Origin of the sequence: Nocardioides sp. NPDC087217, assembly GCF_044744805.1 — a bacterium.
Classification (GTDB): Bacteria; Actinomycetota; Actinomycetes; order Propionibacteriales; family Nocardioidaceae; genus Nocardioides.
Genome location: NZ_JBIUZB010000004.1, coordinates 280,089 through 392,372 on the forward strand (window position 1 = coordinate 280,089; position 112,284 = coordinate 392,372).

Annotated in this window: 108 protein-coding genes, 1 tRNA gene and 1 riboswitch (2 of these 110 running past the window's edge); of the genes, 66 read left to right on the forward strand and 43 right to left on the reverse strand. The window is 69.9% G+C overall.

All coding sequences use genetic code 11. The features are described 5' to 3' along the window. The 5 genes from cysS to ACIO3S_RS19480 form a co-directional block, all read left to right on the forward strand. Window positions 1–483: the end of a cysteine--tRNA ligase gene (gene cysS, locus ACIO3S_RS19460; protein ID WP_400467114.1), read on the forward strand. The gene continues 927 nt to the left of window position 1, outside the view; only the last 483 of its 1,410 coding nucleotides appear in the window; its start codon lies beyond the left edge, outside the window; the stop codon is at window positions 481–483. Next, a complete protein-coding gene (rlmB, locus tag ACIO3S_RS19465) occupies window positions 483–1,436 on the forward strand; it encodes a 23S rRNA (guanosine(2251)-2'-O)-methyltransferase RlmB (RefSeq protein WP_350715564.1) in 954 nt (317 codons plus the stop codon). Before cysS ends, rlmB begins: the two co-directional genes overlap by 1 nt. Window positions 1,437–1,486: 50 nt before the next feature. Beyond that, a complete protein-coding gene (locus ACIO3S_RS19470; RefSeq protein ID WP_400467117.1) occupies window positions 1,487–3,025 on the forward strand; it encodes a metallophosphoesterase in 1,539 nt (512 codons plus the stop codon). 149 nt (window positions 3,026–3,174) lie between these two features. Beyond that, window positions 3,175–3,250, forward strand: a tRNA-Thr gene (locus tag ACIO3S_RS19475). Between the two features lie 34 nt (window positions 3,251–3,284). Then, entirely contained in the window at window positions 3,285–3,689 is a 405-nt protein-coding gene (locus ACIO3S_RS19480; protein ID WP_160026830.1) for an HNH endonuclease, read from the forward strand. Here ACIO3S_RS19480 and pdxY read toward each other — a convergent pair whose 3' ends face one another. The 4 genes from pdxY to ACIO3S_RS19500 are packed head-to-tail and all read right to left on the reverse strand — an operon-like array spanning window position 3,690 to window position 6,452. Then, entirely contained in the window at window positions 3,690–4,538 is an 849-nt protein-coding gene (pdxY, locus tag ACIO3S_RS19485; protein ID WP_400467121.1) for a pyridoxal kinase PdxY, read from the reverse strand. It abuts the gene before it with no gap. Between the two features lie 23 nt (window positions 4,539–4,561). Then, on the reverse strand, window positions 4,562–5,167 hold the full coding sequence (locus ACIO3S_RS19490; protein ID WP_160026831.1) for a rhomboid family intramembrane serine protease: 606 nt from the start codon (window positions 5,165–5,167) through the stop codon (window positions 4,562–4,564). 14 nt (window positions 5,168–5,181) lie between these two features. Continuing rightward, entirely contained in the window at window positions 5,182–5,742 is a 561-nt protein-coding gene (locus ACIO3S_RS19495; RefSeq protein WP_400467125.1) for a hypothetical protein, read from the reverse strand. A 56-nt stretch (window positions 5,743–5,798) separates the two neighbouring features. Further along, on the reverse strand, window positions 5,799–6,452 hold the full coding sequence (locus ACIO3S_RS19500) for a uracil-DNA glycosylase (protein ID WP_400467544.1): 654 nt from the start codon (window positions 6,450–6,452) through the stop codon (window positions 5,799–5,801). A 192-nt stretch (window positions 6,453–6,644) separates the two neighbouring features. Between ACIO3S_RS19500 and ACIO3S_RS19505 the strand changes: the two genes are divergently transcribed. Both ACIO3S_RS19505 and ACIO3S_RS19510 read left to right on the forward strand, forming a co-directional pair. After that, a complete protein-coding gene (locus ACIO3S_RS19505) occupies window positions 6,645–7,637 on the forward strand; it encodes an LLM class F420-dependent oxidoreductase (protein WP_400467128.1) in 993 nt (330 codons plus the stop codon). A gap of 64 nt (window positions 7,638–7,701) precedes the next feature. Then, a complete protein-coding gene (locus ACIO3S_RS19510; RefSeq protein WP_400467131.1) occupies window positions 7,702–9,252 on the forward strand; it encodes an FMN-binding glutamate synthase family protein in 1,551 nt (516 codons plus the stop codon). Between the two features lie 114 nt (window positions 9,253–9,366). Here ACIO3S_RS19510 and ACIO3S_RS19515 read toward each other — a convergent pair whose 3' ends face one another. Both ACIO3S_RS19515 and ACIO3S_RS19520 read right to left on the reverse strand, forming a co-directional pair. After that, window positions 9,367–10,389 (reverse strand): Gfo/Idh/MocA family protein, encoded by a 1,023-nt coding sequence (locus tag ACIO3S_RS19515; protein WP_400467134.1) that lies wholly within the window; start codon window positions 10,387–10,389, stop codon window positions 9,367–9,369. A 27-nt stretch (window positions 10,390–10,416) separates the two neighbouring features. Then, window positions 10,417–11,898 (reverse strand): trehalose-6-phosphate synthase, encoded by a 1,482-nt coding sequence (locus ACIO3S_RS19520; RefSeq protein ID WP_400467137.1) that lies wholly within the window; start codon window positions 11,896–11,898, stop codon window positions 10,417–10,419. Window positions 11,899–12,016: 118 nt separating this feature from the next. Here ACIO3S_RS19520 and ACIO3S_RS19525 point away from each other — a divergent pair, with 118 nt between their 5' ends. The 8 genes from ACIO3S_RS19525 to ACIO3S_RS19560 all read left to right on the forward strand — a co-directional run bounded on the left by ACIO3S_RS19525 (window position 12,017) and on the right by ACIO3S_RS19560 (window position 20,292). Next, complete coding sequence (locus tag ACIO3S_RS19525; protein WP_091046051.1) at window positions 12,017–12,313, forward strand: DUF3263 domain-containing protein; 297 nt, start codon at window positions 12,017–12,019, stop codon at window positions 12,311–12,313. Continuing rightward, on the forward strand, window positions 12,314–12,832 hold the full coding sequence (locus ACIO3S_RS19530; protein ID WP_400467141.1) for a LytR C-terminal domain-containing protein: 519 nt from the start codon (window positions 12,314–12,316) through the stop codon (window positions 12,830–12,832). Window positions 12,833–12,924: 92 nt separating this feature from the next. After that, window positions 12,925–13,779, forward strand: a complete 855-nt coding sequence (gene otsB, locus ACIO3S_RS19535) for a trehalose-phosphatase (RefSeq protein ID WP_400467144.1) — start codon at window positions 12,925–12,927, stop codon at window positions 13,777–13,779. A 169-nt stretch (window positions 13,780–13,948) separates the two neighbouring features. After that, the gene (gene lon, locus ACIO3S_RS19540; protein ID WP_400467146.1) at window positions 13,949–16,273 is read left to right on the forward strand and encodes an endopeptidase La; all 2,325 of its coding nucleotides are present in this window, start codon (window positions 13,949–13,951) and stop codon (window positions 16,271–16,273) included. A gap of 68 nt (window positions 16,274–16,341) precedes the next feature. After that, on the forward strand, window positions 16,342–16,893 hold the full coding sequence (locus ACIO3S_RS19545; RefSeq protein WP_400467149.1) for an isochorismatase family protein: 552 nt from the start codon (window positions 16,342–16,344) through the stop codon (window positions 16,891–16,893). Beyond that, complete coding sequence (locus ACIO3S_RS19550; RefSeq protein WP_400467152.1) at window positions 16,890–17,813, forward strand: GlxA family transcriptional regulator; 924 nt, start codon at window positions 16,890–16,892, stop codon at window positions 17,811–17,813. Before ACIO3S_RS19545 ends, ACIO3S_RS19550 begins: the two co-directional genes overlap by 4 nt. A 94-nt stretch (window positions 17,814–17,907) precedes the next feature. Next, a riboswitch (SAM riboswitch) is annotated at window positions 17,908–18,047 on the forward strand. Window positions 18,048–18,058: 11 nt separating this feature from the next. Continuing rightward, a complete protein-coding gene (thrC, locus tag ACIO3S_RS19555) occupies window positions 18,059–19,330 on the forward strand; it encodes a threonine synthase (RefSeq protein WP_400467155.1) in 1,272 nt (423 codons plus the stop codon). A 41-nt stretch (window positions 19,331–19,371) separates the two neighbouring features. Continuing rightward, window positions 19,372–20,292 (forward strand): SGNH/GDSL hydrolase family protein, encoded by a 921-nt coding sequence (locus ACIO3S_RS19560; RefSeq protein ID WP_400467158.1) that lies wholly within the window; start codon window positions 19,372–19,374, stop codon window positions 20,290–20,292. Between the two features lie 45 nt (window positions 20,293–20,337). Here ACIO3S_RS19560 and ACIO3S_RS19565 read toward each other — a convergent pair whose 3' ends face one another. The 5 genes from ACIO3S_RS19565 to ACIO3S_RS19585 all read right to left on the reverse strand — a co-directional run bounded on the left by ACIO3S_RS19565 (window position 20,338) and on the right by ACIO3S_RS19585 (window position 25,561). Then, window positions 20,338–21,939, reverse strand: a complete 1,602-nt coding sequence (locus tag ACIO3S_RS19565; RefSeq protein WP_400467161.1) for an AMP-binding protein — start codon at window positions 21,937–21,939, stop codon at window positions 20,338–20,340. A gap of 89 nt (window positions 21,940–22,028) precedes the next feature. After that, window positions 22,029–23,597 carry an AMP-binding protein gene (locus ACIO3S_RS19570; protein WP_400467164.1) on the reverse strand — a complete coding sequence of 523 codons (1,569 nt, stop codon included), beginning with the start codon at window positions 23,595–23,597 and terminating at the stop codon, window positions 22,029–22,031. Window positions 23,598–23,614: 17 nt separating this feature from the next. Next, the gene (locus ACIO3S_RS19575; RefSeq protein WP_400467166.1) at window positions 23,615–24,850 is read right to left on the reverse strand and encodes an RNA polymerase sigma factor; all 1,236 of its coding nucleotides are present in this window, start codon (window positions 24,848–24,850) and stop codon (window positions 23,615–23,617) included. Window positions 24,851–24,863: 13 nt separating this feature from the next. Then, a complete protein-coding gene (locus tag ACIO3S_RS19580) occupies window positions 24,864–25,199 on the reverse strand; it encodes a YciI family protein (RefSeq protein ID WP_400467169.1) in 336 nt (111 codons plus the stop codon). Beyond that, on the reverse strand, window positions 25,196–25,561 hold the full coding sequence (locus ACIO3S_RS19585; RefSeq protein ID WP_400467172.1) for a YciI family protein: 366 nt from the start codon (window positions 25,559–25,561) through the stop codon (window positions 25,196–25,198). Before ACIO3S_RS19585 ends, ACIO3S_RS19580 begins: the two co-directional genes overlap by 4 nt. 211 nt (window positions 25,562–25,772) lie before the next feature. Between ACIO3S_RS19585 and ACIO3S_RS19590 the strand changes: the two genes are divergently transcribed. The 10 genes from ACIO3S_RS19590 to groL all read left to right on the forward strand — a co-directional run bounded on the left by ACIO3S_RS19590 (window position 25,773) and on the right by groL (window position 39,435). Next, window positions 25,773–29,612: a Pls/PosA family non-ribosomal peptide synthetase gene (locus ACIO3S_RS19590; RefSeq protein ID WP_400467175.1), complete on the forward strand. Its 3,840-nt coding sequence runs from the start codon at window positions 25,773–25,775 to the stop codon at window positions 29,610–29,612. 1 nt (window position 29,613) lies between these two features. Continuing rightward, the gene (locus ACIO3S_RS19595; protein ID WP_400467178.1) at window positions 29,614–30,948 is read left to right on the forward strand and encodes a M1 family metallopeptidase; all 1,335 of its coding nucleotides are present in this window, start codon (window positions 29,614–29,616) and stop codon (window positions 30,946–30,948) included. A 194-nt stretch (window positions 30,949–31,142) separates the two neighbouring features. Then, the gene (locus ACIO3S_RS19600) at window positions 31,143–31,664 is read left to right on the forward strand and encodes a GNAT family N-acetyltransferase (RefSeq protein WP_400467181.1); all 522 of its coding nucleotides are present in this window, start codon (window positions 31,143–31,145) and stop codon (window positions 31,662–31,664) included. Between the two features lie 75 nt (window positions 31,665–31,739). Further along, entirely contained in the window at window positions 31,740–32,438 is a 699-nt protein-coding gene (locus tag ACIO3S_RS19605; protein WP_400467184.1) for a response regulator transcription factor, read from the forward strand. Next, window positions 32,435–33,850: an ATP-binding protein gene (locus ACIO3S_RS19610; RefSeq protein WP_400467187.1), complete on the forward strand. Its 1,416-nt coding sequence runs from the start codon at window positions 32,435–32,437 to the stop codon at window positions 33,848–33,850. The genes ACIO3S_RS19605 and ACIO3S_RS19610 overlap by 4 nt, the downstream gene beginning before the upstream one ends. Before the next feature lie 123 nt (window positions 33,851–33,973). Next, on the forward strand, window positions 33,974–34,540 hold the full coding sequence (locus ACIO3S_RS19615; protein ID WP_400467190.1) for a hypothetical protein: 567 nt from the start codon (window positions 33,974–33,976) through the stop codon (window positions 34,538–34,540). Further along, window positions 34,537–35,703, forward strand: a complete 1,167-nt coding sequence (locus tag ACIO3S_RS19620; RefSeq protein ID WP_400467194.1) for an efflux RND transporter periplasmic adaptor subunit — start codon at window positions 34,537–34,539, stop codon at window positions 35,701–35,703. Before ACIO3S_RS19615 ends, ACIO3S_RS19620 begins: the two co-directional genes overlap by 4 nt. Beyond that, window positions 35,696–36,385, forward strand: a complete 690-nt coding sequence (locus ACIO3S_RS19625; protein ID WP_400467197.1) for an ABC transporter ATP-binding protein — start codon at window positions 35,696–35,698, stop codon at window positions 36,383–36,385. The genes ACIO3S_RS19620 and ACIO3S_RS19625 overlap by 8 nt, the downstream gene beginning before the upstream one ends. After that, the gene (locus ACIO3S_RS19630) at window positions 36,382–37,593 is read left to right on the forward strand and encodes an ABC transporter permease (RefSeq protein ID WP_400467200.1); all 1,212 of its coding nucleotides are present in this window, start codon (window positions 36,382–36,384) and stop codon (window positions 37,591–37,593) included. Before ACIO3S_RS19625 ends, ACIO3S_RS19630 begins: the two co-directional genes overlap by 4 nt. Window positions 37,594–37,800: 207 nt before the next feature. Then, window positions 37,801–39,435, forward strand: coding sequence for a chaperonin GroEL (groL, locus tag ACIO3S_RS19635; protein ID WP_160026878.1), 1,635 nt, complete (start codon window positions 37,801–37,803; stop codon window positions 39,433–39,435). A gap of 141 nt (window positions 39,436–39,576) precedes the next feature. On the opposite strand, the gene ACIO3S_RS19640 is transcribed toward groL, so the two are convergent. Further along, entirely contained in the window at window positions 39,577–40,053 is a 477-nt protein-coding gene (locus tag ACIO3S_RS19640; RefSeq protein ID WP_400467203.1) for an RNA polymerase sigma factor, read from the reverse strand. Window positions 40,054–40,124: 71 nt separating this feature from the next. Here ACIO3S_RS19640 and ACIO3S_RS19645 point away from each other — a divergent pair, with 71 nt between their 5' ends. From ACIO3S_RS19645 to ACIO3S_RS19670, 6 genes are all read left to right on the forward strand, one after another. Then, window positions 40,125–41,156 carry an alpha/beta hydrolase family protein gene (locus tag ACIO3S_RS19645; RefSeq protein WP_400467206.1) on the forward strand — a complete coding sequence of 344 codons (1,032 nt, stop codon included), beginning with the start codon at window positions 40,125–40,127 and terminating at the stop codon, window positions 41,154–41,156. A gap of 288 nt (window positions 41,157–41,444) precedes the next feature. Further along, a complete protein-coding gene (locus tag ACIO3S_RS19650) occupies window positions 41,445–42,020 on the forward strand; it encodes a hypothetical protein (RefSeq protein ID WP_400467209.1) in 576 nt (191 codons plus the stop codon). Window positions 42,021–42,030: 10 nt separating this feature from the next. Further along, window positions 42,031–42,561, forward strand: coding sequence for an NTP transferase domain-containing protein (locus tag ACIO3S_RS19655; RefSeq protein ID WP_400467212.1), 531 nt, complete (start codon window positions 42,031–42,033; stop codon window positions 42,559–42,561). A gap of 130 nt (window positions 42,562–42,691) precedes the next feature. After that, window positions 42,692–43,573, forward strand: a complete 882-nt coding sequence (locus ACIO3S_RS19660) for an AAA family ATPase (protein ID WP_400467215.1) — start codon at window positions 42,692–42,694, stop codon at window positions 43,571–43,573. A 128-nt stretch (window positions 43,574–43,701) separates the two neighbouring features. Continuing rightward, window positions 43,702–44,742, forward strand: coding sequence for a VWA domain-containing protein (locus tag ACIO3S_RS19665; RefSeq protein ID WP_400467218.1), 1,041 nt, complete (start codon window positions 43,702–43,704; stop codon window positions 44,740–44,742). Continuing rightward, window positions 44,735–45,865: an XdhC family protein gene (locus tag ACIO3S_RS19670; RefSeq protein ID WP_400467221.1), complete on the forward strand. Its 1,131-nt coding sequence runs from the start codon at window positions 44,735–44,737 to the stop codon at window positions 45,863–45,865. The genes ACIO3S_RS19665 and ACIO3S_RS19670 overlap by 8 nt, the downstream gene beginning before the upstream one ends. 19 nt (window positions 45,866–45,884) lie before the next feature. On the opposite strand, the gene ACIO3S_RS19675 is transcribed toward ACIO3S_RS19670, so the two are convergent. Continuing rightward, entirely contained in the window at window positions 45,885–46,343 is a 459-nt protein-coding gene (locus ACIO3S_RS19675) for a GNAT family N-acetyltransferase (protein WP_350715512.1), read from the reverse strand. 151 nt (window positions 46,344–46,494) lie between these two features. On the opposite strand from ACIO3S_RS19675, the gene ACIO3S_RS19680 reads away from it, so the two are divergent. The 7 genes from ACIO3S_RS19680 to ACIO3S_RS19710 all read left to right on the forward strand — a co-directional run bounded on the left by ACIO3S_RS19680 (window position 46,495) and on the right by ACIO3S_RS19710 (window position 55,110). Beyond that, complete coding sequence (locus ACIO3S_RS19680; protein WP_400467224.1) at window positions 46,495–47,721, forward strand: transcriptional regulator; 1,227 nt, start codon at window positions 46,495–46,497, stop codon at window positions 47,719–47,721. Window positions 47,722–47,835: 114 nt separating this feature from the next. Then, entirely contained in the window at window positions 47,836–48,351 is a 516-nt protein-coding gene (locus tag ACIO3S_RS19685; RefSeq protein WP_350660796.1) for a (2Fe-2S)-binding protein, read from the forward strand. After that, window positions 48,348–50,825 carry a xanthine dehydrogenase family protein molybdopterin-binding subunit gene (locus ACIO3S_RS19690; protein ID WP_400467227.1) on the forward strand — a complete coding sequence of 826 codons (2,478 nt, stop codon included), beginning with the start codon at window positions 48,348–48,350 and terminating at the stop codon, window positions 50,823–50,825. The genes ACIO3S_RS19685 and ACIO3S_RS19690 overlap by 4 nt, the downstream gene beginning before the upstream one ends. Then, window positions 50,822–51,676: a xanthine dehydrogenase family protein subunit M gene (locus tag ACIO3S_RS19695; RefSeq protein ID WP_160026898.1), complete on the forward strand. Its 855-nt coding sequence runs from the start codon at window positions 50,822–50,824 to the stop codon at window positions 51,674–51,676. The genes ACIO3S_RS19690 and ACIO3S_RS19695 overlap by 4 nt, the downstream gene beginning before the upstream one ends. 3 nt (window positions 51,677–51,679) lie before the next feature. Further along, window positions 51,680–52,369: an SRPBCC family protein gene (locus tag ACIO3S_RS19700; RefSeq protein WP_400467230.1), complete on the forward strand. Its 690-nt coding sequence runs from the start codon at window positions 51,680–51,682 to the stop codon at window positions 52,367–52,369. A gap of 126 nt (window positions 52,370–52,495) precedes the next feature. Further along, window positions 52,496–53,977 (forward strand): flavin-containing monooxygenase, encoded by a 1,482-nt coding sequence (locus ACIO3S_RS19705; RefSeq protein WP_400467233.1) that lies wholly within the window; start codon window positions 52,496–52,498, stop codon window positions 53,975–53,977. 164 nt (window positions 53,978–54,141) lie between these two features. Continuing rightward, a complete protein-coding gene (locus ACIO3S_RS19710; RefSeq protein WP_400467236.1) occupies window positions 54,142–55,110 on the forward strand; it encodes an AraC family transcriptional regulator in 969 nt (322 codons plus the stop codon). A gap of 3 nt (window positions 55,111–55,113) precedes the next feature. Here ACIO3S_RS19710 and ACIO3S_RS19715 read toward each other — a convergent pair whose 3' ends face one another. From ACIO3S_RS19715 to ACIO3S_RS19745, 7 genes are all read right to left on the reverse strand, one after another. After that, window positions 55,114–55,845, reverse strand: a complete 732-nt coding sequence (locus ACIO3S_RS19715) for a hypothetical protein (RefSeq protein ID WP_400467239.1) — start codon at window positions 55,843–55,845, stop codon at window positions 55,114–55,116. Beyond that, complete coding sequence (locus tag ACIO3S_RS19720; RefSeq protein ID WP_400467242.1) at window positions 55,842–56,744, reverse strand: VWA domain-containing protein; 903 nt, start codon at window positions 56,742–56,744, stop codon at window positions 55,842–55,844. The genes ACIO3S_RS19715 and ACIO3S_RS19720 overlap by 4 nt, the downstream gene beginning before the upstream one ends. 79 nt (window positions 56,745–56,823) lie before the next feature. Continuing rightward, complete coding sequence (locus ACIO3S_RS19725) at window positions 56,824–57,897, reverse strand: VWA domain-containing protein (RefSeq protein WP_400467245.1); 1,074 nt, start codon at window positions 57,895–57,897, stop codon at window positions 56,824–56,826. Next, entirely contained in the window at window positions 57,888–58,391 is a 504-nt protein-coding gene (locus ACIO3S_RS19730; RefSeq protein WP_350715490.1) for a hypothetical protein, read from the reverse strand. The genes ACIO3S_RS19725 and ACIO3S_RS19730 overlap by 10 nt, the downstream gene beginning before the upstream one ends. Beyond that, complete coding sequence (locus ACIO3S_RS19735) at window positions 58,378–59,265, reverse strand: DUF58 domain-containing protein (protein WP_400467248.1); 888 nt, start codon at window positions 59,263–59,265, stop codon at window positions 58,378–58,380. The genes ACIO3S_RS19730 and ACIO3S_RS19735 overlap by 14 nt, the downstream gene beginning before the upstream one ends. Before the next feature lie 25 nt (window positions 59,266–59,290). After that, on the reverse strand, window positions 59,291–60,304 hold the full coding sequence (locus tag ACIO3S_RS19740; RefSeq protein WP_355021236.1) for a MoxR family ATPase: 1,014 nt from the start codon (window positions 60,302–60,304) through the stop codon (window positions 59,291–59,293). A gap of 73 nt (window positions 60,305–60,377) precedes the next feature. Beyond that, window positions 60,378–60,989, reverse strand: a complete 612-nt coding sequence (locus ACIO3S_RS19745; protein ID WP_400467251.1) for an alpha-ketoglutarate-dependent dioxygenase AlkB — start codon at window positions 60,987–60,989, stop codon at window positions 60,378–60,380. 89 nt (window positions 60,990–61,078) lie between these two features. On the opposite strand from ACIO3S_RS19745, the gene ACIO3S_RS19750 reads away from it, so the two are divergent. Next, a complete protein-coding gene (locus ACIO3S_RS19750) occupies window positions 61,079–61,849 on the forward strand; it encodes a GntR family transcriptional regulator (RefSeq protein WP_400467254.1) in 771 nt (256 codons plus the stop codon). Between the two features lie 33 nt (window positions 61,850–61,882). Here the strand turns inward: ACIO3S_RS19750 and ACIO3S_RS19755 are convergent, their stop codons facing one another. Next, window positions 61,883–62,233: a hypothetical protein gene (locus tag ACIO3S_RS19755; protein ID WP_400467257.1), complete on the reverse strand. Its 351-nt coding sequence runs from the start codon at window positions 62,231–62,233 to the stop codon at window positions 61,883–61,885. 63 nt (window positions 62,234–62,296) lie between these two features. Here ACIO3S_RS19755 and ACIO3S_RS19760 point away from each other — a divergent pair, with 63 nt between their 5' ends. Beyond that, a complete protein-coding gene (locus ACIO3S_RS19760; protein WP_400467260.1) occupies window positions 62,297–62,560 on the forward strand; it encodes a DUF4031 domain-containing protein in 264 nt (87 codons plus the stop codon). Here ACIO3S_RS19760 and ACIO3S_RS19765 read toward each other — a convergent pair whose 3' ends face one another. The 8 genes from ACIO3S_RS19765 to ACIO3S_RS19800 all read right to left on the reverse strand — a co-directional run bounded on the left by ACIO3S_RS19765 (window position 62,561) and on the right by ACIO3S_RS19800 (window position 69,307). Then, on the reverse strand, window positions 62,561–63,802 hold the full coding sequence (locus ACIO3S_RS19765; protein WP_400467263.1) for an MFS transporter: 1,242 nt from the start codon (window positions 63,800–63,802) through the stop codon (window positions 62,561–62,563). It lies immediately after the preceding gene. Window positions 63,803–63,925: 123 nt separating this feature from the next. Further along, window positions 63,926–64,543, reverse strand: a complete 618-nt coding sequence (locus tag ACIO3S_RS19770) for a hypothetical protein (RefSeq protein WP_400467266.1) — start codon at window positions 64,541–64,543, stop codon at window positions 63,926–63,928. Window positions 64,544–64,560: 17 nt separating this feature from the next. Further along, window positions 64,561–65,757, reverse strand: coding sequence for a phosphoglycerate dehydrogenase (gene serA, locus ACIO3S_RS19775; RefSeq protein ID WP_400467269.1), 1,197 nt, complete (start codon window positions 65,755–65,757; stop codon window positions 64,561–64,563). A gap of 74 nt (window positions 65,758–65,831) precedes the next feature. After that, on the reverse strand, window positions 65,832–66,683 hold the full coding sequence (locus ACIO3S_RS19780; RefSeq protein ID WP_400467272.1) for a peptidoglycan-binding protein: 852 nt from the start codon (window positions 66,681–66,683) through the stop codon (window positions 65,832–65,834). Window positions 66,684–66,821: 138 nt separating this feature from the next. After that, a complete protein-coding gene (locus ACIO3S_RS19785) occupies window positions 66,822–67,478 on the reverse strand; it encodes an exonuclease domain-containing protein (RefSeq protein ID WP_400467275.1) in 657 nt (218 codons plus the stop codon). A 56-nt stretch (window positions 67,479–67,534) separates the two neighbouring features. Next, window positions 67,535–67,954 (reverse strand): hypothetical protein, encoded by a 420-nt coding sequence (locus ACIO3S_RS19790; RefSeq protein ID WP_400467278.1) that lies wholly within the window; start codon window positions 67,952–67,954, stop codon window positions 67,535–67,537. A 37-nt stretch (window positions 67,955–67,991) separates the two neighbouring features. Further along, window positions 67,992–68,288 carry a DUF2087 domain-containing protein gene (locus ACIO3S_RS19795; protein ID WP_160026936.1) on the reverse strand — a complete coding sequence of 99 codons (297 nt, stop codon included), beginning with the start codon at window positions 68,286–68,288 and terminating at the stop codon, window positions 67,992–67,994. Then, window positions 68,285–69,307 carry a TIGR01777 family oxidoreductase gene (locus ACIO3S_RS19800; RefSeq protein WP_400467281.1) on the reverse strand — a complete coding sequence of 341 codons (1,023 nt, stop codon included), beginning with the start codon at window positions 69,305–69,307 and terminating at the stop codon, window positions 68,285–68,287. Before ACIO3S_RS19800 ends, ACIO3S_RS19795 begins: the two co-directional genes overlap by 4 nt. A gap of 92 nt (window positions 69,308–69,399) precedes the next feature. On the opposite strand from ACIO3S_RS19800, the gene ACIO3S_RS19805 reads away from it, so the two are divergent. Then, window positions 69,400–70,029 carry a hypothetical protein gene (locus ACIO3S_RS19805; protein ID WP_400467284.1) on the forward strand — a complete coding sequence of 210 codons (630 nt, stop codon included), beginning with the start codon at window positions 69,400–69,402 and terminating at the stop codon, window positions 70,027–70,029. Further along, window positions 70,026–70,649 carry a TetR/AcrR family transcriptional regulator gene (locus tag ACIO3S_RS19810; RefSeq protein ID WP_400467287.1) on the forward strand — a complete coding sequence of 208 codons (624 nt, stop codon included), beginning with the start codon at window positions 70,026–70,028 and terminating at the stop codon, window positions 70,647–70,649. The genes ACIO3S_RS19805 and ACIO3S_RS19810 overlap by 4 nt, the downstream gene beginning before the upstream one ends. A gap of 6 nt (window positions 70,650–70,655) precedes the next feature. Here ACIO3S_RS19810 and ACIO3S_RS19815 read toward each other — a convergent pair whose 3' ends face one another. From ACIO3S_RS19815 to ACIO3S_RS19825, 3 genes are all read right to left on the reverse strand, one after another. Then, window positions 70,656–71,897, reverse strand: coding sequence for a DUF222 domain-containing protein (locus tag ACIO3S_RS19815; RefSeq protein ID WP_400467290.1), 1,242 nt, complete (start codon window positions 71,895–71,897; stop codon window positions 70,656–70,658). Between the two features lie 419 nt (window positions 71,898–72,316). Next, window positions 72,317–73,219 (reverse strand): aminoglycoside phosphotransferase family protein, encoded by a 903-nt coding sequence (locus ACIO3S_RS19820; protein WP_400467293.1) that lies wholly within the window; start codon window positions 73,217–73,219, stop codon window positions 72,317–72,319. Between the two features lie 54 nt (window positions 73,220–73,273). Beyond that, on the reverse strand, window positions 73,274–73,570 hold the full coding sequence (locus ACIO3S_RS19825) for a DUF1905 domain-containing protein (protein WP_160026948.1): 297 nt from the start codon (window positions 73,568–73,570) through the stop codon (window positions 73,274–73,276). A 74-nt stretch (window positions 73,571–73,644) separates the two neighbouring features. Here ACIO3S_RS19825 and ACIO3S_RS19830 point away from each other — a divergent pair, with 74 nt between their 5' ends. Genes ACIO3S_RS19830 through ACIO3S_RS19840 form a run of 3 tightly spaced genes read left to right on the forward strand, consistent with a single transcriptional unit; the run spans window position 73,645 to window position 75,052 of the window. After that, window positions 73,645–74,109, forward strand: a complete 465-nt coding sequence (locus tag ACIO3S_RS19830) for a pyridoxamine 5'-phosphate oxidase family protein (RefSeq protein ID WP_400467298.1) — start codon at window positions 73,645–73,647, stop codon at window positions 74,107–74,109. Further along, a complete protein-coding gene (locus ACIO3S_RS19835; protein ID WP_400467301.1) occupies window positions 74,099–74,752 on the forward strand; it encodes a hypothetical protein in 654 nt (217 codons plus the stop codon). The genes ACIO3S_RS19830 and ACIO3S_RS19835 overlap by 11 nt, the downstream gene beginning before the upstream one ends. Window positions 74,753–74,794: 42 nt before the next feature. Further along, window positions 74,795–75,052 carry a hypothetical protein gene (locus ACIO3S_RS19840; RefSeq protein ID WP_400467304.1) on the forward strand — a complete coding sequence of 86 codons (258 nt, stop codon included), beginning with the start codon at window positions 74,795–74,797 and terminating at the stop codon, window positions 75,050–75,052. A 3-nt stretch (window positions 75,053–75,055) separates the two neighbouring features. Here ACIO3S_RS19840 and ACIO3S_RS19845 read toward each other — a convergent pair whose 3' ends face one another. The 3 genes from ACIO3S_RS19845 to ACIO3S_RS19855 all read right to left on the reverse strand — a co-directional run bounded on the left by ACIO3S_RS19845 (window position 75,056) and on the right by ACIO3S_RS19855 (window position 83,455). Then, window positions 75,056–79,705: a family 78 glycoside hydrolase catalytic domain gene (locus ACIO3S_RS19845; protein ID WP_400467307.1), complete on the reverse strand. Its 4,650-nt coding sequence runs from the start codon at window positions 79,703–79,705 to the stop codon at window positions 75,056–75,058. A gap of 108 nt (window positions 79,706–79,813) precedes the next feature. Continuing rightward, window positions 79,814–81,463: a DNA repair helicase XPB gene (locus ACIO3S_RS19850; RefSeq protein ID WP_400467310.1), complete on the reverse strand. Its 1,650-nt coding sequence runs from the start codon at window positions 81,461–81,463 to the stop codon at window positions 79,814–79,816. A 9-nt stretch (window positions 81,464–81,472) separates the two neighbouring features. Then, window positions 81,473–83,455 carry a helicase-associated domain-containing protein gene (locus tag ACIO3S_RS19855; RefSeq protein WP_400467313.1) on the reverse strand — a complete coding sequence of 661 codons (1,983 nt, stop codon included), beginning with the start codon at window positions 83,453–83,455 and terminating at the stop codon, window positions 81,473–81,475. Between the two features lie 282 nt (window positions 83,456–83,737). On the opposite strand from ACIO3S_RS19855, the gene ACIO3S_RS19860 reads away from it, so the two are divergent. The 3 genes from ACIO3S_RS19860 (at window position 83,738) to ACIO3S_RS19870 (ending at window position 87,759) form a co-directional block, all read left to right on the forward strand. Next, a complete protein-coding gene (locus ACIO3S_RS19860; protein ID WP_141795102.1) occupies window positions 83,738–84,565 on the forward strand; it encodes a protein phosphatase 2C domain-containing protein in 828 nt (275 codons plus the stop codon). Next, the gene (locus ACIO3S_RS19865; RefSeq protein ID WP_400467316.1) at window positions 84,562–86,481 is read left to right on the forward strand and encodes an FHA domain-containing protein; all 1,920 of its coding nucleotides are present in this window, start codon (window positions 84,562–84,564) and stop codon (window positions 86,479–86,481) included. Before ACIO3S_RS19860 ends, ACIO3S_RS19865 begins: the two co-directional genes overlap by 4 nt. 126 nt (window positions 86,482–86,607) lie before the next feature. Continuing rightward, entirely contained in the window at window positions 86,608–87,759 is a 1,152-nt protein-coding gene (locus ACIO3S_RS19870; protein ID WP_400467319.1) for an RDD family protein, read from the forward strand. A 78-nt stretch (window positions 87,760–87,837) separates the two neighbouring features. Here ACIO3S_RS19870 and lepB read toward each other — a convergent pair whose 3' ends face one another. Further along, window positions 87,838–88,602 (reverse strand): signal peptidase I, encoded by a 765-nt coding sequence (gene lepB / locus ACIO3S_RS19875; RefSeq protein WP_160026964.1) that lies wholly within the window; start codon window positions 88,600–88,602, stop codon window positions 87,838–87,840. A gap of 112 nt (window positions 88,603–88,714) precedes the next feature. Between lepB and ACIO3S_RS19880 the strand changes: the two genes are divergently transcribed. From ACIO3S_RS19880 to ACIO3S_RS19890, 3 genes are read left to right on the forward strand one after another with little or no spacing between them, the layout of a single operon-like run. Further along, window positions 88,715–89,794, forward strand: a complete 1,080-nt coding sequence (locus tag ACIO3S_RS19880; protein ID WP_400467323.1) for a nitrate- and nitrite sensing domain-containing protein — start codon at window positions 88,715–88,717, stop codon at window positions 89,792–89,794. A 9-nt stretch (window positions 89,795–89,803) separates the two neighbouring features. Continuing rightward, the gene (larE, locus tag ACIO3S_RS19885; RefSeq protein ID WP_400467326.1) at window positions 89,804–90,649 is read left to right on the forward strand and encodes an ATP-dependent sacrificial sulfur transferase LarE; all 846 of its coding nucleotides are present in this window, start codon (window positions 89,804–89,806) and stop codon (window positions 90,647–90,649) included. Continuing rightward, the gene (locus tag ACIO3S_RS19890) at window positions 90,646–91,353 is read left to right on the forward strand and encodes a M50 family metallopeptidase (protein ID WP_350715130.1); all 708 of its coding nucleotides are present in this window, start codon (window positions 90,646–90,648) and stop codon (window positions 91,351–91,353) included. Before larE ends, ACIO3S_RS19890 begins: the two co-directional genes overlap by 4 nt. On the opposite strand, the gene ACIO3S_RS19895 is transcribed toward ACIO3S_RS19890, so the two are convergent. Next, entirely contained in the window at window positions 91,350–91,748 is a 399-nt protein-coding gene (locus ACIO3S_RS19895) for a cold shock domain-containing protein (protein ID WP_160026974.1), read from the reverse strand. The genes ACIO3S_RS19890 and ACIO3S_RS19895 overlap by 4 nt on opposite strands. 460 nt (window positions 91,749–92,208) lie before the next feature. Between ACIO3S_RS19895 and ACIO3S_RS19900 the strand changes: the two genes are divergently transcribed. The 5 genes from ACIO3S_RS19900 (at window position 92,209) to ACIO3S_RS19920 (ending at window position 97,866) form a co-directional block, all read left to right on the forward strand. Continuing rightward, complete coding sequence (locus tag ACIO3S_RS19900; RefSeq protein ID WP_400467329.1) at window positions 92,209–95,517, forward strand: nitrate- and nitrite sensing domain-containing protein; 3,309 nt, start codon at window positions 92,209–92,211, stop codon at window positions 95,515–95,517. After that, on the forward strand, window positions 95,514–95,909 hold the full coding sequence (locus ACIO3S_RS19905) for a roadblock/LC7 domain-containing protein (protein WP_008360946.1): 396 nt from the start codon (window positions 95,514–95,516) through the stop codon (window positions 95,907–95,909). The genes ACIO3S_RS19900 and ACIO3S_RS19905 overlap by 4 nt, the downstream gene beginning before the upstream one ends. A gap of 28 nt (window positions 95,910–95,937) precedes the next feature. Further along, window positions 95,938–96,288 carry a DUF742 domain-containing protein gene (locus tag ACIO3S_RS19910; protein WP_008360948.1) on the forward strand — a complete coding sequence of 117 codons (351 nt, stop codon included), beginning with the start codon at window positions 95,938–95,940 and terminating at the stop codon, window positions 96,286–96,288. Window positions 96,289–96,328: 40 nt separating this feature from the next. Then, window positions 96,329–96,880, forward strand: coding sequence for an ATP/GTP-binding protein (locus ACIO3S_RS19915; protein WP_084101379.1), 552 nt, complete (start codon window positions 96,329–96,331; stop codon window positions 96,878–96,880). 164 nt (window positions 96,881–97,044) lie between these two features. Further along, the gene (locus tag ACIO3S_RS19920; RefSeq protein WP_400467546.1) at window positions 97,045–97,866 is read left to right on the forward strand and encodes a DUF3027 domain-containing protein; all 822 of its coding nucleotides are present in this window, start codon (window positions 97,045–97,047) and stop codon (window positions 97,864–97,866) included. A gap of 10 nt (window positions 97,867–97,876) precedes the next feature. Here ACIO3S_RS19920 and ACIO3S_RS19925 read toward each other — a convergent pair whose 3' ends face one another. Then, complete coding sequence (locus ACIO3S_RS19925) at window positions 97,877–98,278, reverse strand: DUF2530 domain-containing protein (protein ID WP_400467333.1); 402 nt, start codon at window positions 98,276–98,278, stop codon at window positions 97,877–97,879. Between the two features lie 71 nt (window positions 98,279–98,349). Here ACIO3S_RS19925 and ACIO3S_RS19930 point away from each other — a divergent pair, with 71 nt between their 5' ends. The 9 genes from ACIO3S_RS19930 (at window position 98,350) to ACIO3S_RS19970 (ending at window position 106,372) form a co-directional block, all read left to right on the forward strand. Continuing rightward, entirely contained in the window at window positions 98,350–98,499 is a 150-nt protein-coding gene (locus ACIO3S_RS19930) for a DUF1059 domain-containing protein (RefSeq protein WP_091052351.1), read from the forward strand. A gap of 77 nt (window positions 98,500–98,576) precedes the next feature. After that, window positions 98,577–99,038 carry a MarR family transcriptional regulator gene (locus tag ACIO3S_RS19935; RefSeq protein ID WP_355224319.1) on the forward strand — a complete coding sequence of 154 codons (462 nt, stop codon included), beginning with the start codon at window positions 98,577–98,579 and terminating at the stop codon, window positions 99,036–99,038. Continuing rightward, complete coding sequence (locus ACIO3S_RS19940) at window positions 99,035–100,285, forward strand: MFS transporter (protein ID WP_400467337.1); 1,251 nt, start codon at window positions 99,035–99,037, stop codon at window positions 100,283–100,285. The genes ACIO3S_RS19935 and ACIO3S_RS19940 overlap by 4 nt, the downstream gene beginning before the upstream one ends. Before the next feature lie 263 nt (window positions 100,286–100,548). Further along, entirely contained in the window at window positions 100,549–100,920 is a 372-nt protein-coding gene (gene rpsL, locus ACIO3S_RS19945; protein WP_008360965.1) for a 30S ribosomal protein S12, read from the forward strand. A gap of 1 nt (window position 100,921) precedes the next feature. Then, window positions 100,922–101,392 (forward strand): 30S ribosomal protein S7, encoded by a 471-nt coding sequence (gene rpsG / locus ACIO3S_RS19950; protein ID WP_008360967.1) that lies wholly within the window; start codon window positions 100,922–100,924, stop codon window positions 101,390–101,392. Between the two features lie 83 nt (window positions 101,393–101,475). Then, the gene (gene fusA / locus ACIO3S_RS19955) at window positions 101,476–103,590 is read left to right on the forward strand and encodes an elongation factor G (RefSeq protein ID WP_350715139.1); all 2,115 of its coding nucleotides are present in this window, start codon (window positions 101,476–101,478) and stop codon (window positions 103,588–103,590) included. Between the two features lie 84 nt (window positions 103,591–103,674). Next, on the forward strand, window positions 103,675–104,868 hold the full coding sequence (gene tuf / locus ACIO3S_RS19960) for an elongation factor Tu (RefSeq protein WP_160026986.1): 1,194 nt from the start codon (window positions 103,675–103,677) through the stop codon (window positions 104,866–104,868). 118 nt (window positions 104,869–104,986) lie between these two features. Beyond that, window positions 104,987–105,715 carry a tRNA (guanosine(46)-N7)-methyltransferase TrmB gene (gene trmB, locus ACIO3S_RS19965; RefSeq protein WP_400467344.1) on the forward strand — a complete coding sequence of 243 codons (729 nt, stop codon included), beginning with the start codon at window positions 104,987–104,989 and terminating at the stop codon, window positions 105,713–105,715. 57 nt (window positions 105,716–105,772) lie between these two features. Further along, a complete protein-coding gene (locus ACIO3S_RS19970; RefSeq protein ID WP_400467347.1) occupies window positions 105,773–106,372 on the forward strand; it encodes a hypothetical protein in 600 nt (199 codons plus the stop codon). A gap of 69 nt (window positions 106,373–106,441) precedes the next feature. On the opposite strand, the gene ACIO3S_RS19975 is transcribed toward ACIO3S_RS19970, so the two are convergent. Next, window positions 106,442–107,299 carry an RDD family protein gene (locus ACIO3S_RS19975; RefSeq protein ID WP_400467350.1) on the reverse strand — a complete coding sequence of 286 codons (858 nt, stop codon included), beginning with the start codon at window positions 107,297–107,299 and terminating at the stop codon, window positions 106,442–106,444. A 23-nt stretch (window positions 107,300–107,322) separates the two neighbouring features. On the opposite strand from ACIO3S_RS19975, the gene ACIO3S_RS19980 reads away from it, so the two are divergent. Further along, entirely contained in the window at window positions 107,323–108,318 is a 996-nt protein-coding gene (locus ACIO3S_RS19980) for a stage II sporulation protein M (RefSeq protein ID WP_400467353.1), read from the forward strand. Here ACIO3S_RS19980 and ACIO3S_RS19985 read toward each other — a convergent pair. The 4 genes in view from ACIO3S_RS19985 to ACIO3S_RS20000 are tightly spaced (each overlapping or abutting the next) and all read right to left on the reverse strand, a layout consistent with a single transcriptional unit that may run on beyond the window. After that, window positions 108,315–109,616 carry a DUF58 domain-containing protein gene (locus ACIO3S_RS19985; protein ID WP_400467356.1) on the reverse strand — a complete coding sequence of 434 codons (1,302 nt, stop codon included), beginning with the start codon at window positions 109,614–109,616 and terminating at the stop codon, window positions 108,315–108,317. The genes ACIO3S_RS19980 and ACIO3S_RS19985 overlap by 4 nt on opposite strands. Beyond that, the gene (locus ACIO3S_RS19990; RefSeq protein ID WP_160026998.1) at window positions 109,613–110,596 is read right to left on the reverse strand and encodes a MoxR family ATPase; all 984 of its coding nucleotides are present in this window, start codon (window positions 110,594–110,596) and stop codon (window positions 109,613–109,615) included. Before ACIO3S_RS19990 ends, ACIO3S_RS19985 begins: the two co-directional genes overlap by 4 nt. After that, complete coding sequence (locus tag ACIO3S_RS19995) at window positions 110,593–111,738, reverse strand: DUF4350 domain-containing protein (RefSeq protein WP_400467360.1); 1,146 nt, start codon at window positions 111,736–111,738, stop codon at window positions 110,593–110,595. Before ACIO3S_RS19995 ends, ACIO3S_RS19990 begins: the two co-directional genes overlap by 4 nt. After that, a protein-coding gene (locus ACIO3S_RS20000) for a DUF4129 domain-containing protein (protein WP_400467363.1) crosses the window boundary here: on the reverse strand, window positions 111,735–112,284 show its 3' portion. 62 nt of this gene lie beyond the right edge of the window; 550 of the gene's 612 nt are visible here — the last part of the coding sequence; the start codon falls outside the window, past its right edge — the gene reads right to left on this strand; the stop codon is at window positions 111,735–111,737. The genes ACIO3S_RS19995 and ACIO3S_RS20000 overlap by 4 nt, the downstream gene beginning before the upstream one ends.

The following is a 112,284-nucleotide window of genomic DNA, read 5'->3' on the forward strand; positions in this document are numbered from 1 at the left end:
TTCGAGGCGCTCGAGGAGGCCGCAGCCGGATTCCAGCGGATCGAAGGCTTCCTGGAGCGCGCGGCGGCCGCGATCGGCGAGATCCCGGGCGACGGCGTCCCGTGCGCCGACTTCGTCAACGCGATGGACGACGACCTCGGCACCCCGGCCGCCGTGGGCGCCCTGCACGAGGTCGTCCGCGAGGGCAACAAGCTGCTCGCCGACGGCGACAGCCCGGCGCTGCGCGGGGTCGCCGCGAGCGTCCGCGCGATGCTGGACGTGCTCGGTCTGGACCCCGCCGACCCGGCGTGGGGTCCGGCGAGCGGTGATGACGAGAAGCTGACCGGCGCGCTCGACGTACTTGTTCGCGGGGTCCTGGCCGAGCGCGCCGAGGCGCGCGCCGCCAAGGACTGGGCCCGCGCCGATGCCATGCGAGACCGGCTCAAGGACGCCGGGATCGAGATCGAGGACACCCCTGAGGGTCCGAAATGGAGCGTTAACTGATGGCAGGCAACTCCCAGCGTCGCGGAGCGATCGCGAAGGGGCGTAAGAAGGGTGCCCAGGTCGGCACCGGCGGCAACCGGCGCAAGGGCCTGGAGGGCAAGGGCCCGACGCCGAAGGCGAAGGACCGGCCCTACCACAAGGCCCACAAGGCGGCCCAGGCCGCGGAGCAGCGCAACAAGGGTCCGCGCAAGCGGGCCGCCGGTGACGCCGAGTGGATCATCGGACGCAACTCCGTGGTCGAGGCACTGCGTGAGGACGTACCGGTCAACGGGCTCTACGTCGCCGAGGGTGCCGAGCGCGACGGCCGGCTGCGGGAGGCGTTCATGCTCGCCTCCGAGAAGGGCATCTCGCTGCTCGAGGTGACCAAGGTCGAGCTCGACCGGCTCACCGGCTTCAACGGCCACCAGGGGCTCGCGGCGCGGATCCCGGCCTACGAGTACGCCCACGCCGACGACCTGCTCGACCGCGCGGCCGAGGTCAGGGAGAAGGCGCTGATCGTTGCTCTCGACCAGGTCACCGACCCGCGCAACCTGGGCGCCATCGTGCGCTCGGCCGCGGCTTTCGGAGCCCATGGCGTGGTGATCCCGGAGCGGCGTGCGGCCGGGATGACCGCCGCGGCGTGGAAGACGAGCGCCGGTGCCGCGGCGCGGATCCCGGTCGCGCAGACGGTCAACCTGACCCGGCAGCTGAAGGCCTACCAGGAGGCCGGCTGCATGGTCGTCGGGCTCGACATGGAGGGTGACATCACCCTGCCCGAGCTGGGTGCCCCCGAGGGCCTCGCCGATGGTCCGCTGGTGATCGTCGTCGGTGCCGAGGGTGGTGGGCTGTCCCGCTTGGTCCAGGAGACCTGCGATCAGATAGTGTCGATCCCGATGGCCAACTCCGTAGAGTCCCTCAATGCCGGCGTCGCTGCGTCGGTCGTGCTCTACGCGGTCGCGGAGGCGCGCCGCTGATCTCTCGCCGCACTCTGTTTCGGGGCCTCGCCGTCTGGGCGGGGCTCGGAGTGCTGTGGCTCGTGCTGGCCGTGGCGCTGAGCGCGTGGCTCTTCCTGTCCAGCGAACGCCAGGTGGTCCTGGCCGGCCACGACTCGGTCCTGCGCCCGACGCTGTCGGGGAAGGCGGTCATCCACACCGGACCGGTGCTGCCTGACGTACGCCTGGACGTCGGCGGCCCGGTCGGCGTCGACGTGACCCTCGGGAAGACCGAGCTGCGGTCGATGGACGAGCTCTTCGAGCGCTACGCGGTCCTCGGGTCGGCCCCCGCCGGCCAGCGCGCGGTCGTGGTGGAGCAGGTCGAGTCGATGCTCGTCGCGGCCGTGGTCCGCGGTGCCGCGGTCTCCTTGGCGATCGTCGCCGGGGGAGTCGTGCTGTGGTGGCTGCCCGGCTCCCAACGCCGCGCCGACCTGCGCCGACGCATCACAGAGTCGGCCCGCACCCGGCGCGGTCTCAGCACCGCGGGCATCGGCGTGGTCGCGGTGGCGGTGATCGCGGCCGCGGTCTGGCAGCCCTGGGGCGAGGCAGGAGCGCCCGCCGCGGACAAGGAGGCCGGACCGGTCGCCGGCGAATGGACTCCGTTGGCCGACTTCCTCGGCGCGGCGATCCCCGTGCCGGAGGAGTTGGCCGAGGTGGAGGTCCGCGGCGACGCCTACGCCAACCAGACCCGCCGGCTCGTGGCCAGCGCCGTCGACACCTACAACTCCAGCCGGACCTTCTACGAGAAGGTCGTGGAGAAGGTCCCGGACCTGGCGCTGCGCGAGCCGGGCGAGGACGAGACCGTGTCGGTCCTCGTCTCCGACCGCCACGACAACGTCGGCATGGACTCCGTGGTCCGCGCGATCGCCGACGAGGGCGGCGCGACCGGCATCCTCGACGCCGGCGACGACACCTCGACCGGGTCCGACTGGGAGACCTTCTCCCTCGACTCGCTCACCGACGCCAGCGACGGTCTGGACAAGTGGGCGGTCACCGGCAACCACGACTACGGCCCGACGGTCGGTGACTACCTCGCCGACCGGGGCTGGACCATGCTCGACGGCGAGGTCGTCGACGGCCCCGGAGGCTCGACGCTCCTGGGCGTCCCCGACCCGCGCACCAGCGGCCTCGGCAACTGGATCGACGAGAAGGGCGTCACCCTCGAGGAGGCCGGCGAGAAGCTCGCCGACATCGCCTGCGCCTCGATGGAGGAGGGCAAGCCCGTCGCGACCCTCCTCGTCCACGACCCCTCGCTCGGACGCGAGACGCTGCGACGGGGCTGCGCGACTCTCGTCGTCGGCGGCCACCGCCACGTTCACCTGGGGCCGAGCGAGGTGACCGGTGAGAACGGCGAGATCGGCTGGACCTACACCAACGGCACCACCGGTGGCGCGGCGTACGCCTTCGCGATGGGGAAGATCCGCCGCACCGCCGAGGTCACCCTGATCACCTACGCCGACGGGCTCCCCGTCGGTCTCCAGTCCGTCGAGCTGGAGACCAACGGCGCCCTGACCGCCCACGAGTACGTCCCGCTGGACGCCCCGCCGGGGACGAGTGACGCGAGCCCCTAGACCCCGCTCGCGCCCGGACTCGTAGGTCTCCCTGCACGTGTTTTCAAGGGGATGCCTCGGCGCGCGTCACGGTCAGGACGGCACGCCGGATGCGCACTCGGGCCAATGACTGGCTACGATTGTCCCGCCGTTGCGGATGCGTACGGCATGCCGGTGTAGCTCAGTTGGTAGAGCGTTCGCCTTGTAAGCGAAATGTCGCGGGTTCGACTCCTGTCACCGGCTCCACGAAATGTCGGTGGTCGGCCATACAGTCATTGCCATGAGCCGATGCTTGGGGTGCGGGCGAGAACTTACCCAGCGCCACCAGAAGATCTACTGCAGCAACGCCTGCCAGATGCAGGTCAAGCAGAAGCGCATGGTCGAGGAGTGGCTGGCGACCGGGATCGGCAAGGCCCTGAGCAAGCGTCGCCACTACATCCGTGACTATGTCCTCGAGCAGCAGGAGGGCCTGTGCGCGATCTGTGCCATCCCCGCCGAGTGGAATGGCTTGGAACTCGCCTTCGTGCTGGACCACATCGACGGGGACGCGTCGAACAATCGACGTGAGAACCTTCGGCTCCTCTGCCCGAACTGCGACAGCCAGCTGCCGACGTACAAGGCCAAGAACCGGGGAAGTGGCAGGGCCTGGCGGCGACAGCGGTACGCCGACGGCAAGTCCTACTGATCAGCGGAGCTGCGTGACCTCGTACGTCGTCGGCGGGTTGGCGATGTCGTCCTGGGAGGCGACGAGCTCGAGCTCGCGACGGCCCGACTTCAACGTCCGGTCGAGGATCGCGAAGAGGGTGTTCGCGGTGCGGCCGAGGGCGGCCGGCGTCGAGCCGGTCGAGAGCAGGTGGGAGAGGTAGACCGCCGCGGTGACGTCGCCGCCGCCGTTGGGGGAGATCGGGAGCAGGGGAGTGGTGACCGACCAGGCGCCTTCGTCGGAGACGGCGACCAGGTCGAGATGGGTCGGGTCCTTGGTGATCACCGAGGTCACCAGCACGTTGGACGGGCCGGACTCGCGGACGATGTCGACGGCGGCGAGCACCTCCTGCAGCGTGTCGGTCGACTCGAGACCGGCGAGGAAGTTGAGCTCGAAGTGGTTGGGCGTGATCACGTCGGCGGCGGGCACGACCTCGTCGCGCATGAACTCCGGGATGCCCTCACGGACGAACATCCCGCGCCCGACGTCGCCCATCACCGGGTCACAGCAGTAGAGGGCGCGCGGGTTGAGCGCCTTCACGCGACGTACGGAATCCAGGACGATCGCGCCGACAGCCGGGTCGCCCTGGTAGCCGGACAGCACGGCGGAGACGGTCGACAGACCGTCGCGCTCGGAGATCCCCTCGATGACCTCGGCGACCTGGTCGGCGGCCACGACCGGTCCACGCCACTCGCCGTAGCCGGTGTGGTTGGAGAAGTTGACCGTGAGCACGGGCCAGACCTCGTGACCGAGGCGCTGGATCGGGAAGACTGCCGCCGAGTTGCCGACGTAGCCGAAGGCCACGTGCGACTGGATGGAGAGGATCTGCATGAAGCCAGTCTCCATCAGCTGGTTCAGGCGGGCTTCTTCTGGGCCTGCTTCTGGGGCGGGTCGTTGAGCAGCCAGGCCGCCAGCGCGCCACCGATCGCGCCGAAGAGGTGGCCCTGCCAGGAGACACCGGTCTGCCCCGGGAGTACGCCCAGGAGCAGGCTGCCCCAGGCCAGGAAGATGAGTACGCCGATGACGATCTGGCCGACGCGGTGACTGAACAGGCCGCGCAGGATCAGGTAGACGAGCCAGCCGAAGATCAGCATCGAGGTGCCGGCGGTGATGCTGCCCGGGGGCGACATCAGCCAGACGCCGACGCCTCCGACCACCCAGATGATGAGCGTCGCCACGATCCCGCGGCCGACGCCCGAGGCGAGCACCAGGAAGCCGAGGACGAGTGCGAACAGGGTGTTGCCGTAGAGGTGGGCCCAGCCGAAGTGGAGCACCGGAGCGAACACGATGCCGAGCAGGCCGGCATCGGTGCGCGGCTGGATGCCCAGCGTGTCGAGCTGGTGTCCGCTGATGTAGTCGGTGGCCTCGAGCACCCAGAGCAGGGCGACGAAACCGAGCGACCAAATGCCGGCCCGAAGCCAGTTGGCGCGCTGGGGCCGCGTGGGGGAGTCCTGGCTCACGCTTGAAATCTTACCTACCGCTCCACAGCGGCGAGTCTTTGCTCGAGACTCTCATACAGGTAGGGGACGGCGGCCGGGTGCGGACCGGTCTCGTAGAGCTCGGTGGCGAGGCCCCGGGGCGACTCCCCGGCGTGGTCGGCCGCCCAGGTCTGGCCACCCCCGGTGATCCGCCCGCCGTCGAGGGGCAGGACCGCCTCGGCCGCCAGCGCCACCCAGCGTCCACCGCCGCCCTCGAGCCACGCCACCGGCACGGCGTACGCCTCGCCCTCGGTCATGTCGGCGTCGAGGGTGATCCCGCGCCCGATCGGGTGGGCTCCCTGCCGGCTCCACAGGACGGTCGTGACCTCGAGCCGGTCCGCGTCGGCAGGGCCGGCGGTGCCGAGGACGAGGTGGTCGGCGAAGGTCGCCCAGTCGCGTACGTCGGTCGCGGGGTACTCCGGAGGACCGGCCCGTTCCAGGAGGGCTCGTCCGCCGAGCACGGCGGCCCAGACCGCCATCAGCACGACGACGATGGTCCCGCCGATCTTGAGCCGCCGTGACACCGACAGCGTCGGTCCGGTCGTGTTCTCGCCCACGTGACCCCCGTTCACCGCGCCGATGGGCCGATGGGGCGACCCTCATCAGGCAGAGCCTAATCGGGAAGGGACCAGTCGACCGGGGAACCGCCCTGCTCGACCAGGAGGGCGTTGGCGCGGGAGAACGGCCGGGACCCGAAGAACCCCCGGCGCGCGGAGAGCGGCGAGGGGTGGACGGACTTGATCGCGGGCACCCCGTTGAGTCGTGGCTCGAGATTCTGCGCGTGCCGGCCCCACAGGATCGCGACCAACGGTCCGCCGCGTCGGCCGAGGACGTCGATCGCCCGCCCGGTGACCTCCTCCCAGCCCTTCTTCGAGTGGGAGGCGGGAGCACCCGGCCGCACGGTCAGCGAGGTGTTGAGCAGCATCACCCCGCGGTCGGCCCAGGTCGACAGGTCGCCGTGCTCGGGCATCTTCAGGTCGAGGTCGGTGGCCAGCTCGGCATAGATGTTCCGCAGCGACGCCGGCAGCGGACGCACGTCCTTCTCGACCGCGAAGCTGAGCCCGATCGGGTGCCCGATGGTCGGGTAGGGGTCCTGGCCGACGATCAGGACGCGTACGTCTCGCAGCGGGCGCCGGAAGGCGTTGAAGATCCGGTCGCCGTCGGGAAGGTAGGGACGCCTGGCCGCCAGCTCGTCGCGCAGGAAGCGGCCCATCTGCTCGATCTGCGGCTCGGCCGGCGCCAGCGCCTCGGCCCAGTCGGCAGCCATCAGGCCCTTGTCCACGAGTCCTGCCAGTGCGCTCACGCCGCCACCTCCGTAGGGCACGGCGAAGAATACGGAAGTGGCGGCCTGAGGCCTGTTGCCGCTCGCTGTCGCTCGCTCATAAATGATGAGGGTATCGGCTGGGGCCGACGGTTAAGTTGTCCGTGGCACTCAGGTTGGACTCATCAAGGAGTAGACATGAAGTTCGGTTTCTTCGTCCCGCAGGGATGGCGCTTCGACCTCGTCGGGATCGACCCGGCGGACCAGTGGACGACGATGAAGGACCTGGCGATCCACGCCGACTCCGGCCCCTGGGAGAGCATCTGGGTCTACGACCACTTCCACACCACCCCGGAGCCGTCCGACCAGGCGACCCACGAGGCCTGGTCGCTGATGGCGGGTCTGGGCGCGGTGACGTCGCGGGTGCGCCTCGGGCAGATGTGCTCGTGCATGTCCTACCGCAACCCGGCCTACCTTGCGAAGGTCGCCGCGACCACCGACCACATCAGTGGCGGCCGGGTCGAGATGGGCATCGGTGCGGGCTGGTACGAGCACGAGTGGCGGGCCTACGGCTACGGCTTCCCCGAGGCGCGCGACCGCCTCGGGATGCTCCGCGAAGGCGTCCAGATCTTCCAGCAGGCCTGGACCAAGGGCATCTCGTCGCTGGACGGGAAGTACTACCAGGTCGACGGCGCCATCTGTCAGCCGCTGCCGCTGCAGCAGGGCCGATCCGGCATCCCGCTGTGGATCGCCGGCGGCGGCGAGAAGGTGACCCTGAAGATCGCGGCCCAGTACGCCGACTACACCAACTTCGCCGGCGACCCGGAGACGTTCAAGTCCAAGTCCGACATCCTCGCGGCGCACTGCGAGAACCTCGGCCGCGACTTCTCGGAGATCACCCGCTCGTCCAACTACAACGTCTTCATCGGTGAGACTGAGAAGGACGTCCAGGACAAGATCGACTGGTACGCCGACCACCTCGCCAAGTCGCTCGGAGAGGCCGCCGGCGCGGAGCATGCCCGCCGCAGTGGCGTGCAGGGGCTGGCCGGCACGCCCGAGCAGATCGTGGAGAAGCTGAAGTCTATGGAGGAGCTGGGAATGACGTACGCCATCACCTACTTCGGCGATGCCGCCTACGACCGCTCTTCGATCGAGCTCTTCGAGTCTCAGGTCATTCCCGAGTTCGCCTGAGCGACGCCCGGCGACACCGCCACGGACGTTTACAACGCCGTGGCGGGCCGGTAGGAAGACGTACATGAAGATGACGACCCTGCTCGGGGGAGTGGCGGTCGCCGCGGGCGTGGTCGCCGCGCGCGACCTGACCCAGCGCAAGCACGCGATCCTGCGGAACTTCCCGGTGATCGGGCACGCGCGGTACCTGATGGAGAAGATCGGGCCGGAGCTGCGGCAGTACATCGTGACCGGCAACGACGAGGAGCGGCCCTTCAGCCGTGACCAGCGGCGCTGGGTCTACGCCTCGGCCAAGGAGCAGAACAACTACTTCGGCTTCGGCACCGACAACGACATCGAGCACCTCCAGGGCCACATCCACATCAAGCACCGTACGTTCGCCGACTCCCTGCCCGACGACCACGACCGGGCCGCCAAGCTCCCGTCGGCGAAGGTGCTCGGAGGTCCGCGCGGGCGCGCGAAGGCCTTCCGGCCGGAGTCGGTCGTCAACATCTCGGCGATGTCGTTCGGGTCGCTGTCCGGGCCGGCGATCACGGCGCTCAACCTGGGCGCACGCCGGGCCGGGGCGATGCACAACACCGGTGAGGGCGGCATCTCGCCCTACCACCTCGAAGGTGGTGCGGATCTGGTGATGCAGATCGGCACCGCGTACTTCGGGTGTCGGAACGCCGACGGCACCTTCTCGATCGATCGGCTCAAGGAGCGGGTCGCCACCGCGCCGGTCAAGGCGATCGAGATCAAGCTCTCCCAGGGCGCCAAGCCCGGCCTCGGTGGCCTGCTGCCGGCGGCCAAGGTGACCCCGGAGATCGCCGAGATCCGCGGCATCGAGGTCGGCAAGGACTGCGTGTCGCCGTCTCGCCACTCCGCCTTCCACGACGTCGACTCGATGCTCGACTTCGTCGAGATGATCGCCGCCGAGACCGGGTTGCCGGTCGGCATCAAGTCGGCGGTCGGTGAGATGGAGTTCTGGCAGGAGCTCGCCGGCAAGATGCGCTCGGGCGAGCGGGGCGTCGACTTCATCACCGTCGACGGCGGCGAGGGTGGCACCGGCGCCGCGCCGTTGATCTTCTCCGACGCGGTCGCGATGCCCTATCGGATCGGCTTCTCGCGGGTCTACGGCACCTTCGCCGAGCTCGGCCTGACCGACTCGGTCACCTTCATCGGCTCGGCCAAGGTCGGCCTGCCGGAGAACGCCGCCGTCGCCTTCGCGCTCGGCGCCGACATGGTCAACGTCGGCCGCGAGGCGATGATGTCGATCGGCTGCATCCAGGCTCAGAAGTGCCACGACGACACCTGTCCGACCGGGGTGGCGACGCAGAGCAAGTGGCTCTCCGGTGGCCTCGACCCGCAGGACAAGGGCGATCGCTGCGCCAGCTACCTCAGGACCCTGCGCCGGGAGCTGACGAAGGTCTCCGCCGCCGTCGGCGTCGCCCATCCCGGCCTGATCACGCCCCACGACATCGAGGTCATGAACGGCGACTACGAGTCACGCACCCTCGCCGGTGTCTACGGCTACAAGGACCACTGGGGCGCCCTCGGCCCCGAGGTCGCCCGCGAGCTCCTCGCCGTCGTGCAGCCGCACAGTACGTTCAACGAGAAGCCGAACACCGCCTGAGAGCCGAGGCGTCAGGTACGTCGGCCGAGACGTCACTCGCGTCGGTCGAGTCGGCACCTGGGTGCCAACTCGACCGACGCAGCTGACGTCTCGGCCTGCGGGGGTGACTTCTCGTCAGGACTCGCTCGCGTAGCGGGCGCCGATGGACTCGCGGATCATGTCCATCTGGCGCATCAGGCTGAGCGTCTGGTTGTGGGGCACCAGCGGGGACTCCAGAAGACCCTCGCGCAGGCAGCGCTGCACCTCGACGATCTCGTTGCCGTACGCCGCGCCGATGACGGGCTCGTCGCCGACGATCTCGACGGGCTCGTCGCCGTTGGCGGGCTTGAAGACCGCCGAGGACGGGTGGTGGAAGTCGGTCAGCTCGATGCGGCCCTGGTCGGTGGCGATGGCCGCCGCCCGCGAGGAGTAGGAGGTGACCGAGGAGACCATGGTGGAGAGCTCGTTGCCGGCGTACTTCCCGGTCATCACCAGGTCGAGGTCGAAGGTGCCGCCGTCGGCCCCGGTGCCGATGTTGGCCTGAGCGGTCAGCGCGCGGGCCTCGCCGAAGAGCAGGTGGGCGAAGGTGAGCGGGTAGATGCCCATGTCGAGCAGCGCGCTGGCCCCGAGCGCGGGGTCGAGGAGGCGCTGGTGCTGCTCGGGATCGGCGACGAAGCCGAGCTCGGCGTGTACGTGTCGGGGGACCCCGAAGCGACCCGACTTCACGTCGGCGACGAGCCGCCGGATGATCGGGTTGGTCGCCATCCACATGGCTTCCATGAGGAAGAGCTTCTTGGAGGTGGCCAGGTCGACCATCTTCTGCGAGTCGGCGGCGTTGAGCGTCAGCGCCTTCTCGCACAGCACGTGCTTGCCGGCCTCGAGCATGAGGGTGGCGTGCTCGAGGTGGTGGGAGTGGGGGGAGGCGACATAGACGACGTCGACGTCCTCGTCGGCGGCGAGCTCCTCATAGGAGCCGTGCGCGCGGACCGGGCCGTTGGCGGCGTACTCCTTCGCGAACGTCTCCGCGGACTCCGTGCTCCGGGAGCCGACGGCCGCGAGCCGGCCGTCGGGGACGAGCATCAGATCGGTGGCGAGGGAGTGGGCGATCCGGCCGGTGCCGAGAATTCCCCACCTGATCGGGTCAGAGTTGGTGGTCACGCGACGACTCTAGCCACCTGGCCGGCCTCAGTGGGCGTTGGGCGGAAGCACATTCTTGGTATGGCTGCCCTGGACCGCCGCGAGCTCCTCGAGGAAGGTGTCGGCCCAGTGGCGTACGTCCTTGGAGGCGACCTGCTTGCGCATCGCCCGCATCCGGCGGGTGAGCTCCTTCGGCTCGGCCTTGTACGCCTCGAGCAGCGCGGCCTTCATCCCGTTGATGTCGTAGGGGTTCACGAGCCAGGCCTGGCGCAGCTCCTCGGCCGCGCCGGCGAACTCGGAGAGCACGAGGGCGCCGTCGTTGTCGTAGCGGCAGGCGACGTACTCCTTCGCGACCAGGTTCATGCCGTCGCGGTAGGGAGTGACGACCATGATGTCGGCGGCGCGGTAGAGCGCGGCCATCTCGGCACGGGGGAGCGAGGTGTGGAGGTAGGAGATCGCGGGACGGCCGATGCGGCCGAGATCGCCGTTGAGCCGGCCGACGAGGCGGTCGATGTCGTCGCGCAGCTTGCGGTACTGCTCGACGCGCTCGCGGGAGGGCACCGCGACCTGGACGAAGATCGCGTCCTCGACGTCGAGCTCGGTGTCGCGGAGCATCTCGCCGTAGGCACGCAGCCTGGCGTAGATGCCCTTGGTGTAGTCGAGCCGGTCGACGCCGAGCAGGATCTTCTTCGGGTCGCCCAGCTGCTGACGGATCTCCTTGGCGCGCTGGTTGATGGCCTCGTCGTGGGCCATCTCGTCGAAGCCGACGAAGTCGATCGAGATCGGGAAGGCGGCCGCGTGCACGGTGCGCCCGTCAGGGAGATAGACCAGGTCACGATGGGTCTTGTGGCCGACGCGCTGGCGCACCAGGCGGACGAAGTTCTGGGCCGCCTGCGGCAGCTGGAAGCCGACCAGGTCGGCGCCGAGGAGGCCCTCGAGGAGCTGGCGGCGCCAGGGGACCTGCTGGAAGAGCTCGGCCGGCGGGAACGGGATGTGCAGGTAGAAGCCGATGCGTAGGTCGGGGCGGAGCTCGCGCAGCATCTGCGGGACCAGCTGGAGCTGGTAGTCCTGCACCCAGACGGTCGCGCCCTTCGCGGCGACCTCCGCGCACTTCTCGGCGAACCTCTGGTTGACGCGCTGGTAGCCGTCCCACCACTCGCGGTGGAACTCCGGCTTGGCCACGACGTCGTGGTAGAGCGGCCACAGGGTGCCGTTGGAGAAGCCCTCGTAGTGCTCCTCGATGTCCTGAGCGGTCATCGTCATCGGCAGCAGGTGGAGCCCGTCGTCCTCGAACGGCTCGAGGTCCTCGTCGGTGCCGCCGGGCCAGCCGATCCAGACACCGTCGTTGGCCCGCAGGACCGGCTCGAGGGCGCTGACCAGACCTCCTGGGGAGCGCCGCCACGCCTTCGTTCCGTCCGGCATCTCCACACGATCCACGGGGAGCCGATTGGCCACGATTACCAGGTCAGCCTGCACATCTCCGACTGTAATGGACCGGCGCCAGGTTCGGCGCCGAGTCGTTCCACCCATGCCTTCCGGCCCCCTGATGCGAATACCTGTCGAGTAACACGCCGGGAGGGTGAACCACAGCGGTGTAGTTCGGCGCGTTAGGGTGTGGTCAGATGCAGACGACACCGGGGGACGAGGAATGAGCGCTGTCAACGTGCAGGTCACAGGCCCAGGCGAGGACCCCGCGAGCCTCAGCGAGCGAGACAAGCAGATCCTCGACTTCGAGCGCCAGTGGTGGAAGTACGCCGGAGCCAAGGAAGCCGCTGTCCGTGAGGCGTTCAACATGTCCGCCACCCGTTACTACCAGGTGCTCAACGCTCTCATCGACAAGCCGGAGGCCCTCGAGGCCGACCCTCTGCTGGTACGCCGCCTGCGACGGCTCCGCGCGGCCCGGCAGCGTCAGCGCTCGGCGAGACGGCTCGGTTTCGAGGTCTGAATGACCGGCTGCGTACGTCCTTCGAAGGGTGAGCGTGGCGTCGCGCTCCCCACACCCGTCATCGCGCTGAGCGTGGTGGCCGTGGTCGCCGCGGTGATCATCTTCTGGATCACCGGTGGCGACGGAGACGAGGGCAAGGAGATCGCCCAGGCCGGTGGCAGCCCCTCGGCTTCGGCGTCGGCCTCACCGAAGGCGGTCAAGGCGGAGGAGAAGAAGCCGGCGAAGGCCGAGCCCTCGCCCGTCGACCGTGCCAAGGTCAGCGTCGAGGTCTACAACAACACCAACATCGCCGGCCTGGCCGGTGAGGTCGCGGCCAAGGCGACCACGGTCGGCTGGAACGTCGTCGGCGAGGACAACTGGATGGGCTCCATCCCGGAGAACACCGTCTACTACCCGAGCGAGATGAAGCGCGAGGGTCAACAGCTCGCGGACGACCTCGGCATCAAACGCACCCATGTGTCGGTCGAGGGCTCGATGAAGGGCGACCGGTTGACGGTGGTTCTGACCGGGGCTCTCTGAGCCTTTCCGGCCGTTTTCGAGGGTGTGTGATCTACCGCACGGCGGCGACCTCGCGGTCGGCTCCGAGGTGGTTGCCGTGTCACAGTTGAGGCATGGCCGAACTCCAGCCTGATGGCACCGCAGGAGAGCAGAAGTACGCCGCGATCGCGGCTGCTGCCGCCGAGACCCTCGTCGGTCTCGACTTCGACGGCACGCTCTCCCCGATCGTCGAGGATCCGGCTGCGGCTCGGATCCATCCGGACGCGGCCGCGGTCCTGATCGCGCTCGCATCCCGGGTGAAGGCACTGGCCATCGTCACCGGCCGACCGGCCGGGCAGGTCGTCGAGCTCGGCGGGCTGGCCGCGATCGCCGACGCGCTCGCGGAGGCGGGCAAGGAGCTGTACGTCTTCGGGCAGTACGGCAACGAGCGCTGGAGCGGTGCCGACCGGGTCGTCGTCGGCCCGCCGCCGCCCGACGGGCTGGCCGCCTTCGAGGCGGCGCTGCCGGAGGTGCTCGCCGCTCACGGGGCGCAGGACGCCTACATCGAGGAGAAGGGTCTCGCCGTCGGAGTGCACACCCGCCGGTTCCCCGACCCCGACGGCCTCGCCGCGCGCCTGCTTCCGCCGCTGACGGAGCTGGCCGGCGAGCACGGGCTCGTGATCGAGCCCGGCAAGCAGGTCATCGAGGTGCGCGCCCCCGGCATGCACAAGGGTCACGCCATCGACACGCTGATCTCGGAGGTCTCGCCCGGCGCGATCCTGTTCGGCGGTGACGACCTGGGTGACATCGAGGCGTTCGAGGCGGTCAGGGCCTGGGGAAAGACCACCGGGTCGGCGACGTTGCTCGTCTACTCCCACGCCGGGCCCGACCGGGGTCCGCTCGCGGATCTCGCCGATCTCGAGGTGCAGGGGCCGGAAGGTGTGCTGGAGCTGCTGGAGCGGCTGACGGCCGACGCGGCGGCGGTGTAACACGTCGTTCGTAGCACTACTCGCCCTATGAGAACGACCGGATAGTCGGTGTAACAGCGTGTTACACCTCGCGCCGTCCGCTGACAGCGAACACGATAACCGGAGGGAACATCCGGTTGCTCCCAGAAGTTGAGCCAATATCACTCAACTCTTCTAGGAGGGTCCGCAAATGGACAAGCTTCCTGTGCTGTTCGTCTCGGATGCCGTCGTCCTGCCGGGGATGGTCGTACCCATCGAGCTCGACGAGGCCGCGCAGGCTGCGATCGACGCCGCCCGGGCTGGCTCGGAGAGCCGGCTGCTGGTCGCGCCGCGGCTGGGGGACCGGTATGCGACGTACGGCGCTGTGGCCACGATCGAGCGCGTCGGCCGGTTCCGGGGCGGTGAGCCCGCGGCGGTGCTGAGGGCCGTCGGCCGCGCGAAGATCGGCTCCGGCGTGACCGGCCCCGGTGCTGCGCTGTGGGTCGAGGTCGAGACCGCCGCCGAGACGACCACGGAGCACGCGAAGGAGCTGGCCGAGGAGTACAAGCGGCTGGTCGTCGCGGTGCTCCAGCGTCGCGAGGCGTGGCCGGTCATCGACCAGGTCAACCGGCTCACCGAGCCGTCCGAGATCGCCGACACCGCCGGCTACGCGCCCTACCTCGACGACGAGGCGAAGCGTGAGCTGCTGGAGACGCCGTCGGTCGAGGAGCGGCTCGAGAAGGTCATCGCCTGGGCCAAGGACTACATCGCGGAGTCCGAGGTCAGCGACAAGATCGCCGAGGACGTACGCGAGGGCATGGAGAAGACGCAGCGGGAGTTCCTGCTGCGTCAGCAGCTCGCCGCGATCCGCAAGGAGCTCGGCGAGGGCGAGCCCGAGGGGTCCGACGACTACCGGGCCCGCGTCGAGGCCGCCGACCTCCCCGAGGCCGTACGCGAGGCCGCGCTGCGCGAGGTCGACAAGCTCGAGCGTGGTTCCGAGCAGAACCCCGAGACCGCCTGGATTCGCACCTGGCTGGACACGGTGCTGGAGCTGCCGTGGTCGGTCCGGACCGAGGACTCGACCGAAGTGGTCGCGGCTCGTGAGGTGCTCGACGCCGACCACCACGGCCTCGAGGAGGTCAAGGACCGGATCGTGGAGTACCTGGCGGTGCGGACCCGCCGTGCCGAGAGGGGCCTGCAGGTCATCGGTGGCCGTGGCTCCGGTGCCGTGGTGCTGCTCGCCGGCCCGCCAGGGGTCGGCAAGACGTCGCTGGGTGAGTCGGTCGCGCGTTCGCTCGGACGGAAGTTCGTCCGGGTCGCGCTGGGCGGTGTCCGCGACGAGGCCGAGATCCGTGGTCACCGGCGCACCTATGTCGGCGCTCTGCCCGGCCGGATCGTGCGGGCCATCAAGGAGGCCGGATCGATGAACCCGGTGGTGCTCCTGGACGAGGTCGACAAGGTCGGCTCGGACTATCGGGGTGACCCTGCCGCCGCGCTGCTGGAGGTGCTCGACCCGGCGCAGAACCACACCTTCCGCGACCACTACCTCGAGCTCGACCTGGACCTCTCCGACGTCCTGTTCATCGCCACCGCCAACGTGGTCGAGCAGATCCCGTCGGCGCTGCTGGACAGGATGGAGCTGGTCACGATCGACGGCTACACCGAGGACGACAAGGTCGCCATCGCCCGTGACTTCCTGCTGCCCCGGCAGCTCGAGCGCGCCGCGGTGACCTCGGAGGAGGCCACGGTCACCGACGACGCGCTGCGTGAGCTGGCCGCGAACTACACCCGCGAGGCGGGCGTACGCCAGCTCGAGCGGCTCATCGCCAAGGCGCTGCGCAAGGTGGCGACGCGGCTGGCCACCGGTGCGGAGCACGTCGAGATCGGCCTGGACAACCTCAAGGACCTGGTCGGACGGCCGCGGTTCACGCCGGAGTCGGCAGAGCGTACCTCTGTCCCGGGGGTCGCCACCGGACTGGCGGTGACCGGGCTCGGTGGGGATGTGCTCTTCATCGAGGCGTCCGCGGCCGAGGGGCAGACCGGCCTCAACATCACCGGTCAGCTCGGCGAGGTGATGAAGGAGTCCGCGCAGATCGCGCTCTCCTTCGTCCGCTCGCACGCCGCTGAGCTGGGCGTCGACCCGGCCGTGCTCGACCGCTCGCTCCACCTCCACGTGCCCGCGGGTGCGGTCCCCAAGGACGGCCCGAGCGCCGGCATCACGATGGTCACCGCGCTCACCTCTCTCGCCACCGGTCGCCCGGTGCGCAGCGAGGTCGGCATGACCGGTGAGGTCTCGCTCTCCGGGCGGGTGCTACCCATCGGCGGCCTCAAGCAGAAGCTGCTCGCAGCCCAGCGAGCCGGCCTGACCGAGGTCTTCGTGCCTCAACGCAACGAGCCCGACCTGGACGAGGTCCCCGACGAGGTGAAGCAGGCCCTGAAGATCAACCTGGTGAGCGATGTCAGGGATGTCGTACGCGGCGCCCTCGCGCCTGCCGAGGGAGAGGCCACCACGCAGAGCACGGTTGCCGCTGCCTGACCGGATCGTTCCGGATGCTGCCCGCTTGATGCCTCGTGCGTCGAGCGGGCAGCTCGCACACTGGGGGCATGAGCAACCGAGCCCTTCTCGTCATCGACATCCAGGAGTCCTTCCGGCAGCGGGAGGTATGGCAGCAGACTCTCCACCCCGACATCGCCGACCGCGCCGACCGGCTGGTGAGCCTCGCGCGGGCCGCGGGCGACCTGGTGGTCTGGGTGCTCCACACAGAGCCCGGCAGTGGCGGCGTCTTCGACCCGGAGTCGGGCCACGTCCGCTACCTCGACGGGCTCAGCGGCCCCGAGCCGGGCGATGTCGAGCTGCGCAAGACCGCCCACAACGCCTTCACCACGACCAACCTGCAGCAGGTGCTGACCGAGCGCGGGATCACCGAGCTCGTGGTGTGCGGGATCCGCGCCGAGCAGTGCGTCGAGACCACCGCGCGGGTCGGCTCCGACCTCGGCTACCGGGTCACCTATGTCGCCGATGCGGTCACCACCGAGCCGCTGGGCGGGCTGTCGGGCGAGGAGGTCGTCGAGCGTACGAAGCTCGTGCTCAGCGGCCGGTTCGCGGAGATCGCGACCATCGATGATCTGGAGGCTGTGGCAGCATCTTCGGCATGACGACCGGACGGACCACCGTCGCGTTCGTGCTGCTGCCCGGCGTACATCTGCTCGACCTCGCCGGGCCGGCACAGGCGTTCCACACCGCGGGCAACCTCGGACACCCCTACGACCTCGCGTACGTCGCGGGCGCCGAGCCGGGGGAGGTGCTCTCCGCACAGGGTCTGCCGCTGACGGCCACCACGGAATGGCCCGATCTCGATCCCGGTGACCTGCTCGTCGTGCCGGGCTGGCGAGCGGCGTACGACCTCGTCGCCGGCCCCCGGCTCAGCCGTGAGGCCGCCGAGCGGCTGCGTGCCCATCATGCGGCCGGGGGCGAGGTGGCCAGCGTCTGCGCCGGCGCCGACGCCCTCGGGCAGGCGGGCCTCCTCGACGGACGTCGCTGCACCACTCATCACGATCTCCAGGACGCGCTGTCAAGGCGCTACCCGAAAGCCCGGGTGGTGCGCGACGTGCTCTTCACCAGCGATGACCGGATCGTGACGTCAGCAGGCATCGCCAGCGGCATCGATCTGAGCCTGCACCTGCTCGCGGTGCGCCACGGACCGGCGCTGGCGGCTCGCGTGGCCCGCGACATGGTCGTCTACGCGCGACGCAACGGGGACCAGCCGCAGGAGAGCGTCCTGCTGCGCCACCGGAACCATCTCGACGACACCGTCCACCATGTGCAGGACGTCATCGACGCCCGGTTCGCCGAGCCGCTTCCGCTCTCCGCTCTGGCGGATGGTGCGGGGGTGAGCGAACGCACCCTGACCCGCGCCTTCGTCGCGGCGACCGGTCTGACTCCGCTCCGCTATCAGCAGGCTCTCCGCCGCGAACGGGCCGACCATCTGCTGGCCGCGGGCACCACGATGGAGTCGGCCGCTCGAGCGGTCGGTTTCGACGACGCCCGGATGCTGCGCCGCCTCCGAGCGCGCTGATCGAGGACCAGTCGGCGTCCAGATGGTGGACACTTGGTCCGCGGAGTGGAACCCGGGTGTGTTTCCGGCAAGTTGCCTGCCGTACGATCGGTATTGCTCATCGAGAGGGACTGAGGGAACGGCCCAGTGAAGTCCCGGCAACCGACCACGAGCCTCCTCCCGGCCATCGGGTAGGGCGTGGAGCAGGTGCTAATTCCGGCCCGGCGCGAGAGACGTGATCGGGGAAGATGAGGAGGAGGTTTCTCATGAGCGCTGCGACCACGGAGACGAAGGGCCTGCGCGAGGGCGCTTTCGGCAACGCCTCGGCGCTGTCGTGCCGGGAGTGTGGGCACCAGATCGAGCTCGGACCGCATTACGCCTGTCCGGAGTGTTTCGGGCCACTGGAGGTGGCCTATGACTTCCCGGCCGTGACCCGCGAGGAGATCGAGGCCGGACCCCGCAACATCTGGCGCTACAAGGCCCTGCTGCCGGTGCCCGACGACATCGAGCAGAGCCCCAACACCGAGCCCGGCTTCACCCGGCTGCTGGACGCGAAGAACCTCGCGCGTGAGCTCGGCATCGAGAAGATCTGGGTGAAGGACGACTCGACCAACCCGACCAACTCCTTCAAGGACCGCGTGGTCGCCTGTGCTCTGAGCGCCGCCCGCGAGCTCGACGCCAAGGTCTTCGCCTGCCCGAGCACCGGCAACCTGGCCAACGCTGTCGCGGCGGCGGGAGCGCGGGCCGGCATCCCGACCGCGGTCTTCATCCCGAGCAACCTCGAGCAGCCCAAGCAGGTCAACTCCGCCGTCTTCACCGACAACCTGATCGCCGTCGACGGCAACTACGACGACGTCAACAAGCTCGCTCAGGAGATCGCCGCGGAGGAGGACGGCTGGGCGTTCGTGAACGTCAACGTACGTCCCTTCTACGCCGAGGGCTCCAAGACGCTCGGCTTCGAGATCGCCGAGCAGCTCGGCTGGCGCCTGCCCGACCAGATCGTCATCCCGGTGGCCTCCGGATCCCAGCTGACCAAGGTCGACAAGGCCTTCAAGGAGCTGATCAAGCTCGGTCTGGTCGAGGAGAAGCCCTACCGGATCTTCGGCGCCCAGGCCACCGGCTGCAACCCGGTCGCGACCGCGTTCAAGGCTGGCGTCGACGCCATCCGCCCGGTCAAGCCCGACACGATCGCCAAGTCGCTCGCCATCGGCAACCCGGCCGACGGCATCTATGTCCTCGATGCCACCCGCTCCTCCGGTGGTGCTGTCGAGGAGGTCACCGACGACGAGATCCGCGCCGCGATCGTGCTCCTGGCCCGCACCGAGGGCATCTTCACCGAGACTGCCGGCGGCACCACGCTCGCGGTCACCAAGAAGCTCGTCGAGACCGGCGCGCTCGACCCGAGCCTGGAGACGGTGATCATCAACACCGGCCACGGCCTCAAGACGCTCGACGCGGTCAGTGGCATCGTCGGCCCCCGCGCCACCATCGCCCCCAACTACGACGCCTTCGAGGAAGCCGGGCTCTCCCAGGCGTAGGTTAATTTCGCGTTCACATCCGTGGGGTACACCTAAGGAATGTGAACACCACGAAGACGAGTGAAGAGGCCAAGTGGCTCGGCATGGTTGCCGCCACCGCTGGAGTCGCCGGCGCAGTCGGTGTGGTGGGTGCGGCGGCCGGTGCCGGGTTCGTGACGTTGCTGAAGAGACAGGCGGCGCACGCGCGCGACGTGATCGGCAAGCCGCTCGGCGAGGAGGCGATCGACGCCGACAAGGTCTACAAGAAGACCTACGGAGGTACGCCGGTCGAGCTCCTCATCCTCGGCGACTCGATCGCCGCCGGGCTGGGCGCGGAGACCAGGGGCGGCACCCTCGGGGCCCGGCTGGCCAAAGGCACGGCCAAGGCTCTGCTGAGGCCGGTGCGGCTGCGTACGGCGGCCGTGGTCGGCGCCGAGACGTCGATGGTCCCCGCGCAGCTCGAGTCGCTGCCGGAGGGCTACCGGCCCGACGTGGCGGTGGTCATCGTCGGTGGCAACGACGTCACCCACCGAGTGCCGCAGAAGGACTCCACCCGGGTGCTGGGGGAGGTCATCGACGCCCTGCGCGAGCGTGGTGCCGAGGTCGTGGTCGGGACCTGCCCGGACGTGGGCGCGGTCCGTCCCCTGCCGCAGCCGCTTCGCTCGCTCGGGCGCAGGATCGCCAAGCAGCTGGCCGACGGTCAGCGGGAGACCGCGCTGGCCAAGGGCGCCCACGTCGTCTCGCTCTCCGACGTGGTCGGCCCGTTCTTCATCACCAACCCCGACGAGATGTTCGCGATCGACCACTTCCACCCCAGTGCGATGGGCTACAAGCGCACCGCCAAGGCGATGCTGCCCTCCGTCCTCGCCGCCCTCGGGCAGATCCAGCAGGTCCCGTTCGGACACCACCTGCCCGAGCTCCCGCCCGAGGCGACCGAGCCGCCGGATCCTGACACGAACACCGGTCGAGTCGGCTCGTCGTAACGCGCTGACTCGGCGTCTGGCGGCGGGGCAGTTGCGCCGACTCGGCTACTTTTCGGCTGCCACGTCGTCTGGGCTCTTGCCGCCGGTGCTGAGCATGTCGGCCGTGAGGCCGGTGGCGGCGCGGTAGTCGACGGTCCCCGCAGGCGTACGCGGCACCGACTCGACCAGCAGGACGAGCTTGGGCTCGTGCGACTCCCCGAGCCGGTCGCGGGCGTGCTTGCGCAGGTCGGCAGCGGTGGTCTCGGTCGACGGGGCCAGCTGAACCAGCGCCGCGACCTGCTGGCCCCAGCGCGGGTGGGGCATGCCGAAGACGGCGGCGTCGACGACGTCCTCGTGGGCGAGGAGCACGCCCTCGATGGTCTCGGGGTGGATCTCGAGGTCACCGGTGCGTACGAGCGTGGCGGCCCGGCCGAGCAGTGTGATCGAGCCGTCCTGCTCGCGGCGGGCGAGGTCGCCGGGGAAGGTCCAGCGCCGGTTGTCGATCAGCTTGATCGCGGTGGCCGAGCGGGCGTTGTCCTTGTAGTAGCCGAGAGCCGACGGGCCGGAGCGGGCCAGCAGGCCCTCGACGCCGGGAGCCGCCGGGGTGAGGTCGGGGTTGAACACCTCCACCTCCGGGCCCACCATGAACCGCGCCTCGCCGGGCACGAGCGAGGATCCGTCGTCGGCGCGGGAGCCGGTGACGCCGGTCTCGAGGGTGCCGTAGGAGTCGACGATGACCCGGCGGGCGAAGGCGTTGCGCAGCGTGCCGAGGACGCCGTCGGAGAGCGGCGCCGCAGTGTTGGAGACCCCGGCGAGCGAGCGCAGCGGCCAGCGCTTCTTCCCGGTCAGCCGGGCGTTGGCCACCGGCCGCGCCTGGGCGTCGCCCAGCAGCGTGATCGCGGTCGCGCCGGCCTGCTCGGCGAGGTCGAGGAAGGCCTCGGCGGAGAAGGTGGGCGAGGTGTCGAGCACCGCGGTGCCACCCGCGACCAGCGCCCGGAGGAGCAGCAGCTGGCTCTGCCCGTGCAGCAGCGGACCGCCGGCGAGCAGGACGACACCCGAGTCACGAGCGGCCGCCTCCGCGGCGAGCCCCTCGACCGACGGGATCGGCGCGTTGCGGCGGACCGTGTTCAGCGCGGCCCAGATCAGGTCCTCCTGGCGCCAGACCGCACCCTTCGGGGTGCCCGTGGTGCCGGTGGTGAAGATGATGTGCCAGTCGCCAGGCGTACGTCCGACCGTCGGCCGCTCCTTGGACGCCGCGGCGACCTTGGCGTCGTAGTCGGCGCCCAGGATGACGCGGTGGTTCAGCTTCAGGTCGAGCTCGTCGAGGTCATCGGTGAACTCGGGGGAGACGATGGCCGCGACACAGTCGGTGGCGGCGTACGTCCTGGCGAGCTCGTCGCGCCGGTAGGCGTGGTTGATGTTGACCGGGACGGTGCGGGCCTTGAGGCACCCGTAGAGGGCGTCGACCCACTCGATCCGGTTGGTCGCGTGAACGGCGACCTGGGCACCCGGCTCGAGGCCGACGCTCAACAGGTGGTTGGCCAGGCGCGTGGCACGCTCGTCGATCTCGGCGTACGAGTAGGCGCGGTCGGAGGTGACGACGGCCGTGCGATCGGGGATGGCGTCGGCCATCGCTTCCAGGATGTCGGGCAGTGTGAGGGGGATCACGGCGGACACAGGGACGTACGTGCCTTCCAATTGATAGAGCCAGGGGTAGGGCCGTACGGCACCGAACCGTACGTCGGATCAGCCGGTCGTCACGTACGCGCCTCGAGCAGCTCGGCGGCGACCGTAGCGCTGGCACGATAGTCCACCTTGCTCACGGGCGTGCGGGGGACTCGCTCCACGAGCAGGATGTCCTTGGGCACCTTGTAGGCGGAGATGAGGCTGCGGCAGTGCTCGCGGAGCGCATCGGTCGAGGTCTGGGCGCCGTCGCGGAGCTGCACGAGAGCGGTGACCTGCTGGCCCCAGCGCTCGTGCGGGGTGCCGACGACCGCGGTGTCGAAGACGTCGGCATGACGCAGCAGGACCGACTCGACCTCCTCGGGGAAGACCTTCTCGCCGCCGGTGTTGATGCAGCCCGACCCGCGGCCGAGGACGGTGATCGAGCCGTCCTCCTCGCGCCGCGCGAAGTCGCCCGGGATCGACCAGCGCTGCCCGTCGACCTCCTTGAACGTCGCCGCGGTCTTCACCGGGTCGTTGTAGTAGCCCAGCGGGATCGACCCGGTGCGCGCGAGCATCCCGGTCTCACCCGGCGCGCACGGCACCATGTCGGTGTCGAAGACCTGTACGTCCATCCCGACCTGGAACTTCGGCGCGGCCTGTGCGCCCTTGTTGCCGTCGTCGACCTGCATGCCGGCCGCCCCGGACTCCGAGGCGCCGTAGGAGTCCAGGATGTAGCGGCCCGGCAGTGCCTCCCGGAGCTGGGCGCGGACCCCCGCGGAGAGCGGGGCGGCGCCGTTGGAGACGGCGAACAGGCTGCTCAGGTCCCAGCGCTCCGGCTCGCGCAGGATCGCCTCGGCGACCGGGCGGCCCATCGCGTCGCCCAGGAAGGTGAGCGAGTTGACCCCGGCGGCCTGGACCAGGTCGAGGATCGTCTCGGGCGACCAGGCCGGCTCGGTGTAGAGCGAGACCGTGCAGCCGGCGACATGGCCGTTGCCCATGATCCACTGGCTGCCGCCGTGCATCATCGGACCGCAGGCCAGCAGCACCATCGGCGACTCCTGCGCCGCGGCCTCCTCGGCGAGCTGCTCGACGGTGTCGAAGGGAGCTCCGAACCGGCTCGCGTTCATCGCGGCGCGGATGATGTCCTCCTGGCGCCACACGACGCCCTTAGGCATCCCGGTGGTGCCGCCGGTGTAGATGACGTAGCGGTCGTCGGGGCTGCGCTCGATGTCGGGGCGCTCCTTGGACGCGGCGGCGACGGCGGCGTCGTACTCCTCGCCCATCACCAGCGTCGGGATGCCCAGGCCGAGCGCGGCGACCGCCTCGACGTGCTCCGGTCCGATGATCGCCGCGACGGCGTCGGAGTTGCGGTAGAGGTGGTCGAGCTCGTCGTGGAGGTACTTGTGGTTGATGTTGATCGGCACCGCCCGCGCCTTCATGCACCCGTAGAACGCGTCGACCCACTCGATCCGGTTGCGTGAGTGGACGGCGACGTGGTCGCCGGGTTTGATGCCCTGCCCGAGGAGGTGGTTGGCCAGCCTGGTCGCGCGCTCGTCGACCTCGGCGAAGCTGTAGGCGTGTTCCATCGTGAACACGGCGGTGCGGTCGGGGATGGCGTCCGCCATCGCCTCGAGGATGTCGGGGAGAGTGATCGGGGTCACACCACCGAGTGTGGCAACTAGAACGTGTTCTCGTCTACCGATTGAGGTGGAAAACCTTCCAGGGCCCGTTGCCGCCGGGCGAGGTCGGCCCGCTCCGGCCCGTGCGTGCAGAGCGCGATGGCCTCCGCGTACGCCTCGATCGCGGCGTCGTGGCGCCCCGACCGCTCCAGCAGCTGGGCGCGTACGGCGGGCAGGCGGTGCCCCGGGAGAGCGACCGATTCCAGCGCCTCGAGCCCGGCCTCGGCGCCGTTCGCCTCGGCCACCGCGACGGCCCGGTTGAGACGTACGACCGGGGTGTCCTGGAGTGCAAGCAGCTCGTCGTAGCGCTCGACGATGCGCTTCCAGGCGGTCGTCTCGGAGCTGGGCGCGAGGGCGTGCTCGGCGGCGATCAGCGCCTGGAGGAGATAAGGGGCCGGGGCCGCGTGGGCGAGCGGGGTGAGGATCGCGAGGGCCTCGGTGATCTCGTCGGTCCGCCAGCGGGTGCGGTCCTGGTCCGGGAGCAGCACGAGAGCACCGTCCGGACCGATCCGGGCCGCCCGGCGCGAGTGCTGCAGCAGCATCAGCGCGAGGAGGGCATCGATCTCCGGGGCCGGCTCGGGGAGGACCGACCGAAGGACGCGGATCAGCCGGATCGCCTCGCCCGCCAGGTCGCTGCGTACGACATCGGGACCGGTGCCGGGGGCGTAGCCCGCCGTGAACGCGAGATAGGCGACCTCGGCGACGATCTCGACCCGGCCGGCCAGATCTGCGGGAACCTCGAAGGAGGCGCCCGCGAGCCGCTTGCGCGCCCGGGTCAGCCGCGCCGCCATCGTCGCCTTCGGCTGCAGGAACAACCGCCCGATGTCCTCGGTGGGGACGCCCAGAACCAGACGGAGGGTGAGCGCGGCGGCGGCTTCGCGCGACAACGTCGGGTGGGCGCAGAGGAGCACCAGCCGCAGCCGCTCGTCGGTGACCTCCTCGCCCGAGTCGACCATCACCCGCTGCGCCTCCTGGGTCAGCGCCGCGTCCACGGCGAGCAGCGGCATCTTGCGGGCCAGCACCTCCTCCGAGCGCATCCGGTCCACGATCCGCCGACGCGCGGTGGTGAGCAGCCAGGCCGGCCCGTTGTCGGGCTCGCCGTCGACGGGCCAGCGCCGAGCGGCCGCCTCGAAGGCGTCGGCCAGCCCGTCCTCGGCCAGGTCGAGACGGCGGAACTGCGCGACGAGCAGGGCCAGCAACCGGCCCCACTCCTCGCGCAGCACCTTCTCCAGCATCGCCGTGGTCGCCCTAGTCCGCCGCGCGGATCTCGATCGCCGACTCGACCGTGGCGAGCAGCCGGCAGCACTCGGCCAGGTCGTCGCGGTCCTCGGACTCCACGACGTAGAGCCCGGCCAGGTGCTCGGCCGCCTCGGTGTAGGGGCCGTCGGTGACGCCGGAGGAACGCACGGTCACCGCCGTCGACGGAACGGCGAGCGCTGCGCCGTACCCCTTCAAGATGGTGTGGCCGCGCTCGGCGAGCAGGGCCGCGAACTTCTCGTGCACGGCGAACAACGTGTTCCTGTCCTCCTCCGGCTTCGCCTGCCACTCGGCCTCGACGTTGGGGATGAGCAGGTAGTACCTCATGCGGGCATCTCCCCGTGCTCGACGATCTCCCGGATCTCGAGCGCCGTCTCGAGCTCGGCGAGCACCTTGCAGCACTCGAGCATGTCGTCGGCGTCGTCGGTCTCGATCGTGTAGAAGCCGGTCACGTGCTCGACGGTCTCGGCGAACGGGCCGTCGGTGATCACCACCCCGTCACCGGTCTTACGCAGCGTCTTGGCCTTGCTGGAGTGGTGGAGCTCGGCGCCGCCGGTGACCTTGTGGCCGCGTTCGGCGAGCAGCTTGGCGAACCTGCCGTGCACCTCGTATCCGGCTGCCTTCTCCTCCGGCGTCGACTCGGCCCAGAAGGCCTCGTTCGTCGGCAGCAGCACCATGTATCTGGTCATCGTGATCCCTTTCGTCCGCTCGAAATGAGTCTGTCACCGGGGATGACGGGTGGGACAAGGCCAAATCGACACCGAGAAGGAACGAAGATGTACGTCATCCGTTCAACTGACCCCGGAAGGCTCCGCGTGTGAGCGAGCGTCAGCGAGTGAACCATCCAAGCTTCACGCGACCGCGTCCGTATCATGGCGCATGCGCTACGGACGTGGTCGCGTGACCGACCCCCTGCTGCGAGGCGACCTCGCACCTGAGCCACGGACCCTCGTCGACATCTTCCGGGCCACCGCGGCCCAGGTGCCCGACGATCCGGCCGTCGACGCGGGCAACGGGCTGCTGACGTACGCCGAGCTCGAGGAGGCCGCTGACGGGCTGGCCGCCGAGCTCAACGCCGCCGGGATCGGGCCGGGGGACAAGGTGGGGCTGCGGATCGCGAGCGGCACCACCGACCTGTATGTCGCGATCCTCGGGATCCTTTGTGCGGGTGCCGCCTATGTGCCGGTCGACGCCGACGACCCCGAGGAGCGGGCCCGGCTGGTCTTCGGTGAGGCGCAGGTCGCCGCGGTCGTGACCAACGACCTGCGGGTCACCACGATCGGGACCGGCGAGGCGCGTGAGCCGGAGGAGCCGTCGACCGACGACGACGCCTGGGTGATCTTCACCTCCGGGTCGACCGGCACCCCAAAGGGGGTAGCGGTGACCCATCGCAACGCTGCGGCGTTCGTCGACGCCGAGTCGCGCCTCTTCCTCCAGGACGCCCCGATCGGGGTGGGCGACCGGGTGATGGCGGGCCTCTCGGTGGCCTTCGACGCGAGCTGCGAGGAGATCTGGCTGGCGTGGCGCTACGGCGCCTGCTTGGTCCCGGCCCCGCGGGCGCTGGTGCGCTCCGGGGTCGACGTCGGTCCGTGGCTGGTCGCCAACCAGATCACCATCGTCTCGACGGTGCCCACGCTGGTCGCGCTGTGGCCGCCGTCCTCGCTCGACCGGGTCCGGCTGCTGATCACCGGCGGCGAGGCGATCCCGCCCGAGCTCGCGGCCCGACTGGTCACGGCCGACCGAGAGGTGTGGAACACATACGGCCCGACCGAGGCCACGGTGGTGGCCTGCGGTGCCCAGCTGACCGCGGAGGGACCGGTACGCATCGGCCTCCCGCTCGACGGCTGGGACCTCGCCGTCGTCGACCCTGCCACGGGCCTCCCGGTCCCCGAGGGCGAGACCGGCGAGCTGATCATCGGCGGCGTCGGCCTGGCGCGCTATCTCGACGCGGCCAAGGACGCCGAGAAGTACGCCCCGATGCCCACGCTCGGTTGGGAGCGCGCCTACCGGTCCGGTGACCTGGTCGTCAACGACCCCGCCGGGCTGCTCTTCGGTGGGCGCGCCGACGACCAGATCAAGCTCGGCGGCCGGCGCATCGAGCTCGGCGAGATCGACAGTGCCCTGCTGCAGCTGGACGGGGTCGTCGGGGCCGCGGCAGCCGTCCGGAGGAGCGCCGCGGGCAACAGCCTGCTGGTCGGCTACGTCACCGTCGACGACACCTTCGACCAGTCCACTTCCGTCGCCCGGCTCAGAGCCGACGTGCCCGCGGCCCTGGTACCGCGGCTGGCCGTGGTCGACAGCCTCCCGACGCGTACGAGCGGGAAGGTCGACCGCGACGCACTGCCCTGGCCGCTCGCCTCCGCCGCGGGTTCGGGCGAGGGTCTCAGCGACACCGAGGCCTGGCTGGCCGGGCTGTGGAACGACGTCCTGGGCGCCGAGGTCACCGGGCCCGCTGCGGACTTCTTCGACCTCGGCGGCGGCAGCCTCACCGCGGCCCAGATGGTCAGCCTGATCCGCGAACGCTTCCCCGAGGTCGCGCTCGGCGACATCTACGACCAGCCGAAGCTCGGGGCGCTCGCCACCTACATCGACGAGATGGGCAGCTCTGCCGCGCTCTCCGAGCACGAGGTGCCGGCCGTACGCCTCAAGACCCAGGTCGCTCAGGTGGTCGCCACCATCCTGCTGCGCTGCCTCGCGGCACCGCGCTGGCTGACCTGGATCGCGCTCGGGACGACGCTCGCCCAGCCGTGGGCGCCCTGGCTGCCCTCGCTCAGCTGGTGGATCCTCGTGCCGGCCGTCCTCGCCTTCCTGACCCCGCCGGGCCGGATGCTGCTCGCCGCGGGCGCGGCGCGGCTCATCCTGCGCGGCGTACGTCCGGGGGAGCACCCCCGCGGCGGCAAGGTCCATCTCCGGCTCTGGCTGGCGACGCACGCCGTCGACGAGCTCGGCGCCCACGGTCTCGCCGGGGCACCCTGGATGCTCTGGTACGCCCGGCTGCTCGGCGTGCGGATGGGCAAGAACGTCGACCTGCACAGCCTTCCGCCGGTCACCGGCATGCTCACTCTCGGCAAGGGCTGCTCGATCGAGCAGGAGGTCGACCTCTCCGGTCACTGGATCGAGGGCGACGTGCTCCATCTCGGTGAGGTCGAGGTGGGCGAACGGGCCCGGGTCGGGGCACGCTCGACGCTGCTGCCCGGCGCCCGGGTCGGCGACGACGCCGAGGTCGGACCGGGTTCGGCGGTCTTCGGCGTGGTACCGGCGGGCGAGTTCTGGTCGGGTTCGCCGGCGGCTCGTGCCGCGCGGGAGGCGCGCGGGCCGTGGCAGCCGCCCCAGGCTCGCGCCCAGGTCTGGATGCTCCTCTACGGCATCGCGGCCGGCGTCCTCGCCCTGCTTCCCGCGGTCGCCATCGGCGTCGGGATGCTCGTCGCAGTCGCCCTCGCCGGCGTGCCAACCTCCTACGCCGACATCGGGGCGCTGCTGGCCTGGGGCCCGGTCGCGGTGGCTGCCGGATTCGCCACCCTGGCCGCACTGATCTGGGCGGTGGTGCGGCTCGCCGGTCTGGCGATCGCCCCCGGCGTACATCCCGTACGCAGCCTGGCCGGTGTCGCGGTCTGGTCGACGATGCAGGTGCTCGACGAGGCCCGCACCTGGCTCTTCCCGCTCTACTCCTCGACGCTGACGCCACTGTGGCTGCGGGCGCTGGGCGCGAAGATCGGCAAGCACGTCGAGGCCTCGACGGTGCTGATGATCCCCGGGCTGACGCAGGTCAACGACCAGAGCTTCCTGGCCGACGACACCCTGATCGGCGGCTACGAGCTCGGCGGCGGCTGGCTGCGGGTCGAGCGGGTGAAGATCGGCAAGCGGGCCTTCGTCGGCAACTCCGGCATGGCGGCGCCCGGCCGCAAGGTGCCGAAGGCGTCCCTGGTCGCCGTGCTCAGCGCGGCCCCGCGCCGCAAGCGGGCGCAGAAGGGCGAGAGCTGGCTCGGCTCGCCGCCGGCGCCGCTGCGCCGGGCGGCCGGCGAGGCCGACTCGGGACGTACCTATGACCCGCCGGCCGGGCTCAAGATCGCGCGGGCGCTCGTCGAGCTGGCTCGGCTGGTGCCGCAGACGCTCGCGGTGCTGCTCTACGCAGGGGCCGGCTACGTGCTCGTGCGGGTCTGGGAGGCGACCGACCTCCTCGTCGCGATCCTGGTCACCGGGCCGGTGCTCGCCGCCGCCGGAGCGGTCGCCGCCGGCATCACGGTGGCGGCGAAGTGGCTGCTCGTGGGCCGCATCCGGGCCGGGTCGCACCCGCTGTGGAGCTGGTTCGTGTGGGCCAACGAGCTGGCCGACACCTTCGTCGAGGTGCTCGCCGCGCCCTGGTTCACCGGCGCCGTGTCCGGGACCCCGGTGCTCAACCTCTGGTTTCGAGCGCTCGGCGCGAAGATCGGCCGCGGCGTGTGGATCGAGACCCACTGGCTCCCCGAGACCGACCTCGTCGAGCTCGGCGACGGCGCCACGGTCAACGCCGGCACGGTCGTGCAGACCCACCTGTTCCACGACCGCGTCCTGGCCCTCGACGAGGTCGTCCTCCGGCGCGGCGCCACGCTCGGGCCCAACTCGGTGATCCTGCCCGCCGCCGCCATCGGCCGGCATGCGGTCGTCGGCCCGGTCTCCCTGGTCATGCGCGGGGAGAGCCTCCCGGACAAGACCCTGTGGATCGGCAACCCGATCGGCCCCTGGGACCAGGCGGCCCCCTAACATGACCGCCGTGCCGAAGCTCCCCGCAGCCGACCCCTACCTTCCTGGTCATGGGGACCTGTCGTGGAGCGCGACCCACTACGACCTCGAGCTCACCTACGACCTGGTCGGCAACCGGCTCGCGGGCACCGCGACGATCCGCGCTGTCGCCGTCGACGACCTCAGCCGCGTCGTCCTCGACCTCGCCCACCTGCGGGTGCAGAAGGTCGCGATCGACGGCCGCCCGCCGGCCAAGTGGTCCCACCGCGACCACCGACTGGTGCTGAACCTCCGCTCGCGGATCGCGGCCGGCGAGGAGTTCGTGGTCACGGTCAGATACTCCGGCAAGCCCCGTCCGGTGGTGCTCTCGCACCACGGCGACGCCGGCTGGGAGGAGCTCGACGACGGTGTCATCGTCGCAGGTCAACCGCATGGTGCGCCGACCTGGTTCCCATGCAACGACCGCCCCTCCGACAAGGCCCGCTACGCGATCAGCGTGACCACCGCGCCCGGCTATGCGGTCGTCTCCAACGGCGAGCTGACCTCCCGCGTACGCCGCGGCAGCGGGGAGACCTGGCGCTACTGGCAGGCCGAGCCGATGGCGACCTATCTCGCCACGGTGCAGATCGGGCGCTACCGGGTCGTCGACATCGCGCCGGCCGAAGGGCCGGGCGGCCGGGTGCCGATCCGGGCCGCGTACCCGGTCGACGCCACCGCCGGGTTCGAGGCCTCCTTCGGGCGCCAGCGGGAGATGATGGCCTACTTCACCTCGGTCTTCGGGCCCTATCCGTTCGCCTCCTACTCAGTCGTGGTCACCGACGACGAGCTCGAGATCCCGCTCGAGTCGCAGTCGCTGTCGACCTTCGGGCGCAACCACCTCACCGGCGAGTGGTCGGAGGTACGCCTCGTCGCCCACGAGCTCGCCCATCAGTGGTTCGGCAACGCGGTGACGCTGCGCGAGTGGCGCGACATCTGGCTGCACGAGGGTTTCGCCTGCTACAGCGAGTGGCTGTGGTCCGACGCCTCCGGCGGCCGTTCGTGCGGCGAGCACGCGCGCCACCACCACCGCCGGCTGTCCGCGCTGGCGCAGGACCTGGTCCTCGCCGACCCCGGTCCCGCGGACATGTTCGACGACCGCGTCTACAAGCGCGGCGCGCTGACCCTGCACGCCCTGCGACGCACCGTCGGCGACGAGGCTTTCTTCACGATCCTGCGCACCTGGGTGGCGCGGCACAGCGGGGGATCGGTCACGACCGCCGACTTCGAGGCCCTCGCGGCCGAGGTCTGTGGCCGCGACCTCACCGCGCTCTTCGATGCCTGGCTGCGGCGGGCGGCGCTGCCCGACCTGCCCGCCTGAAGACGCTCGCGGCGCTCGTCGAGCCGGATTCGTGAGGAACGAGCGAATCCGTGTCGAGACCAACACAGTCCCCTCGGCACACGACAGGACCGTGTTGGTCATCTCGACAAGCTCGACACAACGCTCGACACGCTCGGCCGCAGGCGGCCTCGCGGCTCGACCAGCGAGTGCTGATTCGGGCTACCCTCGGCGACGTGCCCGAGCTGACCTTCCGTGACGCCAACTTCTCCGACGTCGACGCCCTGGTCGGGCTGATCGAGTCGGCCTACCGCGGTGATGCCTCCCGTGCCGGCTGGACCACCGAGGCGGATCTGCTCGCTGGCCAGCGCACCGACCCCGACGGCGTACGCGAGGTGATCACCGCAGCGGGCTCCCGGCTCCTGGTCGCCGAACGCGCCGGCGAGATCGTCGCCTGCTGCCAGCTGCAGAAGCGAGAGGCGTACGTCTATTTCGGCATGTTCTCCGTCTCGCCGCAGCTGCAGGGAGGCGGCGTCGGCAAGGCCGTCATGGCCGAGGCCGAGCGGATCGCGCGTGAGTGGGGCGCGGAGGAGATCCGGATGACCGTGATCCGCCAGCGCGAGGACCTGATCGCGTTCTACGAGCGGCGCGGGTTCGGGCGTACGGGCCGCTTCGAGCCGTTCCCCTACGGCGACGAGCGATTCGGTCGCCCGCTGCGTGACGACCTCGAGTTCGCCGAGCTCGCGAAGCCTCTCTGACCCCGGCGCAGTGGCCAAGCCCTGCCGAGCTGGGGCTTTCATGTCCTCTCAGGATCCCGAGGGATCCTGAATCGCGTGACCACGACCTCAGCCGAACCTGTCCGGGTGCTGCTCGTCGACGACGAGCCGGACGTGCGCACGAGCCTGAAGGGCGGCCTCGCCTTCGAGGGGTACGCCGTGACCACCGCCGCGGACGGGGGCGAAGCGCTCGGGCGGCTCTCCGAGGACGTACCCGACCTGGTGATCCTCGACATCGGGCTGCCCCACATCGACGGCCTGGAGGTGTGTCGGCGGGTGCGCTCGCGGCATCTCGACGTACCGATCCTCCTGCTCACCGCCCGCGACGGCACCGAGGAGCGGGTGACCGGACTCGATGCCGGCGCCGACGACTACCTGGTCAAGCCGTTCGCCCTCGAGGAGCTGCTGGCCAGGATGCGTGCGCTGCTGCGCCGCAGGGGCGGGGCTGGGGACAGGCTGCTCTGCTTCGCCGGGATCGTCGCCGAACCCGCCTTGCGCGAGGTCACCGTGGACGAGCGCCGCGTGGACCTGACCCGCACCGAGTACGACCTGCTCGAGCTCTTTCTCCAGAACCCGCGCCGCGTGCTCTCGCGCGACACCATCCTCCGCGAGGTCTGGGGCCTCGACTTCGACTCCGGCTCCAACACGCTCGACGTGTTCGTCGGGTGCCTTCGCCGCAAGACCGAGGCCGGCGGCGGGCCCCGCCTGATCCACAACGTCCGCGGTGTCGGCTACGTCCTGAAGGAGCCGTCGTGAGGCAGTGGCCGATCCGGGCTCGGATCGCGCTGCTGTCGGCGGTGGTGGTGGCGCTGGCGATCGTGCTGGCCAGCGTGTTCGCGTGGACCGCCACCCGGGCCACCCTGCTGCGCCAGATCGACAGCTCCCTCGGCGACCGGCTGATCATCCGGGGTGCGATCGACGAGGACGGAAAAAGGGTCACCGCCTTCAGCGAGGGCCTGACCGAGCGGATGTGCGAGGACCCGCCGGCGCTGCCTCCGGAGCTGGAGGCGGAGGACGCACCGGTACCGCAGGTGCAGCTGCTCAGGGGCGACGGTTCGATCTGCCTGCTGGGGAAGAAGGAACGGCTGGTCGAGCCCAACGCCGAGGAGCGGGCGGTCGCCGAGTCCGGTCGCGGCGAGGTCGTCCGTGACACGTCCACCGACCAGGGCACCCGGGTCAGGGTGCTGACCAAGGCGGTCGAGCCGGGGCTCGCGGCCCAGTCGGTGCGCTCGTTGGAGGAGGTCGACGCGACCCTGCGCAGCCTGGCCGGGCTGCTCGGCCTGGCCAGCCTGCTCGGGGTGCTGTTCGCGGCGTTCGCCGGCATGCTGCTGGCCCGCTATCTGGTGGGCCCGATCGAGCGGCTGACCACGGCCGCCGAGTACGTCGCCGCCACCGACGACCTCGACGTACCGCTCGATGTCGAGAGCGCCGAGGGCTCCCGCGACGAGGTGGCCAGGCTGAGCACCGCCTTCCGCGCCATGATGACCCGGCTGGCCGGCTCCCGGCGGCGCCAGCAGCAGTTGGTCGTCGATGCCGGACACGAGCTGCGGACCCCGGTGACGAGCCTGCGCACCAACGTCGAATGGCTGATGCGGCTCGACGACAGCGGCCGCGCGCTGCCGCCTGAACAGCGGCGCCGGGTGGCACAGGCCGTGCTGGGTCAGGTCGAGGAGCTCGCCGACCTGGTCACCGAGCTGAGCCACATGGCCAGGGGCACCGGCGACAACGGCGACGATGCGGCGACCGGCCCTGTCCAGGTCGACGAGGTCGTGCTGCGAGCCGTCGAGCGTGCCCAACGCCGCGACCCGGCGCGCCGTTTCAATCTCGACCTCGAACCGCACCGGATCACCGGCGATCCGGCGGCCCTCGAGCGAGCGGTGGTCAACCTGCTGGACAACGCGCTGAAGTTCTCCGACGGGCCGGTCTCCGTCGTGGTTCGCGACGAGGAGGTGTACGCCGCCGACCGCGGCCCCGGCCTCTCCGACGCCGAGGCGGCGCACGCCTTCGAGCGCTTCTGGCGTGCCGAGACCGACCGCGAGCTGCCTGGTTCGGGCCTGGGGCTGGCGATCGTCGCGGAGGTCGCCGCGCGCCACGGCGGCACGCCGTTCTTCCGCGCTCGCGGGGGCGGCGGGAGCGAGGTCGGCATCCGGTTCACCGACCGTCGCTGACCTCTCTGAGTCTCTTCACGGACCTCTCAGGTTGCCCAGCGAAGACTCACAAAGCGGACTCCTAGCGTCGCCCTCATTCGGAGGACGGATCCGAAGGACGGATGAGACGACCAGGAGGACGAGATGCGACGGATGACCGTGGCGATCGGTGCCGCGTTGTTGGCGATCACGCTGGCTGCGTGCGGCGGCGTCGACGACGGTGGCGTGGCCACCCTCAGCGACAAGGACGCCGACAGCTCGGCGAGCCCCTCGGCGAACGCCGAGGACGTCGAGCAGCAGTGGCTCGACTTCGCGGCCTGCATGCGGGAGAACGGCGTGGACATGCCCGACCCGGAGTTCACCGAGGACGGCGGCGTGCGGATCCAGGGGCAGGGCGGCAAGGGTGCGATGCCCGACCCCGAGGTCCGCGACAAGGCGATGAAGGCGTGCGAGGACAAGCGTCCCGAGGGCGGCATCGGCGGTCCGCGTGACCCCGAGGAGGTCCAGGAGATGCAGGACCGGGTGCTCGAGTTCGCCGCGTGCATGCGGGAGAACGGCGTGAACGTGCCCGACCCGGACTTCAGCGGCGGCGGCGTGATGATGCGGATGCCCGAGGGCATCGACCCCGAGGACCCGAAGGTGCAGGCCGCGCAGAAGAAGTGTGCCGAGGAGTCCGGCATGGACGAGATGCGGAAGGGCGGTTCCCAGTGAGCGCCACCCAGAAAGACGTCGACACCGAGACCAACGCCCCGGGGACAGCGCCGGAACCGAGGCCGGCCGGGTCCCGTCCGCCGCGTCGCCGCGGCCGGGGCCGGACGGTGCTGGTCGGCGCCACCGCGCTGCTGGTGGTCACCGGGCTCGGGGTCGCCGGCTTCGCGGGCTACACCCGCCTCCTCGCCCCTGCCGAGGGGGCCGCGGAGGAGGCGCCGGCCTCGAGCACGGCGACCGTGGAGCGGCGTACCCTCGCCGACACCGAGCAGGTCAGCGGCACGCTGGAGTACGACGACTCCTTCGACGTCGTCAGCTCTGCCCAGGGCACGCTCACCGAGCTGCCGGAGGAGGGCAGCGTCCTCGAGCAGGGGGACGTGGCGTACCGCGTCGACGACGTGCCGGTCATCCTGCTCACCGGCGCCACCCCGATGTGGCGGGCCCTCGACCTGGGCTCCGAGGACGCCAAGGACGTACGCCTCCTGGAACGCAACCTGAAGGAGATGGGCTACGACCCGGGCACCGTCGACAAGGACTTCACGGAGTCGACCCAGTCGGCCCTCTACGACTTCCAGTCCGACCACGGCCTGGAGGAGACCGGCACGACCGACCCGGCCGACTTCGTGATCACCCCGGGAAAGATCCGGATCGGGGCGCACAAGGCGACGCTCGGCCAGCAGGTCGGACCGGGCGGTGGCGCGGGGCTCTACCAGGCCGCCAGCACCGACCAGGTCGTCGCGGTCGGTCTCGACCCCGACTCCGAGGCGCTCGCCAAGGTCGGTGCCGCGGCGACCGTGACCCTGCCCAGCGGCAAGGAGGCGAAGGCGAAGATCACCTCGGTCGGCGCTCTGGAGCAGTCGACGGGCAACGAGGGCGAGACGACCTCGGTCATCCCGATCACCCTCACCCTCGATGATCCGAAGCTCGCCGAGGGGATGAGCCTGGCCACCGTGTCGGTCGACCTGACCAGCGAGACGAAGAAGGACGCCCTGGCGGTGCCGGTCACGGCCCTGGTCGCTCTGGCCGAGGGCGGGTTCGGTGCCCAGCTGGTCACCGAAGACACCGAGAAGCTCACCGGTGTCGAGGTCGGGCTCTACGCCGACGGCTACGTCGAGATCACCGCCGGGCTGGCCGAGGGCGACACCGTGGCGGTGCCCGATGAGTGAGCGCACGAGCGTCCTGGAGATGCGCGACGTCCGCAAGAGCTACGGGGACCTGGAGGTCCTCCATGGCGTGAACCTGCAGGTCAGAGCGGGGGATCAGGTCGCCATCGTCGGCCCCTCCGGGTCGGGGAAGTCGACCCTGCTGCACATCGTCGGCACCCTGGAGCGTCCCACGAGCGGAGCGGTGGTGATCGACGGGTACGACACCACCGAGCTCTCCGAGGCCGAGCTGGCCGGGCTGCGCTCACACCGTGTCGGGTTCGTCTTCCAGAGCTTCCACCTGATCGACGGTCTCTCCGCGACCGAGAACGTCGCCCAGGGCCTCCTCTACAGCGGCGTACGCCGCCCCGAGCGCATCCGCCGGGCTCGCGAGGTCCTGGAGCGGGTGGGCCTCGGCCATCGGCTCGACCACGACCCGCGGATCCTCTCCGGCGGCGAGCGACAGCGGGTCGCGGTCGCGCGGGCGCTGCTCAACCGGCCGGCCATCGTCTTCGCCGACGAGCCCACCGGCAACCTGGACAGCCACTCCGGCGAGGAGGTGCTCAACCTCTTCGACGAGCTTCACCGTGACGGCACCACGATCGTGGTGATCACCCACGAGCACGAGGTAGCCGCCCGGATGGCCCGTCAGGTCGAGATCCGTGACGGCCTGATCACGCACGACTCCCAGGTGGTGGCGGCATGAGCGGACGACGTACTCGGGTCGAGCCGTCCCGGGTCTCGATCGCCGACCAGGCCCGCGCCGGCGGCCGCGCGCTGCGGGCGCGCAAGCTGCGCAGCCTGCTGTCCGCCTTCGGCATCGCGATCGGCGTGGCGACCGTCGTGGCCGTGCTCGGCATCTCCCGCTCGTCCCAGGCCGACCTGCTCGAGCAGCTGGACTCGCTGGGGACCAACCTGCTGGAGGCCAAGGCCGGGGAGGGGTTCGGGATGGGCGGTGACACCGCGATGCCCCAGAGCGCAGCCACCCAGGCGCGCAACATCGAGCCCGTCGAGGACGTCGCCCAGGTCACCGACCTGTCGACCGTTCCGCTGCGCAGCTCGCTGGCCGACCCCTACCGCACGAACGGACTCTCGGCGAAGGCCGCCACCCCCGACACCCTCGCCACTCTCGCGGGAGAGATGGCCGAGGGCCGGTTCCTCGACGCAGCGGTCGACGACTTCCCGGTCGTCGTGCTGGGATCGGTCGCCGCGGAACGGCTCGGGATCACCTCGGTCGGGAGCGGGGTCTCGGTCTGGATGGACGGACGGGCCTGGCAGGTCGTCGGCATCATGGAGCCGCTGCCGCTCTCCCCGGACCTGGACCGGGCGGCCCTCGTCGGCTACGACGCCGCGGAGGTCTATCTCGACGACGAGCTGGACCCCTCGCTGCTCTACGTGCGTACGGCTCCGGACGCGGTCGACGCGGTCAGCGGCGTACTCGCGGCTCAGGTCAATCCCGAGGCGCCCGAGAACGTCGACGTCTCGCGGCCCTCCGACGTGATCGCCGCCAAGGCGGCGGCCGAGGACGCCTTCACCTCGCTCTTCCTGGGCCTGGGTGCGGTCGCTCTGCTGGTCGGCGCGGTCGGCACGGCCAACGTCATGGTGATGTCGGTGCTCGAACGGCGCCGCGAGATAGGCCTGCGCCGCGCACTGGGTGCCACCGGACGCCACATCCGTACGCAGTTCCTGGTCGAGGCGGTGCTGCTCTCCCTGGCCGGCGGGGTACTGGGGGTGCTGGCCGGCGCCGCGGTCACCTTCGGGTACGCCCGGTGGAAGGCGATCACCTTCGCGATGCCACCGGAGTCGGTCGGCTACGGCCTGGCCGCGGCGCTCCTCATCGGCATTCTGGCGGGCGTCTACCCGGCCGCGAGAGCCGCGCGGCTCTCGCCGACAGAGGCGTTGCGAGCGGCATGACCGGCACCCGTCGGCGCTTGCACTCGCAGGGGTCGAGTGCTAAACATGAGGCTGGCACTCTTACCATGAGAGTGACAACAACCGGACCGGTGACGTTGAGGCGTCGCGAGCGGCAGGGAAGGGTTCTGCCGGGAGTGGCGTCGTCCGTCGCGGGCAACCCATCGGACCGGATCCAACGAACTTCCCAAGTGAAGGATCGCAGGAGCAATGCCGAAGCTCATCGCTTTCAACGAGGAGGCCCGTCGGGGTCTGGAGAAGGGTCTCAACACCCTCGCCGACGCCGTCAAGGTCACCCTCGGTCCCAAGGGCCGCAATGTCGTGCTCGAGAAGAAGTGGGGTGCCCCCACGATCACCAACGATGGTGTTTCCATCGCCAAGGAGATCGAGCTCGAGGACCCCTACGAGAAGATCGGTGCCGAGCTGGTCAAGGAGGTCGCGAAGAAGACCGACGACGTCGCCGGTGACGGCACGACGACCGCGACCGTTCTCGCCCAGGCGCTGGTCCGCGAGGGCCTGCGCAACGTCGCCGCGGGTGCCAACCCGGCCGGCCTGAAGCGCGGCATCGAGGCGGCCGTCGACGCCGTCTCCGAGCAGCTGCTCGCGCAGGCCAAGGACATCGAGACCAAGGAGCAGATCGCTGCTACCGCCTCGATCTCCGCTGCTGACACCACCGTCGGCGAGATCATCGCCGAGGCGATGGACAAGGTCGGCAAGGAAGGCGTCATCACCGTCGAGGAGTCGAACACCTTCGGGCTCGACCTCGAGCTGACCGAGGGTATGCGCTTCGACAAGGGCTACATCTCGGCCTACTTCGTGACCGACCCGGAGCGTATGGAGACCGTCCTCGACGACCCGTACATCCTGATCGTCAACTCGAAGATCTCCAGCGTCAAGGACCTGATCCCGGTCCTGGAGAAGGTCATGCAGACCGGCAAGCCGCTGGTCATCCTGGCCGAGGACGTCGACGGCGAGGCTCTCTCGACGCTGGTCGTCAACAAGATCAAGGGCACCTTCAAGTCCGTCGCCGTCAAGGCTCCGGGCTTCGGTGACCGCCGCAAGGCCATGCTGCAGGACATCGCGATCCTCACCGGTGGTCAGGTCATCTCCGAGGAGGTCGGCCTCTCCCTGGAGACCGCCGGCATCGAGCTGCTCGGCCAGGCCCGCAAGGTCGTCATCACCAAGGACGAGACCACCATCGTCGAGGGTTCGGGCGACCAGGGTCAGATCGAGGGCCGGGTCAACCAGATCCGCGCCGAGATCGAGAAGTCGGACTCCGACTACGACCGCGAGAAGCTCCAGGAGCGCCTCGCCAAGCTGGCCGGCGGCGTGGCCGTCATCAAGGTCGGCGCGGCCACCGAGGTCGAGCTCAAGGAGCGCAAGCACCGCATCGAGGACGCTGTCCGCAACGCCAAGGCTGCTGTCGAGGAGGGCATCCTCGCCGGCGGTGGTGTCGCGCTGATCCAGGCCGCCGCCGCTGCCTTCGAGAAGCTCGAGCTCGACGGCGACGAGGCCACCGGTGCCTCGATCGTCAAGGCCGCCATCTCGGCGCCGCTGAAGCAGATCGCCATCAACGCCGGCCTCGAGGGCGGCGTCGTGGCGGAGAAGGTCGCCGGCCTCCCGCAGGGCCATGGCCTCAACGCCGCCACGGGTGAGTACGTCGACCTGCTGGCCGCGGGCATCATCGACCCGGCCAAGGTGACCCGCTCGGCGCTGCAGAACGCCGCGTCGATCGCCGCGCTGTTCCTCACCACCGAGGCCGTCGTGGCCGACAAGCCGGAGAAGGCCGCCGCTGGTGGCGACCCGACCGGTGGCATGGGTGACATGGGCGGCATGGGCTTCTGAGTCCGTCCCGCTAGCGCCACAAGAGGGCCTCTCCTTCGGGAGGGGCCCTCTTTCGCGTCTGGCAGCAGGTAGTCCGAGACGTTCCCGCCCCTCTACTTACGAGTAATAGGCCGGAACGTCTCGGACTACGTGAGCCTCGGCTCAGGAAGCCGGCAGCCAGGCGATTCGCAGGCCGGCCAGGCCGTCGACGGCGACCAGCTCCATCAGCGCTCGGTCGCGGCGCGGCAGGGACGCCAAGGCGTCGTAGAGCCGGCGCGACTCGCGGGCCGAGTCGATCCGGGACTCGATCGCGGCCAACGAGTCCGGGTCGAGAAGCCGGCGGCCGGCGACGCGACGTACGACTTCCTTATCCTTCTTCTGGCGACGGAACTCGGTGGCGACCACGTTGCGGGCGACTCCGGTGAGCCACGCGGCGGGGGTGTCGCGGTCGGCTCGGTAGGAGGATGCGGCGTCGATCGCGGCGAGGAACACCTCGGCGGTCAGGTCCGCGGCCAGGTGCGGGTCGGTGACCCGTCTGGCCACGAACCGTTGCACGAGATCGAGGTGCTCGCGGTAGAACGTCTCGAACGCATCGGGATCCTCGCCGATCCGTCCGACGTCCGTCTCTGGTGTGCTCATGTCTCCTCTTGGATCCTGGCGCTCGCGACGTTACAGACTGGGATCTCGGAGGCCGGGCTACTCTCGATGGCATGAGCCCGAAGGCGATGGCGGCGCTGGCGATCTCGGCCGTGCTTCTCGCCGGGTGTGGTGGTGAGCCGACCGCCGCGCCGTCGTCTCGGGCAGCGAGCCCGACGACCTCGTCGGCGCCTGCGACGCCGTCACCGAGCCCGTCGGAGACGCTGCCGCCGGTGACCGACAAGGTCTCGCTCCCGCAGCTGATGCGGGAGGACTTCCCGGGCGGGGAGGTGAAGGTGCTGCGGGAGTCGAGGAGCACGGATGCCTACCGGCGCTTCGAGGTCAGCTACCCGAGCGGTCCGCTGACGATCACCGGGGTGCTCTTCCGGCCGCGGGGCGCCGGGCCGTTCCCCGGAGTCGTCTTCGCGCACGGCCACATCGACACCGACATCTACGTCACCGGTCAAGGGCTGATGCGCGAGCAGGACCGGTTGGCGCGGGAGGGCTACGTCGTCCTGCACACCGACTACCGCGGCCACGCCGGATCGTCCCCCATCCCGGAAGGAACCGAGGAGGACGAGAGCCGGCTCGGCTACACCCGGGACACCATCAACGCCGTCCAGGCGATGAAGCGACTTCCGTACGTCGACCCCGACCGCACCGCGCTGCTCGGCCGCTCCATGGGCGGGGGAGTGGTGATGAACGCGCTGGTCGCACAGCCGGGGCTGGTGCGGGCAGGGGTGACGTACGCGTCGGTCTCCTCCGACATCGTCGACAACATCAACCGGTGGGCGGTGCCGTCGCGGCCCGACGAGGTGGCCCGGCTCTACCGGCAGTACGGCGATCCCGAGACGGAGCCGGAGTTCTGGGATGGGCTGTCGTCGCGGACGTACTTCGATCGCATCGAGGTCCCGGTCCAGATGCATCACGGGACCAATGACGAGTCCTGCCCGATCCGTTGGGCCTACACCACCCGGGACCTGATGGAGACCGCAGGTGTGCGCCAGCGGCTGTGGGTCTACCCAGGGGAGCAGCACGCCTTCGGGCCGCAGTGGGACCTCTCGATCCGGCGGGTCATCGGGTTCCTAGATCGTCATCTGGCATGACCTGACCAGGCGATCAGGAGGGGCCCAGCGGTCCCATCCTTTTGGGGACTTTCGACACTGTCTCGACAACAGCTCGGTAACGCAACATTGGTGCTCCACACAGTGGCCGACTGCGGGGAAGCGTCTGGATCTGGGGGGCTTTGAAGCCCAAGGGAATATCCGGGTGAAGTTCTGCAGCGGCGGGCGGGGTCAGGGCTCTTCGAAGCCAGGGCCCCGCCTGCGTGTGTCAACGTGCGGGCGGCTGGCGGGGTCCACGGCTGGCACCCAGTGATGAGGCATGATGTTGGCATGAGCGTCGACCTCGGACCGAAGACCGGGATGCAGCCGCCGCGGTCACCGTGGCGTTGGGTCGCAGCCGTGATCGCCGCCGCGGTCGTGCTCGTCGCGATCGTCGCCTCCTTCGGTCTGCTCAGCTCCGACGACACTGCTGAGGACCCCGATGCCGCACCTCCGTCGCCGACCGCGACGGTCACCGAGACTGCGCCGGTCCCCTCGTCATCCGCTCCTGCGGGAGGCGCCGGGGCGACCGAGCTGACGGTCGTCGCGGACGCCGCCCGATGCATCCCGCCGACCTCGAAGTGGCTCTCCCAGAACGCCGCGCTCGCCTTCGAGGGCACCGCGGAGAGCGTGACCGAGAGCGAGGCCGTGCTGCGGGTGAAGACGTGGATGTACGCGGACGGCGTCGGTGGCACCGACACCGTACGGATCACGCTGCCCGCGCCGACCACGATCCCGATGCCCGAGTTCGAGAAGGGCAAGAACTACCTCGTCGCGGCCAAGGGTGATGCCAAGGTCATCGGCTGCGGCTACAGCGACGTCAAGAGCGCGAAGCTGCAGAAGCTCTACACCGCCGCGTTCAAGTGACGCGCGGCGGATGATCGCGGGCGTACTGCTGGCTGCCGGCGCCGGTCGGCGGATGGGCATGCCCAAGGCGCTGGTCGACGACTGGCTGGTGCGGTCGATCGAGGTGCTGCGTGAGGGCGGCTGTGACGACGTACTCGTCGTGCTCGGAGCCGCCGCCGACGAGGCCCGAGCACGGCTCCCGGAAGGGCAGCGGGTCGTCGTGGCCGACGACTGGGACTCGGGGATGGGCGCTTCGCTGAGGGTCGGCTTGGAGGCCCTCGGACCGGACGTCGAGGCTGCTGTGGTTCATCTGGTCGACCTGCCGGACGTCGGGGCGGACGTGGTGGCTCGAGTGGTCTCGACAGACTCGACCACGGGGCTGGCACGGGCGACGTACGCCGGGGTTCCGGGTCACCCGGTGCTGATCGGGCGGCGCCACTGGGCCGGGGTCATCGAGGCGGCGGTCGGCGACCAGGGCGCCCGCGGCTATCTGGGCACCCACGACGTACGTCTGGTGGAGTGCGGCGACCTGGCAGGCGGGAACGACGTCGACCGCCGCTGAGCGGCGACGGCGGGGTAGTCCGGTAGCGAACTGCCTATTACTCGCCAGTAAATGGGCAGTTCGCTACCGGACTACCCCGGACACCCCCGCCCAACCACGAACCAACGACACCCGCTCTACGCTGAGGAGCATGGAGTCACTGACGCCTCAGGAGATCGCTGACCGCCTGGCGGCGACCGGATACCTGGCCGACCCGGAGCTGGCGACGGTGACGTTTCTCGCGCTGAGGATGCAGCGACCGCTGCTGCTCGAGGGTGAGCCCGGGACCGGGAAGACCGCACTCGCGGAGGCCGTCGCCGAGGCGCTCGACCTGCCGCTGGTGAGGCTGCAGTGCTACGAGGGGATCGACGCCACCCAGGCGCTCTACGACTGGGACTTCGCCCGCCAGATCCTGCACCTGCGTGCCTTGGAGGCCGCCGGAGGCGCGGGGGAGGTGGAGGAGGCCGAGAAGTCCCTCTACGACGAGCGGTTCCTGCTCGCCCGCCCGGTGCTGGCCGCGCTGCGCCAGGCTCCGTCGGTGCTGCTCGTCGACGAGGTCGATCGCGCCGACGACGAGTTCGAGGCGTTCCTGCTCGAGGTGCTGTCCACCTACCAGGTGACGATCCCGGAGTTCGGGACCGTAGCCGCGACGGTCCCACCCGTCGTCGTGCTCACCTCCAACCGCACCCGCGAGCTCCACGACGCCCTCAAGCGCCGCTGCCTCTACCACTGGATCGACCACCCGGGCCTGGCCCGCGAGATCGAGATCGTACGCAGCCGGGCTCCCGAGGTCGCCGACGAGCTTGCCCGCCAAGTGGTCACCGTCGTCCAGCAGCTGCGCGGCGCCGAGGGTGCGAACGCTCTGCTCAAGCCCCCAGGCGTCGCCGAGACCCTTGACTGGGCCCGCGCCCTGCACCACCTCGGAGTCGCCGAGATGGACCTGGAGAGCGCCGCCGCCACCCTCGGCGCGCTCGTCAAGCACCGCGAGGACGCCGACCGCGTCCGGGCAGCACTGGACCGGCTGCTGACGTGAGCGACTTCTCTGGCAAAACTGGCACTTCTCAGGCAATGCAACACCGGAGAAGTGCAGGAATACCCGGTGAACCGGGTATTCCGACCGCGATCTTCCTCGGCTTCACCCGAGCGCTCAGAGCGGCCGGGGTGCAGGTGACCCAGGACCGCGCCCACGGCTTCCTGCAGGCGACCGCGATCGTCGGCGCCGGCGACCCGACCGCCACCTACACGGCCGGACGGGCCACGCTGTGCGCCGGCCCGGACGACCTGCGCCGCTACGACCAGGTCTTCGAGGCCTGGTTCGGATCGACCGCGACGCTGCCGGGGCCGCAGGGGCCACCGCGTACGGTCTCGGTCACCTCGACGCTGCCCGAGACCGAGCCGCAGGAGGGCGAGGGAGAGGGCGAGGAGACCGACGACCTCATCAGGGCACGCGCCAGCGAGATCGAGACCCTGCGCCATCGCGACGTCGCCGACCTCGACCCGGCCGAGCAGGAGCGAGTAGGAGCACTCATCGCCCGGCTGCGGCCCCGGGCGCCGCGACGGAGGACGCCGCGGCAGGACCCCTGGCGGCGAGGGCGCGTCGACGCCCACCGCACCCTGCGGGCCAGCCTGCGACACCTCGGCGAGCCCGCCGGGATCCACTACCGCAGGCGTGGCGAGCGGCCGCGTCGGGTCGTATGGCTGATCGACGTGTCCGGGTCGATGAGCTCCTACGCCGACGTGCTGCTGCGAGTCGCCCATCGGGTGAGCTCGACGACCGGAAGCGGCGCGGTGTTCACCATGGGGACCAGGCTCACCAACGTCACTCGCGCGCTGCGCCATCGTGACCCCGACCGTGCGCTCGTCGCGGCCGGCGAGACGGTGCCCGACTGGTCGGGCGGGACCCGGCTCGGTGACAACCTGCAGGCGTTCCTGAGGCGACACCAGGGTCTGGCCAGAGGCGCGGTGGTGGTCATCGCGAGCGACGGCTGGGAGCGCGGCGACACCGCGCTCCTGGAGGAGCAGGCGGCGCGGCTGCATCGCCTCGCCCACCGCGTGGTGTGGGCCAACCCACACCGTGGCAAGGTTGGATATGAACCACTGCAGCGAGGCATCGTCGCGGTGCTGCCGCACGTGGACGACTTCGTCGCCGGACATTCCCTGGCGACGTACGAGGATCTGGTGGAGGTGATCGCGCGTGCGTGACGTACTCGACGATCTGATGAAGTGGTGGGAGTCCGGCGAGACCGTGGCGGTGGCCACCGTTGTGGCGACGTTCCAGTCTGCGCCCCGCCCGCCGGGAGCCTCGATGCTGGTAGGCCCGGACGAGACCGCGGTCGGCTCGGTCTCCGGTGGCTGTGTCGAGGGCGCCGTCTACGAGGTCGCCCGCGAGGTCGCCGAGACCGGCGTGCCGGAGCTCAACCGCTACGGCGTCTCCGACGACGACGCCTTCGCGGTCGGGCTGACCTGCGGCGGCATCCTCGACGTCTTCGTCGAGAAGGTGTCCCAGCAGACCTTCCCGGAGCTCGGCGAGCTCGCCGAGGACGTACGCAGCGGCAGCCCCGTCGCCCTGGCGACCGTCATCGAGCACCCCGACCCCGAGATCCTCGGGCGCCGCGTCCTCATCCGCCCCGAAGGGGTCAAGGGGTCGCTGGGCAGCGCCCGGATGGACGACGCCGTCCACGACGACGCGCTCGGCCTGCTCGCTCATGGCACCAACCAGACACTGTCCTATGGGATCGACGGCGAGCGCCGCGGCGAGGGCATGCGGGTCTTCGTCTGGTCGTTCGCGCCCAAGCCCCGGATGCTCGTCTTCGGCGCGATCGACTTCGCCGCCGCCGTGGCCAGGGTCGGTGCGTTCCTGGGCTACCACGTCACCGTCTGCGACGCCCGCCCCGTCTTCGCCACCAACTCGCGATTCCCCGAGGCCGATGAGGTCGTCGTCGACTGGCCCCACCGCTTCCTGACCCAGGAGGTCGAGGCCGGCCGCATCGATCAGCGCACAGTGATCGCCGTCCTCACCCACGACCCGAAGTTCGACGTACCTCTCCTCGAGGTCGCCCTCCGCCTCCCCGACATCGCCTACGTCGGCGCGATGGGCTCCCGCCGCACCCACGACGACCGTCTCGCCCGACTGGTCGACGCCGGTCTCACCGACGAGGAGATCGCCCGGCTGAGCAGCCCCATCGGCCTCGACCTCGGCGCCCGTACGCCGGAGGAGACCGCGATCTCCATCGCCGCTGAGATCATCGCCGGGCGCTGGGGCGGCTCCGGCGAGCGCCTGGCCACCACCGAGGGCCGCATCCACCAGGACGTGGAGTACCGCTGAGTGGGTGTCCGGGGCGGCTCTACAGCTCCTTCTCGTAGTAGAGTGCCCGCGGCCCGGAGCCGCGCCCCTCGTGGTTGTCGAAGCCGAACTTCTCGTACAGCGCACGGGCCGAGATGTCGTCCTCGCTCGTCCCCAGGTCCATGTACGTCGCGCCGCGGGCCTTCGCCTCGTCGATGATCGCCTGCAGCAGGATGGTGCCGAGGCCGTGCCCGCGGCGGTCGGGCACGATGTAGAGCTCGGCGAGGTAGGCCTCGAGCTCGTCGGCGGTGGTCTGCAGGCGGAAGCGGGTGATGCCGTGGCCGACCGCGGGGTCGCCCATCAGCATCACGGTCGTGTCCCCACCCTCGACGAGCCGGCTGAAGTGCCGGGCGAGCTCGTCGGCGGGCGGGGCGGGGTAGGCGTACTCGGTGTTGAAGTCGACCTGCAGTCTGGCCGCGGTCTCGAAGTCCGCCCAGGTCGTGGCTGTGCGCGTGGTCATGCACCCACTGTGACACCGCCGCCCGAACGCTGCGGCGCCCGTGATCGGAGAGAGTACGGAGCGGGTACCACCGAGGGGATCGTGAGGCACGTCACAGGGTGCTACCTTGGCAGAACCGAGCCTCAATGGGCCGAGCTCCAAAGGGGGAGTGATGGTTCGTAGCGATCTGCAGGAGCGCCGTATCAGCGCGGCGCGGGCGTGGACCGCCTTCGTGGAGAGCGGCGATGCCGCCGAGGACTTCGTCCGGCCCGAGATCCTGAGCAGCTGGACGCGCTCGGCGACGACCGTCAGGACGGACGTACGCGAGGCACCGCTGGCCGATGAGGACGAGACCCGGGAGATGTGGCGGGGGTCGCCGCTCCAGGTGGCGGTCGAGCGGGTCGAGGAGGAGTTGCGGTGCACCGCCGACGACGGTGACCTGGTCATCGCGGTGACCGACCCCGACACCCGGGTGCTGTGGACGTACGGCGGCCGGGTGATGCGGCGGAAGGCGGAGTCGGTCAACTTCGTGCCGGGCGGCCGCTGGGACGACGAGAGCGCCGGCACCAACGCACTCGACCTCGCCAACCGCACCAACTCGCCGTCGATGGTCTTCGGCCCCGAGCACTACGCCGAGGTCGTGCACAACTGGGTCTGCTGGGCCGCGCCGCTTCACGACCCGGTCACCGGCAAGCACCTCGGTGTCCTAGACCTCTCCACCACCTGGGACCGCACCCATCCGATCGGGCTGGCCACCGCCCGGGTGATGGCGCGGCTCATCGAGAGCGCACTGCCGAAGCTGCCGACCCAGCGTGACAGCGACGAGGCGATCGAGCAGCCGGGGCTGGTGCTGACGCTGCTCGGCACCGCCGAGACCTGGCTCGACGGGCAGCGGTTGCTGCTCAACCGTCGCCAGACCGAGATCCTCGCCCTGCTCGCGCTCCATCCCGAGGGCCTCTCGCTGGAGCGGCTGCACGCGATGGTCTACGGCGACCAGGCGGTCACCTTCTCCACGCTCAAGGCGGAGGTCTCCCACCTGCGCCACGCCCTCGGCGGCCAGGTCGCATCGAGGCCCTACCGCCTGCTGATGCCGGTCGCGACCGACGTCGAGCAGGTGCTCGCCCTGGTCCGCCACGGCCGGGTGGCCGCTGCTGTGGAGGCGTACGGCGGTGATCTTCTGCCCGGCACCAACAGCCCGGCGCTCGCCGAGATGGCCGAGTACGTCGCGGTCGCGCTGCGCGAGGCGCTGATCGCCGACCCGCAGCCCGACGCGGTGCTGAGCTACAGCGAGCTGGCTCCGTACGACACCGAGGTCGTCGACGTCTGTCTGCGCCACCTGGGCGGCAGCGCGCACCCCGCGTTGCCCCTGCTCAGGGCACGCTTGGCTGCCAGCCGCTGACCAAGAACGGGTACGCCGCCCGAGCAGCCAACCGGCGCCCAACCCTGCGCGTCCTACTGTGATCTGGCCCACACAGCTTTCCACTAGAACAGTGACGTCTGGCAGGGAGACAACATGGCCCGGATCAGCATGCGCGTCGACGGTATGAAGGTCACCGACGACGTCGAACCGCGAACGCTGCTCGTGCAGTACCTTCGCGAAGGACTCGGCAAGACCGGCACGGTGATCGGTTGCGACACCAGCAACTGTGGCGCCTGCACGGTCCATCTCGACGGTGACTCGGTGAAGTCGTGCAACGTGCTCGCGGTCCAGGCCGACGGGTGCGAGGTGACCACGATCGAGGGCCTCGCCGACACGGTCGAGAGCGACCTCCACCCGGTCCAGGAGGCGTTCCGTGAGTGCCACGGTCTGCAGTGCGGATTCTGCACGCCGGGCATGATCATGCAGTCCGTCGACCTGCTCAAGCGCAACCCGCAGCCCAGCGAGGAAGAGATCCGGGAGGGCATCGAGGGCAACCTGTGTCGCTGCACGGGCTACCACAACATCGTCCGCGCGGTGCAGTACGCCAGCGGCCACCTGGCCACGGCTGCCAGCCCCAAGGGCGCGACCGAGGAGGTGGACGCGCTGTGACCGCCGTAGAAGCTCGTCCGGAGCAGACCAACGAGATCGGCCGCGACCGCCGCCGCAAGGAGGACGCGCGCCTGATCACGGGACGGACGCGCTGGACCGACAACATCAACCTGCCCGGGATGCTGCACCTCGCGATGGTGCGCAGCCCGTTCGCGCACGCTCGGATCACCGGCATCGACACCAGCGCCGCGGAGGAGTCCGAGGGCGTGGTGACCGTGCTCGCCGCCAAGGACTTCGACGAGAGCCTCGGCGTCTGCATCAACGCCTGGCCGATCACGCCGGACCAGAAGACGCCGGCCCACCCGCCGGTCGCCACCGACCGGGTCACCTTCGCGGGTGAGATCGTCGCGGTCGTGGCCGCCCGGTCCGCAGCCGCTGCCCGGGACGCCGCCGAGATGGTCGAGGTCGACTACGAGGAGCTCCCCGCGGTCGTCTCCCTCGAGGAGGCGGTCAAGGACGAGGTGCTCGCGCACCCCGACCTCGGCACCAACAAGTCCGCCCTGTGGGTCTTCGACAGCGCCCAGGCCGGCACCGGTGGCAACGTCGACGAGGCGATCGCCTCCGCGAAGAGCGACGGCATCGTCATCGAGCGCACCTACCGCCAGCAGCGGCTGATCCCGGCGTTCATGGAGCCCCGCAGCGTGGTGTGCGACCCGACCGGTGAGCAGATCACGGTGTGGAGCGCCACCCAGATCCCGCACATCCTGCGGTTCGCGTTCGCCGCGACCACGGGCGTGCCCGAGTCGAAGATCCGGGTGATCGCGCCCGACGTCGGCGGTGGCTTCGGGGGCAAGCTCCAGCAGACGCCGGAGGAGATGATCGTCTTCGCGATGGCACGCCGGCTCGGCAAGCCGGTGAAGTACACCGAGACCCGCTCCGAGTCGCTGCTCTCCGCTCACCACGGGAGGGACCAGATCCAGAAGCTGACCCTCTCGGCCACGAAGGACGGCCAGGTCACCGGCCTCAAGGTCGAGCTCGACGCCAACCTGGGGGCGTACGTCGCCATCGTCGGCGGCGGTGTCCCGGTCCTCGGCGCCTTCATGTTCAACGCGATCTACAAGTTCCCGGCCTACCAGTTCAACTGCCAGACGGTGTTCACCAACACCACCTGGACCGACGCCTACCGCGGCGCCGGGCGGCCGGAGGCGACGTACGCCATCGAGCGGCTGATGGACGAGCTGGCCGCCGAGGTCGGGGTCGACCCGCTCGAGATCCGGGAGAAGAACTGGATCAAGCACGAGGAGTTCCCGTTCACGACCATCGCCGGTCTGACGTACGACTCCGGGAACTACGAGGCCGCGACCGCGAAGGCGAAGGAGATGTTCGGCTACGACGCGCTGCGGGCCGAGCAGGCCGAGCGCCGCGCCAACAACGACCCGGTCCAGCTCGGCATCGGCATCTCCACCTTCACCGAGATGTGTGGCCTGGCACCGTCCAGAGTCCTCGGCAGCCTCGACTACGGCGCCGGCGGCTGGGAGCACGCCCAGGTGCGACTGACGCCGACCGGCAAGGTCGAGGTCATCACCGGGGCCAGCGCCCACGGTCAGGGGCACGAGACCGCGTTCAGCCAGATCGTGGCGGACCGTCTCGGCGTAGCCTTCGAGGACGTCGAGGTGCTCCACGGCGACACCCAGATCGCGGCCAAGGGCTACGACACCTACGGATCCAGGTCGCTGGTCGTGGGTGGCGAGGCGCTGGTGCGAGCTGCCGACAAGGTGCTCGAGAAGGCCAAGCCGATCGCGGCCCACCTGCTCGAGGCGAGCGTCGACGACATGGAGTTCACCGGCGGCAGGTGGACGGTGCGCGGCACCGACCAGGGTATGTCCATCGGCGAGCTGTCCACGGCGGTCTTCGCCGCGCACAACCTGCCCGACGGCGTCGAGGCCAACCTCGACTCCGAGGCCACCTTCGACCCGGAGAACTTCAACTTCCCGCACGGGACCCACCTGTGCGCGATGGAGGTCGACACCGAGACCGGCCAAGTGAAGATGCGGAAGTACGTCTGCTGCGACGACATCGGCAACATCATCAACCCGCTCATCGTCGCAGGTCAGGTGCACGGTGGCCTGGTCCAGGGCATCGCTCAGGCGCTGTGGGAGGACGCCGTCTACGACGACGCCGGGACCCTGGTGTCGGGCTCGTTCGTCGACTACCTGCTGCCGACGGCCGCCGACACGATCAGCTTCGACATCGACCACACCACCTCGCCCTCGACCACCAACACGCTCGGCACCAAGGGCGTCGGCGAGGCCGGCACGATCGCCTCCACGCCCGCCGTGGTCAACGCGGTCGTCGACGCGCTGCGCCCGCTCGGTGTGCACGACGTGACCATGCCCTGCACGCCGGAACGGGTGTGGCGGGCGATCAACGAGGGCTCGGCCGGTGGCGAGACCACCGGCGCGGCCGCAGCACACTTCGATCCGTCGACGGGCATGTCCGGGAACGTCGACCGCACGGAAGGAGACGTCCAGTGATTCCCGCATCGTTCGACTACGTCGCCCCGACCACGGTCGAGGAGGCGCTGGCCGCCCTCGCACAGTACGGCGACGAGGCCAAGATCATCGCCGGCGGACAGAGCCTGCTGCCGGTGCTGAGGATGCGCCTCAACGCTCCGGAATGGGTCATCGACCTCGGTCGCATCGACTCGCTCCGCGGCGTACGCGACGAGGGAGAGTCGATCTTCGTCGGCGCCATGACGCGCCACTGTGACGTCGCGGCCGATCCTCTGGTCGCCGAGCACGCGGCCCTGGTCGCTCGTGCCACGGCGACGGTCGCCGACGAGCAGGTACGCCACCGCGGCACGTTCGGTGGCGCGCTCGCCCACGCCGACCCGGCGGGCGACCTCGGAGCCCCGGCCCTGGCCCTGGACGCCGAGTTCGTCATCGCCGGGCCGGCCGGGGAGCGGGTCGTCCCAGGTGCAGAGTTCTTCCAGGGGCTCTTCGAGACGGCCGTCTCCGAGGACGAGCTGCTCATCGGCGTACGCATCCCGAAGCACACCGGATGGACGGCCCACTACGAGAAGTTCGTCCGGGTCGCCCACCAGTGGCCGATCTGCGCGGTCGGCGCGACCCTCAAGGTCTCCGGCGGTGTGATCGAGGGCGCGGCGATCGGTCTCACCAACATGGGCTCGACCCCGTTGCGTGCCGCCGGCGTCGAGCAGGCGCTGGTCGGCCAGCAGGCCACCGAGGAGGTCGTACGCAACGCCGCGGCCCTGGCCGCGGACGGCGCCGAGCCGCCCTCCGACCTCAACGGCGACGCCGACTACCGGCGTCATCTGGTCACGGTGCTGACCCGGCGCGCCATCACGAAGGCCCTCGGGGGCTGAGGCGTGGACCTGACGCACGAGTTCACGGTTCCGACCTCGGTCGAGGAGACCTGGAACAGCTTCCTGGACATCGGCTCGATGGCCGAGTGCTTCCCGGGAGCCCAGGTCACCTCGGCCGAGGGCGACACCTTCACCGGCACGGTGAAGGTGAAGCTCGGCCCGATCGCCATGGTCTACGCCGGCTCCGGCACCTTCGTCGAGAAGGACGAGGCCGCTCGTCGTCTGGTCGTCGAGGCCAAGGGACGGGACAAGCGCGGCAACGGCACCGCCGGCGCCAACGCGACCTTGACGATGGCGCCGGAGGGCACCGGCACGAAGGTCGAGATCGTCACCGACCTCGCCGTCACCGGAAAGCCCGCCCAGTTCGGACGCGGGGTGATGCAGGATGTCTCCGACAAGCTTCTCGGCCAGTTCGTCGCGTGCCTGGAGCAGAAGTCGGCCCCGGCTGCGCCGGAGCCGCCTGCTGCGGAGGAGCCGTCGGGCGAAGGGATCGCTGAGCCCGCGAAGCCTGCGCCGACAGCTGAGTCGCCAGCACCGCAGGCACCGAGGCACGCGGCGACCAAACAGCCCGAGGCGCTCGACCTGGGCGCGACGGTCGTACCGGTGTTGATCAAGAACTACGGCAGGAAGATCGCCGTCGGGGTGGCCGTGATCGCGGCGGTGGTGATCGTCTACAAGCTCCTGCGGGGCTGAGGCCGGTCTGCGCGACGAATCCGTCGCGCAAACCGGATACCTCTCGCGCAACGTGGATAGCGGAGCGCTACGCGACCTCTCTAGCGTTTTGCGTACGCAGACCCTGCTGCGAGAGGAAACAGAAAAGTGAAGATCGCGGTCATCGGTGCCGGGTTCGCAGGCGTTGCCTCGGCGAAGGTGCTCACCGAGCTCGGTCATGACGTCACCGTCTACGAGAAGGCCCCGGATGTCGGCGGCGTCTGGAGCCGGACCCGTCGTTACCCGGGCCTGACGACGCAGAACAACAAGGACTCCTACACGCTCTCGGACCTGAGGATGCCGAAGGTGTTCCCCGAGTGGCTCAGTGGCGAGCAGGTGCAGAGCTACCTCGAGATGTACGTCGAGAAGTTCGAGCTCGCCCCGATGATCAGACTCTCCACCGAGGTGCGGAGTGCCCAGCCGGCTGGAGGGGGCGGCTGGGACATCGCCTTGGCGGGTGACGACGGCGAGACGACCGAGCATTACGACCATCTGGTCGTGGCCAGCGGCGTCTTCTCGGAGCCGTTCGCCCCCGCGTACGACGGGGTCGACGAGCTGGAGGCGGCCGGAGGCAAGATCCTCGCGGCGAGCGAGCTGCACGACCTGGAGACCGTCAACGGCAAGCACGTCCTGGTCGTCGGCTACGGGAAGTCGGCCTGCGACGTGGCCGTCGAGATCGCCAAGGAGGCGGCCTCGACCACCGTGGTCGCGCGCCAGCTGCTGTGGAAGATGCCCCGCAAGATCAAGGGCGTCCTCAACTACAAGTTGCTGCTGCTCACCCGCCTGGGGGAGGGGCTGTTCCCCTACCAGAGCATCCGCGGCGCCGAGAAGGCCCTGCACGCGGGGGGCTCGAAGATGGCCGGGTCGATGGTCGGCAGCGTCGAGTCGGTCACCACCAGCCAGCTCAAGCTGAAGAAGCTCGGGCTGCTGCCCAAGGGCCAGTTCACCGACATCGCCCGCTCGACGGTCTCGCTGGCCACCGAGGGCTTCTTCGAGGGTGTCGAGGCCGGGGACATCGCCGTCGAGCGCGACACCGAGATCGCCGCCTTCGTGACGAAGGACGGCAAGCCGTACGCCGAGCTCGCCAACGGGCGCGCGGTGCCCGCCGACGTCGTGGTGACCGCGACCGGGTTCAAGCAGGAGCTCCCGTTCTTCTCCGAGGAGATCCAGGACCAGCTCACCGACGACAACGGCGACTACCAGCTCTACCGCCAGATCCTTCCGCTGAGCGTGAAGGACCTGACCTTCGCCGGCTACAACTCCTCGTTCTTCTCGCCGCTCTCGGCCGAGATGAGCGCCGTCTGGATCGGCTCGCACCTCGGTGGCGGCCACGAGGTTCCGCCTGCGGAGGAGATGGAGGCCCATGTCACCGCGCGGCTGGCCTGGATGCGGGAGCGCACCGACGGCCACCACGCCCGCGGCACCAACATCATCCCGTTCTCGATGCACAACATCGACGAGGTTCTCGGTGACGTCGGCATCGACGTCAGCAAGCGGGTCAAGGCAGTGCAGTGGCTGCTGCCGATCGACCCGAAGGCGTACGCCTCCATCACTCCCAGGCTCGTGGAGAAGCTGGCAGCGAGGAGCTAGTACGGCGAGATGCCGGTTACTCCAGGGTGGGACCGGCATCTCGTTCGGGACCGGGTCAGGACCTCGGCTGGGACCTTAGACAGTGATTGGGCCGTGTTCGCGTTGACGCGGCGTCGGCTCCGCTACGCTCTTCGGTCAATCGAGCCACGCGCCAGGAGCCTCCATTGCCCCGTCCCCTGCTGGGCCGCCACACGGTTGTCGCCACCACTGACGTGGACCAGGCCAGAGAAGCCGTAGCCGAACGATTCTGTGCTCACTACCTTGCGCTGACCAAGGCCGGCTCCCACCTCGACATGGTGCACAACGCCGCGCCGCTGGGCGAGGACGTGATGCTCAACTACATGCGCTACGGCGACGAGGTGCGGATCACTCCCGGCACCTTCGACGACTTCTACCTGATCCAGCTCCCGTTGGCCGGCACCGCCAAGGTCAAAGTGGGGGAGCACGTCGTCCTCGCCGACCGCACCCGCGCCTCGATCGGCTCGCCGACCGAACCGGTCGACATGCTCTGGTCCGACGGCTGCGAGAAGCTGCAGGTCTACATCCGCCGCAGCGCCGTCGAGGAGGCGGCCGCGGGCATCGGCGGCTCCGGGCCGGTGGTCTTCGACCCCACGCTCGACCTCGGCCGGCCCGAGGTGCGCGACTGGCTGAAGATGGTGCGGCTGGCCTACGACAACGTCGAGGCCGGGGGCACGCTGATGAGCTCCCCGCTGGTGGCCGCGCCCTACGAGCAGGCGCTCATCGGGGGACTGCTGACGATCCAGGCCAACACGTCCCTCGAGATCGTCTCCGAGACCGGATCCACCACCATCTCCCGGGCCGTACGCATGGCCGTGGACCTCCTCGAGGCCCATCCCGAGCGCCCCTGGAAAGTCGCCGAGCTGGCCCAGAAGGTCGGCGTCTCCACCCGCACGCTGCAGGAGGCGTTCCAGCGCGACCTCGACACCACCCCGCTGGAGTACTGGCGGCGTACCCGGCTGGACCGTGCCCACTCGGACCTGCTCGCCGCGGACGCGACCGCCACCTCGGTCACCGAGATCGCTGCCCAGTGGGGCTTCTTCCACCTCGGACGGTTCTCCCAGGCGTACCGGGCGCAGTTCCAGGAGCTCCCGTCTCAGACGCTCATGCGCTGAGCGTCACCACTGGGGTTCGTCGCTGAACCCGCCGTAGTCGTCCAGGTCGGCGTCGTCGCGGCGGTAGGCCTCACCGTCGCCGTTGCGCCGGTCGAGCTTGTCCTCCTTCTCGCCCTGGTTCTGCGGCTCCTCGGGCGGGTCTTCCTGCTCGTTGGGCTTGATCCGCACCTTCGGGGTCAGCTTCTCCTTCAGACGCTCCTCGACGGACTCGCCCTGCTGGGACTGCTCGGGGCCCTGGCCGGCGTCGGTCGGGCAGTCGCCCTCCTTCAGCGTGGCCAGTGCGTCCTCGTAGGCCGCCTTCGCGCCGGCCTGGTCGCCGGCGTCCCGGGCGCGGTCGCCGATCGCCTCCTGGGTCAGTGACATGTTGATGCGTACGGTGCACTCGTGGTCCTCGGGCACGCGCTCCAGCGCCTCGCCGTAGTAGGCGACCGCGCGGGCGTTCTCGCCGAGCAGGAAGGCGGCGTTGCCGGCGTCGAAGTGGGCGATCCACGGCTGCAGGAAGTTGAGGTCGCGGTTGGCCGAGTAGTGCTCCATCGCGGTCGCGGCGTCACGTACGTCCCAGGCGTCCCGGCCACCGCGGTCGTGGTGACCCATCAGGATCACCTTCCCCAGGAAGGCGAGGCCGATGACCACCGGCACGATCCCGGCGAGGAGCAGCGCGCGCCGCACCTGCTCGCGAGGAGTGCGTAGCGGTTGCGGCTCGGTCGAGTCGACAGGCGTCTCGGTGACGGTCACGACAGCACCTCCTCGGCCTCGTGCGCACGGCGGCGATGGCCCCACAGCTCCCACAGCAAGAGTGCCAGGAGCGGGAAGCCGAAGAGCCAGGCCCGGGACGTCTCGCCGCCGGCGGAAGTCTCCTCGGTGAGCATCTCGGAGTCCCAGGTCGAGGCCTCCGTGGTGATCTCCTTGGTCTCCTTCGTTGTGCGGTGAAGGGTCTGAAGACCCATCTGACCTGCGATCTCGCGCAGGTTGGCGAGGTCGATCTGGGACCGGGCGTCCTGGCCGTCGCCGTCCTTGAGGTAGCCGTCCTGGGGACGTTCGTCATCCCAGGGCATCCGGCCGCCCTCCTCGGTGCCGTAGCCGAGCACCATGCCGCCGGCCGAGAGGTCGTCGACCTCGGCGAACGACTGCTGGTCGACGCCCTCGCGGGTGTTCTCGCCGTCGGAGGCGAACACCACGATCCGGCGCCGCTCGGGGTATCGCTCCTGGTCACGCTCCAGAGCCTCGATCATCTCCTCGCGCGGAGCATCGACCATCGAGCCGGACCCGTCGAAGGCCCGCTCGGCGTAGAGACCGTCGACCCATGCGTTGAAGGCTGTCGTGTCGTAGGTGAACGGCATCTCGGTGCGGACGACCTCGCCACCGAAGGTGATCGCGCCGAACCGCACCGAGGGCAGGGCCGCGGAGAGCGCCTTGAGGTCCTTCTTGAGCTGCGTCATCCGGGCCTCGCCGCCGGGTGCGTCCTCGGCGACCATCGACCGTGTCCGGTCGACCACGACGAGGACGTCGAGATCGGCCGTACGCATCTCGGCCGGCGCCGCTCCCCAGCTCGGGCGCACCAGGACGACGACGGTGAGCAGGACGATCAGCGCGCGGCGTACGAGCGTCAGGATCTGCCACCCTGCGGCGCTCATCGGGCCACCTCCGTAGCGCAGGCGCCAGAGTACGGACGCGGCCCGATGAAAGTTTCGTTGGTCGCTCGCTGACGCTCGCTCATCGGGCCACCTCGCTCGGTGGCCGGGTCTGTGGGGGCAACGAGCCTCCCGCCTGCCGGGGTGCCGGGCCCGGGGACAGCCGTCCGGAGCGGACCAGGGCGTAGACCCATCCGGCGATCAGCATGAGGACCCCGAGGACGATCGTCGCGATCGGCCAGCCGGGAGCGTCGCGGATCTGGTATTTCGGCGGCTCGACGACCTCGTCGGCGGAGAGCCGGTCGATGCCGGCCAGGATCGACTCGATCGAGCCGTCATCGCCGAGCAGCGAGAAGGTGCCGCCGGTGTCGGTCATCGCCTTGTCGAAGGTGGCGCGCTTGTCCTCCTGGAAGCTGAGGTCGGCGGAGCCGATGCCGTAGAGCTGGACGTCGCGCTCCTTGGCGAACTCGGTGGCCTCGGGCAGCGTGTAGACCGGCGGGCCGCCCTGCGGGTCGTTGTCGGAGGCGACGATCACCGCCCGGCCGCGCTCGGAGTTGGACAGGTCGAAGCGCTTGACGCAGGAGACGATCCCGTCGCTGATCAGGCTCGCCCGCTCCTTGCCGAGATAGGTTCCGGCGACGTACTCCTGGTCGCCGAGGGCGAAGGCCCGGCCGGCCCGTGCCAGCTCGTCCTGCACCCAGCCGTAGTCGTCGGTGAGCGGGAAGACGGTCACCGCGGCGTCGCTCCACAGCACGAGGCTGACCCGCTCGCCGTTGAGGCCGGCGACGAGCTGGGAGTAGGCCTGGGTGACCTGGGTGTCCTCGTCGAACATCGAGGTCGAGGCGTCCAGGCAGAGCACGATGTCGCGGGTGGAGTAGCGGTTCTGGGTGATGTCGGTGGTCTGCGGCCGGGCGATCAGCCAGATGCACCCGATCACCGCGAGCGCGATCCCCGCGGTCTGCCACCAGGACAGCCACCGCTGCTGGGTCGCGAGGTCACGGAACCGGGGGAGCCGCTTGAGCCGCTCGGTGTGGGCGACGAGCACCGCGTCGGCCGGGCGGCGATGCACCCGGGCGGCGAACACGACGATCGCGGCGACCGCGATGATGGTGAGGACCAGCACGATCGCGCCGAGAACGGGCCATTTCAGGTCCATGTCGTCACCACCTGCCGGGCGCGGCTCAGCGCCTCGGGGAAGCGCTCGGCAGCCTTGCCCTCCTCCTCGGAGGCGAAGGCCGGCGGGTACATCACCTCGACGGCCATCGCCAGCGGACGCGTGCGAGGGTCGCTGCGTACGGTCGCCTTGAGGTCGGCGAGGACCATCTTGTCGGCCGGGATCTGGCTGACCTCGGCGACGTAGTCGCGCACGGTGCGGCTCAGGTGCTGGTGGCCGACCCGCGCGGGGACGTCGCCACGGTGCACCGCCCGCTCGATCCGGTCGATCTCGGCCAGGTGCTCGGCGCGGAAGTCACGAGGCGCGGGCACCCAGGGCGTCTCGACCTCGACGACCGGCCGGCGCTTGCGGGTCAGCAGGATGACCGCGAGGTAGTAGAGCGCCACCGCGGCGAGCAGCGCGAGCGCGAGCACCAGCCACCAGCCCGAGTGGGCAAGCGGCTGCTGGAACTCCTCGGGGACGCTACCGGCGCGCATGGCGGTGCCTCTCCAGGAGATGGAAGACCGCGCCGATGGCGGTGGCGTCGTCCTGGACCCGCTGGTAGGCGATGCCCAGGCGGTCCAGGGTGCTGCGCAGGCCGTGCTCCTCGGCAGCGGCCAGCTCGGCGTACTGCGCCTGGAGGACCGCGTCGCCGGTGAGCCATCCCGGCAGGGCGGAGACGGTGTCGACGTCGACGGTCGGGGCACCGCCGGGCACGGCCGTGGTGGGGTCGAGGTCGTCGATGCCGGCGACCAGGACCTCGTGCTGGACGGTGAGGCGGCGCAGGACCGCCGCCATCTCGTCGCTGACCGAGTGCTCGTCGGTGACGACGAGCAGGATCGCGCGGCGGCGTACGTTGGTGGCGATGTGGCGCAGGACGGCGACGATGTCGGCCTCGGCTGCGTCGGGGGTGATCGCCTCGTGGGCCTGCCCGAGCGCCCGCTCGAGCGCGACCTCGGTGTCCGCGGACTTGGTGAGCTTCTGGGTCTCCGAGTCGCCGTAGGCGACCGCGACCTTGTCCCCGTGGCGTACGCCCAGCCAGCCGACCAGGCCGGCGGTGAAGATCGCCAGCTCACGCTTGGTCGTGGTGCCGGTCGCCTGGGCCGCCATGCTCCGGCCGGTGGAGATCGCCAGCAGCACCAGATGCTGGCGCTCGGCGGTGAACCGCTTGACCAGCAGGCTCCGGGACCGGGCCGTCGCCTTCCAGTCGATGTCCTTGACGTCGTCGCCGGGGACGTACTCCCTCAGGTCGTGGAAGTCCATGCTGCGCCCGGTCTGGACGCTGGCGTACTCCCCGTCGAGCAGGCCCAGGACCTTGCGGTGGGCATGGATCATCAACCGCGTGCGGATCCGGGGAAGGTACGTCGCCATTCTGTGCCTGATTTCCTGGCGCCACTCAGGGGCTCGGGACAGCGCGGACCAGCGCGTCGACCAGCATCTCGGGCTGGACCTTCTCGGCCAGCGCCTCGAAGCTGAGGTGGAGCCGGTGGCGCAGGATGCTGTGGCGCAGCTCGCGCACGTCTTCGGGAGTAACGTAGGAGCGGCCGAGCAGCAGCGCCGCCGCGCGCGAGGCCTGCAGGAACGCGATCGAGGCACGCGGGGAGGCGCCGATCTCGACGTAGGAACCCGTCTCCGGCCCGAGGAGCTGGCGGGCGTTGCGGGTCGCCTGGACGAGGGCGACGATGTAGCGCTTGATCGCCGGGTCGACGTAGACGCGCTTGGTCAGCTCCTGCAGCCAGATCACGTCGTCGGGGTCGGCGACCGGGCGGGTCACCTCGTGGTCGGGGCCGAGCGTGCCGGCCTCGATGCGCTCGAGGACGACGAGCTCCTCGGCGTCGCTGGGGTAGTTGACGATCTCCTTGAGCAGGAACCGGTCCATCTGCGCGTGCGGGAGGACGTAGGTGCCCTCCTCCTCGATCGGGTTCTGCGTGGCGAGCACCATGAACGGGCGCGGCAGCGGGTGGATGTGACCCGCGATGCTCGTCTGGCGCTCCTGCATCGCCTCGAGCATGGCGCTCTGTGTCTTGGCGGAGCTTCGGTTGATCTCGTCCAGCAGCACGAAGTTGGCGTGCACCGGGCCGAGCTGGGTCTCGAACTCGTGGTTGCGCTGGTCGTAGACCTGGGTGCCGATGATGTCGCTCGGCAGCAGGTCGGGGGTGCACTGGATCCTGGAGAACTGCGCCTTGACCGTCTGGCTCAGCGTGCTCGCGGCCAGCGTCTTGGCCAGCCCGGGAACGCTCTCGAGCAGCACGTGACCCTCGGAGAGCAGCGCGATCAGCAGCGCCGTTCTGAGCCGCTCCTGGCCGACCACACGGCTGCTGAAGGCGGTGCTGACCCGCCCGACGATCTCCTTCGCCCGGGCGATCTCCTCAGCGGACGGCGGGGCGATGGGTGGTGCGGTGGTGGTCAAGGCGGCTCCAGAGGCGTCGGCTGTCAGTCCCATCCTTTCCTACCAGCGTACGGACCGCATCTGGGACCCACCCTCAGAAGACGTTGCGGGGGCGGAACTGGACCGAGATCCGGGGGCCGGCAGAGGCGACCTTGGGGATGGCGTGCTCCCAGGTGCGCTGGCAGGAGCCGCCCATGACGACGAGGTCGCCGTGGCCCATCTGGATGCTCATCCCCTTGCCGCCTCCGTGGGGGCGCAGCGCGAGGCGGCGGGGGTCGCCGACGGAGACGATCGCGACCATCGTGTCGTCGGTGCGGCCTCGGCCGATCTTGTCGCCGTGCCAGGCGACCGAGTCGTGGCCGTTGCGGTAGTAGCAGCACCCCGCGGTCACGAACGGCTCGCCCAGCTCGGGCAGGTAGTGGGCCGTGAGGCGCCCGCGGGCTTCGGCGAGACGGGGGTGGGGGAGCGGGTCGCCCTGCAGATAGGTGTGCAGGAGCCGGGGTACGTCGACGACGCGGTCGTACATCTGCCGGCGCTCCTCGTGCCACGGGACGTCGCTCACCAGCGCCGCGAAGACGTCGTCGGGATCGGGCAGCCAGCCGCGGGCGATGTCCACCCAGGCGCCGCGGTCCAGCTGGATCCGCTCGTAGGTCGTCTCGGTGGTCTCGTCGTCTGTGGGGGCGAAGAGTGTTCCCTGGAAGTCCACCCCGTCACCATACCTCGCGATCGAACATGTGTTCTACGGAAATCGGCCATCGTTGTTTCGTTGCGGCTGATCTGCCTCATCTCGTTGCAATGTCACAACTTGACCAAACTCGGGACGTACGCGAGGTGTACACCTACGCTCTGGTCATGGTCCGGTCGGTCGAGGGAGAGCGGTCGCTCAAGCACGTCCAGATCCGTGAGTACGTCAGGGAGCTGGTCATCGGCGAAAGCCCTGGTGCCTCTGCGCCCTCCGAGCGCGAGCTGGTCCAGAAGTTCAGCGTCGCCCGAGCCACCGTGCGGCAGGCGCTCGACGCGCTCGTCGCCGACGGTCTGCTGGTGCGGATCCCGGGCCGGGGTACCTTCGTGGCGCGCCCGCCTCGGGCGGCGAGTCCGGTGCTCGGGTTCAGCGAGGAGATGGCCCGCCGGGGGATGCAGGCATCCTCCGAGACGCTGCTGCTCGGCCGGGAGAAGGCTGGGCCCACCATCGCCCGCGCGCTGAACATCAAGGAGGGCGCCGCCGTCGTCCACTGGCGGCGTCTGCGCCGCGGCGACGGGGTGCCGATCTGCATCGAGGACGTCTACCTCGACGAGGCGATCGTGCCCGGGATGCTCGAGCGGACCGCGCCGACCAGTCTCTACGCCGAGCTGGCCAGTCGCCATATGCGGCCGTCGTGGGTCGACGACACGTTCCGTGCCGATGTGGCCAACATCGAGGAGGCCACCCTGCTCGGCCTCTCGGTCGGTGTCCCCGTGCTCCGCAGGCAGCGTAAGTCGGTCGCGGGGGACCGCTATGTCGAGGTGTGCCGCTCGGTCTACCGTGCAGACCGCTATGCGCTGCACCTGCAGCTCGGTCCGTCCTGAACCTTCCGGGCTCTCCGGGCTCTCCGGGCTCGGTCAGAGATCGCCGAGCGGCGCGACCACGTCGCCGCTCTCCTCGCAGACCCAGATCGGGTCCGGACCTCCCAGGTCGGGAGTGATGTGGAGCGAGTGCGCCGGCGACTCCGGCGGACATGTGGTGCACACAGGCCAGCGCGCGGAGGCCTCGCCGTCGAAGAGCAGGTCCTGCACGTCCTGGGCGACCAGGCCGGCGACGTACGCCTTGCCCTCCGGCCACTGCTCCACCCACCAGCCGCGCTCGGTCATCGCGTCCTCGAGAGCGGAGACGGCTGCCGCACCGGCGAGTCCGCGGGCATCGAGGTCATGGAGCACCCTCGCCCGAGCCTCGAACAGCACTGTCGTGTTCATCAGGACCATTCTTGCCGACCGGTCAAGGCTGTGGCCTCAGGATGGACACGGTAAGAATGGCCCGTGATCCTCATCGACCCGCCGAACGTACCCAGTCGCGGCCGGATGTGGTCTCACCTCGCCAGTGACACCTCCTACGAGGAGCTGCACGCCTTCGCCAGCCGGATGGGCATCCCCGCCCGAGGCTTCGACCGGGACCACTACGACGTACCCGCCGAGGTCTACGACGACATGGTCGCCGCGGGGGCGGTCGAGGTCACCTCTCGGGTCCTGGTCGCTGCGCTCATCGCCGCCGGGCTACGCCGACGCAAAGGCGGCGCACGCTGACTACTCGGCCGGCGCGGCTGACTTCTCGCCCGGCGGGAGCGACGCCTCAGCGGGGGTGGACATCCGTCGCGTGGTGAGCCAGATGGCCGCCGCGATGAGCAGGCCGAGGCCGCCGCCGAGGACGAAGCCGCCCTGCCAGCCCATCAGGTCGATGGCGAACCCGGCGGTGGGCGCGCCGACGGCGCTGCCGAGGGTGATGGCCGAGCCGTGCCAGCCCATCACCTCGCCGCGTACGGTCGAGGGGACGCTGCTGGTGATCGCCTCGAGCGCGGCGGTCAGGGTCGGTGCGCAGAAGAAGCCGCTGAGCAGGAGCAGGACGGAGAAGGAGATCGGGTCCCAGGCGAACGCGGTCAGGACCGTCGTCGCACCCAGCAGGACGAGCATCACCGCGGTGGAGGGGTGGCTGTTGAGGGCGCCGTAGATGAGTGCGCCGAGCAGCGAGCCGAGCGCCCAGATCGCCATGACGATCCCGAGCAGGGCGGTGCGGTCGAAGTCGCGCATCGCGGCCACGGTGCCGAGGTCCTCGGCGATGAGGATGAGCGAGGCGGTGAAGGTGCCGGCGAGCAGGAGCGTGACGCCCGGGTTCACCCACGAGGGGAGCCCGAAGCGGCGCTTCGGAACCGCGTCGCTCGGGACGGCGTCGCTCGGAACGGTCGGCTCGCCCTCGGTGATCATCGGGTTGAACAGCCACAACACGACGGCCGCGGCGATCCCGAGCCACTGGATCAGCAGCATCGCCCAGGCAGTGCCGAAGTAGCTGGCGCCGAGCACGCCGATCACCGGACCGACCATGAAGCCCAGCTCGGTCATCATCGCGTCGGCGCTCAGTGCCGCGGTGCGCTGCCCGGGGCCGACCGAGCGGATCATCACCTGGCGCACGACCGAGAAGGACGGGACCGTGAAGAGCCCGGCGACGGCGACCAGCGCGAGCAGCGGGAGGTAGCCGACCCAGGGAGCGATCGACCAGGCGATCGGGAGTACGGCCAGCGGCAGCAGGAGCGTACGCCGCAGGCCGAGGCGGTCGAGGAGCCGGCCGAGCCAGGGGGCGGAGATCGCCATCGCGATCGCGAGCACCGTCGAGACCAGGCCCGCCTCGGCGTAGGAGCGGTCCAGCGGGCCGACCACGTGGAGGGTCACGATGACAGAAGACGCCGGCATCGGGATCCGCAGGAACAGACCCAGCACGAGGATGCGGCGCACGTCGGGGATCCGCCACAGGTCGGCGTACGTCTGGAAGCTCACGCCGCCACCTCCGTAGCGCAAGCGCCAGAGTACGGACGCGGCGGCGTGACGGTCTGTTGGTTCCCTCGCTGAAGCTCGCTCACCGACGAATTCTGTCACCGGGGAGCGGTTCTTTACGAATCGTTATCGATCGTGTGACAGGTATGTGTCCAGGGTCTCCAGCTCGGCCGAGACGTTGGCTCGTGCGGCGGCCTCCCAGCTGATCCTCGCGAAGGGTGTCGAGAAGAGCGACTCCTTCTCCAGCAGCCGCTCGAGGACCTGGGCACGACCGATGCGAAACTCCTCGTCGGAGAGGTGTTGGTACTCCTCGCGGACGGTCGCGGCGTACTCCGCATAACGCTCCGCCGGCGCTGCCAGGATCGCCAGGTCGGCATCGGAGAGCACCCGGCCGCTGTGGTCGTCGGGGGCGGGATCGTGGGTCTCGGTCAGCCGCACCAGCCGGGCGACCTCGGCCACGGCGTCGGCATCCAGGTGGGCGCCCAGCGCGTCCTCGGCCCAGGTGGCCGAACGCTCCTCGGCGTCCCGCTCCCCGTCGTAGACGGAGTCGTGGAAGAACGCCGCCAGGGTGACCGTCAGCGGGTCGAAGCGCTCTCCCTCCGCCCGCAGCTCCTCGATCCGGTCCAGCACCTCGGTGAGGTGCCGGCGGTCGTGATAGCGGCGGGTCGGTTCGTCGTACGCTGCCAGGACGTCATCGAGAAGGTCGGTCGCCTCTGGCAGCGGCCAATGTTGCGGGAGCTCCATGAGCCAGAACGCTAGCGTCAGGCGTGGTAGGCGCGCACCCACCTGGTGTGCGGGTTGGCTGTGATCTTCTCCAGCGTCGTCGCAGGTACGTCGGTCACGTCGGTCACCACGAAGCCGGTCTCACCGGCGGTGGCAAGGTACTGACCGGTGACGTTGACACCCTCGGCGGCAAGCAGCGCGTTGAGCTCGGCGAGCACGCCCGGGACGCTGTCGTGCAGCAGCGCGAGGCGTGCACCGGCGGCCAGCGGCGGCGGCTGGACGGCCGGCAGGTTGACGCTCAGCGCGGTCGACCCGGAGCGGATGAAGTCGCGCAGCTTGCCGGAGACGAACCAGCCGATCTCCTCCTGGGCCTCCTGCGTCGAGCCGCCGACGTGCGGGGTCAGGATGACGTTGTCGAGACCCTGCAGCGGGCTCTCGAAGGCGTCGCCCTGGGCCTTGGGCTCGATCGGGAAGACGTCGAGCGCGGCGCCGGCGATGTGGCCGGACTCGATGTGCTTGCGCAGCGCGTCGTTGTCGACCAGGAAGCCGCGCGCGGCGTTGATGAACAGCGACCGCGGCTTCATCTTCGCGAACTGCTCCTCGCCGAACATGCCCAGGTTGCCCGGGCGTCCGTCGATGTGGATGGAGACCACGTCGGCCTCCTCCAGGAGCGCGTCGAGGGACTTCATCCGGCGTGCGTTGCCGTGGGCCAGCCGGTCGGCGATGTCGTAGAAGATGACGTACATCCCCAGTGCCTCGGCGATGTTGGAGAGCTGGGTGCCGATGTTGCCGTAGCCCACGATGCCCAACGTGCGGCCGCGGATCTCGTGGGAGCCCTTCGCGGACTTGTCCCAGACGCCGGCGTGCATCTTCTCGGTCTTCTCCGGCAGTCGTCGCGCCAGGGAGATGATGTAGCCGATGACCAGCTCGACGACCGAGCGGGTGTTGGAGTAGGGGGCGTTGAAGACGGCCACGCCGCGCTCGGCGGCTCCGACCAGGTCGACCTGGTTGGTGCCGATGCAGAAGCAGCCGATCGCTTTGAGGTCGGTGGCCGCGTCCAGCACGCGCGGGGTGATGTGGGTGTTGGACCGGATGCCGAGCAGCGTCACGCCCGGGAGGTCGGCCACCAGCTCGTCCTCGGAGAGAGACTTGCTGCGCAGCTCGACCTCGAAGCCGGCCTTCTCGAGGTTCTCGACAGCGACAGGATGGATGTTCTCCAGGAGCAGCGCCTTCATGGCTCAAGCCTAAGACGCGGGACGTACGCCTCCTCAATCCTGCCCGAGGGCCGGACGGCCGCACGCGGCGGTTCTCAGGACCAGTAGATGACCACGCCGTCGCCGATGTTCACCTGGTCGTAGAGCGAGGTGATGGCGCCGTAGTCGCGCACGTTCACGCAGCCGTGGGAGGCGCCGTTGTAGCCGTTGGCGGCGAAGTCGGGGGAGTAGTGGACCGCCTGGCCCCCGGAGAAGAACATCGCGAACGGCATCGGGGTCTTGTAGATGGAGGAGACGTGGTCGCGGCTCTTGGCGAAGACCGAGAACTGGCCCTCACGGGTGGGCAGCTCCTGCGAGCCGAACCGCACCTCGACGCTCAGCTGTACGGTTCCGCCGACGACCCAGCGCAGCACCGAGGTGGACTTGTCGATGCACATCACCCGACCGGTCAGGCAGCGCGGGTCGAGCTTGCCGGAGGGCACCGGCGGGGGCGCGTCGGTCAGCTCGGCCTCGGTCGGCTCGCGGGTCATCGCGTGCAACCGGTCGAGCGTGGTCTGGTCCACGAAGCCGGTGACCGCGATGCCGCGCTTGCCCTGGAACCCGGAGACGGCCTCGGTGGTGACGTTGCCGTAGAACCCGGTCACGCCCGCGTTGAACCAGCCGATCTGCTTCAGGCGCGCCTGCAGGTCACGTACGTTGTCGCCGCTGTCACCCTTGCCGAAGAGCCGCGGGCCCGAGGTCGGGGACGGCTTCGGCTCGGGCTTCGGCTTCGCGCTGGGCGACGGTGTCGGCGAGGCGCTCGGCGAGGGGCTCGCTGAAGAGGAGGCCGCGGCGGACGAGGTCGTCGCCTCGGCCCCAGGTGCGGCGGCCGGCTCCACGGCGCAGGCCGCGAACGTCGTTGCCAACAGGGCGGCGAGCGCCCCGGCGACCAATCCCCGGATGACCATCTTCATCGCCTCACTTCGGAGCAGGGCCCTCAAGGTGCTGTTACTTCAAGTAACGCGGGGCCGGCGACATAGTGATGTCCGAACCGGGTTCTCCGGTTGCATTTCTGCGGGAAATGTCCCGGATGGTGGGACGATCTCTCAGTGAAGCGGTCGCCGGACACGGCTGAACCAACGCCGTACGGTCCGTTTCAGCCGGTGTCGGGAGGTGTTGCACTCCACCAGCGGCAGGGTGAGCCCGACTCGGTCGGCGTCGGCCAGCTCGCGCAGCAGGATCTCCGCGGCGACCCGGGTGTCGTCACCGGCGTCGTGGGCCTTCAGCTGCTCGACCGCGTAGTAGGCCGCGATGGTCGCCAAGGACTTGTCCGGCACCTCCAGCGCGAGCGCCTTCGCGAACCGCATCGTGCACAGCCACTCCAGGACCTCGAGGCGTACGCCGGCACGGTCCGACTCCACGGCCACGAACGTCCAGTCGAACGCGGCGTTGTGGGCCACGAAGACTCGGCCGGCGAGGCGCTGGGCGATCGTGGCGGCGACGTCCCGGAAGAGCGGGGCACCGGCGAGGTCGGCGCTGGTCAAGCCGTGCACCTCGACCGGCCCCGGGTCGACGCCGGCGCCGGGATTGACCAGCGTCTCCCACTCCGACTCGGCGGTGCCGTCGGCGGCGATCTGGCGGATCGCCACCTGGATCACGCGGTCGCGGTAGGGGTCGAGCCCGGTCGTCTCGACGTCGAGGACCGCGTAGCCCCGGCTGTTGCGCCGGGCTTCGCTTCGGCCGCGTGATTCTGTGGTGGTCACAAGGCTGACGGTATCGGTGAGCACCGACAGTCCGGCCGGCGTCCCCGCGAGCGGGGTTAGCCCGACACCACGCCCAGGGCCACGATGCCGACGATGAAGAGCAGCAGCACGACCATCATGAGGACGAATCCGAGAACTCCGGGCTTGCGTTGCTTCTCGTGGCCGATCGCACCCTTGCTGAACCCGGTCAGCGGCGTGGCGTAGAAGACCGGAACGGTCTGGCCCTCGGCGACGTCGAAGCTCAGCGACGCCTTGCCGAACTTCCAGGTCCACTGGGCGTACATGTCGACGTTCCAGCGCCCCGGCGGCACCGGGAAGACGTTCCGGCCGTACTGCGTCGGCATCTGGTGGCCGTTGAGCAGCACCGTCGGCACGATCATGTTCGAGGTCATGTGGCTGCCCTGGATCGTCAGGTCGATCCACCCCACGGGCGGCTGTCCGGGCGCTGGCTGGCCCGACTGGTCCGGCATCGTCATGGGCCGAATCATGCCCGACGGGCGAGACCCTCGCCGCTCAGACCTCCACGCTCCCACCGTCGCGCCAGTAGTAGCCGTCTTCGCGCATCATGAACCCCTCTTCGAAGAGGTAGCGGCGCAGCGCGGCGACGTCCTCGTGGAACCGCCCCAGGATCTCGTTGACCTCCCGCTCGGGGTAGACCTTCCCCGGCTCGAAGGCCTGCGCGAGCTGGTTGAGCACCACCAGCTTCTTGACGTGCTTCGAGGGGATCGTCAGCAGCCGACCGTCCTTGCCGAAGAACCGCCTCAGGGTCTCGGCGTCGTCGGGTCGGGGCTGCCAGGTCGCGCGAGTCACCTTTTCATCGTGGCCGATCCGGCTCGGCGATGCGACTGGTTTCTCTGCCGCGTCCTTCTCTGCCGTGTCCGACGCCGGGCCCGGCTGACCAGGTCATGGGCGGCGGAGGCCCAGTCGGCGTACTCGAACTCGAAGCCAGCCTCGAGCAGCCTCCCCGGCGCGACACGACGGCTCTTGAGGAGCAGCTCGGTGTCCGTACGCAGCGCCCACGCTCCGATCTCGGCCATCCAGCGGGTGGCGGGCAACCCGATCGGCATCCCGGCCTCCGCGCGCAGCGTGCGCATCAGGTCGCGTTGGGGCAGTGGTCCTGGTGCTGCCAGATTCACCGGTCCGGAGATGTCATCGCGCCCGATGAGCAGATCGCAGGCGCGTACGAAGTCGGTCTCATGGATCCAGGAGACGAACTGGTCGCCCCCAGCGACCGGCCCGCCGAGACCGAGGCGCGCCATGGTGAGGAGTACGTCGAGAACGCCGCCCTTGCCGGGACTCATCACCATCGCCGAGCGGAGCGCCACCTTGCGGGTGTGCGGTGTCGCCCCCGCGGCCTGCTCGGCCTCCCAGCTCTTGGCGATCCTCGTGGAGAACTCCCAGTAGGCCGGGGTGTCGGGTTCGCTGCCGCCGATGATGCCGGTCGCCTCGTCGTTGGGCGCGTCGAAGCGGTGGGCGTAGATCGTCGCGGTGCTCATCTGCAGCCAGGTGCTCGGTGGGTTGACCGCCCTCGCGATCGCCTCGCCGACGACCCGGGTCGACTCGACGCGCGAGTCCATCATCTGCTTCAGGTTGGCGTCGGTGTAGCGACAGCTGACCGTCCGGCCCGCGAGGTTCACCACCACGTCCGCGCCGTCGATCTCCTCGGCCCACGGGCCGATCGTCCGGCCGTCCCAGACCTGATGACGTACGCCTTCCTCCAGCTGTTCCGGGTGGCGGGAGAGCACCACGACCTCATGTCCGCGCATGTTCCAGGCACGCCGCAGGATGCCTCCGACCTGGCCGGTCCCACCGGGGATGACGATCTTCATAGATCGGACGATACGGCCTATTTGAGCGATCGCTCAAGAGGTGCGCTACCTTGAATTTGAGCAATCGCTCAAATTGGTTGGAGGAGGCGTACGTGGCGGGTCTGGTGCGGATCTTTTTCGGAGCGTTCCTCCGAGCATGGTTGTTCGGCGTGGTGCTCGGGTTGGTGATGGGCGGTGCTTTCGGGAGCCTTCTCATGCCTGTCCTGGGGGCGGTCCTCGGCGGAGTGATCGGCGGAGTGATCGGCGGCGTCATGGGTGCGATGACCGGGTTGCCGTTTGCCGTTCTGGTGGCGCCGGTGTCGCTGCTTCGGCCCTCGGCGGTCGCGGAGCGGGCGTGGCCGGCAATCGTCGCGGCAGGGCTGACGTTCGTGCTGCTCAGTCAGGTCATGTTCTCGGGGGCGAGCCTGGATGCGTCTTCGGAAGACCTCGCCATCTTCGTCGGCATGGCTGTCGCTGCCGGTCTGCTCGCGGGATTCTTCGGTCGTGCGATCACCCGTCGTGCGCGGATCCGCGCGCTGCGTACTCCTGAGACCTTCGTCTACTTTGCGTTGGCGGGAACGGTGGTGTCGACCGTGCGACTCGTGATGGCGGAAGGATGGATCCATGCCGGGCCGTGGATCGCCCTGCTCTGCGCGTTCGTGGGCTTCATCGGTGGCGGCATACTCGGTCTCGTCCTGATCGGCTACAACCTGCTCGTCACAAAGGAGCCCGCCGCAGAATGAACCCCACCAAGGCCAAGCTGATGTCGGCGGTCACCGATCTGCTCAAGCAGGAGGGGATCGCCGGTCTCTCGGCGCGGTCGGTCGCCGACCGGGCAGGGGTCAACCAGGCGCTGGTCTTCTACCACTTCGGAACCGTCATGGATCTCGTCGACCAGGCATGCCGAGCGGCGACGGACGAGGCGGCGGCGTCCTACCGGGCAGAGCTCGCGGAGGTGACCTCGCTGGGTGAGCTGTTGGAGCTCGGGCGCGGGCTCCATGAGCGGGAGCGAGCCGCCGGCAACATCACGCTGATGGCTCAGCTCCTGGCCGGTGCGCAGCGCGACGAGACGCTGGCCGAGACAGCGCGTTACGCGTTGGGTCGATGGAACGACGAGGTCGAGGCCGCGGTCGCTCGCGCCTTGAAGGGAAGCCCGGTCGAGGGTGTGGTGGACGCGCCTGGGCTGTCGCGCGCGATCAGCTCGGCGTTCATCGGACTGCTCATGTACGACGGTGTCGACCGCGCCGGCGCGGATTCGGCCTTCGCCTCGCTCGAGCAGCTCGGCGCGCTCGTCGAGGTGATCGAGGATCTCGGACCGGCGGCCCGGCTCGTCCTTCGCTCTCGGCTCAAAGCCCGCGGCTAGCGCCATCTATGTGCGTCGCGTGAATCGGATGTCGCCGTTGGGTAAGCGTTCGTGGAGGTAGGTGGCGTCGTGGGCGCGGTGGTGGTGATGGCTGCAGAGCAGGGCAGCGTTGTCGAGGTCGGTGGCCCCGCCTTGGGTCCATTCGATCCAGTGGTGGGCCTCGGCCCAGGTGCCGGGGATGTCGCAGCCCTCGGCCTCGCAGGTCGCCGAACGCAGCAGGAGCGCACGGCGTTGGGCGGCGGTGAAGAACCGCTCCTTGCGCCCCAGGTCGAGGACCTCGGAGGCGCCGCCGAGGACCGCCGGGATGATGCCTGCGGTGCAGGCCAGCCGCCGGGCTTCGGCGGCGGTGATCGGGCTGCCACCGACGATCTGGGCGATGCCGGCTTCTTTGCGGAGCTGGTCGAGGTCGATGGTGACGATCACCGTGGTCGCATCGCCGCCGTGGATCGGCAGCCGCGATGGATCGAGGGTCTCCAGCAGTTGGCAGAACGCGCGTCCCAGGCGGCGGTCGTAGGGCAGGTAGTCGCCGGTGTCGGTGCGGGTGCCGTCATCGCGGCGGGGTGAGGCGAAGGCCTCGAGGGTGGTGGCGAGCCGGTCTGCGGTCGCGTCCGGGACCACTGCGGTGATCCGGGTGGTGCCGTCCCCCAGGCGCCGCATGGCCAGGCGTGTCTTCTTCCTCGCGTGGGCTTCCTCGGCGGCGAGGCGTTTCGCTTCTTCCGCTTCGGCGATCTCGGGGGCGATGACGTCGAGGATCCGGCGACCCAGGCGACGCAGCTGGGTGGGGTCGAACCGGGTCGCATAGGCGACCAGCGCTTCTTCGGCCTTGACGCGGATCTCGGGGTCGAGGTCGGCGGGCAGGTCGTCGAGGGCATTCAGGATCACGTGGGCCTGGGCGGGGTTGCAGGCACCGCGGCGCATCGCCTCCGCGACCTGGTGATAGGTCCGATCCAAAGCCTCAGAGAGCCGGAGGTCGGCTCGGAGGGTCTCGGGGCGTTGGTGGGTGTGGTGATGCAGCCACGCCGCGACATCCCGCGCCGCGCTCTCGGCGGCCACGTCACCGGCGGTGGCGAGCACGCGCAGTTCGAGCTCAGCCAGCTGGGCTTTCGCGCGGGCGATCTCGAGCAAGGTGGTGGCCTTCTGGTCAGTGGCCATGAACACCGGATTCGCCTCAGAGACACAGGCAAGCGAGGCAGTGACCGCGACCACCGCCCCCAGCACAGGGTGCTGGGGCTGTTGCAGCGTGGTCATCGAACCGGTCACCTCCCGACGTACGAACTCAAGGGTTTCTGCCTGTGCAGAATCCCGGTTGGTTCGCTGGTCTCGGAGGCCCGGCAGTACGGGCTATTACTTACCCTCGCAGCTCAGCGTGTACGCCCCTGGTTCCCCTGGATTACCCCACCCCCGTTATCTCCCGGGTGGATGGGGCACGCCTCTTTCGAGGTGGTCGGCCTTCACGTTTACGCCTGCGCCGAGCCTACCACACAAGACAAAGCCAAGCCACGGGAAAAGCGGACAAACGCAATCAGGGACAGGTATCCCAAACCCAAATCCAGACCGCTGCTGGAAGCCCGCAAGACAGGCAAATGGCACCCAACCCAGACACCCTGCTTCTAAATCTCCCAACGCAATCCCGGTATTGGCTCCACCCACGCTGGAAGGCAAACCATTCAGCCGCCCAGAGCAGCCCTAGCCATCACAAGCCGGTCGGCGCAGCGTACGGGCATGGTCTGCCAGTAGTAGGGAAACGTCATGACGGCGATGAAGAGCGCCCAGCCGCGGCTGCGCAGCCAGGTGGCGTCGTCGAGGTCGAGGATCGTGCGGAACTCGTCGCGGCCGGCGGCGTCGAGGAGCTCCCAGGCGCAGATCAGGTCGACGGTGGGGTCGCCGACGGAGAGGGCGCCGAAGTCGAGTACGGCAGTGAGGCGGCCGTCGCGGGCGAGGAGGTTCTCGGCGAGCAGGTCGCCGTGGAGCCAGTGCGTCCCGGTCTCCGCCGGGGGCAGGGCCATCACCTCGTCCCAGACGGCCTCGACCGTGTCCAGGTCCAGCTCGAGATCGGCGAGCTCGCGACACTCCTTGAGGCGGAACCGGACGTCGGCGTCGAAGCCGGCGATCGGCTCGCCGCGATACCAGCGCAGCTCGGGGTCGGCGAGCGCCTCCTGAGGCACCTCGGTCCGGCGGAGCCCGGTCACGACCGCGGCCAGGTCCGCGGCGGTGACGCCACTCGCGCCGGGGGCGGGCTTCTCGCCATCGAGCCAGCGCACGACGCTCCAGCGCTCGGGGTAGCCGAAGCCCGGCTCGCCGACCGCCACCACCTCGGGTGTCGCCACGGCGAGGTTGGCCGCCAAGCCGGGCAGCCGGCGCGCCTCCTGCGTGATCGCGGCGGATCCGCGGGGCTGGCGGGGGAGGCGTACGAGATGCTCCTCGCCCAGTCGGAAGAGCCGGTTGGTCGACCCGGTCGAGTCCAGCGGGCGGAGGGGAAGCTCTGCGTACGCGGCGAGGTCCCGCCTCAGCAGGGACCGCACCAGGTCCGCGTCGATCATCAGCTCGTCGTCGTGCATTCGGGCGCTCATTGTGGCCGAGCCAACCACGCCGGTGGTCGGCTTCGCGCGGGATTTTCGCGAAGGTCAGACGAGGGTGATCGAGACGAGCGCACGGTCGCCGACCTGGAGGTCCTCGCGGCGGCGTACGTCCTTCTTGATCGGCAGCGCATAGCCTTCCTGGCCTGGGAAGACCGACGTCCTCCAGGTGGTCGTGCCGATCCGGGCCTCGACCCTGACCGACCCGAAGCCGCGCGGCGGGCCGGTCGCGATCGACGCCTCGCGGATCTCCTCGGTGACCTCGGGCGGCGCGGTCACGAAGATCCAGGCATCGGTCTCGTCCTTCCACGGCCACAGATCGGCCTCGAACTCCCAGGTCTCCATGTGCCCATTCTTCCCCCACAGCCTCATCCGGAAACCGCTACTCCGCCGGGACGACCGCGGATTAGGGTGCGGCCATGGCTGCCGACCCTCGTTCCCTCGCCCAGAGACTCTCCGACACCCGCGCCCGTCTCGAGAACGACATCGACCTGTGGATCGCCTCCGCGCACGACGACCAGCCGTGGTTGGTGCCGATCTCGTTCGTGTGGTGGGAGGGCGAGATCTGGATCGCGAGCATGGGCGGTGCGCGCACCCAGCGCAACCTGTCCGCCTCCCCGGTCGTACGCCTGGCGCTCGGCGAGCTGCGCGACGTCGTGATCATCGACGGTCGTGCGGAGGTCGAGCCGATGGAACGTACGCCGAAGCAGGTCCTGGAGATCTACGTCGAGAAGCAGGGCGGCGACCCGAGCAGGTGGGCGGACAGCCTGATCCGCGTCCGGCCGACGAAGGTCCAGGCGTGGCGAGAGGAGAACGAGCTCGAGGGACGCCACCTGATGCGGAACGGCCGTTGGCTGGACGAGGGTGGGTCCGATGGAAGCTGAGATCCCGCTGACCGAGGACACCTTCCAGGCGCTCGCCCGATCGTCGCCGTGGCGCTTCTCCGCGCTGCACTTCACCTGGCGGACGCGGGACGACGGCGACGTCGAATGCTGGTTGCGCCGACCTGGCTGGCTCCGCGTACGCGACGCCAGCGGGGACCGCGTGGTGCGGGGTGAGGCTCCGGTGTTCGATCCGGAGCCGGTCCTGCGCGCCGACGGTCTCGTGGAGAGCCGGTCGCGGGCCTACACCCACGACATCGACGACCCGATGTGGAACAACTACTTCTTCGTGTCGATGCTGGATCCCGAGGAGCTCTCCGCCGACGTCGTGCTGAGCGACCTGCGCTCGGCGGAGCGAGCAGGTCGGGAGACCTGGTGGGCGAGGGCGGTGCCCGGGGACGAGTACGAGCCGCGGTGCGGGTGTTGTCCGCTGCTGTGGTCCTGGGTCTCCGACCGCGACGAGTACGGCGACGGCGACCCGGACTGGGAGCCGTCCCCGGGGACGGTCTACCCCGAGGCGTACGACATCGCGCTGGACGTGGCGACCGGGGTCGTCGTGCAGCTGACCCCGGTCGGAGGCTCACGGCCCGATCTCGGCTTCGAGACCACGATCCATGAAGCAGAACTGTCGGTGGTCTCTGTTTAAGTGGTGGTGAGGACGACATCCGATCCAGACGGAGGAGATGTCATGACCATCAGCACGACCATCGATGAGGAGATCGACCGGCTCGAGGAGGAGCTCGGCGAGCGGCCTGCCTGTGAGTGCAGCTGCGGCAGCCCGGACAGCGACGCGGAGCCTTGTGGCGAGGTGGCGGCGTACGCGGTGACCGTGCTCTGCCCCGACGACCGCTGCACCCACACCTATCTGTTGTGCCGAGAGTGCCGGGATCAATGGGTGCAGAACTGTCCACCACCTCACCAGCTGCGCGTCGTTGCGCTCGGGTGAGGCTCATGCCGCCGGCACCACCCACACGTCGGCGACCGACGGGTCGTAGTCGGCGCCGGTGTCCCGGAACCGGATCCGCACCGAGCCGTCAGCGGTCATCGCCGAGGGCTCCACCAGGAACTGGTGGGTCATCGTGCCCTGCCCGCCGCTGGTGCGGGTCAGGTCGACGCTGTGTGCGACCTGACCGTCGAGCTCGACGTCGTAGGTCTTGCGCCGTGCGCCGTCGAACGTCTCGACGATACGGACCACGAACGATCCATCCGTCGGCACCGCGGCGTCGAACTCGAACCAGCCGCCCGGGTAGGAGGAGTGCGTGTAGCGGCGGGTCAGCCCGGCCTCCTGATTGGTCCCCGACCGCTCGGAGGCGGTCAGTCGGTGCGCCGTCTCCGAGGTGGTCTCACCGAGGTCGACGTGATCGGTCGATTCCGACGGCGGCGTCGCGAGTCCGACGGTCACGGTGGCCGCCGCCTGCTCCGCCGGCGTCGCTCCGGTCGCCGCGGTCAGGGAGACCGGGCCGGCCACGACCGTCTGCGGCACGACGACCTCTACGTCCACATCGGCGTCCTGACCGGCCGGGATCTCGTAGCCCACCGGCTCCGCCGACCAGCCGGCGGGACCGGTCAGTGACAGCTCGCCGCGCTGGGTGACGTCGCTGCGGTTGTGCAGTGTGGCGGTGATGGTCGCGGTCTGTCCGCCGTCGACCGATGCCGGGGCGCTCGATGTCGCGGTGATCTGCACGCCGGGTCCGACCATCAGGGTGCCTCCCACCGGGAGCCTGGCGGTGCCACCCGAGCGGCTGTAGGACAGCTCACCGCTGAGCTCCGCGGGACCCACGGCCGCATCCTCCGGCACAGTGACCTCATAGGCGTGCTCGACCTGTCCGCCGGCGGGCACGGTGCCGGCGGGCGCGCCGACCGTCTCCGCGGTCCATCCGTCCGGCACCTCGAGCGACGAGGTCACCTCCTGCAGCGACTGCTTGCCCGAGTTGTCGACCCGCACCGACACCTCGACGACATCGCCGGGGAGGACCTCCTCGTCGGGCACCTGCAGGACGGCGACGGCTCCGACCAGCCGGGCCGCGGCGCGCGAGAGACTCTTCTCGATCGTCGTGAGCCGATCACGCAGACCTGCCGCGGTCGCCTCGGTGAGCGTGCCGTTCTCGGCGTACATCTGGACGGCTCGGTCGAGGTACGCGGCCGCTGCGAGGGAATGGTGGACCGCCTCGGCGATCCGCTCCTCCTCGGCGTCACCAGCGGCGAGCTCCCATGCCTCGTCGATCTGGCCGCGCAGCAACGCGGTCCGCTTCGCGAGGTCGCGCTTGGCGGCCCTGCCCGCGGGGCCGGCGAGGTCGAGGGAGGAGACGTTCGCGGCCGTCGCGGCAGTCTCCGCCCGAGCGGCGCCGAGGTCCCCGAGGGCGGGGGCGACCGCGAAGCTGTAGTCACCGGATCCGACCTCGAGGACGACCACGTCCTCGTCCTCACGCACGAAACCGACGTGTTCCGAGTCCTCGATCGGCGAGCCGCCCTCGGTCACCGCCCACCGGTTGGCGGCGGGGATCCGCACCTCGGCGGTCGTGTTGGCCGGGACGGTCACCTCGAGGGTCATCGGCCCGTCGTGGGTCGCCCAGGCGCTGCGTACGGTGCCGTACGGGGTCTGCAGGCTGTAGTCGACGTCGTCGACACCGTCTCCGGGCTCGGGGGCGATCGTGATCTTGCGGTAGCCGGGCTCGGCGGCCGAGACGCCGGCCATGGTGCGATACATCCACTCGCCGACGGCGCCGTAGGCGTAGTGGTTGAAGGAGTTCATGCCCACGTCGTTGAACGTGCCGTCCGGGTTGATCGAGTTCCAGCGCTCCCAGATCGTGGTGGCGCCCTTGCCGATCTCATAACCCCACGACGGGTAGTCCTCGTGCTGCAGCAGCCGGTAGGCGATGTCGGTGCGTCCCGCCTTGGTCAGCGCGGGCAGCAGCCCGTCGACGCCGAGGAACCCGGTCGAGAGGTGGTAGTCACGCCGCTCGAGCGTCTGCACGAACTGGTCGTAGACGGCCTCGCGCCGGTCCTCGGGCTCGAGGTCGTTGGTCAGGGTGAGGATGTACGCCGTCTGGCTGTCGCCCTTGACGGACCCGTCGGCTGCGATGAACGCCTGCTGGTACGCAGCCCGGATGGCCTCGTAGCGCGCCTGGTAGGCAGCGGCGTCGGCGTCCCTGCCGATCGCCTTCGCCATCTGTGCGAACTCCCGGGTGCTCTTCGCGACGAAGGCGGTGTCCAGGACGTCCGCGGGTGTCGGGTCGTCGAGGTTGAGCCAGTCCAGGTAGCCGCCGGCGGACCGGATGTGCCCGGTCGAGTCGGCGTCGAGGAAGTCGACGTAGCGCTTCATCATGTCGTAGTTCTCGGTGATGACGCCGGTGTCGCCGTAGGCCTGCCACAGCGTCCAGGGCACGTGCACGCCCGCGTCCATCCAGCCGGCCGACTCGTAGCCGCCGTCGAAGCGGCCCGGGACGACCGGGGCCACGCCGGGGAGCGATCCGTTGGGTCGCTGGGTGTCACGCAGGTCCTGCAGCCACTTGGTCAGGAACGACTCGGAGTCCATGTTGTAGACCGCCGTCCGGGCGAACACGTTGATGTCACCGGTCCAGCCCATCCGTTCGTCGCGAGCCGGGGTGTCGGTCGGGATGGAGAGGAAGTTGCCGCGCATTCCCCACACGATGTTGCTCTGCAGCTGGTCGACCAGGTCCGAGCTGGTGTCCAGCGTGCTGGCCAGGTCGCCGTCGGTGCCGACCACGACGCCCACGATGTCGGAGGCATCGGGCGCCTCGTCCAGCCCGGAGATCTCGACGTAGCGGAAGCCGTGGAAGGTGAAGGACGGCTCGTACGTCTCGGGCTCGTCCGACCCGAAGGTGTAGGTGTCGGTGGCCTTCGCACTGCGGAGGTTGGCGGTGTAGAGGGTGCCGTCCGGGTTGAGCACCTCGCCGTGGCGGATCGTGACCGTCCGGCCCTTCTCGCCCTGCAGGGTGAGACGGACGTGGCCGACCATGTTCTGGCCGAGGTCGTAGAGGTAGACACCCTCGGTCGGGGAGTCGATCCGCTTCGCAGTCTCGAGCTCCTCGGTGACGCGTACGTCGACGGCCGTCTGTGGCTCGAGCACGTCGGTCGGCTCGTCCCTGACGGCGACCGCGGCCCAGTCCTGGTCGTCATATCCGGGCCGGTCCCAGCCTTCGACCTCCGCCGCGCGGCGAGCGTCGTACCACTCACCGTCGAGGAGGTCGGCCTCGCGCGTCGGTCCGCCGGTGGTGCGCCAGGTGTCGTCGGTGCGTACGACCTCGCTGGTGCCGTCGGAGTAGTCGACGACGAGCTCTGCGATCACGGAGTTGTCGGTGCCGTAGACGTCGGTGCCGAACATCGCGACCTTGCCGGAGTACCAGCCGGGTGCGACCTCGGCCCCGAAGACGTTCGATCCGGAGCGCACCAGCTCGGTCACGTCGTAGGTCTGGTAGTCGATGCGCTTGTCGTAGGCCGTCCAGCCGGGTGCCAGCTCGGCGTCGCCGACCCGCTCGCCGTTGAGGCGCAGCTCGTAGACACCGCGCGCCGAGGCATAGACGCGGGCGCGGGCGATGCTCTTCTCGCCCAGGTCGACCTCCTTGCGCAGCAGCGGCACCGCGTCGTCTCCGCGCAGCCACGCCTCGCCGCCGGCGTTGTCGACCCGGAGCCCGTCGGCGGTGACGGTGCCGGCGGTGAAGGTGCGGTCGCCGGCCGGGAAGTCGGTGTCCACGAGGGTGGTGCCACCGGCGCTGGTGACGGTCACGTCGTGGACCAGCCCGTGCTCGGCGCCGTTGGTGCGGAAGCCCATGACCCCGGGGCCGGCGAAGGTGGCATCGGTGCGCTGGTCGAGCTGCTGGCCGTCGATCGTGGTCGTGATCGTGTCGCCCGCGACGGTGATCGCGTAGTCGTGCTCGGCGGCGAAGTCGAAGCCGCTCGGGACCGGCTTCGCGGGCAGCACGGAGTAGCCGCCGTTGCGCTTCACGTGCGGACGAAGCGCGTCGTCGGACTCGCTGAACTGCCACATGTAGGCGTTCTCGGCGTTCTCGCCACGGAAGTACACGCCCAGGGCTCCGCCGATGTCCGAGGCGGTGAACTCGATCGTGTAGTCGGTCCACTCCGCGCCCAGCTCGGGAGTCTCCGCGCCGATCCAGTCCGCGGTCCACGCCTCCTTGCCGAGGCCGGTGGCGAACGTCGCCGGCTCGCTCCACGCGGAGGCGACGCCATCGTCGTCCCAGACCCGCACCGACCACACGTAGTCGGTGCGAGGCTTCAGTGCCGGCCCGGCGTACCGGACGTCGACGGACTGCCCGGACCTCACCTTCCGGCTGTCCCACACATCGGGGGAGCTGAGTCGTCGCTCCGAGGACGCGACCCGGATCTGGTACGCCTTCTGGGTCACACCGCGACGGTCGGAGTCGAGCTGCCACCCGAGTGTGGGGGCGGTCGTCGCGATGCCGAGAGGGTCGGCCAGCGCATTCGTACGCAGCTCGCCGACGACGGGCACGGAGCCCACGTCTTCGGTCGATGGAACGGCGCTGGCGGCGAGTGGGGGCAGTGCGGGGGAGAGGACGACGGCGAGGGTGGCCGTGACCAGCCCGGCGATGTGTCGGCGCACGCGGACTCCTGAGGTCGAGGAATTGAAACGCTTCACCGAGTATGGCGTGCGTCACATTCCACGTGCAGCGACTTGGCCGCATCCGGCCACGGCCAACGATTCAACCGGTCAGGACGTGAGGTCGTCGAGGGAGTCGGCGTCGACGATCCGGTAGGCATAGCCCTGCTCGGCCAGGAAGCGCTGGCGGTTCTGGGCGAAGTCGGCGTCGACGGTGTCGCGGGAGACGATCGTGTAGAAGTGCGCGGTCTTGTTGCCGTCGCCGGGACGCAGCAGCCGACCGAGCCGTTGCGCCTCCTCCTGGCGCGAGCCGTAGGCCCCGGAGACCTGGATCGCGACCTCGGCCGAGGGCAGGTCGATGGAGAAGTTGGCGACCTTGGAGACGACCAGCAGGTCGATCTCGCCGGAGCGGAAGGCGTCGAAGAGCCGCTGGCGCTCCTTGACCGACGTCTTGCCCTCGATCACCGGAGCGTCGAGCGAGGCGGCGATCTCGTCGAGCTGCTCGAGGTACTGCCCGATCACGAGCGTCGGCTTGCCGGCGTGAGAGTCGACGATCTCCTTGACCACGTCGATCTTGTGGTGGGTGCACGAGGCGATCCGGTAGCGCTCATCCGGCTCGGCGGTGGCGTAGACGAGCCGCTCGTCGGCGGGCAGCGTCACCCGAACCTCGACGCAGTCCGCCGGGGCGATCCAGCCCTGCGCCTCGATGTCCTTCCACGGAGCGTCGTAGCGCTTGGGGCCGATCAGGGAGAACACGTCACCCTCGCGCCCGTCCTCCCGCACCAGCGTGGCGGTCAGGCCGAGCCGGCGACGGGCCTGCAGGTCGGCGGTCATCCGGAAGATCGGGGCGGGGAGAAGGTGCACCTCGTCGTAGACGACCAGCCCCCAGTCGCGAGCGTCGAGCAGCTCCAGATGGGGATAGGCACCCTTCCGGCGCATGGTCAGCACCTGGTAGGTGGCGATCGTGACCGGCCGGATCTCCTTGACCGATCCCGAGTACTCGCCGATCTCGTCCGGGGTCAGCGACGTGCGGCGTACGAGCTCGTCCTTCCACTGCCGCGCGGAGACGGTGTTGGTGACGAGGATCAGCGTGGTCGCCTGGGCGTGCGCCATGGCGGCGGCGCCGACCAGCGTCTTGCCGGCGCCGCACGGGAGCACGACGACCCCGGAGCCGCCGTGCCAGAACGACTCGGCCGCCTCCGACTGGTAGGGGCGCAGCGTCCAGTCGGTGGTGTCCAGCGCGATCGAGTGTGCCTCGCCGTCGACGTAGCCCGCGTAGTCCTCGGCCGGCCAGCCGAGCTTGAGCAGGGCCTGCTTGAGGTTGCCGCGCTCGGAGGGGTGGACGACGACGGTGTCCTCGTCGAGCCGTTCGCCCAGCATCCCGGCGACCTTCTTCGCCCGGATGACCTCCTCCAGCACCGCCCGGTCGGAGGAGACCAGCACCAGTCCGTTCACCGGGTTCTTCTCCAGCCGGAGCCGGCCGTAGCGGGCCATCGTCTCGGCGACATCGACCAGCAGGGAGTGCGGTACGGGATAGCGGGAGAACTCGAGCAGCGTGTCCACCACCTGCTCGGCGTCGTGCCCGGCCGCGCGTGCGTTCCACAGCCCCAACGGCGTCAGCCGGTAGGTGTGGATGTGCTCCGGTGACCGCTCCAGCTCGGCGAACGGCGCGATCGCCTTGCGGCACTCACCTGCCCGGGCATGGTCGACCTCGAGCAGCAGCGTCTTGTCCGACTGGACGATCAGGGGGCCGTCGTTCACCGGACCAGCCTACGGCGACGTCGGGCGCACACTTCTGATCCGGGACAGCGCGAAGGAACGTACGTCGTCCTCGACCCGGGCCGCGAGAGAGCCGCCGTCGATCCCCAAGGGCTTGACGCGCGCCTCGCCGCCGACGCCGCGGCCGTCGACGTACGAGATCACGACCTGTTCCCCGGCATCGATGGCCTCGTGGAGGATCGCCATGGTGGAGGCCGGCTCGGCCGGAGCCGGATGCTCGTCGCCCGCCTTGATCCTGGCCGCCACCGCGGTCGCACGCGCGGCGACGTGGGCCTCCTGAGCACCGGCCGGACGCGCGCCGTTGCGGGCCTTGGCGCGCTTGGCGTCGGGGCGCGCGACGTGGATGGATCCGTCGGGTGCCTCGACGACCGGGGCCAGGCCCAGCTCGCGCAGCCGGGGGAGGAGCGAGTCGAGCGCGACGGTGCTGACGACCACCGTCGGCGCCAGCCGCCGCAGTCCCATGGACTCGGCGGCAGGGTGGGCCAGCAGCTCGGCCAGCGCGGCCTCGTCGTCGCTGCGCAGGTAGGCGGCGGCGAACCCGACCCGGACCGTCCCGAACGTACGCGCCGTGTCGTCCACCAGGTAGGTCAGCGCCTGCGGGACGGGGGTGCGGGAGGCGGCGGTGAGGAACGCGTGGATCTCGGTGGCGGTCCAGCCGCGGTCCATGGCCCGACGCACCGACTCCTTGGTGAACCGGTAGACCGTCGCCCCGCCGTGCGACTCGACCGTGGCCACCACGGCCAGGGTGCGCGCCAGCGCGGGCTCCAGCGGCCCCGGCGCGACCGCGGTCAAATCTCCCTGGAGCAGCACGTGGTCGACCGGCTCCGGCAGCAGCCCGGCCAGGGTCGGGACCGGATCCTCGCCCGCCACCAGCTGCTTACCGTACGCAGCCAGCCCCCCGAACGCGGCGAGCCCGAGCCTCTCCGCCTCGGTGAGCGTCCAGTCCACCAGGGCCTCGCGGGACTCGGTGCGGGTGCGCGGCCGGCGCGGCCGCTCCCAGGCGAGGCGGGTGACGACCGCGGCGGGGCCGGTGCCGGCGGCGAGGACCTCGCCGTCCGGCAGGGCGGCGAGCAGGCCCAGGGTCTGCCGCCGCGTCGCCACGGCCGAGGCTCCGGCCAGGTCGGGGGCCAGCGCGTTCCAGGTCTTCCCGGCGGGGTCGCGCTGGCCGACGAGCCCGGGAAGGCGCGGCGAGGCCAGCCAGGCGCCGGCGACGTGCGACCAGCGGGCCGCCAGGGGCTGCTGGAGCCACTGGTCGAAGAGCTCGGTCGGCATCCAGGCCGGATCGCCCTCCTCGTCGGCGCCCAGCGCGAGCAGCCCCGCGGCCCAGGCGACCTCGATCAGCAACGCCGCGGTGGGCTCGGCGACGTGGAGCCGCTCGGCCGTCGTCTTCAGGTCCCGGACCGTCAGCCCCGCCCCGCCGCGCAGCGACCGGGGCGGCGTGACGCTCCAGCCGTCGAGGAGCAGCTCGAGGTTGCGTACGAGCTCGAAGGCGGCGCCCGCGGCCGCCCGGTCGACCAGCGTGGATGCCCGCGCGGAGGTCGGCAGGGGTGGCGGGACGTCCACGGGGGCGATCGTCGTCCGCCCATCCCGCAGCGCGAGCCCGACCTCGCCGGGCAGGGTCAGCATGCCGTCGCCCGAGGAGACCAGCAGCCCGTGGGCGATGAGCTCCTCGGCCGGTCCGGCCGCCTCCGCCACGGATACGCCCGGGCGCGCGCGTGCGGAGGAGGCCTGCCCGCCGCCGGCGTCGACGGCCTCCAGCATCGCGCGCGCCTCGGCGGACACAGCCGGCAGGCTGCGTACGACTTCTTCCTGGTCAGCGGCGAACGGCTGCAGCCCGGAGGTGCCGGGCGAGCCCCGCAGCAGGGCCGCGACACCGGTCACCGCGCGCAGGCCGTCGAGGGAGTGCCACACCAGGCAGGTGTCCTCCAGATGAGAAAGTGCTCGTGTCGCGGCGTCCACTTCAGCGTTCACCATGGAAGATAAGTGGGCTTTGGTGGTTTGATTCGCGAGGGCAACGGCATCAAGCACGATCAGCTCGAGATGGTTAAGGTCATCCATCGCGTAGTGCAAGGATGTGCGAGTGGCTGCTCGGGCGGCGAGTTGGCCGGAGTCATGAGGGGACGGCGTGGCGAGATCAGGACGAGCAAGAAGCAGGCGTGAGATGCGCTCTGTGGGCCAAGAGCGCAACTGGTCTGCGAGTGAGCGGAAGCCTGTGTCCATCGGCATCACGCTATCCCGGCAGGCCTAGGGGGCGAGATGTCCAGGAAAGTAGTGATCGCGCACGGGGCCGCGACAGATGTCGGCCAGGTGCGGAAGGTCAACGAGGACTCCCATGTGGCCGAGCCACCGGTCTTCGTCGTCGCGGACGGTATGGGCGGCCACGACGGTGGTGACATCGCCAGCGAGATGGTGATCCAGGAGTTCGCCAAGCTCGGCGGCACCCATTACGTGTCCGAGTCCGGCAGCCAGGCGATGGTCGAGGCCCTCCAGGCGGCACAGGACCGGATCGTGGCCTTCGCGCTCGAGCAGCGCTCGCGCGGGGCCTCGGACTACCAGTCCGGCACCACCTGCGCCGCGGCTCTGATCGCCGACGGCGGAAGCAGCCCGTTGTGGATCCTGCTCAACGTCGGCGACTCGCGGATCTACCGATACTTCGACGGCACGCTGAGCCAGCTCAGCCGCGACCACAGCCTGGTCCAGGAGCTGGTCGACTCGGGGCAGATCACGCGCGAGCAGGCCGAGCACCACCCGGAGCGCAACGTGGTGACCAGGGCGCTGGGCGGGATGGCCCCGGCGGTCCCGGACATCTTCCAGGTGACCCTGCCCGTGGGTGCCCGGCTGATGCTGTGCTCCGACGGCGTGAGCGGGATGATCTCGGATGCTGAGATCGCCGACATCCTCGCGGCGGAGGACACCGACGCCCGCGACACGGCCGAGAAGCTCGTCGCCGCCGCGGTCGAGGCGGGTGGCCGGGACAACGCCACCGCGATCGTGGTCGATGTGATGGGATTGACCGAGGAGAACCCGTATGACTCGGAGCAACAAAGGGTGAGTATGGAGCAGAAGCTAGGAGTGCTGCCATGAGTGAGCAAGGAACCATCGCAAGCACGTCCTACATGCCGGGCACATGGTTCGGCATCATCGGTGAGAGCGCCACGGTGTTGCTCCCGCCCTCGGAGAAGAGCCGTGCGGGCGCGCTGTGGGCGCTCGTCGACGACGGTGCCGGGTTCGACGAGGTGCTCGACGCGCTCGTCGCGACCGGGCTGAGCTCGTTGCCGGGCTTCGTCCTCATCTCCGGGGACGTGACGCCTGACGGCGGCAGCGTACGCACCGTCGTGCGCGGCCCGTCCGTGGTCTCGTTCGAGGCCGGCGAGGGCACCGTCGAGGTCGACGGCTCGTCGTCGAAGACGTGGGTTGAGCGCACTCTCGAGGGTGTCACCAGGATGTCCGTCTCGCTCGGCGAGGAGGGCGCGACCGGTGAGCCGATGACGGCGCTCGGTGGCCTGCTGCGGGTCTCGGGTCTCGAGGTTCCGCCGCCGGTCCCGGAGTCCGCCCAGGACGACTCGCCGGAGAGCCGCGCCGGTTTCGTCGCTGCCCCGGTGGCCGTCGAGGAGGGCCCCGACGAGGGCGTCGACGAGCCGGCCCCGGTTGACCCGCTCACCGATCCTCTTCCCGAGGACAGCTACGCCGACTCCGCCGACGACCTGGACTCCGCCGAGGAGCAGGGTCTCGACGAGGACGAGCCGGTCGCGGCTCCGCCCTCCCTCTCGGTCGTTCCGCCGATCCCGGTCTCGGGTGACCTCCCCGGTCTCGGGGCGGACGCTGAGTCGGACTCCGGCGCGGAGGCAGACCTCGGCCCGGACTCCGACTTCGACGAGGATGCCGAGGCGGACGAGCCGATCTCGGTCAACCGTGGCGACGAGTCCGGCGAGGCGTCGGCACCGCGTCACGACGACCTGACCGAGCCGACCGAGGCGTTCGAGATGCCGGCCCCCTCCCAGGACGCCGACGACCAGGACTTCCCGGAGCCCGCTTCCGGTGGCTATGAGGACGACTACGCCAGCGACGAGCACGCTGCTGCCGTGGCGTCCTCCTTCGGTCCCTCCGCGGTCTCCCCGGAGCCCGTGTCCGACATGAACGTCGCTCCCGACGCCGAGACCGAGGTCCTTCCGGCCGTCGACGAGCAGGCCTACGACGGGCCCGAGTCCTACGACGAGCCTGAGTCCGCCCCGGCGCCCGGCTTCGGCCCGCCGTCGATGCCGCCTCCGCCTCCGCTGACGACGCCTCCGCCGCCGCCGGTGGACGCGCCGCCCGCTCCCTACGAGGAGTCGCGGGCCGAGGGCATGATCGACGCTGTACCGAGCGACGCCCCGATCGAGGCACCGTCCTTCGATAGCGCTCCTGCCGACGCGTCGGTGACCGAGATCCCTCCGGCACCCCCGGCCCCTCCGGCGTTCCCGGCCCCGCCCGCGCCGCCGGCTCCGCCCGTGGCGCCGATCCCCGAGACCCACGACGAGCCGGTCTGGGAGGAGCCCAACCCCGATGAGGACGACCACGACGGTCTGACCCGCATCGGCGTCGGCGAGGACCTCAACGCCGGTCTCGCCGGGATCCCCGGCCAGCCCGAGGCCCCGAAGGTGACCGCCTACCCGGTCGCCCGCCTGGAGTTCTCCAGCGGCGACCGCGTCGAGGTCGACCGGGTCGTCCTGGTCGGCCGCGCGCCGGAGGCGAGCCGGTTCACGCCCACCGAGCAGCCGATGCTGGTGACCGTGCCCAGCCCGCACCAGGAGATCTCCTCGACCCACTGCGAGATCCGTCCCGGTGCCGGTGTCGACCACGGCGCAGCGGTGGTCACCGACCTCGGCTCGACCAACGGCACCGTGCTGGTCCAGCCGGGTCTCGGCCCGGAGGACCTGCGTCCCGGCGTACCCGTCCAGCTCATGCCGGGTGCCGTCATCGACCTCGGTGACAGTCTGACGATCCGGGTGACCAACCCATGATCAAGCGGCTCTCGCTCATGTCGCCTGCCCTTGTGGAGGCGGCGGCATGAGCGAGCGCCAGCGAGCGACGATGGGCCTCAGGCCGCCGCGTCCGTATTCTTCGCCTCTTCGTACGGAGGCGGCGGCATGAGCGTGGCCGGCCTGCCGGCTCCAACCGTCGAAGCTGCGATCGCCGAGCCGGACCGTCGGTTCTACGCCTTCGCCATCGACCGGGTGATCGCGTGGGCGATCTTCGCCGCGGCCGGGTTCGCCGCCTGGCTGATCTTCTTCCGCAACGACAACCTGCTTCCCGGCGTCGGCCTGATCGCCGGCGTGGTCCTGGGGGTCTGGCTGGTCGGCACCGTACTCACCGGCTCCGGGGGCAAGACCCCCGGGAAGATGGCCCTCGGGCTCCGCGTGGTCAGCGATGACTCCGGAGCCGCTGGCCGCCCCATCGGCGTCGGCAAGGCGTTCGTACGCCAGGCCCTGCTCGGTCTCTGCACGATCCCGACGCTTGGCATCGGCACCGCCACCTTCGCCTGGGTCGCCGCGATGGACGACCGCGGTCGTCGCCAGGGGTGGCACGACCGCCGTGCAGGCTCGGTCGTGGTCGACGTACGGCCTCCGGCGGTCGTCGAGGCCGAGGAGGAGGCCCCGGCGCCACGGCGCATCGTCAACCTGACCACCATGCGCCTGAAGCAGGCCGAGGCGACCCCGGAGCGAGCCGAGCGGCCGCAGACCCCCGCCGCGCCGACCCAGAGCCCCGCGGCTCAGGCTCCTGCCGCTCAGGCCGCGGCCGAGGCCCAGGCGGCGCAGACCATCGTGCCGGGAATGATCTCCCGTCAGGCACCCCCGGCTCCGATGCCGCCAGCTCCCGCCCCACCGACTCCGGCCCCTCCGGCCCCGCCGTTGGCGCAGCCTGCCCCTCCGCCGCCTCCCGTTCCTGCCCCGCAGCCCGCGGCGACGGCTCGCTGGCGGGTCACGTTCGACACCGGCCAGAGCTTCGTGGTCGAAGGCCTCGCCATCGTCGGTCGCGGCCCCGAGCCGCGTCCGGGCGAGGAGGTCGCCCACCGAGTAGCCCTCTCCTCGAGCGACATGTCCCTGTCCAAGACCCACGCCCAGTTCCAGATCGCGGCCGACGGCACCCTCGTGGTCATGGACCGTGGCTCCACCAACGGCACCACCCTGATCCGCCAGGGCGCCGCACGAGCCCTCGGTGCCCGTCGCCCCGCGGCTCTCATCGACGGCGACAAGGTCAAGTTCGGCGACCGCACCATGGATGTGGTTCGCGAAGCCTGATCGCCGAAAGGTCACCCGCGCCGGCCGAGACGTCACACAGTTGACGTCTCGGCCGACGCGCGTGACGCCTCGGCGAGGTCAGTCGACGGAGTCGAAGGTCTCCGGGCGATGCTCGACGCCGAAGCGGTCGGTGGGCCAGAAGACGACGGCGACGCGGCCGACGACGTCGGAGACGGGTACGAACGCGTTCGAGCAGGCCTCGTCGCCCGACTCCTGGCGTTCGGGGCTGCACAGATGGAAGGACGAGTCGGCGGAGTTGGCACGGTTGTCGCCCATCACGAAGATCCGGCCCTCTGGGACGACGGCCTTCCACCCCCGGCAGCCGCCCTTGACGTACGACCCGTTGTCCTGCGCCATCGGGCCGTCGCAGGTGTCGGCGGGAGCGATGAAGGACGACGCGTCCACGGGCGTGCCGTTGACGACGATCCGACCCGACTCGCAGCACTCCACGGTGTCGCCCGCGACTCCGATGACCCGCTTCACCAGGTGGTCACCGGTCGGGTAGAGCCCGATCTTGGCGAGCACGGCCCTGAAGCCGGTCGGGGCAGGTGCGATCTGGTTGGCCGAGAGCCAGCCGCCGGGATCGGTGAAGACGACGACGTCGCCGCGCTCGGGCGTGCCACCCATCCAGTAGGACGGCTTCTCCACCAGTACCCGGTCGTTGACCTCCAGCCCGGGCTGCATCGACTCGGAGGGGATGTAGAACGCCTGGGCGAGGAACGTCTTGATGACGACGGCCAGCAGGATCGCGGTCACCGCGATGATCAGGATCTCGACGAGCGACCCCAGAACTCCCCTCTGCCGTCGGCCTGACCCCACCGACGCCTCCCGCTCTGCCCCCATGCTGAGACCCTATCCAGACGACGGGTCCGGTCCAGGCGCTATCCAGAATTCACGGGCGCGCGGCGCCGCTCCTGCCCTAGGGTTCCTCACTCATCCGGACCCGAGGGGCGTCATGACCAACACACTGGAATCCCCGACCCATGAGCGTGCCGAGAAGGGCCCGTGGGCGATCTGGACCGTCCTGGCCCTGGCTGTGATCGTCGCCATCGTGGCAGGAGTCCTCGGCTATCTGGGCGTCTCGCGGGCGACCGGTCAGGCGGGACCCAGCGCGAGGACCGTGACGCTCGCCGAGGCGCTCCCGGAGACGTTCAACCTCGCGGCCAACCTGTCCTTCGAACGCGATGCGATGACGGCCGGCGTACCTCCCGTCGTGCTCCGGCCGATCCAGCAGTCCACCGACGAGTCGGCGCAGGGGTGGCGCGCTCGGGTGCAGGAGATCGACGGCGGCGACAAGGAGCTCGACGCGACGCTCGCCCGGGTCGCCGAAGGTGTCGATGGCATCGATGGGCTGCGTACGCAGATGCTGGACGATCGCGCCAAGGGGACGGAGGGATACACCGCCCTGAGCAACGACTTGTTCAGCATCGCCGACGAGCTGCCGAACCCGGGCGATGGCCAGGCCGCCTCGTCGATCGAGGCGATCGGCCACATGCCCGAGGCATGGGACGCGCTGGGCCAGGAGCGCGCGATCATGATGGCCGTACTCTCCAGCTCACCGCCGACCGTCGCGAAGCAGATGAGCGACAACGAGATCGCGGCGCTCACCGAGGCGGAGGCGGAACTGCGGCGCTCGCTCGCCGCGTTCTACGAGGGGTCGTCGGCGGACCAGCGTCGACGTCTCGACGAGCTGACGAACGGCACGGCCACGGAGGGGGCCACCGGCGTGCCGGCCCACCAGGCCGTCAACGAGGTCATCGCCGGTGATGGCACCGCGCTGGCCCTCGAGTCGTACGTCGCGTCCAGCAACGACTTCATGCGCGGCCTGCGGGAGGTGCTCATCGCCTCCGCCGAGGAGATCGCCGAGGAAGCGCGGGCCGACCGCGACGATGCGACCCGCACCGCGCTCGTCGGGGTCGTCCTCACGTTCGCGGTCGTGAGCGTCCTCGTCGTCATCGTGATCGTGCTCGTGGTCGTGCTGGTGGTCCTGGTCTCCCGGCGCCGATCCACGAACACGCGTGGAGCCCGCGGATAGGGTCGGAGCGTGTCCGACCTCGACCCACGGCTCAACGCTCTCGAAGCGGATCTCAAGACTCGGGGAAGCGTGCTGGTGGCCTTCTCCGGCGGTGCCGACAGCGCCTTCCTCCTGGCGGCCGCAGCCAGAGCTCTGGGCAGCGACAACGTCGCCGCCGCGACTGGCTATTCGCACAGTCTTCCGATCGCGGAGAGGGACCCGGCCGCCGAGTTCGCGAAGAGTCTCGGCGTACGCCTCATCACCCCGCAGACCCACGAGATGGAGCGGGAGGGCTACCGGGCCAACGGCACCGACCGATGCTTCTTCTGCAAGGCGGAGCTGCTCGACACCCTCGTGCCGCTGGCCCGTGAGCTGGGCCTGGCGCACGTGGCCACCGGCACCAACGCCGACGACGGGATCGAGGGGCTCAACGGCCTCCGGCCCGGCATCCGCGCGGCCGCCGAGCGTGGTGCGATCACGCCGCTCAAGGACGCCGGGCTGACCAAGGCGCAGATCCGCGAGGCCTCGCGCCGCTGGGAGCTGCCGACCTGGGACAAGCCGGCCGCGGCCTGCCTCTCCAGCCGGATCGCCTATGGCCTCGAGGTCACCCCGAGGCGCCTCGCGCGCGTGGAGAGAGCAGAGCAGGGCGTACGCAGCGTCCTGGCCGCCCGCGGCCACGACGCCGCCAGGGTGGACCTGCGCGTGCGTGACCACGGGGAGAAGGCCACCGTGGAGCTGTCCGCTACCCTCCTGCCTCTCGACCCCCACCATGCCGACGAGGTGCTCAAGACAGTGACCGACGCAGGATTCCCCGCCGCGGAGATCGACCCACGGGGCTTCCGCTCCGGATCAATGAACCAGAAGGCAGTCAAGTGAGGGAGTTTTGGGACACGATCACGGCGACCCAGACCGTCCCCGAAGCGCCCTGGCTGATCGGCGCCGGCGTCGTCGCCCTGGTGCTGGTCGTGTGGCGGGGAACCTGGCGCACCGTACGCCTCGGCGTCACCGTCGTCCACGAGGCCGGGCACGCCGTGGTCGCGGTCCTGGTGGGCAGGCGGCTGGCCGGGATCAAGCTCCACTCCGACACCTCGGGCGTCACCCTCTCGCGCGGCAAGCCGTCCGGCCCCGGGATGGTCGCGATGCTCGCCGCCGGCTATCTCGCCCCGGCGCTCCTCGGGCTGCTCAGCGCGACCATGCTCGCGGCGGGTCACGCCCTGGGACTGCTGTGGCTCCTGGTGGCCGCGATGCTCGTGCTGCTGCTGTGGGTACGCAACGGCTACGGCCTCGTCGTCCTGCTGGTGCTCGGCGCAGCGCTGGGCGCGATCAGCTGGTACGCCGACGGCCGCCTCCAGACCATCGTCGCCACGCTGGTCACCTGGCTGCTCCTGCTCGCCTCACCGAGGCCGCTCCTGGAGCTCCTCGGCCGCGGCGAGCGAGGCCGCCGCGGCTCCGACCCCGACCAGCTCGCCGGCCTGACCGGCATCCCGTCGGTGCTCTGGATCCTGGTCCTGCTGGCAGTGAACCTCGCCGGCCTGGTGGTCGGCGTGCAGACCCTGATCCCCGACCTGAGCTGGATCTAGAGCTCGAACTCGTCGGCGATCTGGCGCAGCGCGGGGGAGACCTTCTTGGCCAGCTCGCGCGTGGGCGGGCGGCCCTGGGCGTAGCCGTCGCGGATGTCGTCGAGGAGCTTGATCACGTTCTCGACGATCAGCTCCATCTCCTCGGGCTTGCGGCGCTTGGCGGCACGCTGGCGCCCGGCGACGGACGGGGAGCGCTCCAGAATGGTCACCGAGAGCGCCTGCTCACCGCGGCGTCCCTGGGCGATGCCGAACTCCACCCGGGTGCCGGCCTTCAAGGTCTTGGCAGCGCCCTCGGGGAGCGCGTCGGCGTGGACGTACACGTCCGGACCGTCGTCCTGCGACAGAAACCCGAAGCCCTTGGTGGCGTCGAACCACTTGACCTTGCCAGTAGGCACGGCAGCTTGCCCCTTCCTCGCGCATCAGCGCTTCAAACGTACGTCGCCCGGCGACTGTGACGGCCGACGCGGGAGAGCCTAGTCCTCAGCGCCCAGGGACGCGTGAGGTATTCCCCTCTCCGGCGTCGACGGATCCACGGATGGCTCGCCATGTCGTCCCTCGTGCGGGTGGGGCCTATACTCCGCCTACCCCTCCATAGATTTGCAAATGATTTCGTACACCATTGGTAATCGAGACCACTTATGACGTAAGTTTGCGTCGCCAAAGACTGCAGACAGGTACGCCCGGGTGCCAGCAGACTTCGCGGCGGGGGACTGGGGTATGCACCACAGACGGTGCATGCCTCTCGGGAATGATGTGACATGGCCACGAGAGGGAGTAATGGCCGAGCCATACGCAAGCACAACCCACCGTCCGGAACGTAAGCCCTGGCAGGGAATTCGAGCGCGCCTCATCTTCGTGCTGCTCATCCCGACCATCGCGGCGATGGTGTTCGGCGGGTTGAGCATTTCGCGCGCCCTCTCAGCCCAGGCGGAAGCACGCCAGGCCGAGACTGTCGCCCAGGCACTGCCTGACACCTACCAACTCGCGATCAACATCCTGTTCGAGCGTGACGGTGCGCTCGCGGGCGTCCCCGAGGTCGTCATGCGGCCGCTGCAGCAGAAGACCGACGAGTCGATCGAGGCCTGGAGCGCCAAGGCGAAGGAGATCGACGCCGGCGACGACAAGGACCTCGAGAACAGCATCGTCGAGATCCAGCAGGCCCTCAACGGCATCGACGACCTGCGTGCCCAGATCCAGGAGAAGGACACCGCGGTCGAGGCCCAGCTGGCCTACACGACCGTGATGAACAACCTCTTCGGGATCTCGGCGCAGATGCCGACCCTGGAGAACGACGAGGTCTTCTCCAAGATCGCCGCGATCAGCAACGTGCGCCCCGCCTCGGAGGCCATGGGCACCGAGCGCATGATCATGATGGAGGCGCTGAGCAAGAAGGCGGCCGCGGAGAGCAAGGGTGCGGTCAACCCTGACGTCCTCACCGACGAGAAGTTCGCCGAGCTCGCCCGCGCCGAGGCCAAGTGGCGTCTGTCCACGGCCGACTACTACGCGAAGACGTCTGACGACATCCGCCAGCAGCTCGACGAGCTGACCAACGACACCACCGACGTGGGCTCGATCGGGGCGCCCGCCCACCGGGTCGTCAACCAGGTCATCACCAGCGGCAGCACGGACCGGGTCAAGATGACCCCGGACCAGTACACCGAGGCCAGCACGGAGTTCATCCGTGGTCTGCAGAAGATGATCGTCCAGACCGCGCAGGAGATCAGCGACGACGTCGAGCAGATCAAGAGCGACGCGACCCGCGACGCCATCGTCATCGGTCTCCTCGTTCTCGGTGTTCTGATCTTCGCCCTCGCCGTCGGTCTGGTCGCGGCCCGCTCCATCCTGTCGCCGCTGAGCCAGCTGCGTCGCCTGGCCTACAACCTGGCCAACCACGACCTGCCCGAGCGAGTCGCCTACATGAACCAGGCCGACGGCCCGGTGGATACGCATGTGGAGCCGCTGGACATCGCGCGTCGAGACGAGATCGGTGACGTCGCGGACGCGTTCGACGCGGTCCACGTCGAGGCGATCCGGCTGGCGGGCGAGCAGGCCGAGCTGCGTACGAACGTCGACAAGATGTTCATGAACCTCTCCCGTCGTTCGCAGAGCCTCGTCGAGCGTCAGCTCCAGCTCATCGACCAGCTCGAGGCCAACGAGCAGGACCCCGACGACCTCGCGAACCTGTTCCGCCTGGACCACCTCGCCACCCGAATGCGCCGCAACGACGAGTCCCTCCTGGTCCTCGCCGGTGGCGAGATCGGCCACGCGGCTCGTGGTCCGGTCCCGGTCCTCGACGTCCTCCGTGCCGCGGCCTCCGAGATCGAGCAGTTCGCCCGGGTCGACATCGACTCCGACGAGAACGCCGAGTTCGAGGGTGCGATCGCAGGTGACCTCGTGCACCTGCTCGCGGAGCTGATCGAGAACGCCACCAACTTCTCCCCGCCCGACACCGCGGTCACGATCCGCACCTTCCGCGCCGGCCCCGCCGCGCCGCTGCTGGTCGAGATCGAGGACCTCGGTATCGGCATGACGCCGGAGGAGCTCGACGCGGCCAACATGAAGCTGCGCCGTGCGACCGGCCTCGACGCCGACGTCGCCCGGATGATGGGTCTGGTCGTGGTCGCGCGCCTGGCGGCGCGTCACGGCCTCTACATCGAGCTCGTCCCGAACCGCCCCCGCGGTGTGGTCGCGCGCGTCGAGATGCCGGTCACCACGATCGTCGGCGCTCACGCGGAGGCCCCGTCCGGCCAGCAGCAGGGCTTCGACGCCTACGCCTTCCAGCAGGGCGGCTACGGCCAGCAGACCGGCGCCTACCCGGGCACCGGCGAGCTTCCCTACGAGATGCAGTACGGGATGCCCGCCTACGACGCCCAGCCGTACGCAGGTGGCAACCCCTACGACGTGCCGGTCGGTGCTCTTCCGGCGCCCGAGGCGCCCGCCGCCTCCGCCGCGGCGCCGCCGGCCCTGCCGAGCCGTACGCCTGGTGCGTCCAACCACCCCAACCTCTCCAACGGCGGTGCGTCGGCCTTCCAGCAGGGTGCCAACGGCCACTCGGGCCAGCACAACGGCTTCGGTCAGAGCGGACCGCAGACGGGTCAGCAGCCCGCTTTCGGTGGTGTGCCGCCGATGCCGGGCGACCCGGGCTTCGAGGGTCCGGGCGCGCGCACGGGCAGCTTCCCGGCGCAGCCGCAGCAGTTCAGCGGTGGCCAGCCGCAGTACGGGGGAGACCCGTTCGGCGGAGACCCGTTCGGCGCCAACCAGCCGCCGGCCCCGCAGCAGAACCCCAGCGGCCAGCAGCAGAACTTCCTCTCCAACATGCTGCCGGTTCGCAAGGCCGAGGACCTGGCCGCCCGCTTCCCCGACGGTCGTTTCGACCCGAGCACCGAGACCGGCGAGCTGCCGCGTCGCGACCCGGGCTCGCAGGGCGGCAGCCCGTTCGGCACCGACACCGGCGCGTTCCGCACCTTCGAGCGCCCCAACGAGCGCACCACGCCGCGTACGCCGCCGCCGGGCTTCGGTCCCGACGACGACCCGTTCGGTCCGGCCGGTGACGCGATCGCCCCGGGCCCGATGGGTCCGATGGCTCCGGAGCCGACCAACTCGCCGAACCCGCTCGACTCGACCACCGAGGTTCCGATCCTCGATGACGAGGGCAGCTCGATCTTCGACGACCTTCAGTCCGAGTGGTTCACCCGTCGTCGCCCGCTCGGCGCGCGCCGGGCGATGGAGTCCAAGGGCGACCCGCTCAGCGACCCGATCGCCCCGGCCGCCAAGGCCGGTCCGGGACCCAAGCCCGACGCGGCCCGTCCGGCGGCTGCCCCTGCGGGCGAGCCGGCCGACGAGCCGGTCGCGCAGGACGACGAGCCGACCACGCCGATGAGCTGGTCCTCGCCGGGCGACGAGGGCTGGCGCCGGGCGCAGGAGCTGGAGCAACTGCAGGAGCAGGAGCCGGCGACGATCACCCAGGGTGGCCTCCCCGTTCGTGTCCCGGGTCAGAATCTGATCCCAGGTGCGGCGCCTTCGGTCACACCACCGTCATCAGGTCCGCGTAACATGGACGCGCGCCGCACCCGTGGCATGTCCAGCTTCCAGAAGGGCGTCAGCCGCGCCCGCAACAACCCCGCTGATGCGGAAAGCAACCCCGAAGGTGAGGAGCAGCAGTGACAACGGCCCCCGCAGGACTGGACTGGCTTGTCGACAGCCTGACCCAGCGCACCCCTGACATCGCTCACGCGATCTTGGTGTCGGCTGATGGTATGCCGATGGCCAGCTCCGTCGACTTCCCCCCGGACCGGGCCGACCAGCTCTCGGCGATCGCCTCCGGTCTCACCAGTCTTACCCAAGGAGCGGCTCGGTGCTTCGCGGCGGGTAATGTCCAGCAGATGGTCATCGAGATGGACGGTGGCTATCTGGTCCTCATGGCGGTTGGTGAGGGTTCCAGCCTTGCTGCCCTTGCCGCCCCCGACTGCGATCTGGGACAGGTTGGCTACCAGATGCAGCTGTTGATCTCGCGTGTTGCCACCGCCCTCACCCCCGATACCAGAACCGGCGCCTGATCAGTGCCCCGACCCTAGGACCGAGATCGTGAGCAACCACGCATCCGAACCGCCGCCGCTGGTCAGGCCTTATGCCCTGACTCGTGGCCGCACGCAACCCAAGCGCGTCTTCCCGATGGAAGCACTGGTGATCACTGACCGCTACGTGATCGACGGCTACGTCCGGTCGCCCGAGGAGCGGACGATCGCAGAGCTCTGCCGCGAGAGCCGTTCCGTCGCTGAGGTCGCGGCGCTCATCCGGGTGCCCCTGGGTGTCGCCCGAGTCCTGATCGGTGACCTTGCGGAGCGCGGCGTGGTGCAGGTGCACGCCAGCAAGGTCCCGGACGCCCCGGACACCGCTCTCCTCGAGCGCGTGCTGTCCGGCCTGAGGAAGCTTTGACAGGAGTAATGCAGTGACCACCGACTCCAAGCAGGCGACGATGTCTGCGAAGATCGTCATCGCCGGCGGGTTCGGCGTTGGTAAGACGACCTTCGTGGGCTCCGTCTCGGAGATCGTCCCCCTGACGACCGAGGCCGTGATGACGCAGGCGACCGCCGGCGTCGACGACCTCTCCGCAGTGCCCAACAAGAAGACGACCACGGTCGCGATGGACTTCGGTCGAGTCTCCCTCGACTCCGACCTGATCCTCTACCTGTTCGGCACCCCCGGTCAGAACCGCTTCTGGTTCATGTGGGACGACCTGACCCAGGGCGCCATCGGTGCCGTGGTGCTCATCGACACCCGTCGCCTCGCCGACTCCTTCGGCGCGATCGACTACTTCGAGTCCCGCAACGTGCCGTTCGTCGTGGCCCACAACGTCTTCGGCGCCAACCAGGCCTACAAGCCGGAGCAGATCCGCGAGGCCCTGGCTCTGCGCCCGGACATCCCGATCGTCACCTGTGACGCTCGCGACCGTCAGTCGACCAAGGCGACGCTGATCTCGCTCGTCGAGTACGTCCTCTCCATGGTCTCCACGCGCGCTCTTCAGTAGCCAAGCGTCACCGACACCCGCCGTAGCCATGCTCCGGCGGGTGTCGGCCATTTCAAGGACTGTCATGACTGTGCAGTAGAGGCGTACGTCTGGGAGGATCACGCGTTGTGCTGAAGTTCAGGTTGTGGTGGCGCAAGGTGACCCCGAAGTGGCACCTGAGGCGCATGTGGGTGAAGATGTGGTCCGTGATCACGACCCCGTACGCCGATGCGACGGCCGTCGCTGCCGTCGACGAGGCCCGCGCCGCGCTCCTGTCCGACGTGCCAGCCGGTGACGTCGGAGAACATCTCGGCCATGTGGTCGAGAAGGGTGCTGGCCCGGGCGTCGTGACCCACCTGTTCGCCTGCACCCGCAAGGGCTACGTCGGGTGGCACTGGTCGGTCACGCTCGTCACCGTGCCCTCGCTCGACGGCCCGGGATTCGGTGTCGATGCTCCGGTGACCATCAACGAGGTCGTCCTCGTCCCCGGTGACGCCGCGATCGTCGCGCCGGCCTGGGTGCCCTACCGCGAACGGATCAAGCCGGGCGACCTCTCACCCGGTGATCTGCTCCCGGTCGAGGACGACGACGCGCGGCTGGTTCCGACGTACGCCTTCGGTGACGACCCGCTCGACGCCGACGAGAAGGCCCAGGTGCGCGAGGTCGCCAAGGATCTCGGCCTCGGCCGTGTCCGGACTCTGTCCGTCTCCGGCTTCGACGCCGCCGCCGAGCGGTGGTACGCCGGTGACGGTGGCCCCGAGGCGCCGCTCGCGCAGGCCGCCCCCGACCAGTGCCACAGCTGTGGCTTCCTGGTCCGGCTGACCGGCCACCTGGCCTCGAGCTTCGGCGTCTGCGCCAACGGCGACGCCAACGACGACGGCAAGGTGGTCAGCCTCAACCACGGGTGCGGTGCGCACTCGGAGGTGCGGCTGGCGAAGAAGCACGAGCCGCAGCCGCTGCCGGACCCGGTCTTCGACACGATCAGCGACGACGCCGAGCCCTTCTAGCCGGGCGGTTCTAGGCGAGGCCCTCGGCGCGCAGCCGGCGGGCCTTGCGGCGCCGAGTCAGCTCGATGCCGATCGCGCCGATGCCGAAGGCGGCCAGGCAGGTCCAGATCCACCAGGTCCAGCCGCGGTCGTTGAGCAGACCCCAGAAGGGGAGCAGGGCGACGAACCCGACCAGCCAGCCGAGGGTGGCGAGCTCGAAGGCACGGATGCCGTCCTGGTCGACGAGCTCGATCTTCGGCTCGGGGACGGCCTGGACCGGCTCCTCGGCAGGCGGCTCGTGGTAGCCGTAGTCCTGGGGGTAGCCATGCCCATCGTCGGACTGAGCCTCGGTGTAGTAGTCGCCGTCGTACCCGTCGTACTGCTGCTCCGGGTAGGTGCCGGAATAGTCGTCGTCGCGGTACTGGTCGCTCATGGCATCCAATCTAGTAGGTCACCACGAGCCGGTAGGGTTGGGTGGAAACGCTGACGACCTGGAGGTCCCTGATGGCTTCGCTCCGCTGCCCCTGTGGCACCAACTTCCGCACGGAGACCGACGACGAGCTGGTCGAGAAGGTGCAGGAGCACCTCGCCGAGGCTCACCCCGGCCGCACGTACAGCCGCGACGACATCCTGATGCTCGCCGCGATGTCCTGACGCTGTGACGGCGCCCTCACCCGGGCGCCGTCTCTTCCCGGAATAGTTAGCGCCGGTAAGCAGTTATGCTTACCGACATGCCTACCGCACAGCCAGCCTCCGCGCCCGACGCGGCCTCTGACATCCCCGAGGTCGCCTCGGTGCTGCGCACCTCCGTCATGCGGATGCGCCGCCGCCTGGCCAACGAGCGCCACCCTGACAACGACCTCTCCCTGGGGTCGATGGCGGTGCTCGGGGCGTTGTACGCCAACGACGAGATGACCCTCGGCGCCCTCGCCGGGCGCGAGCGCGTCCAGCCGCCGAGCATGACCAGGATGGTCAACTTCCTCGAGGAGGGCGGCTACGTCGTCCGCCGCCAGGGTGAGACCGACCGCCGCCAGGTGCTGGTCTCGATCACCGACAAGGGCCGCCGGACCGTACGCAAGGACCGGCTCAGCCGGGACGCCTGGCTCGCCCAGCAGCTCGTCGACCTCGATGCGGACGAGCTCGCCGCCCTCCGCACAGCCGCTTCGATCATGGAGAGAATAGCCACCAGTTGAGTCCCACGTTCCGTTCCCTGCGCAGCCACAACTACCGCCTCTACCTAGCCGGCAGTGTCGTCTCCAACGTCGGCACCTGGATGCAACGCATCGCTCAGGACTGGTTGGTCCTGAGCCTCGGCGGCGGGGGAGCGGCACTCGGTATCACCACCGGTCTGCAGTTCCTGCCCATCCTCCTGCTCAGCCCCTACGCCGGGGTCATCGCAGACCGCTTCCCGAAGCGTCGCCTGCTGCAGGCCGCCCAGGGGTGGATGGCCCTGATGTCGCTGCTCCTCGGTGTGCTGGCGGTGAGCGGCCACGCCGAGGTGTGGATGGTCTACGTGATCGCGTTCCTCTTCGGCACGGGCGCCGCCTTCGACGGGCCGGGCCGGCAGTCGTTCGTCTCGGAGATGGTCCACCCCGACGACCTCACCAACGCCGTCGGCCTCAACTCGGCCTCCTTCAACCTCGCCCGCCTGATCGGGCCGGCGCTGGCCGGGCTCCTCATCGGCTCGCTGGGGAGCGGCCCCGAGGCGACCGGCTGGGTGATCCTCATCAACGCCGTCTCCTACCTCGCCGTGATCGGCCAGCTGCAGCGGATGAACACCGCCGAGCTGCACTCGCCCGACCCCGTCGCCAGGCGGAGCGGGATGCTGCGCGAGGGCATCGGCTACATCCGTACGCAGCCCAAGATGCTGATGGTCCTGGTGATCATCTTCTTCGTCGGCACCTTCGGGGCGAACTTCCCGATCACCTCGGCGCTGATGGCGACCGAGGAGTTCGGCAAGGGCGCCAGCGAGTACGGCCTGCTCGGCACCGTCCTGGCCATCGGCTCGCTCTCCGGCGCCCTCCTCGGCGCCCGCCGCACCCGGATCCCGCTCAAGCTGATCGTGCTGGCGGCGACCGGGTTCGGCCTCACCGTCATCGTGTCCGGGCTGATGCCGACGTACGCCCTCTTCGCCCTGATCTCGCCTGTGCTCGGCTTCTTCACGATCACGACCCTCAACGCCTGCAACGCCACGATGCAGACCGAGGCGGCCCCGGAGTTCCGCGGCCGGGTCATGGCGATCTACATGACCGTCCTGATGGGCGGCACCCCGCTGGGCGCCCCGCTCATCGGCTTCGTCGGCGAGCACTTCGGCGCTCGCACGACCCTGTACGCGAGTGGCGCTCTGGTGCTGTTGGGTACGCTTGCGGGGGTGCTGGTCCTCGCCGCACTCAGAGGTGGTATCCGGGCCGTTTTGACCCCCTCTCAAGCCGCCGGGTAGCCTCTGAAGCGTGTCTGGGACAACCAGGCCGTCGCGCGTGCCCGGAACAAGCTCGAGAGATAGGTCTCGGACCCGGGTTCGGCGCCCTCAGGTGGGGATTCGGTTCGAAAGATCCGTCTTCATGCTGTTGAGGTAAGGGCGACACGCCCGACCTCGGGGGCGAGGCGGGACCAGTTGGTATCGCACCACCTGGACGCACAACATTGGATCCTTCGCGGCAGAGCGCCGCGTAGTGAGAGCAGAAAAGAAGGGGAACCACCGAGGTGCCCACAATCAACCAGCTGGTCCGCAAGGGCCGCGAGGACAAGGCGACGAAGTCGAAGACGCCTGCCCTCAAGGGATCGCCGCAGCGCCGTGGCGTCTGCACGCGCGTCTACACCACCACCCCGAAGAAGCCGAACTCCGCCCTCCGGAAGGTCGCCCGTGTGCGTCTCTCCTCCGGCGTCGAGGTCACCGCTTACATCCCGGGTGTGGGTCACAACCTTCAGGAGCACTCCATCGTGCTCGTCCGCGGCGGTCGTGTGAAGGACCTCCCCGGTGTTCGTTACAAGATCATTCGCGGCTCGCTCGACACCCAGGGCGTGAAGAACCGCAAGCAGGCCCGGAGCCGCTACGGCGCCAAGAAGGAGAAGTGAGATGCCTCGTAAGGGTCCCGCTCCCAAGCGTCCGCTCGTCGTCGACCCCGTCTACGGCTCGCAGCTCGTAACCCAGCTCGTCAGCAAGGTCCTGCAGGACGGCAAGAAGCAGGTCGCGCAGCGCATCGTCTACACCGCGCTCGAGGGCTGCCGTGAGAAGACCGGCACCGACCCCGTGGTCACGCTCAAGCGCGCCATGGACAACGTGAAGCCGGCCATCGAGGTCAAGTCCCGCCGTGTCGGTGGCGCGACCTACCAGGTTCCGGTCGAGGTCAAGGGCACGCGTGGCACCACGCTCGCGCTGCGCTGGCTCGTCGGCTACGCCCAGGACCGTCGTGAGAAGACGATGGCCGAGCGCCTGATGAACGAGATCCTCGACGCGAGCAACGGCCTCGGCGCCGCTGTGAAGAAGCGCGAGGACACCCACAAGATGGCCGAGTCCAACAAGGCCTTCGCGCACTACCGCTGGTGACGTACGGCGGGGTGCCTGCCGCACAATGTGGGCACCCCGCCCATCCAGACCGAAGACAATCTCTTTAAGGAACGCTGAAGACAGTGGCCGTCGACATCACCACGGACCTCAATGTGGTCCGCAACATCGGCATCATGGCGCACATCGATGCCGGTAAGACCACCACCACCGAGCGCATCCTGTTCTACACCGGTATCTCGTACAAGATCGGTGAGGTCCACGAGGGCGCAGCCACGATGGACTGGATGGAGCAGGAGCAGGAGCGCGGCATCACGATCACGTCCGCCGCGACCACCTGCTGGTGGAAGGACCACCAGATCAACATCATCGACACCCCGGGGCACGTCGACTTCACCGTCGAGGTGGAGCGCTCGCTGCGCGTCCTGGACGGTGCTGTCGCCGTCTTCGACGGTGTCGCCGGTGTCGAGCCGCAGTCGCAGACCGTGTGGCGTCAGGCGAACAAGTACGCCGTCCCGCGGATGTGCTTCGTCAATAAGCTCGACCGCACCGGTGCCGACTTCTACATGGTCGTCGACTCCATCGTCGACAAGCTGCACGCCACCCCGCTGGTGCTGCAGCTGCCGATCGGTGCCGAGTCCGACTTCATCGGCGTCGTCGACCTGATCGAGATGAACGCCAAGGTCTGGCGCGGCGAGACCCAGCAGGGTGAGGACTACGTCGTCGAGGGCATCCCCGCCGACATGGCCGACAAGGCCGCCGAGTGGCGCGAGAAGCTCGTCGAGACCCTCGCCGAGGCGGACGACGACATCATGGAGGTCTACCTCGAGGAGGGCGACGTCTTCGACGTTCCCACCCTGAAGGCCGCCATCCGTCGTGCGACCCTCGCCGACAAGCTCAACCCGATCCTCACCGGCACCGCGTTCAAGAACAAGGGCGTCCAGCCCCTGCTCGACGCGATCGTCGACTACCTGCCCTCGCCCATCGATGTCGAGTCGATCATCGGCCACGACGTCAAGGACGAGGAGCTCGAGGTCTCTCGCAAGCCTTCCGAGGACGAGCCGTTCTCCGGCCTGGTCTTCAAGATCGCTTCCGACCCGCACCTGGGCAAGCTGTTCTACCTGCGCGTCTACTCCGGCAAGGTCGAGGCGGGTGCGACCGTGGTCAACCCGATCAACGGCCGCAAGGAGCGCATCGGCAAGATCTACCAGATGCACGCGAACAAGCGTGAGGAGATCAACTCGGTGGGCGCCGGCCAGATCGTGGCCGTCATGGGTCTGAAGGACACCAAGACCGGTCACACCCTGTGCGACCCGTCCAACCCGGTCGTCCTCGAGTCGATGAGCTTCCCGGCCCCCGTGATCGAGGTCGCCATCGAGCCGAAGACCAAGGGTGACCAGCAGAAGCTGGGCACGGCGATTCAGCGCCTCACCGAGGAGGACCCGACCTTCACGGTCAAGACCGACGAGCAGACCGGCCAGACCATCATCGCTGGTATGGGCGAGCTCCACCTCGAGGTCTTCGTCGACCGGATGAAGCGCGAGTTCAAGGTCGAGGCCACCGTCGGCAAGCCGCAGGTCGCCTACCGCGAGACGCTTCGCAAGAAGGTCGAGAACCACAGCTACACCCACAAGAAGCAGACCGGTGGTTCGGGTCAGTTCGCGAAGGTCGTCATCTCCGTCGAGCCCAACATCGACGAGGAGACCGGCCAGGGTGCGGGCTACGAGTTCGCCAACAACGTCACCGGTGGTCGCGTGCCGAAGGAGTACATCCCTTCGGTCGACCAGGGTGCTCAGGACGCCATGGAGTTCGGTATTCTCGCCGGCTTCCCCATGGTCGATGTGAAGGTCTCGCTCGAGGACGGCGCCTACCACGACGTCGACTCCTCCGAGCTCGCCTTCAAGATCGCCGGCAACCAGGCCTTCAAGGAGGCCGCGCGCATGGCGAAGGCCGTCCTGCTGGAGCCGATGTTCGCCGTCGAGGTGACGACCCCCGAGGCGTTCCTCGGCACCGTTATCGGTGACATCAACTCCCGTCGCGGCCAGGTGTCTTCGCAGGAGGAGCGCCACGGCGACATGGTCGTCCAGGCTCTCGTCCCGCTGTCCGAGATGTTCGGGTACGTCGGTGACCTCCGGTCCAAGACCAGCGGTCAGGCGTCGTACTCGATGGAGTTCGACTCGTACGCCGAGGTTCCCACGAACGTCGCCGACGAGATCATCAAGAAGGCCCGTGGCGAGTGACCTTCGGGTCGCCCGTCCAGGGACTTCGGCAGCAACACCACTCAGTACGAGTCAGTAAGAAAATCACACCAGGAGGAGCCCACAGTGGCTAAGGCGAAGTTCGAGCGGAACAAGCCGCACGTCAACATCGGCACCATCGGTCACATCGACCACGGTAAGACGACCCTTACCGCGGCGATCTCGAAGGTGCTGCACGCGAAGTACCCGGACCTGAACCCGGAGTTCGCGTTCGAGGACATCGACAAGGCCCCCGAGGAGCGCCAGCGCGGGATCACGATCTCGATCGCGCACATCGAGTACCAGACCGAGTCGCGTCACTACGCTCACGTCGACTGCCCGGGTCACGCGGACTACATCAAGAACATGATCACCGGTGCCGCGCAGATGGACGGCGCGATCCTCGTGGTCGCCGCCACCGACGGCCCGATGCCGCAGACCAAGGAGCACGTGCTCCTGGCCCGCCAGGTCGGCGTGCCGTCGATCGTCGTCGCGCTCAACAAGTGCGACATGGTCGACGACGAGGAGCTCATCGAGCTCGTCGAGATGGAGGTGCGCGAGCTCCTCAGCGAGTACGAGTTCCCGGGTGACGACCTCCCGGTCGTGCGCGTTGCCGCCTACCCCGCCCTGCAGGGCGAGGAGAAGTGGATGAACTCGGTTGCCGAGCTCATGCAGGCCGTCGACGACTACATCCCGACCCCGGCTCGTGAGACCGACAAGCCGTTCCTGATGCCCGTCGAGGACGTCTTCACGATCACCGGTCGTGGCACCGTCATCACCGGTCGTATCGAGCGCGGCATCGTCAAGGTCGGTGAGGAGGTCGAGATCGTCGGCATCCGCGAGACCTCGCAGAAGTCGACCGTCACCGGCGTCGAGATGTTCCGCAAGCTGCTCGACGAGGGTCAGGCCGGCGAGAACGTCGGGCTGCTGCTCCGCGGCACCAAGCGCGAGGACGTCGAGCGCGGCATGGTTGTCATCAAGCCGGGCACCACGACCCCCCACACCAACTTCGAGGGCTCTGTCTACATCCTCTCGAAGGAGGAGGGTGGCCGTCACACCCCGTTCTTCAACAACTACCGTCCGCAGTTCTACTTCCGGACCACGGACGTGACCGGCGTTGTGACCCTCCCCGAGGGCACCGAGATGGTCATGCCGGGTGACAACACCGAGATGTCGGTCGAGCTCATCCAGCCCATCGCGATGGACGAGGGTCTGAAGTTCGCTATCCGTGAGGGCGGTCGCACCGTCGGCGCGGGTCGGGTCACGAAGATCATCAAGTAAGTGATCGTCTGATCCAACGTGGAAGGTCCCCGGAGCCGCAAGGCGAAGGGGGCCTTTCGCGTTGGACCAGATGCTCCTTGTTGCTGAGTCAGCGCGCCACGAGACCAAGGCAAGAAAGATGACAGACCCAAACCCCCAGATCCGCCCCGCAAGACCCCACCAGAAGCTGCTCGATGACGGCCGCACGGTAAGAGAGGTCCTCACCTACACCCGCCGCGGCAGCCGCCTGGACGCCAAGCAGCAGAAGGCCTGGGATGCGTACGCCGAGGAGTGGGTCATCCCCGACGAGGCGGTCGACGAGCCCGGGTTCTCCCTGGAGAGCTGGTTCGGTCGCAAGGCCCCGCTGATCGTCGACATCGGCGGCGGCGTGGGAGAGGCGACCGCGGTGCTGGCGGCCAACCGTCCCGAGGCCAACATCCTGGCGCTGGAGGTATGGCGTCCCGGTGTCGCGGAGAGCCTCGCCCGGGTGGGCGCCGCAGGCGCGACGAACGTTCGCTTCTGCAGCGTCGACGCGCTCTGGACACTCGAGAATCTGGTCGAGCCGGGTTCGGTCAGCGAGATCTGGACGTTCTTCCCCGACCCGTGGCACAAGACCCGCCACCACAAGCGGCGCCTGGTGACGCCCATCAACGCGCGGATGATCGCGGAGCGGTTGGCTCCCGGCGGCATCTGGCGGCTGGCGACCGACTGGGTCGAGTATGCCGAGCAGATGGTCGAGGTCCTCGACGCCGAGCAGTTGCTGAGCGGTGGTGTCGTCGAGCGCTGGGACGAGCGCCCGGTGACCAAGTTCGAGCGCAAGGGACTGGCCAAGGACCGGGTCATCACCGACCTGCTCTACCGGCGTTGACCCGAACTACCCGTGTCGTGACTGATCTGTAGGCGCGGAACCGCGAAGATCAGCGGCATGAAGTTGTACGCCGACAGGCCCCCACGCCTCGCCGCCCAGCTGCTCGCCGACCTGCTGACGGTGGCGTGGATCGCCGGGTGGGTCCTTCTCGGCAGATTCGTCCACGAGATGGTCTCGGCGCTCGCCGTACCCGGCGAGAAGATGGACGACGCCGGCACCTCGCTCTCCGCGAAGATGCTCGAGGCGGCCGGGAAGGTCGATGACCTGCCGCTGGTCAAGGACGGCATCGCGGTCCCGTTCGAGGGCGCCGCGAAGGCCGCCGACCAGCTCCGTGCGGCGGGGGAGGCGCAGGTCGAGGCCGTCTCCAGCATCGCGATCGGGCTGGCGATCGCGGTCGTGCTCATCCCGGTGCTGATGTGGTTGATGATCTACGTGCCGCTGCGGTGGCGGTTCATCCGCCGCGCGACCTCGACCCAGCGGTTCCTGGAGGCCGGCACCGGCACCGACCTGCTGGCCCTCAGGGCGATCTCCACCCAGCCGCTGCACAAGCTGACCAAGATCAGCGACAACCCCGCGCAGGCATGGCGCGACGGTGATGCGGAGGTTATGGGGAAGCTCGCCGCGTTGGAGCTGCGGTCGGTCGGGTTGAAGGGGTAGTCCGGGAGCGAACTGCCCATATACCCGCGAGTAATGGGCAGTTGGATCCCGGACTACCCCGACGGGGCGCTAGCCGCGAGCCGTCAGCCGCGCCCGGAGCTCCTCGTCGCGAGCCAGCCTCGCTGCATCACGATCCCTCCGGGTGGCGAGCACGGCAGCCAGGTAGGCCTCCGGCGGGGTGCCCGGCGGTGGGCCCGGGGCGACGTACGTCTGCATGTGGGTCGCCAGGCGCTCGGCGAGAGCGTGGCGGCGGACCGGGTCGGTGTAGGTGCCGACCTCGCCGGAGAGGAACCGTCGCACCGCCAGGGACAGGCCGACCGGGATGGTGGCGACGTCCGCGCGAGAGGCCCAGGCGGCGAGCCCCGGGGGCATCTGGATCGGTGCCGGGGGACGCAGCGGCACCCGCACGCGGATGACGTACGTCCCGGCCGCGATGTCGCCCAGTCGCTTGCCGCGCGGGTGGATCATCGCGGTGAGGAACGCGGCGGCGCCGCTGGTGGCGTAGATCTCGACGACGCCGATCAGGGCGCGTACGAACGCATGGTGGAAGCTGATCGCCCCGCCGTCGTCGCGCACCGTACGGAGACCGAGCGCGAGCTTGCCGAGCGAGCGCCCACGGGTGAGCGTCTCGATGGCCGTCGGGAAGACCACGAGGACCGAGGCGGTGGCCGCGATGTAGGCAGCCCAGGCCAGGGCCTCGTCGGTCGCGGGAGCGGCGGTCATGAAGACGAACAGCGTCACGATCAGCAGCGCCATCACCACGATCACGTCGATGAGGCCCGACAGCAACCGCATCCCCAGCCCGGCGGCCGGCAGGTCGAGGGCGACCGCGTCTCCGGTGATCAGGTCGTCGTCGGTGAGCAGTTCCCGTTCCTGGGGGCGCTGCTCCTGCGGGCGTCGCTCGGGCGATTGCGGCGCGGAGGTCATGGCGGTCAGCGTACGCTGCGGGCGTGGATCTCGACGCGTATCTGGCCGCTACCGCCGCCGACCGGACCAGGCTCGAGCAGCTGCTGGCCGAGCGCCGGCTGAGCGGCGCCCAGGCAGACGAGCTGGTCGAGCTCTATCAGCGGGTGAGCACCCAGCTCTCGGTCGTACGCAGCAACGCCCCCGACCCGACGGCCGTCCAGCATCTCTCGGTGCTGCTGGCTGCTGCCCGCAACCGCACCACCGGCACCCGGACGAGCACCTGGTCGGGTTTCCTGCGGTTCTTCACGCATCGGTTCCCGGCCGCGCTCTACCGCCTGCGCTGGTGGTGGCTGGGAATGATGGTGGCCAACATCGTGGTCACCGCGGTCATGATCTGGTGGCTGCTGCGCCACCCGGAGGTCGAGCAGTCGTTGCTCGGGCCGGAGCAGGTCAAGCAGCTGGTCGAGCACGACATCGAGGGCTACTACAGCGAGCACGCGGCGTCATCGTTCGCCACCCAGGTCTGGGTCAACAACGTCTGGGTCTCGTTCATCTGCATCGCCCTGGGTGTGCTCGGGCTGCCGGTGATCTACTCCATGTTCCAGAACATCTCCAACCTGGCGATCCTCGGCACCCTGATGCACCGCCACGACCGCGGCGGCCTCTTCTGGGGGCTGATCCTTCCTCACGGGTTGCTGGAGTTGACCGCCGTCTTCGTCGCCGGCGCCGTCGGGCTGCGTATCTTCTGGTCCTGGATCGACCCCGGCTCGCTGACCCGCGGGCAGTCGATGGCCCGTGAGGGCCGCACTGCCGCCGGCATCGCCCTCGGTCTCATCGTCGTGCTCCTGATCTCCGGCATCATCGAAGCCTTCGTCACCCCCTCACCCCTACCCACCTGGGCCCGCGTCGGCATCGGCATCCTCGCCGAGCTCGCCTTCTTCGCGTACGTCTTCATCGTCGGCCGCGCCGCCGCCTCCCACGGTGAGACCGGCGACATCGACGACCGCCTCCTCGAGGACAGGGTCGCCACCCAGTCCTAGAGCTGACCGGTGGCCTTGAGCTGCAGGTAGTGGTCGGCGAGAGCGGGCGGGAGGGACTCGGCGTCGGCGTCGACGACGTCGACGCCGAGGGTGCGGAGCATGGCGGCGGTGTGGTCGCGGCGGCGAAGGGTCTGCTCGGCGGCGGCCGCGGCGTACACGTCCTCGAGGGTGTCGCGGGAGGCGGCGGTGGCCTCGAGCTCGGGGTCGCGGACGGAGGCGATGACGACCCGGTGGTGCTGGGTCAGGACCGGGAGGACAGGGAGGAGCGACTCCTCGATCGCGTGCGGGTCGAGGGGGGTCAGCAGGACGACGAGCGCGCGGTGACGGCCGAGGCCGGCGACCGCGCCGGCGAGGTTGGACCAGTCGGCCTCGGCGATGACCGGCTCGAGGTCGGCCATCGTCTCCTGCAGCCGCTGGGTGACGTCGCGCTGGCCGGCGAGCCGGACCCGGGAGCGTACGCGCAGGTCGCCGGCGATGAAGTCGATCCGGTCGCCTGCCCGAGACGCGATGGCGGCGAGCAGGAGCCCCGCATCCATCGCGGAGTCGAGCCGTGGCACGCCGCCGCCGGCGCCCTCGATCCGGCCCGCCGAGGTGCGGGAGGTGTCGAGCACGAGCACCACGCGGCGGTCCCGCTCCGGCTGCCAGGTGCGGACCACGACCGTGCGGGAGCGGGCGGTGGTGCGCCAGTCGATGGAGCGTACGTCGTCACCGCGGACGTACTCCCGCAGCGAGTCGAACTCCGTCCCCTGCCCGCGCACCCGCACAGCGGCCCGGCCGTCGAGCTCGCGCAGACGCTGAAGCCGCGACGGCAGGTGCTTGCGCGACTCGAAGGCGGGCAGCACCCGCACCGAGCCCTCCACCGGGATCGTGCGCTGCCGGGCGCCGAGACCCAGGGGCCCGTACGTCCTCACCGTCACGCCCAACGCCCGCAGATCCCCGCGGCGCCGCGGCTGCAGCGGCGTACGCAGCCTGGTGCTGTCGCCGCGACCGAGCCGGATTCGATGCCGGTTGTGACCGGCGCCTGCGGTGGGCTGCCAGGCATCGCGCACCAAGGCCCGGAAGCCGCGGGCGGGGGAGCGGACCACCAGCTCCGACGTCGTCGACTCGCCCAGCCTGATCCCGCCGAGCGGAGCCCTGCTGATCTCCAGGGTCGCCGGCTTCGGCGCCAGGAGTACGTCGAGCAGGGCCAGCACCACCACGAGCAGGATCCACATCGCCGCCGTCCCGGCAGTCGGCCTCAGCACGACCGGGACGATGCCGGCGAGCATCAGCAGCGTGACCCGCCAGGTGATGGTCATCGCGGGACGGGGACAGCGCCGATGGCGGAGGAGAGGACCTGGGAGACCTGGACGCCCTCGAGCTCGGCCTCGGGGCGCAGGGCCAGGCGATGGGCGAGCGTGGCGTGGGCGAGCGACTTCACGTCGTCGGGAGTCACGAAGTCGCGGCCCGCGAGCCAGGCCCAGGCGCGCGCGGAGCGGAGCAACGCGGTGGCCCCTCGCGGGGAGACCCCGGCCGACAGCGACGGGGACTCGCGGGTCGCCCGGGCGATGTCGACGATGTAGCCGGTGACCTCGGGAGACACCTGGACGGAGCCGACGTGCTGGCGCGCGGCCTCGATGTCGGCGCCCGAGGCGACCGCCGTGACCCCGGCGCCGGCGACGTCGCGCGGGTCGAAGCCGGAGGCGTGCCGGTTGAGGATCTGCACCTCGTCGGAGCGCGAGGGCACCGGGAGGACGACCTTCAGCAGGAAGCGGTCCAGCTGGGCCTCGGGGAGCGGGTAGACGCCCTCGTACTCGATCGGGTTCTGGGTCGCGGCCACCAGGAACGGGCGCGGCAGCGCGCGGGTGACCCCGTCGACCGAGACCTGGCCCTCCTCCATCGCCTCGAGCAGCGCCGACTGCGTCTTCGGCGGGGTGCGGTTGATCTCGTCGGCCAGGAGCAGGTTGGTGAAGACCGGCCCCTCCCGGAAGGTGAGCTCGCCGTGGGAGGACTCGACCACCATCGACCCGGTGATGTCGCCGGGCATCAGGTCGGGGGTGAACTGCACCCGGCGGGTCTCGACCGAGAGCGCCGCCGACAGCGACCGCACCAGCAGGGTCTTCGCGGTGCCGGGTACGCCCTCCATGAGCACGTGGCCGCCGCACACCAGCGCGACCAGCAGCCCGGAGACCGCGGCGTCCTGCCCGACGACCGCCTTGGCGACCTCGGCCCGGACCGCGGTGAGCCGCTCCCGTGCGCCATCGGGCGACACGTTGGCGATGGTCTCGGATTGGGTCATGGGTGTCGTACCTCTTCCTCAAGGGCAGCCAGCGCGTTGGCCAGCGTGATCAGGTCTTGGTCGTTCTCGATGGGGGCGTCGGTGAGCAGCGCGGCGACCTCGAGATCGGGTCGCCCTGTGTGCTGGACGACGGCGCGTACGACGGCCTCCGGGGTGACGTCGCGCCCCAGCCGCAGCCGCCGGGCGAGGCGGGTGCGAGCGGCCTGACGCAGTGTCGTCGCGGCGTGGGTGCGGTCGCCGGAACGGCGGTAGAGCCGACCCAGGCTGCGGGTCGTCTCCCCGGCCCGGACGTGGACGGGCAACGGCTCGACCGCCAGTGGACCCAGCCGCCGCCCGCGGGCGATGGCGAAGGCGACGACCGCGAGCAGCAGGAGCCACAGGGCCGGCTTGATCCAGCGCGGGAGCAGCGAGCTGGGGGAGTGGGCCTCGTCGGGCGCGAGGTCCTCGAAGGAGGGGACGTACCAGACCAGGTGGTCGTTCTCGCCCAGCAGCCGCAGCGCCACCGCCGCGTTGTCCGCCCGCAGGATCTGGTCGTTGGTCAGCACCTGCGGCGCGCCCCAGACGGTGAGCCCCTCCGCGGGCGCCAGCACCGCGCCGCCCTCGTGCGTGAAGCAGGAGCCGGTGTCGTACGCGGTGACCGCATCGGCCTGGATGCTGAGCCCTTCCCAGCGCGGGTCGTCGCAGGCCGCCTCGACCTTCTCGGGCGTCTGGGCGACCGCATAGGGGATGCCGAGCATCGCTGACACGTAGGGGGCGGGCTCGGCCAGGATCAGCCCGGCGGCATCGTCGGTGCGCTCGCGCAGCCGGGAGGCGGTGTCCTCGCCGAGCGCGTCGGTGCCGGTCACGAAGACCGTTGTGTTCCGCCCGATCTCGGTGCTCTCCAGGCGCCTCGACGAGCGGACGATCTCGACCTCGACACCGTGGTCCTCGAGCACCTCGACCAGCGCCCGGGTGCCGTCGGGGTCGGGGCTCTCGGGGTCGTACGCCGCAAAGGACTCCCCACCCTTCGGCGTCGCGATGTACGCCAGCACGACCGCGATCACGAACGCCAGCGCGACGATCAGAAGCGGCCGGTTCCGTCGGAACCAGCCCGATCGTCCGGTGGTCGCCTCTGCCGGGCTCGTCGCGGCCTGCGTGCTCATCGCGCCACCGCCAGCTCCTGCTCGAGAGCGAGTACGCCTTCGGCCTGCTCACGCGTGGCGGGGTGGTGGCCGTAGAGCACCTCGTTGAACAGTTCCGCGGCCTGCCCGGCGCGGCCCTCGAGCGACATCTCCCGCTCCAGGCTCGCGGCGACCTCGGCGGCGGTCAGCCCAGGGTCCTCCGCGAGCCGGCCGCGCTCGACCTGTCGCCGGGCCAGGGCCCGGAACCCGTCGATGACCGCGGCGCCGTGATCCCCTGAGGCGTACGCAGCCTCGGCCCGCGCCCGGAGCGCGGCCGCGGAGAGCGACTCGTCGGTGAGGACGTCGCCGTTGCGGTCGCGGGCGACCCGAGGGCTGCGCCGGGCCCGCGAGACCAGCAGGCCGATCCCTACCAGGAGCGCCGCGAAGACGACCATCGCGGCGACGGTCTGGGCCCAGGGCACGTCGCCGACCGACGGCAGGCCGTCGGACAGGGTGCGCTCGATCCAGCGCAGGATCCGCTCGATGAGGTCGAGGTCGTGGTACTCCGGGTCGGCCAGTTCGCGCCGA

Excerpts from the sequence above, each read along its gene's own strand:
- ACIO3S_RS19640 (WP_400467203.1), bottom strand. The coding sequence starts at position 40,053 with ATGAGCACACCAGAGACGGACGTCGGACGGATCGGCGAGGATCCCGAT.
- ACIO3S_RS19720 (WP_400467242.1), bottom strand. The coding sequence starts at position 56,744 with ATGAGCGCCGCAGGGTGGCAGATCCTGACGCTCGTACGCCGCGCGCTG.
- ACIO3S_RS19870 (WP_400467319.1), top strand. The coding sequence starts at position 86,608 with ATGAGCGTGGCCGGCCTGCCGGCTCCAACCGTCGAAGCTGCGATCGCC.
- ACIO3S_RS19585 (WP_400467172.1), bottom strand. The coding sequence starts at position 25,561 with ATGACCAGATACATGGTGCTGCTGCCGACGAACGAGGCCTTCTGGGCC.
- ACIO3S_RS19840 (WP_400467304.1), top strand. The coding sequence starts at position 74,795 with ATGACCATCAGCACGACCATCGATGAGGAGATCGACCGGCTCGAGGAG.
- ACIO3S_RS19685 (WP_350660796.1), top strand. The coding sequence starts at position 47,836 with ATGGCCCGGATCAGCATGCGCGTCGACGGTATGAAGGTCACCGACGAC.
- ACIO3S_RS19830 (WP_400467298.1), top strand. The coding sequence starts at position 73,645 with ATGGCTGCCGACCCTCGTTCCCTCGCCCAGAGACTCTCCGACACCCGC.
- ACIO3S_RS19860 (WP_141795102.1), top strand. The coding sequence starts at position 83,738 with ATGTCCAGGAAAGTAGTGATCGCGCACGGGGCCGCGACAGATGTCGGC.
- ACIO3S_RS19650 (WP_400467209.1), top strand. The coding sequence starts at position 41,445 with ATGAGCGTCGACCTCGGACCGAAGACCGGGATGCAGCCGCCGCGGTCA.
- ACIO3S_RS19525 (WP_091046051.1), top strand. The coding sequence starts at position 12,017 with ATGAGCGCTGTCAACGTGCAGGTCACAGGCCCAGGCGAGGACCCCGCG.
- ACIO3S_RS19865 (WP_400467316.1), top strand. The coding sequence starts at position 84,562 with ATGAGTGAGCAAGGAACCATCGCAAGCACGTCCTACATGCCGGGCACA.
- ACIO3S_RS19915 (WP_084101379.1), top strand. The coding sequence starts at position 96,329 with ATGTCTGCGAAGATCGTCATCGCCGGCGGGTTCGGCGTTGGTAAGACG.
- ACIO3S_RS19985 (WP_400467356.1), bottom strand. The coding sequence starts at position 109,616 with ATGACCATCACCTGGCGGGTCACGCTGCTGATGCTCGCCGGCATCGTC.
- ACIO3S_RS19545 (WP_400467149.1), top strand. The coding sequence starts at position 16,342 with ATGAGCAACCGAGCCCTTCTCGTCATCGACATCCAGGAGTCCTTCCGG.
- ACIO3S_RS19920 (WP_400467546.1), top strand. The coding sequence starts at position 97,045 with ATGTGGGTGAAGATGTGGTCCGTGATCACGACCCCGTACGCCGATGCG.
- ACIO3S_RS19480 (WP_160026830.1), top strand. The coding sequence starts at position 3,285 with ATGAGCCGATGCTTGGGGTGCGGGCGAGAACTTACCCAGCGCCACCAG.
- ACIO3S_RS19550 (WP_400467152.1), top strand. The coding sequence starts at position 16,890 with ATGACGACCGGACGGACCACCGTCGCGTTCGTGCTGCTGCCCGGCGTA.
- ACIO3S_RS19645 (WP_400467206.1), top strand. The coding sequence starts at position 40,125 with ATGAGCCCGAAGGCGATGGCGGCGCTGGCGATCTCGGCCGTGCTTCTC.
- thrC (WP_400467155.1), top strand. The coding sequence starts at position 18,059 with ATGAGCGCTGCGACCACGGAGACGAAGGGCCTGCGCGAGGGCGCTTTC.
- lon (WP_400467146.1), top strand. The coding sequence starts at position 13,949 with ATGGACAAGCTTCCTGTGCTGTTCGTCTCGGATGCCGTCGTCCTGCCG.
- ACIO3S_RS19930 (WP_091052351.1), top strand. The coding sequence starts at position 98,350 with ATGGCTTCGCTCCGCTGCCCCTGTGGCACCAACTTCCGCACGGAGACC.
- ACIO3S_RS19680 (WP_400467224.1), top strand. The coding sequence starts at position 46,495 with ATGGTTCGTAGCGATCTGCAGGAGCGCCGTATCAGCGCGGCGCGGGCG.
- ACIO3S_RS19730 (WP_350715490.1), bottom strand. The coding sequence starts at position 58,391 with ATGCGCGCCGGTAGCGTCCCCGAGGAGTTCCAGCAGCCGCTTGCCCAC.
- ACIO3S_RS19655 (WP_400467212.1), top strand. The coding sequence starts at position 42,031 with ATGATCGCGGGCGTACTGCTGGCTGCCGGCGCCGGTCGGCGGATGGGC.
- ACIO3S_RS19770 (WP_400467266.1), bottom strand. The coding sequence starts at position 64,543 with ATGGAGCTCCCGCAACATTGGCCGCTGCCAGAGGCGACCGACCTTCTC.
- ACIO3S_RS19935 (WP_355224319.1), top strand. The coding sequence starts at position 98,577 with ATGCCTACCGCACAGCCAGCCTCCGCGCCCGACGCGGCCTCTGACATC.
- ACIO3S_RS19750 (WP_400467254.1), top strand. The coding sequence starts at position 61,079 with ATGTCACAACTTGACCAAACTCGGGACGTACGCGAGGTGTACACCTAC.
- ACIO3S_RS19815 (WP_400467290.1), bottom strand. The coding sequence starts at position 71,897 with ATGACCACGCTGCAACAGCCCCAGCACCCTGTGCTGGGGGCGGTGGTC.
- ACIO3S_RS19675 (WP_350715512.1), bottom strand. The coding sequence starts at position 46,343 with ATGACCACGCGCACAGCCACGACCTGGGCGGACTTCGAGACCGCGGCC.
- ACIO3S_RS19820 (WP_400467293.1), bottom strand. The coding sequence starts at position 73,219 with ATGAGCGCCCGAATGCACGACGACGAGCTGATGATCGACGCGGACCTG.
- ACIO3S_RS19970 (WP_400467347.1), top strand. The coding sequence starts at position 105,773 with ATGAAGTTGTACGCCGACAGGCCCCCACGCCTCGCCGCCCAGCTGCTC.
- ACIO3S_RS19660 (WP_400467215.1), top strand. The coding sequence starts at position 42,692 with ATGGAGTCACTGACGCCTCAGGAGATCGCTGACCGCCTGGCGGCGACC.
- rpsG (WP_008360967.1), top strand. The coding sequence starts at position 100,922 with ATGCCTCGTAAGGGTCCCGCTCCCAAGCGTCCGCTCGTCGTCGACCCC.
- otsB (WP_400467144.1), top strand. The coding sequence starts at position 12,925 with ATGGCCGAACTCCAGCCTGATGGCACCGCAGGAGAGCAGAAGTACGCC.
- ACIO3S_RS19520 (WP_400467137.1), bottom strand. The coding sequence starts at position 11,898 with ATGGGTGGAACGACTCGGCGCCGAACCTGGCGCCGGTCCATTACAGTC.
- ACIO3S_RS19735 (WP_400467248.1), bottom strand. The coding sequence starts at position 59,265 with ATGGCGACGTACCTTCCCCGGATCCGCACGCGGTTGATGATCCATGCC.
- ACIO3S_RS19615 (WP_400467190.1), top strand. The coding sequence starts at position 33,974 with ATGCGACGGATGACCGTGGCGATCGGTGCCGCGTTGTTGGCGATCACG.
- lepB (WP_160026964.1), bottom strand. The coding sequence starts at position 88,602 with ATGGGGGCAGAGCGGGAGGCGTCGGTGGGGTCAGGCCGACGGCAGAGG.
- ACIO3S_RS19995 (WP_400467360.1), bottom strand. The coding sequence starts at position 111,738 with ATGAGCACGCAGGCCGCGACGAGCCCGGCAGAGGCGACCACCGGACGA.
- groL (WP_160026878.1), top strand. The coding sequence starts at position 37,801 with ATGCCGAAGCTCATCGCTTTCAACGAGGAGGCCCGTCGGGGTCTGGAG.
- ACIO3S_RS19975 (WP_400467350.1), bottom strand. The coding sequence starts at position 107,299 with ATGACCTCCGCGCCGCAATCGCCCGAGCGACGCCCGCAGGAGCAGCGC.
- ACIO3S_RS19575 (WP_400467166.1), bottom strand. The coding sequence starts at position 24,850 with ATGCTGGAGAAGGTGCTGCGCGAGGAGTGGGGCCGGTTGCTGGCCCTG.
- ACIO3S_RS19505 (WP_400467128.1), top strand. The coding sequence starts at position 6,645 with ATGAAGTTCGGTTTCTTCGTCCCGCAGGGATGGCGCTTCGACCTCGTC.
- ACIO3S_RS19825 (WP_160026948.1), bottom strand. The coding sequence starts at position 73,570 with ATGGAGACCTGGGAGTTCGAGGCCGATCTGTGGCCGTGGAAGGACGAG.
- ACIO3S_RS19510 (WP_400467131.1), top strand. The coding sequence starts at position 7,702 with ATGAAGATGACGACCCTGCTCGGGGGAGTGGCGGTCGCCGCGGGCGTG.
- ACIO3S_RS19990 (WP_160026998.1), bottom strand. The coding sequence starts at position 110,596 with ATGACCCAATCCGAGACCATCGCCAACGTGTCGCCCGATGGCGCACGG.
- ACIO3S_RS19500 (WP_400467544.1), bottom strand. The coding sequence starts at position 6,452 with ATGGCTGCCGACTGGGCCGAGGCGCTGGCGCCGGCCGAGCCGCAGATC.
- ACIO3S_RS19810 (WP_400467287.1), top strand. The coding sequence starts at position 70,026 with ATGAACCCCACCAAGGCCAAGCTGATGTCGGCGGTCACCGATCTGCTC.
- ACIO3S_RS19630 (WP_400467200.1), top strand. The coding sequence starts at position 36,382 with ATGAGCGGACGACGTACTCGGGTCGAGCCGTCCCGGGTCTCGATCGCC.
- serA (WP_400467269.1), bottom strand. The coding sequence starts at position 65,757 with ATGAAGGCGCTGCTCCTGGAGAACATCCATCCTGTCGCTGTCGAGAAC.
- ACIO3S_RS19625 (WP_400467197.1), top strand. The coding sequence starts at position 35,696 with ATGAGTGAGCGCACGAGCGTCCTGGAGATGCGCGACGTCCGCAAGAGC.
- rlmB (WP_350715564.1), top strand. The coding sequence starts at position 483 with ATGGCAGGCAACTCCCAGCGTCGCGGAGCGATCGCGAAGGGGCGTAAG.
- ACIO3S_RS19855 (WP_400467313.1), bottom strand. The coding sequence starts at position 83,455 with ATGGTGAACGCTGAAGTGGACGCCGCGACACGAGCACTTTCTCATCTG.
- ACIO3S_RS19755 (WP_400467257.1), bottom strand. The coding sequence starts at position 62,233 with ATGAACACGACAGTGCTGTTCGAGGCTCGGGCGAGGGTGCTCCATGAC.
- ACIO3S_RS19780 (WP_400467272.1), bottom strand. The coding sequence starts at position 66,683 with ATGGTCATCCGGGGATTGGTCGCCGGGGCGCTCGCCGCCCTGTTGGCA.
- ACIO3S_RS19880 (WP_400467323.1), top strand. The coding sequence starts at position 88,715 with ATGACCAACACACTGGAATCCCCGACCCATGAGCGTGCCGAGAAGGGC.
- trmB (WP_400467344.1), top strand. The coding sequence starts at position 104,987 with ATGACAGACCCAAACCCCCAGATCCGCCCCGCAAGACCCCACCAGAAG.
- ACIO3S_RS19800 (WP_400467281.1), bottom strand. The coding sequence starts at position 69,307 with ATGAAGATCGTCATCCCCGGTGGGACCGGCCAGGTCGGAGGCATCCTG.
- ACIO3S_RS19925 (WP_400467333.1), bottom strand. The coding sequence starts at position 98,278 with ATGAGCGACCAGTACCGCGACGACGACTATTCCGGCACCTACCCGGAG.
- ACIO3S_RS19725 (WP_400467245.1), bottom strand. The coding sequence starts at position 57,897 with ATGGACCTGAAATGGCCCGTTCTCGGCGCGATCGTGCTGGTCCTCACC.
- ACIO3S_RS19580 (WP_400467169.1), bottom strand. The coding sequence starts at position 25,199 with ATGAGGTACTACCTGCTCATCCCCAACGTCGAGGCCGAGTGGCAGGCG.
- pdxY (WP_400467121.1), bottom strand. The coding sequence starts at position 4,538 with ATGCAGATCCTCTCCATCCAGTCGCACGTGGCCTTCGGCTACGTCGGC.
- ACIO3S_RS19835 (WP_400467301.1), top strand. The coding sequence starts at position 74,099 with ATGGAAGCTGAGATCCCGCTGACCGAGGACACCTTCCAGGCGCTCGCC.
- ACIO3S_RS19595 (WP_400467178.1), top strand. The coding sequence starts at position 29,614 with ATGACCGCCGTGCCGAAGCTCCCCGCAGCCGACCCCTACCTTCCTGGT.
- ACIO3S_RS19530 (WP_400467141.1), top strand. The coding sequence starts at position 12,314 with ATGACCGGCTGCGTACGTCCTTCGAAGGGTGAGCGTGGCGTCGCGCTC.
- ACIO3S_RS19790 (WP_400467278.1), bottom strand. The coding sequence starts at position 67,954 with ATGACGATGCCGGACCAGTCGGGCCAGCCAGCGCCCGGACAGCCGCCC.